Origin of the sequence: Aestuariivivens sp. NBU2969 (genome assembly GCF_019931125.1) — a bacterium.
GTDB lineage: Bacteria > Bacteroidota > Bacteroidia > Flavobacteriales > Flavobacteriaceae > Aestuariivivens > Aestuariivivens marinum.
In genome coordinates, this window is sequence record NZ_JAIOUU010000006.1 from 1 (window position 1) to 115,343 (window position 115,343).

Sequence of the window (115,343 nt, forward strand, 5' to 3'; positions counted from 1 at the left end):
TTTACAAAGTTTAGTATATTTTTACCTTCATATTGTTCCATATCTTAATGTTTTAAAGCATTAAAATACGGATTTTAAATTAATAACTCAATAATTTTATTTGAAGTATTTTTGGGATTTAAAACACCAATTTAATGACTGCACCAAAACCTGTTTATTTCGATAACGCTGCTACGACACCTATTAGGGATGAGGTTGTAGACAGTATGGTGGGGGCCATGAAAAACAGTTTTGGGAACCCGTCATCTTCTCATGCTATAGGACGATCTTCCAAATCTATTATTGAATCTTGCAGAAAATCGATTGCCAAACAGTTTAATGTGTCAGCTGGAGAAATAGTATTTACCTCTGGAGGAACTGAGGCCGATAATTTAGTATTGCGAAGTGCAGTAAGAGATTTGAACGTAAAACACATCATTACTTCAAAAATTGAGCACCATGCTGTATTACATTGTGTAGAGCAATTGCAAGCTGAATATAATTTGGAAGTTAGTTTTGTAAATATTGATAGGCATGGTGAGGTAGACTATAATCATTTAGAAGTGTTGTTAGGTAAACCACTAAAGACATTGGTTAGCTTGATGCATATAAATAATGAGATTGGTAATATTTTGGATTTAAGCCGTGTGGCGTATTTATGTAAGGCTAATAATGCCCTGTTTCACAGTGATACGGTACAATCTATTGGACATTACAGACTACCTTTGGATGAAATCCCTGTAGACTTTTTAGTAGCTAGTGCCCATAAGTTCCATGGCCCTAAAGGAGTAGGTTTTGTTTATATAAGAAAAAACTCAGGGCTTAAACCTTTGATTTTTGGAGGGGAGCAGGAGCGTGGTTTAAGGGCCGGTACCGAAAGCATACATAATATCGTGGGATTGGAAATTGCTTTAAGTTTATCATACAAAAACTTAGATCAGGAAAGGGATTATGTTAAAAATTTAAAGAGGTATTTTATATCTAAAATAACTTCTGAAATTCCAAATATTACCTTTAATGGTCACTCTAGTGATCTAGAAAGAAGCACCTATACTTTAGTAAATGTTTGTTTGCCTGTGTCTAGGAGCAAAGCAGCTATGTTTTTATTTCAATTGGATTTAAAGGGCATAGCTTGTTCTAAGGGTAGTGCCTGCCAAAGTGGTAGTAACCAAAACTCGCATGTGCTTACAGAACTTTTAAATGATCAAGATTTGCAAAAACCTTCCATTCGTTTTTCTTTTAGTATTTATAATACTAAGAAAGAGGTTGACTTTGTAATAGATACACTAAAAAAACTTATCTAGTTTACAGCGAAATTTATCAATTTTAACCTAACTTTATTAGCAGCCTGCGTTGAACTTAAAGTCTTTGGGCAACATTTTAATCCGTTTTTGTTCCAAATTGATTAAAACAGATAATTAAATAATCTTCGCGTTTTTTGTTAAGGTTTTGTCGTGCTCCAAGATTAGAATCAAATATTTTTTCTTACTGCTTAATTATTTTGAAAGTCTTTAAATTTTTAGTGTCCAAATTTTTAATGACAAAAAGGTACATGCCCGTACTTAATTCGGAAAAGTTTATAGACTTATCTTGAGTTTTTAGTAATTGTTTTCTTGTTGCATCGAATAGCGTCGTTTCTACCTTTAAGTCGGTGTTAATTTTTACCCATCTACCGTTGGGTTAGGAAATACTTGTACCAGAGTTTGGTCAAACTCATTGGTGCTAAGGCTGGTGCCATCTGATGCGGTAACCGATAAAAAGCTAATAGGAGAGACAATAGTATAGGAAACAGTGTTGTTTGTAGAATTAACAGTTGAAGCATAGGCATTCCAGATGTTTGTAGCATCTTCAAGTTGCAAAACAAGATTGTTTTCGTCTATGCCATTAAGTTCGACATCTTCATAATGGAAGGTAATATCACCTTGAAAATTACTAAAGGTATTGCTAAAATTATAGACTCTATTAACGCTTAGTGTATTTATAGCGGTTACGAATATGCTTATATCATTAGCGCCGTTGATTTATAAATTACTACTAAGGACAAGTTCCAAACCGCTAACATATATTTGGGAGCTACTTGTTATATCAAGAGCATAGCCACTACTATTCGTTAATTCATGGGCGTGAACATTAAAACAAATTAAAACAAAAATGAAGTTAAATTTTAGACTAGGGATTTTGTATTGCAAAAGGTAACGGTGTTGAACACCATTATTTAAGTTCCTTTAATGCTTACACTTTAGATACATGGGAGGCAAAAGAGGGCACCGTAAAAATTTCATTAACAGGTGTGGCAGAAATTTATGATATACGATTTGTTGTGTCAAGAACTCATAAAGCCAGATAAGCTATATAAAAGAGTTTATTAGTATAAGATTATTGCTCTTAGCAGTATTTTTTCAAATCTCATATCACTTCGGGTAGGAGATTTTTAGTTTTAATGCTTTTCTAAAATAAAAGAACTTGTTTCACCAGATTTATTTTTTATAGTAATGTGGATGATATTACTTGATTTAAATGGCGAATCCTCAGTTAATAAATCACAGATATCCATTGATAAAAGATCCATGTCGTTTATTTTAAGTATCTTATCTCCAACATGTATCTTATCTTTTAAGTTTTCGTTCCAAACAATACCAACAATTAAATTATTGTCCTGAATAGTTGGCGTAAAGCCAAAGTTTTTTTCCGTTAGGTCACTTTTAGCTTTATAAGCATCAAAATGAAACCGCTTATGCTTAAAATCCAGGGTCATTATGCCATGCTCCAAAATATCTGCACCAATTCTGGAGTTGTCGTCACTGGTGGTTATGGTTGAAATATTGGTAAAGGTATGCCCATCAATTTCAATTTCAGGTATTTTCACTAGATATTGCGTTTCGGCTTCGGAGGCACCAAATAAGCCAATACTTGATGTACCTTCACCACGAGTAGAATTGCTTAGTATGTTGTATTCTTCCAATGCTTTATAGTTTGATTTGCACATATCGTAAAACCCACTGGCACCTGTATCTATAAGTACATTCTCCTTTGCATTTTTTTTATCTTTTATTTTAATGGTGATGTAGGGACTACTTTGGTTGCTTCTTAGTACTAAATCCATACCTGTTTGCTTTTCTAATCGAACTTTATTAAGATCATTGGTTAAAATAATGAGGTTTTTTTCAGACTGAATCTGAACAATGGACTTTCTAAGTATATTACTCCCTATAATTCCATCAATATCATAACAATCGAATACTAAATTATCGGTACCATTAAAAACCAATGCACTTGTGTTTTTAAACGATACATTTCCTAGAGTTAGCAAAGGAATAGATATAAGTTCCATACGTTGCTTATTTTGGTTGGCATCTGAAACTGAAATCGATTTACTATTATTGCTCTTTATTTCTTTCATCAAAGCTGAAGAGATTAAATTTGGGGCTCCAGTGTCAAAAAGAAAATTATAGTTGGTGTTATTGATGGTGACGGGAATTATTAACTTACCTTTTATGTTTTTGTATGGTATTTCGGTATAATAAGTTTTAGATGTTGGTTTACCAGTTTTAAATGTTATTTTTTGGGCATAACTTGGGTTTATAAAAGCAAGACAAAAAATAATATTCAAAAAGTATTTGGTCATAACATACGTATTAAAATTTCATGGTTGTCCTAATATTAAATATACGAGGGGTTAAATAATTGGGAACAGCAAATTGGCGTTTGCTATAGACATCTCGAACCCAAGTATTGGTAATGGAGTTTTGAACATCGAAAATATTGAATATCTCAACACCTAAAGACAGTGCTTTAAATGGTTTTTTCCAGCCATTGCTATATTGTTTATTATCATCAACCAAAACAAATTGAAAGCCAACATCGGCACGCTTGTAATCGGGTAATCGGGTTTGGTAAACATAGGGGTCGGCATAACTCGGGGAGCCACCTGGCAACCCCGTATTGTATACCAAATTTAAATACATCTTCATGCTAGGGATGTTGGGCACATAATCTTGGAATAAAGCGGCAAATTTTAAACGCTGGTCTGTAGGTCTTGAAATGTAACCACGGTTATCTATGTTTTCTTCGGTTTTTAAATAACCAAAGCTAAACCACGATTCGGTACCAGGTACAAACTCGCCATTTAAGCGCATATCCAAACCATAGGCATAGGCTTCAGCATTATTTTTTGCGCGGTAACGAATGCGTACATTTTCAAGGGTATAAGGATTAACATCGGTTAATTTTTTATAGTATACATCAGTGGTTAGTTTAAAAGGTCTGTCCCACATTTTAAAGCTATATTCGTTGCCCAAAACAATATGAAACGATTTTTGGGCCTTTACAAGAGGTTGAACAATTCCTACTGAATCTCTTAGTTCCCTATAAAAAGGCGGTTGATAGTATACCCCTGTAGCAATCCTAAATAACATATCCTTTTCCCAATAGGGCTTAACAGCCAATTGGGCACGCGGACTAAAAACAGTTTGGTTAGACTTCTCAATATGCATACCGTTAACCGACCAATTATGAACCCTAAGCCCCACATTATACCATATATCACTATTTCTTATAGAGGATCGTTTGCTCCATTGTAAATACCCTTGAAGCCTATCTATTTTAGTATTGTTGACAGTCCTAACATTTTGAAAAGGCTCTAAAGGACCAGCATAGGGTGCGTAAGGTTGCTCATTTTTAGGGATAAATGGTGGGCGAATTGAGAATCCTGCAGAATCAATAACTTCCCATTCTACTAGTCGATCCCGTATATCTTCATGATTATACTTAACAGACCATTCTATACGATTGTCATTAATATTTAAATCGCCTTTATGTACAATTGATGCGATTAAGGCATCTATATCATTTCTTCCATGGTTAAGCTGACTCCCAACACCTTCGCTGAATTCTACTTCACCTAAATTGTCGTCACCAATACTCGTGTTAACCTCGCCAAGACTGTATTGGGACAAAATATCGAAATACTCTTCCTCTGTAGTTTGATATGTAGAGGCTATTAGTTTTAAGTTTAAATTATCATTCACAAAAAACGATCCCTTTAAAGCTCCAAATAAGGTTTGATATCGGTCTTTTTCCTGGCCATCATAAAACACGATAAGGGCAATAGGATCGGATAACGTACCAAAATTAGTTTGTCTTGCCTGTGGTGCATAGCCATATTTATTTAGTGATGCATTCCCTAAAAAGCTTAAGTGAAATCTATCTGTAAATTTATAGGTTAAGAAGGTTTGAACATCAGAAAAAGTAGCATCGTAATTGGTTTCGGTTTCTTTGGCATTAACCAATAAACCATTGTCCCTATATCTTAGCCCTACAATACTGGTGAATTTGGAATCCTTACTAATATTTTCAATAGATAAGCTTCCGCCCAGAAGACTTAAATCGGTATTAATTTCAAACTTATAAGGCGTTTTATAGGTAATATCTAATACAGAAGATAATTTATCGCCGTACTTGGCTTGGAATCCACCGGATGAAAAGTCGACATTTTGAACCAAATCAGTATTTATAAAGCTTAAGCCTTCCTGTTGTCCAGATCGAATTAAGAACGGGCGATAAACTTCTATATCATTTACATAAACCAAATTTTCATCAAAATTACCACCCCGTACCGAATATTGTGTACTTAATTCATTGTTGTTACTTACACCGGGTAAGGAGAGTAATAAATTTTCGACACCAGCATTGGCTCCTGGGATTTTCCTAATGGTTTCTGGCTCTAAAACCGTTATACCTTCAATATTTTTTCGACGGTTACCAGAAATAACTACCGTTGTAATTTGTTCAATGGAGGTAAGTAAAACGGGGTTGAACTCATATTCTTCACCATTCTTTAAATTAAAGGTGGATACAATCTTTTTAAAGGAAAGATGAGTAAACTCAATGATTACATCTTGATTTGCAGGTATCTTTAAGGTATAAAAGCCATTATCGTTGGTTTGGGTTCCTTCTTTACCAGCTTTAATATTAACACTGGCAATAGGCTTGTTATTACTGTCTAGAATAACACCTCTTACAGTAGCGGTTTGTGCATACCCAATAATTGATAGCAAAAAAATTATAGTGGCCAGTAAATTTCTTGTGTTCAAAAGCGTAACTTATTTTCTGTAAAACAGTATTTCAAAAGTAGAACTATTTCCAACATTATCGGTAACAATTAGTTTTAAATTATTTTTAGTGTCGGTAACAATACCATCATTAAAATCGTGAGTTAAGGTCTTGGTTTTGTAATCGTACTCCATGAGTATCCATTTACCGTTTACTGTGGCTCGGTAATTGGAAATACCACTTGGTGTATCGTCTATTTTAATCTTTAAAAAACGGTAATTACTAATCCATTGCTTGTCCCTAACATTTTTTGATGATATTGTTGGTGGTATGGTATCTAAAGCCAGTGCATAGGTGCCTAAATTTTTAGCTCTTCCTGTTAAAAGGTCTCCTTTTAAGGATGAGCTTATATAAGCAGGATATTTAGAATAACCTAATACATTTGCAATGTATAATTTGCTTTTATCTGTGTCACTAAAATTGCTGACATCATAAGAAATGCTAATGTTCTTCTTAACCGGTAGGATGTCATCATGTAATATTAGCGTATCATTATGCACTTCAAAATCCATATAAAAGTCATCGTAGAATGTGTCTTTATATATATCAACAGAAAATTTGCCTTCTTTAAGATTAATGTTTTGATCGGCTTTAATAAAATAAGGTGTTGGTTTTTTAGTTTCGGGTTTTATGGAATCGTTTTTAACACCTTTGATTTCTAGAGTTATCCATGAAGGATTATTTTTATAATCGTTCACTTTTATTTTGAAAACTGAGCTGGTGCTATCCTTAATGGTTAAATAGCCATCGTTATAAGATGGTTTTAGGATACTTAACGGATTTTCATCATTGAACAGTTTTTGTATGCGCTCTTTTTCTTCTTTGTAATGTTGGTAATCAATAAGTCGGTTAAGGTGGCTGGTTTCATCAAATGAAAAGGTGCTAAAGTCCAGTTCATAGGACTTGCTACCATTAAAAAATGTTTGGATATTATCTACACCATTTTTATTGGGCGCATGATCCTGTCTGTCATTTGTAATGATTCCAATACCAATTTTACCATACGCTTCTATGTTTTCAACAGTGTAGTCGCCATTCTGTAATGGAATAAGCCTTAGTTTTTGTTTGGAATTTGAGTGATTAACATGAGAGTGTTTTTCAATAGGGTAGGCATAAACAGCTTTAACAAAAGGAGGCGTAGAGTCTTTAACATTTATACCAAAAAGCATTGGGTTTATGGGGTGTTCATTTTTATCACGTATTTCAAAATGTAAATGAGGGCCTGCAGACCCCCCTGTGTTTCCACTATAGGCAACCATATTTCCTTTAGTAACTAAAAGGTCACCTGCCTTAGGAAATAATTCGATTTCAAAAGATTCTTTAGTGTACTGTTGTTTTTTTACGTAAGCTTCAATCTCTGGTGAAAATTTTTGCAAATGTGCATATACCGTTGTGTAACCATTTGGGTGGGTAATGTAAAGCGCTTTACCGTAACCGTAGTGAGATACTTTTATTCGACTTACAAATCCATCTGCAGAAGCCAAAACTTTAAGCCCTTCACGTTGTTGGGTTTTAATATCTAACCCCGAGTGAAAATGATTTGAGCGTAATTCGGCAAATGTGCCAGCTAGTACCAATGGAACTTCAAGAGGTGGTGCAAAATAATCTTGTGGGTAATTGTTTTGTGAATATGTAGAAAGCGTAAAAAGTAAAAGAAAAAATAGGATTAATCTCATAGATGTTAGGTATTGAGGCTAAAATATTAAATTGCCTTAAAATCTCAAAGACTTACTCAAAAATTAGACCATTGCAGTTAATATGAGATAAAACGACAAAGAAAAAATTTTATTGAAAAACAATTGTTATTTATGGTGAGGTATGTTAACTTTGTGAGATAAGTATTGAAATTTGTAAATGGGTAATATTGAAGATATTGTAGGTTCTTTGGAAAACAAGATCAGCAAGGTATTGCACAAGATAGAGCTTCTAAAGCTTGAAAACTCAAAATTAAATGAAGAGTTGGCAAACAATAAACAAGTACTTGAAGCCCAACAAAAACAAATTGTATCATGGGAAGAAAGATATGAAGCACTTAAACTTGCAAATTCAATACTTGGTAGTGACGATAATAAAAGAGAAACTAAGCTTAAAATAAATGCATTAATTCGGGATATAGATTATTGTATTGCTCAATTATCAGAATAATGCAACATCATTTTCAATGTCAGAGAAGCTTAAAATAAAGTTGTCAATAGCTAACAGAGTGTACCCTTTAACTATTGATGCGCATCAAGAAGAAGGATTGCGTAAAGCGGCAAAAAACATTGAGGCCATGATACAACAATTTGAGCAAAGTTATTCTGTTCGAGATAAGCAAGACGTATTGGCCATGTGTGCTTTGCAATTTGCTTCTCAACTAGAACAGAAAACAATAGATAAAGAGCATGTAAATGAGCATTTAGAAGAAAAACTAGATGCACTAAATAAACTGTTACAGTCTCATGTAATCTCTTAACGTTCTTTAAAATAAGTAAAAGTTACTGCCTACATTGGTTATTTTTTTTGATAAACTCAACATTAATTCTTTAAAAAGGGTGAGTTTAAGTTGTAAAAGCATGCTGCTGTGCTAAATTAATTTTGGTACCGAGCAGATCCTTGATCAGCTTGTTAGCCCTAAACTTGTATTTAAGGAGTTTATACAAAACTTTAAACTGGTGTAGGCTTTTTTATATATTCAAATTAATCAAACATAATGGATAATTCAATCATATTAATTGCAGGAGGCGTACTACTAGGTTTAGTTGTTGGTTTTATTATAGCTAAAACTATCGAAAAAGGTAATGCTTCAAAACTGATAAGGGATGCTAAACGAAGTGCTGCTTCCATTTTAAAAGAAGCTACTAATGAGGGGGAGACTATTAAAAAGGATAAAATACTACAAGCCAAGGAGAAGTTTATAGAGCTTAAAGCCGAGCACGAAAAGGTAATCTTAACTCGTGATAAAAAAATGGCAGAGGCCGAAAAGCGCACTCGCGACAAGGAATCCCAGATATCAAGTGAGCTATCGAAGAATAAAAAGTTAAATACCGAGATTGAAAATAAGATTAAGGAATATGATCATATGCAAGAAATCTTGGAAAAAAGACAACAAGAGTTAGACAAGTTGCATAAAAGCCAAGTGGAGCAGCTTGAGGTAATCTCTAGTCTTTCGGCAGAAGATGCTAAGGCCCAGTTGGTAGAATCCTTGAAAGGAGAGGCTAAAAATGATGCGATGGCTTACATCCAAAATGCATTAGAGGAAGCCAAACTAACAGCGGAACAGGATGCCAAAAAAGTTATAATTAACACCATACAGCGTATTGGAACTGAAGAAGCTGTTGATAACTGCGTTTCTGTGTTCAATATTGAATCTGATGATGTAAAAGGCAGGATTATTGGTCGTGAAGGACGAAACATACGAGCTTTAGAGGCAGCTACGGGTGTTGAAATTATTGTTGATGACACACCAGAAGCTATTATATTGTCTTGTTTTGATTCAGTAAGGCGTGAAATTGCTCGTTTGTCGTTGCATAAATTGGTTACCGACGGACGGATACATCCAGCCCGAATTGAAGAGGTGGTTAAGAAGACCAAAAAACAAATCGATCAAGAGATTATTGAGGTGGGTAAACGTACCGTAATCGATCTTGGTATTCACAATCTAAACCCAGAACTTATAAAAGTTGTGGGTAGAATGAAATACCGTTCATCTTACGGACAAAACCTTTTGCAGCACTCGCGTGAAGTGGCAAAACTATGTGGTGTGATGGCAGCAGAACTTGGCTTAAATCCAAAATTGGCAAAACGTGCCGGATTATTGCACGATATAGGAAAGGTACCAGATGCAGAAACCGATATGGAAACACCACACGCTATTCTTGGTATGCAATGGGCTGAAAAATATGGTGAAAAGGCTGAAGTCTGCAATGCTATTGGGGCTCACCACGATGAGATTGAAATGAAGTCCTTATTAGCGCCTATAGTACAGGTTTGTGATGCCATATCTGGAGCAAGGCCTGGTGCTAGACGACAAGTTTTGGATAGTTATATACAAAGGTTAAAGGACTTGGAAGATATAGCATTTGGTTTTCAGGGTGTAAAAAAGGCTTATGCCATTCAAGCAGGTCGTGAACTAAGAGTTATTGTGGAAAGTGAAAAGGTAGACGATCAAAGAGCTGCAGAACTGTCATTTAATATTTCCCAAAAGATTCAAACCGATATGACCTACCCTGGTCAAGTGAAGATTACTGTAATTAGAGAAACCAGAGCAGTTAATATTGCTAAGTAATTAGTTTTGTTAGAAAGTTAGAAAGTTAGAAAGTTTCATATTGTAATAACCAATAACCAACAGCTACTTTCTTGGATGGTATTTGTTGATGACTTCGGTGAGGTAACTTTTATCCAAGTGAACATAGATTTCGGTAGTAGTAATGCTTTCATGGCCTAGCATGAGTTGAATGGATCTCAAATCGGCATCATTTTGTAACAAATGCGTGGCAAAGGAATGTCTGAAGGTATGGGGTGAAATGCTTTTTTTTAAACCTATTTTTTCGGCCAATTGTTTAACAATTGTAAAAATCATGGCTCGAGTCAATTGTTTACCGCGACGGTTTAAAAAGAGGGTATCCTCAAAGCCCGATTGTATGTTAAGATGTGACCGAACTTCAATTACATAAATATTAATATACTTTTGTGTAGAAGGTACTATGGGAACAAAGCGTTCTTTATTCCCTTTGCCAGAAACTTTTATAAAGCCTTCATCAAAGAACAAATCCGATAACTTAAGATTAGTCAATTCACTTACGCGGAGGCCACAACCGTATAGGGTTTCCAAAATGGCACGATTGCGTTCCCCTTCTGGTTTACTTAAGTCAATGGCGGCTATAAGCTGGTCTATTTCATATTCTTCAAGCGTATCAGGTAGTTTGCGTCCAATTTTAGGAGATTCAATAAGTTCCAGGGGATTGGAGTCCCTGTAGTCTTCAAATACCAAATAGCTGAAAAAGCTGCGCAAACCTGAAATTAATCGGGCCTGCGATCGGGCGTTTATACTTTTGGCTGCTTCGTAAACAAAATCTTGTATCGTTTCGGCTGATATATCAATGGGTGAAATACTTATGTTATGTACTTCAAGATAAGCTATTAATTTTCTTATATCTCTTGAGTAATTATCTAAAGAATTTTTGGACAGCCCCCTTTCTATCTTAAGATACAATTGGTAATCTTTAAGTGCGTGTTCCCATTTCATGACAGTAAAATTAAGATAAATAAGTAAAAGCCTTTTAAAGAGGGTTGATTACTTAAGAAACTGATATCCATCATTTTGTATCTAAAAATTAATCCTTAGAATTAAAGAGTCAATAAAAATCATTCCATTAAACACTTAAAATTATGAAAAAGCTAATACTTTTTATTGCGTTTTTGTTGTTTACATGTAATAATATAAATGCTCAGGAAAATAAATTAGGTATTAAAACCGGACTTAACGTTGCTTATATATTGGGAGAAAACACGTCTATGTTTGATGCCAGAGCTTCATTTCATTTTGGAGCTATAGTTGATTTTTTAATCTCTGATAAATTTTCTATTCAACCAGAAGTTTTGTATTCGTGTCAAGGAGTTACATATAATGATGGAGGCTATGATGGTAAATTTAAACTCGATTATTTGAATGTTCCTGTAGTGCTTAAATATAAAGTTGTAGAAGGATTTTCCCTTGAATGTGGTCCACAAATAGGTGTTTTATTGTCAGCTAAAAACGAATTTAATTCTTCAGAAGAATCAGGAGAAGAGGATATTAAGGATCTAATTAATAGTACTGATTTTAGTATAAATTTTGGGCTGGGTTCTGAGTTAGAGAATGGATTATTTTTTAGCGGAAGATATATTTTAGGGATTTCGGAAATATTTAAGGATAATGAAGGAAATAACCAAAATGGTGTCTTTCAAATTTCCATAGGTTATTTCTTTTAAAATTTTCAAGAGGAAGCATGTAGCTTCCTTTTTTTAACTAAATATATTAAATACCCTTACTTAATGAGATAAAACCAAAAAACTAACATTCATTATGTTTATCTAAACGAAAATTATTGCATTAAACAAATAACTAAAGTATAATTAAAACTAAATAATCATGAAAAATTTATTATTTCTTACTGTTTTAGCAGTATTTGGCTTGTCTAGCGTTATTGCGCAAGAAAGCGATAATGGCAGCTCAACCTCAAAAGGTAAATGGTTAATAGAAGCCAACACAGGATTTGGAGGTGGCCCCATGGGACTTACAGGACATTCTGCAAACACAGGATTTGGTCTGTCGTCTATAGATGGAGAAACAGTTTGGTCTTTAGGGGCCGAGGCTGGTTATTTTGTTGTCAATGACTTAGCTATCAAAGTCGGTCTGGGGTATTCAGATCTTGCTGGAGAAACTATCTTTTCTTATAAACTTGGAGCCAAATATTATTTATCTGGAGTAATTCCGTTTCAGTTAGATATTACTGGTGCATCTTGGGAAGATATAGAAGAAAACCCTTTGTGGCTTGGTATACAAGGTGGGTACGCATGGTTTATTGTTGAAAATGTGAGTATCGAGCCTGGTTTAAGATATAATGTTTCATTAAATGAAGATTTTACAGATGAAGGAATTTTTGAATTCCGCATAGGTTTTGCATTGCACTTCTAATTATGTTTAAGCACATAAAAAAAACCGAAGCATCATGACTTCGGTTTTTTAATGTGTTTTAAATCGAAACTCCTAAAAAGGAATTAAAATTATAAATAGCTTACTTCTTTTACATAAAATTCTTAGAAATTATCTGTAAGTATGTTAATTAAATCTACTATTGCCCAGATTCCTAAACCAGCAAATGTAACTATAAATAAAATGTTCCATCCCACAGGTTTTTTGTAGTACCATCTATGCGCTGCAAAAGGCCAGACTAAAAAGAACCATAGTGCTACACCTACCCATTTGTCTTGAGAGGCAACAGTGGCTAAAGGCTCTACTACTTCCGTGGTCGAAGTAGTTACTTCTGTATTTGTGGTTGCAGAAGTTGTTCTTTTTACAGGAAAAGAAGCGTAACTGGCACTAAACATGAATAAAGTGACTAACAAGGAAAATAATAATTTAGTTTTCATAAGTTAAAAGATTTATGTTTGTATAAATTTAAAAATAATTCTGATATGATTCGAAAAATCTTACTTTATTATTTAGTTTTTATGAAGCCATTGCTATGTCTTGGGCAGGAAAGCCATGATTATATAGGTGGTATTGTGTTAAATGATACATTAACAATTACATATAAAATAAGTTTAGTTGATAAAAATGGTAAAGTTGAAGGCTATTCAATATCAGATTTAGGTGGAAAATATGAAACAAAATCTTCTGTCTTTGGTGAATATAATGAGGATACAAAAGAATTGAGTTTTAGAGAAACACAAACCATTTACACAAAAACACCATTAGAGCCAAATTACGATTTTTGTTATATAAATACCACAATCAAAAATTTTTCATTGGGTAAAACCAAGAAAGTCAAAACAAAATTTATTGGTTTATTTTCTGATAATACAAAATGCATAAATGGAGAATTGTTTTTAAGCTTAGCAGAAAAAATAGAAGCTAAAATGGAAAGGATGGCTGAAAAGATAAATAAAATGAAACGGATTCCCGATAGCGTTAAGCAGAAGTTTCAGCCTTTAAAAATGATGGATACCTTAAACATGAATATTTTAAGAAAGGATCAGACATTAAGTATTTTTTCAAAGAGTAAGAGTATAAGCCTAATTATTTACGACGCCGGAAAAGAAGATGGTGATAAAATTTCTATCTATGCTAACAATAAGCCTTTACTTGAAAATTATGAAGCAAAAAAGGAACAAAAAATTATTAGAGTTAAAATTGGAGAAGGTACCACAACACTTGTTATAAAGGCCACAAATGAGGGTGTGATAGCTCCAAATACTGTTGTTGTTGAACTCCAGGATGAAGACAATACAATCAAAGCCTTATCGAATTTAAAAAAGGGGGAAACCACCCAAATTGATATTTTAAAAAGAAAAAATGAACTGTAGTATTATTTCTGACTAAGTAAGCTCTATTCTCTATGGTTTTACAATTGGTGATAGTCTTAAAATATTGAATTTCAGTTTTTTATGGGCTTGGTTGTTGATAAATTTGTTAACAATTAAAATCTGCTCATAATAATTTTAGTGATTTTGTATTTAGTTTTAAATTCAAACAAATAACACTTTTAATTATGAAAAAATTACTCATTCCAATTATTGCTCTATTCGCAATAGGTACTATTAGTGCACAAACGTTTAAAATAGGTGCCTCTGCCGGTATTCCCACATCAGACGCATCAGATATCTCATCATTTGTTTTAGGAATTGATGCGTACTATTACTTCACAAACATTGATGCCTTATTAGAAATAGGTTTGAATGCTGGTTATAGAAATTATTTTGGAAAAGAATATGAATTTGGAAGTATTACAGTTGAGGCAGAAGATGTTGGATTCTTACCTATAGCACTTGCTGCTCGAGCAAAATTATTCGGTCTTTTATCTGGAGGGGCAGATGCGGGTTATGCAGTGGCCTTAGAAGATGGTCTTGATGGTGGCCTTTATTTTAAACCCGTGGTGGGATTAGATATTGCAGATACCATCGAGCTTAACCTTGGACATGAATTTATTTTTGCAGATGGAGCTACTTGGGGTAATTTATGTCTCGGTATTTTATTCGAGTTTTAAACATAAAAGACTAATAAAGATAAAAAAGGAGGCATTGTGCTTCCTTTTTTTATTGCGATTTATTTACTTTTACGACTATGAAAAAACTAATCATCATTAACGGTCCCAATTTAAACTTATTGGGTAAGCGAGAACCAAATATTTATGGGAGTTTAACCTTTACAGAATTTTTTGAGGCGATTAAAGAAAAGTACAAAACCATAACGTTAGAGTATTTCCAGTCGAATATCGAAGGGGAAATAATTGATAAGCTTCACGAAGTTGGTTTTAGTTACGATGGTGTTGTTTTAAATGCAGGGGCTTATACACACACATCCATTGGTATTGGTGATGCTATTAAAGGTATAGAAACGCCTGTGGTTGAAGTACATATTTCCAATACTTTTGGAAGGGAAGAGTTTAGGCACCAATCCTATATTTCACCAAATGCAAAAGGGGTTATACTTGGCTTTGGTTTGCAAAGTTACGAATTAGCGATTCAAAGTCTTATATAAGGCTTTTAGATATTTAGAATATATAAATAAAAAGTTCCGATTTTAATCGGAACTTTTTATATTCTAAAAATCTAAGTATCTAAACTATCTAAGTCGACCTTATAAATGTATCACTTCATCATAAGCATCGGCAACAGCTTCCATAACTGCTTCACTCATGGTTGGGTGTGGGTGAACTGCTTTAAGAACCTCATGGCCTGTAGTTTCAAGTTTTCTGCCTAAAACGGCTTCAGCAATCATATCGGTTACCCCGGCACCAATCATGTGGCAACCTAACCATTCACCATACTTGGCATCAAAAATCACCTTTACAAAACCATCCTTATTACCTCCAGCACTCGCTTTACCTGAAGCTGAGAACGGGAATTTGCCAACTTTAATATCGAAACCTTTTTCTTTAGCCTGTTTTTCGGTTAAACCTACACTGGCAATTTCAGGTGAACAGTAGGTACAGCCTGGAATGTTGCCATAATCCAAAGGCTCAACATGCTGACCAGCGATTTTTTCAACACAAAGAATACCTTCAGCAGAGGCTACATGCGCTAAGGCTTGCCCAGGAGTAACATCACCAATAGCATAATAGCCGGGGATGTTGGTTTGGTAAAAGTCGTTTACCAATATCTTATCACGGTCTACCACAATACCAACATCTTCCAAGCCTATATTTTCAATATTGGTTTTAATACCAACAGCACTTAATATAATGTCTGCTTCAAGAATCTCTTCCCCTTTTTTGGTTTTTACGGTAGCTTTAACACCATCGCCAGAGGTATCAATACTGGTTACTTCGGCAGATGTCATTATTTTTACACCACTCTTTTTAAAGGAACGTTCCAATTGTTTAGAGACCTCTTCATCTTCAACAGGCACTACATTGGGTAAGTATTCCACAATGGTCACCTCGGTTCCTATGGAATTATAGAAATAGGCAAATTCAACACCAATGGCACCAGAGCCAACCACAATCATTTTTTTAGGTTGTTTGGGTAAGCTCATAGCCTCACGATAACCAATTACTTTTTTACCGTCTTGTGGTAAGCTGGGTAATTCACGAGAACGTGCCCCAGTTGCAATAATTATATGGTCGGCACTATATTCGGTACCTTCTACGTCTATTTTTTTTCCAGGTTTTAGTTTACCATAACCTTTTATAACATCAATCTTGTTCTTTTTCATTAAAAACTCAATACCTTTGCTCATACCGTCGGCAACACCGCGACTGCGTTTAATCACTGCGTCAAAATCGTGAGTTGCATCCTTCACTTTTAAACCATAATCCTCGGCATGTTTAAGGTATTCAAAAACTTGTGCTGATTTTAACAGGGCTTTAGTTGGGATACATCCCCAATTTAAACAGACACCGCCCAAATTTTCTTTTTCAACAATAGCCGTTTTAAATCCTAATTGTGACGCTCTAATTGCTGTTACATAACCACCAGGACCACTTCCAAGAACAATAATATCGTATTTACTCATGTGTTAAATTTTAGGCTACGAATTTACGAAATCGAATTTTAATAAGGAATTTAGAGTAGGCTAAATTTCTATCTTTCTAGTACCTTTGTAAAGCAAGTTTTCTATTTATGAACATACCAAGAACGAGTTATCCACGAATTGTTATTATTGGAGGTGGTTTTGCAGGAGTAGCACTAGCTAAAAAATTATCAAAACAAGAGGTTCAAGTAGTCCTTTTAGATAAGAATAATTATCATACATTTCAGCCTTTACTTTATCAAGTTTCTACTGGGGGCTTGGAACCAGATTCCATAGCTTATCCTATTAGAAAAATACTAAAAGACTTTCCTAATTTTTATTTTAGGTTAGCTCATGTTGAAGCTGTTGATACCTTAAAGAATAAGGTCATTACCAATATTGGAAAACTTAAATTTGATTATTTGGTTGTTGCCACAGGTTCTAAAACCAATTATTTTGGTAATTCTGAAATAGAAAAGTACAGTATGGCCATGAAAACCATACCGCAATCCCTTAATTTAAGAAGCTTGATTCTTGAGAATTTTGAAGAAGCTTTATTGACTTCCGATTTAAACGAACGAAATGCTTTAATGAATTTTGTTATTGTTGGGGGCGGTCCAACAGGAGTGGAATTAGCTGGTGCTTTGGCTGAGATAAAAAAAGGAATTTTACCAAAGGATTACCCCGATTTGGATACCCGAATGGCACAAATACATATTGTACAATCCGCTGATTGTATTTTAAAGGGTATGAGTGAAAAAGCTTCTGAAAAAGCCGAAGCATTTCTAGAGAAACTAGGGGTTAACATTTGGAAAAACATTAGGGTAACCCATTATGATGGTAAAACCGTTACGACCAATACAGATCTTACTTTTGAAACTGCTACATTAATTTGGGCGGCTGGAGTAAAAGGCGCTAAAATTAAAGGTTTGGATTCTAAGGATATCATTACTCAGGGAAATAGAATTATTATAAATCAATTTAATCAGGTTAAAGGGTTTAATCACATTTTTGCTATTGGAGATATCGCTCACATGGTAACTGACAATTTTCCAGGTGGTTTACCAATGATGGCGCAACCGGCCATCCAACAAGGTAAACAATTGGGCGATAACCTTCTTCGTTTAATAGAACAAAAACCCTTAATACCATTTGTTTATAAGGACAAAGGTGTTATGGCAACCATAGGTAGAAATAAAGCTGTTGTAGATTTAAAACGATTTAAATTTCAAGGGGTGTTTGCCTGGTTTGTGTGGATGTTTGTCCATTTATTCTTTTTAATAGGCTTTAGGAATCGCATGGTGGTTTTTGTAAATTGGGTATACAATTATGTGCGTTTCGACAGGGAAGCGCGATTGATTATTAGGCCTTTCAAAAGGAGAGGAGATTTTTAATCTTTTGATTTTATTTTTTAAATTAAGGATTTATAAGTATCTGATTGTCAAATTTTTTGATTAAATTGTAAGGATATTACTAACCAAAATTTATTCAAAATGAAAAAACATGTTTTATTTATCCTGCTACTTTTTGTAGCTGTAATGCATCCCCAAAAGAAAGAAAAAAATGGTATTGTATACAAAGAACATCCTGCTATTGTAACAGTTGAAGCTATGCAACAAGCCGATATTGCAGGAGATGTCGATAAAGTAGCTTCTTATTTATCAGATGATTTTAAATCTTACAGTGGAACTACTAGGGATAAAAATGCTAAAGGGACGAATAAAGAAGATTTTTTAAAATGGGTTGCGAATCGAAGTAAATGGACGGTATATAGAAGTTTAACTAGACATGGAGAGGCTTATCCCGATGCCATAGAATATAAAGATGGTAAAGTTTGGGTACAAACTTGGGATTATCTTAAAGGTGTTCATGATGAAACTGGTGTTAAAGTTGAAATGCCAGTGCACAATCTGTACAGATTAAACGATGATGGTAAAATTGAACTCGCCATCTATTATAATTATCCTGTAGGAAGGGATATAAGAAGTGCTTTTTCGCCTAGAACAAATGGAACCTTATATAATGAGCACGAATATATAAATAAAGTACGTAGAATGTTTGCTGCTTTTGAAAATGGCGATATGGATAAAGCCTATAGCTATATAGATGAAAAAGCTACGTTTACGGGATTAGAAATGCCTGTTGGTGAGTCCATAGGTTTAGAAGAGCTTAAAGCGCGTAACAGCAGTTTTTTAGAAAATTATACTATTGAGAGTATCGATGTGGTAGGATACCCAGATTGTTTACATTATGAAATTGGAAATGGTTATACGGTTCAGTCTTGGTGGAACTTTAGATTGACTCGAAAATCTGATGGTAAAAAATTTGTAATCCCAGCCATGTACACTCACGATTTCAATGATGAAGGTATGATTGAAAGGGGGATATCCTATATAAGCACAAAGGCATTAAGCGATAATTAAAAATAAGAAAGCCAAATATTAACTCCTTTAATCTTAAATTAGAGAAGTTTTTTATTGAAATTAATTAACTATGAATAACCGTGTACCGATTTTTATATATTTGATGTCTGACCTTACTTAATATGACGTATTATAGAATTTTATTCCTTTGTTTTTTTATTTCAATTTTTGGTACTGAAAGCATTAATGCTCAAGATGAAACTGCTATCAAGACCATAATAAAGGGAGAAGTTTTTAATAGACCACAGAGTAAAAATCTATTATTGGTTAAAGCTTTTGACGATGCTAGATTTGATAAAATAGCAACCATATCTATAGTTAATGGTAAATTTGACTATACGCTAAGTTCAAATGAAGTTCAAGCATATAAACTCATTTTTGAGGAAGAGTTTTATGCAGGAGCAATGAAACCTATCACTTTTTTTGCTGAGGATGATGTTCTAGTCATGAAACTTCATGATTCAGAAAATTTTTTGGAAAATAAAATTGAAGGTGGGGTTTTAAATTCTACGTTCAATAAGTTCAATGAAAAAAACAATGCTGTCTTTTATGGCAATTACATGGCAATCGAAGAGGAATATAAAGACATACCACTAGAGAAGCTGTTTTCAGAAACATATCATAAAATTATACAAAAACTAAAAGACGCGAAGAGCCATGAAGAAAAAATCCCAATCTATAAAGAAATGGAGAATTTACAAAGTAGTGGTTTGGATAAGAGTGAATTAGGGAAAGAAAAGTATGCTAAAAGCAAAATGTTATTTGATGCTTATTTGAAAGACAAATACCATTACCTTAAAAGTAACCTCGATATGGTGTCTTTGTATATGGTAATTGATGATTTAATGGGTATTAAATATAATAATGTTGATATATCTTTAATAAGAAATGCATTTAAAAAGCTAAGTGAAGCGTTTCCAAATCATTCTTACACTAATTTGGGAGCCAGTTTGTTACATGCTTTAAATGACCTAAGACCTGGAGGGCAGTATGTTAATTTCATAGCACCAGATATTAACGGAAATATGTTTGAGTTAAATTCCATTTTGAAGAAAAATAAAGTTGTGTTGTTGGATTTGTGGGCGACTTGGTGTGGCCCCTGTATCGCTAAAACACGTTTGGTAAAGCCAGTTTATGAAAAGTATAAAGATAAAGGATTTACTATTTTAGGTGTTGCCGGTGAATATAAGACATTGGATAGATATAATAAGTTTATGGAAAAAGAGCAATGGGAGTGGCAACAACTTATCGAACTTGATAAGCAAAATAATATTTGGGAAAAATACAATGTCATGAATGGTGGTGGCGGTATGTTCCTTATCGCTAGCACGGGAGAAATATTGGCGGTAAACCCTAGTGCTGAGGAAGTAGAAGCTATTTTGGAAAAGCAATTATAATTCCTCAGTAAAGTGTTTGCGTTCTTTAGATTTATTAAATTTTTCCTCATTGTACTTTGCAGAACCCCCTTTAGGAATAGAAAGCGATTGCCAATCTTTACCTTTTAATACCTTACCTAAAAACACGATTTGTCCAACGTGATAGCTATAATGAGCCAATTGTCTATTTATGGCTTCGGTAATGGTGTGCCCTTGGTTCCTTATATAAATAATACGCTCTAAATCACCTGCTGTAAGTGGTGTAATGGCATCAAATAAACATTGCCAGCCTTTTTCCCAAGCGTCAAGAAGCTCTGCTTTGCTGGTATAGCTGTCTTCGAATTCCAAATCACGTTGCCGCCATTCTTTTTCGCCATCTTCGGTTAATAAATTGGTCCACCGACTTAACATATTGCCAACCAGATGCTTCACAATTATAGAAATGGAGTTGGAATCTAAAGCTATTTCATTTTGAAGTTCATCGAAACCTAGCTGGACAAAGGTTTTATCACCTAAGCTTTTATAATATTCAAATTGTTTGGTAATACAGGTGAGATAACTTTTCATTGGACAAAAATAAAAATTTAAAATTTTGACCCCTAGAGAGACTAGAATATACTCTACTCTTTAGGGATAAATTTTAAAGCTACCCCATTAATACAGTGTCGCTTTCCAGTGGTGTCTCTAGGGCCATCATTAAAAACATGGCCTAAGTGTCCACCACAATTAGCACAGTGTTCTTCAACACCATAAAAACTATTGGTATTGCCATTTGTATAGGCAATATTGCCCTTAATTTCCCTGTCAAAACTTGGCCAGCCAGTACCAGAGTTAAACTTGTGCTCACTCTTAAAAAGGGGTGTTTCACAAGCTTTACAAACATAAAGACCTTCTTCGTAATTATTGTTTAAGGGACTTGAAAAGGCACGTTCGGTGCCAGCTTCCCTTATAACATAATATTCCAATTCAGTTAATTGCTGTCGCCATTCAGCTTCTGTTTTAGTGATTTTTAGATTTAATCTTTCAACTTGTTTTTGTGCAGAAGAATTGCAATTATATATTATAGTAAATAATAGGATAATTAAAATTTTCTTCATGATACAGATTTTGTATTAAGTCGTAATAGATCCTTCTAACTAACACAGAACAAGATATAACAGTTAAATAAAATTTACATATAAGGCTATGTTCATAATTTAAAGTGCCAATAACAACTATTTTGAGTGTTTTTTCGTAACTAATTGTGTAGAACAGTTAAATCATTAAATGATTGTTTGTATTTTTAACAGTAATAAAAATTGATAGTATGCAAATAAGAAAACCGTTATTGATAATAGGTACAGCCGTATTAATTGTGGCTTGTGCGACCAATCCGTTTACAGGTAAAAAAACAATGGCCCTGGTGCCAAATTCACAATTGTTTCCAACATCGTTCGCTCAATACAACGAATTTTTAAATGAAAACAAAGTTATAAAAGGCACAAAAGATGCTGAAATGATAACTCGTGTTGGGCAGCGTATAGCAGTTGCTGCAGAGCGTTGGTTAAATGCCAATGGACATCAAAGCTATTTAAAAGATTATAAATGGGAATACAATTTGGTGGAAGATAAAACCGTTAATGCATGGTGTATGCCTGGTGGTAAAATTGTATTTTATACCGGTATTTTGCCCATAGCTAAAAGCGAAACAGGAGTTGCGGCCATTATGGGACATGAAGTGGCCCATGCCTTGGCAAATCATGGCCAGCAACGTATGAGTGCAGGTATGTTGCAACAACTAGGAGCTGTGGCCGGTAATGTAGCTATTAAGGATGAAGAAAAAAGAAATGTGTTTAACCAGGCCTATGGTGTTGGTTCTACAGTAGGGGTTATGTTACCCTTTAGCAGAAACCATGAAACCGAGGCCGATCAAATAGGGCTTTATTTAATGGCAGTTGCAGGATATAATCCTGATGAAGCAGCCGAATTGTGGAAACGTATGAAAGCCAATAGTGGTGGACAAGCCCCGCCTGAATTTTTAAGTACACATCCTTCAAACGATACAAGAATTAGTAACTTGATTAAATGGGCGCCTAGAGCTAAAGAAGAAGCCAAAAAATTTGGCATCACATCATTTAGAGATTAGTTTACCATTTAAAATAAATTATTTGATTACTTTAGAAGCTGTCAATAAAGACAGCTTTTTTTATGAAACGGACATTACGAATTTTAAATATTTCTTCACAAAAGGGAATGTTTAAAACTTTTAATGAGAGAACGGAGTGGTTGCACACGTTCTTAATTTTATAATTAATATCGCATCAAAATAATTATTGAAATTTAAACGTGTGAAAAAACTTGAAAAAGGTAGCAAAAAACTGTTGAATGCTTGGGCATTTTATGATTGGGCCAATTCAGTATATACCTTAACGATAGCATCGTCTATCTTTCCTATATTTTATTCAGCTTTATTTATTTCTGAAATAAAAAAAATTAATGCATTTGGATTCGAATTTAAAAGTACGGCTTTAATCACATTTGTTACAGCTTTTACCTTTTTGGTAGTTGCCTTTATTTCTCCTATATTATCGGGAATTGCCGATTATGTTGGTAACAAGAAAACATTTTTAAAGTTTTTTTGTTATTTAGGTAGTGCAGGGTGCATAGGTTTGTTTTGGTTCGATATATCACCAGATAAAATTCATTTGAGTTTACTATTCTATTTTATGGGCTTAATAGGCTATTGGGGGAGTTTGGTTTTTTATAATTCCTATTTACCGGACATAGCTTTTGAACATCAACAGGACAGTATTAGTGCAAAAGGGTTTTCTATGGGGTATTTGGGTAGCGTAATTTTATTGATCATCAATTTAATTATGGTAATGTTTCCTGAAATGTTAAACATTGAATCCTCTTTAGATGAGACAGCTTCACAAAGAGCCATGCGATATTCTTTTGTTACAGTTGGATTTTGGTGGGCATTGTTTAGTCAATATACATTCTATTGGCTACCTAAAGGAGTTTCAGAAGGCCATAAAATAACTAAGGCCATTTTATTTAACGGTTTTAAGGAACTTCAAGTGGTTTGGAAAGATCTCAAGAATAACTTAAGGTTAAAACGTTATTTAAATGCCTTTTTTGTATTTAGTATGGCAGTGCAAACTATTATGTTGGTTGCCGTTTATTTTGGAGAGGAGGAAATTGCTTGGGCGGATGACAATGCTAAAAAAATGGGATTGGTAGGTAGTATTTTATTGATTCAACTTATAGCTATTCTTGGAGCATTTTTAACCTCAAAAGCCTCAGAAAAGTATGGAAACATTAAAACATTAATAGGGGTAAATGGTATTTGGATGGTGCTTTGTGTCTATTCCTATTTTATGATTACTCCAACACATTTCTATATAGCTGCAGGTATTGTTGGGTTTGTTATGGGTGGCATACAATCGCTGGCGCGATCTACTTATTCCAAGTTTTTGCCAGACACAGAAGACACGACTTCTTATTTTAGTTTTTATGATGTTGCCGAAAAAATAGGTATTGTTATTGGCATGATTATTTATGGAGCTATAGACCAGTTTACTGGTAGTATGCGAAACGCTATTCTGTTTTTGGTTATTTTCTTTTTTGTTGGTATTATTTTATTGGTCAGGGTACCAAAAAAAGTATCAGGATAACACTTTCAATCAGAAGGCACCAACAAAATTAATCACTTTTTAGACACATATACACAAAATTTATTCTGTAAATATATTTAGAGAAATTATCATTATTTTATAAATTGATAAATCCTAGTCCATTTAGATTCTTCATTAGGTTTAATACTGAATTCCACCATTGGTTCAGGGCAAAAGGACTGTTCTGTGAGGTGTATGTAAAAAGGGCCGTGATTAACATCGGAAATAACTTTAACAGCAGTTTTTGTTTTGTTGTTGGATAGCACATATTCTTTTGTTAATCCTGGATCAATATGCCCGCCTGTCCAGTCATCATCGCTTAGTGACTCGTTTAGTTTTAATTGGTTTTCTTGTATGGTAACTCTAGAATCAAATCCTTTGATAAGTGTAATGGGTTTTGGGAATTCAATTCTATAATCCGTATTTATAGGTTGCTTATCAAACATAAAAAAATTATGGCAGTATGGGTTTATAAAAATATCTTTTGTTCCTATGTTTTTTAGGCAGTGGTTAATTTTAATTTCGGGTTTGTTTTCAACCAAAACTATATTTTTTTCATAATGGTAGGCATAACCAAAGGTTGTGTAGAATTCTTGGGTAAAGCGAATAGAATTTTTGGTGGTCTCAATATCCCATTGGCCTTTTTCAATAAATTTATAGGGATAATCCCAATGGTATGCAGAATCATTTGCTTTTTCGAGTACTCCAACACCTATTTTAAGGAAGGGCTCACCAGCCCTAGCCTCAGTAAAACCTTGTGGATCTCGGAATTCTTCGGCAGTACCTGTTGCGGTTCCAGCATTTAAAGGATCATGTTTTCCTGGTGTTATTGTACCATTGTAATCCTGCCATTCTTGAAAATAAGTGTGACCTTGGTATTCTACTTGAGCTATTATTCCAGACCAATCAAATCGTGTACTTCTATAATAGCCATGTTCTGCATTAGGGATTAAAACATGCGCTGTTAACACATTGTTGGTAAGTACTTTTGTAGGATAGTGATCACCGTTTTTCTTTTCTTTGTGTTTTGATGTACAAGAAAGCATAACTACTAAAAGCAGTACACTTATGAAATAACCCTTCATTTGTTTTAAGTTAGACCAGCTTATAATAAAGTCTAAATAAATGGATAAAGATATCCAGTTAAAAAAAAGTTTTTTAAATGGATTATGATTCTGTAGGCTTTTCAGCTTTAACTATAGATATTTTTAGTTCATTTGTTTTATTATCCAAATCTATTTTTATACTGTCACCTTCCTGTAAATGAGATGCAACAATTTCTTCTGCTAAAGCGTCTTCAATGTACTTTTGTATGGCACGCTTTAATGGTCTAGCCCCATACTGTCTATCAAAACCTTTATCTGCTATGTAATTTTTAGCCTTATCGGTTAGTGTTAGGTTATATCCTAAATCTTTAATTCTGTCTAAAAGTTTTTGCAGTTCAATATCAATAATCTTGTTGATGTCTTCTTTTTCAAGTGGGTTAAATACAACAACATCGTCAATCCTATTTAAAAACTCTGGTGCAAACGATTTTTTTAGTGCATTTTCTATAACGCTCCTGGCGTTGGCATCTTCTTGTGCTTTTTGTGAAGCTGTTCCAAAGCCAATTCCAGTACCAAAATCCTTCAGTTTCCTTGCTCCAATATTGGATGTCATAATTATAATAGTATTTCTAAAATCTATTTTTCTGCCCAAACTATCGGTTAAATAACCATCATCTAGTACTTGCAATAGCATGTTAAAGACATCGGGGTGTGCTTTTTCAATTTCATCCAATAGAATTACAGCGTAAGGTTTACGTCTTACTTTTTCGGTTAATTGTCCGCCTTCTTCATATCCAACGTATCCTGGAGGTGCACCAACTAATCTGGAAATGGCAAATTTTTCCATGTATTCGCTCATGTCAATACGAACAAGGGCATCTTCGCTGTCAAACAATTCTTTTGAAAGTATTTTTGCCAATTGCGTTTTCCCGACTCCAGTTTGTCCTAAAAATATAAACGAACCAATAGGTTTGTTAGGATCTTTAAGACCAGCTCGATTACGTTGTATGGCCTTAACAACTTTTGCTACAGCTTCGTCCTGACCAATGACCTTACCTTTAATCAACTCTGGCAATTGAGCTAATTTATTAATTTCAGTTTGGGCAATTCTGTTTACAGGTACTCCTGTCATCATGGATACCACATCGGCTACGTTTTCTTCGGTAACTATTTCACGATGTAATTTGGTTTCCTCTTCCCACTTTTCCTGAGCTATAGCCAATTCTTTTTCAAGACGTTTTTCGTCATCCCTTAACTTGGCAGCTTCTTCATATTTTTGTTTTCTTACAACCGAATTTTTGGTTTCTCTAACATCTTCCAGTTTCTTTTCTAATTCAATAATTTGTTTGGGAACTTCAATATTGGTGATATGAACACGCGATCCAGCTTCATCTAATGCATCAATTGCTTTGTCTGGAAGAAAGCGTTCAGTCATGTATCTATTGGTCAACTTTACACAGGCCTCGATGGCTTCTGGTGTAAAATCGACATTATGGTGCTCTTCGTATTTGCCTTTGATATTGTTGAGGATCTCTATGGTTTCTTCAACAGTTGTAGGTTGAATTATTACCTTTTGAAAACGCCTTTCCAAGGCACCATCTTTTTCAATGTATTGTCTATATTCATCTAATGTGGTTGCGCCAATGCATTGAATCTCGCCACGAGCTAAAGCAGGTTTAAACATATTGGAAGCATCCAAACTTCCAGTAGCACCACCTGCGCCAACAATAGTATGGATTTCATCAATAAATAAAATAACATCATCGTTCTTTTCCAACTCGTTCATTACCGCTTTCATACGTTCTTCAAACTGCCCACGGTATTTTGTTCCTGCCACCAAACTGGCCAAATCAAGTGTTACTACACGTTTATTGAAAAGAATTCTGGACACTTTACGTTTGTTAATACGCAGCGCTAGGCCTTCGGCAATAGCAGATTTACCAACTCCTGGCTCACCAATTAATAGAGGGTTATTTTTCTTGCGCCTACTTAAAATTTGTGAGACACGCTCTATTTCCTTTTCCCTGCCAACAACAGGGTCTAACTTGCCTTCTTCAGCCAAAGCTGTTAAATCACGTCCAAAATTGTCTAAAACAGGTGTTTTTGACTTTTTATTTGGTTTGCTTGATGGCGAATTGAATAAATTATCTTTAGAGGTATCGTCATCTGTATTGGTGTCGTCATCTTGAAAAGATTCCGATTTAGGTTCTATATAATCACTATCGTTTGTAATCATAAGCTTGAATTGTTCTTTAACATTATCGTAGTCAACTTTTAATTTATTTAAAAGTTTGGTAGTTGGGTCGTTTTCATTTCTCAAAATGCATAAAAGCAAGTGAGCAGTATTAATGGATGTGCTTTGAAACAGTTTTGCTTCCAAAAAGGTTGTTTTTAAGGCACGTTCTGCTTGCCTGGTTAGGTGCAGATTCTTTTTTTCGTTTGATACTACAGAAATTTTAGGATTAGCTGGGCTTAGAATCTCCACTTTACGTCTTAAATGGTTTAGGTCTACATTCAGCGCATTAAGTATGTTTATAGCCTTACCATTACCATCCCGTAGTAGCCCAAGCATTAAATGTTCTGTGCCAATAAAATCATGGCCCAATCGCAAAGCTTCTTCTTTACTGTATGCAATTACATCTTTTACTCTAGGTGAAAAATTATCATCCATAATTGTCTCCTTTCTGCATTAAAAATACTAATAATAGTTTACTAAAGTCAAAAACCATACCTTAAAATGCTAATTGACGAAAAAATCTTTATAAAATCAAAACATTTTAGGAGATACTTATTAACCAAAAAAAATAATAAAATTGTTAATAAAAACCACTAAAAAAAGCACCATAAAGTCCTGTCCTAACTAATGAAATACTTATATTAGCATGTTTTGAAAAATAATAAAATTTTAATTAAATAATATATGGCAGAAGGAGAAAAATTGATCCCTATTAACATTGAGGATGAAATGAAATCGGCGTACATTGATTACTCAATGTCGGTCATTGTGTCACGTGCATTACCAGATGTTAGAGACGGATTAAAGCCCGTTCACAGACGTGTATTGTATGGTATGTACGAATTAGGTGTTAGAGCAAATTCAGCACACAAGAAATCCGCAAGAATAGTTGGAGAAGTTTTAGGTAAATATCACCCCCATGGTGACACCTCGGTTTACGACGCTATGGTACGAATGGCTCAAGAATGGAGTTTGCGTTATATGTTGGTTGATGGGCAAGGTAACTTTGGATCTATTGATGGTGATAGTCCGGCGGCAATGCGTTATACAGAAGCGCGTATGCGAAAGATATCTGAGGATATGTTGGCAGATATTGATAAAGAGACTGTAGACCATAAATTAAACTTTGATGATACCTTACAAGAGCCTACTGTTTTACCAACACGTATCCCTGGATTGCTAGTAAACGGTGCATCTGGTATTGCGGTTGGGATGGCTACCAATATGCCTCCCCATAACCTTTCTGAAGTCGTGGATGGTACTGTCGCATTTATAGAGAATAGTGCTATTGAGGTTGATGAGCTCATAAAATATGTTAAAGCTCCCGACTTCCCAACAGGTGGAACCATTTATGGGTACGATGGTGTAAAAGAGGCATTTCAAACTGGACGGGGACGAATTGTAATTCGTGGGAAGGCCAATGTTGAAGAAGTTAACGGTAGGGAATGTATTGTAGTGACTGAAATCCCATATCAGATCAATAAGGCAGATATGATTAAGAAGACTGCCGATTTGGTGAACGAAAAGAAACTGGAAGGCATTTCTACCATTCGTGATGAATCGGACAGAAATGGGATGCGCATTGTTTATGTATTAAAGCGAGATGCCATACCAAACATTGTGCTTAATAAGCTCTATAAATATACTGCTTTGCAATCATCCTTCAGTGTTAACAATATCGCCTTGGTAGACGGGCGCCCTCAATTACTTAATTTAAAGGACTTAATCTACTACTTTGTTGAGCACAGGCATGAGGTGGTTGTGAGACGTACCACTTATGAGTTGCGTAAAGCAGAAGAGCGTGCTCATATTTTAGAGGGGTTAATTATTGCATCTGATAATATAGATGAAGTTATTGCTTTAATACGTGCATCATCTAATGCAGATGAAGCTCGTGAAAAGTTAATGGAACGCTTTAAATTATCTGAAATACAAGCTAAAGCAATCGTTGAGATGAGATTGCGTCAGCTTACAGGTTTAGAGCAAGATAAGCTTCGTTCAGAATATGATGAATTGTTAAAAACCATTGAAGACTTAAAGGATATCTTGGACAAAAAGGAGCGTCGCATGGATATCATTAAGGAAGAATTACTTCAGGTAAAGGAAAAGTATGGTGATGAGCGTCGTTCTAATATCGAATATGCAGGAGGTGATTTAAGTATTGAAGATATGATTCCAGATGAAAAAGTGGTGATTACCATTTCACATGCGGGTTATATAAAGCGCACATCGCTTACAGAATACAAAACACAAAATAGAGGAGGGGTTGGGCAAAAAGCCTCCACAACGCGTAATGAAGACTTTTTGGAGCATTTGTTTGTAGGGACCAATCACCAATATATGTTGTTCTTTACTCAGAAAGGAAAATGTTTTTGGATGCGTGTTTATGAGATTCCTGAAGGTAGCAAGACATCTAAGGGACGTGCTATTCAAAATCTCATAAATATAGAGCAGGACGATAAGGTTATGGCGTTTATTTGTACCCAGGACCTTAAGGATGAAGATTACATAAACAGCCATTATGTAATTATGGCCACTAAGAATGGACAAGTTAAAAAAACGTCTTTAGAGCAATATTCGCGTCCGCGCACCAATGGTATAAATGCCATTACCATAAGAGAAGATGATGAACTACTTGAGGCTAAGTTAACCACAGGGAACAGTCAGGTGATGTTAGCCCTTAAATCTGGTAAGGCCATTCGTTTTGAGGAGGCTAAAACAAGACCTATGGGGCGTAATGCTTCGGGAGTACGAGGTATTACTTTAGCCAACGATAATGACGAGGTAATAGGAATGATAGCCGTAGATGATATGGAGAGTAATATATTGGTGGTTTCTGAAAACGGATACGGTAAACGATCTTACTTAGAAGATTATAGAATTACCAATCGTGGAGGAAAAGGTGTGAAAACCATTTCTATTACCGAAAAAACAGGTAATTTAGTGGCTATAAAAAATGTAACAGATGCAGACGACCTTATGATTATTAATAAATCTGGAATAGCTATTCGTATGGCAGTCGAAGATTTAAGAGTAATGGGTAGGGCCACACAAGGTGTTAAGTTAATAAACCTTAGAAATGGTGATTCTATTGCAGCTGTTGCAAAAGTAATGCATGATGAAGATGAAGTAGAAGATACCGAATCTATTGAAAACAAAGGTGATCAAGAAGGTGGCACAACTCTTGATAATACCACTAACGAAAACAATTTAGAAAATTAAAAACCTAAATATTATTAAAAAATGAAAAATCAAATTATTATAGCTTTAACATTTTCAATAGGTGTCTTTTCTTTTGCCCAAAAGAAAGAGTTGAAAACTGCAGAAAGAGCTATTAAGGGAACTAACTATGCAGAAGCAAAGGCAGCTTTAAGTCAAGCAGAAGCTTTGATGTCTGCCATGGATGAAAAAAGTAAGGCAAAGTACTATTTTTTAATGGGGCAAGCTTTGTATGCGGGAGGTAATGGTTCTAGTCAGGATATTGACAAGGCTATTGAAAGTTTTAATATGGTTGAAGGTGCTTACGCTTCAGAAATAGCTGAGGTTAAACGACAAATGACCAATAATATATTAACAAAAGGAAATGAAGCTTACGAAGCAAAAGATTTTTTAACTGCTTCAAAGCATTTTGAGCATGCTTACAGAACCTCTGAAAAGGACACGTTATTTTTGTATTATGCAGCAGCAACTGCTGTTAATGTTCAAGAATATGATAGAGCTTTAGGATTATACGAAGAATTAAAAAGATTGGGGTATACTGGTATCGCTACCGAATACTATGCTACCAATAAGGAATCTGGTGAGGAGGAAGTCATGGACAAAACAACTCGGGATATTTATGTTAAAAGCGGAAGTCATGTTGACCCAGGTGTTCGCAAGACAGATTCCAAGAAAGCCGAGATTGTAAAAAACGTAGCCCTTATTTATGTTAGTCAAGGCAATAATGAAAAGGCACTTGAAGCCATGAAGGATGCTAGGGCAGAAAGTCCAGATGATATTAATTTAATTCTTAGTGAGGCCAATGTACATTATAAAATGGGTAATAAGGATAAATTTAGAGAGATTTTAGAGGTGGCTACTAAAATGGATCCTACAAACCCGGAATTACAGTATAACTTAGGTGTTATTGCATCTGAATCTGATGATAAGGAGAATGCAAAGAAATACTATAAAAAGGCTATTGAGTTGGACCCTAACTATGTGAATGCCTATATTAATATGGCAGCTTTGGTATTAAGCCGTGAAGAACCACTTATTGAAGAAATGAATGGTTTGGGAACATCCAAAGAAGATGATAAGCGATATGAAGAACTCAAAGAAGAGCGTCAACAGTTGTACAAAGATGCCATACCGTATTTAGTAAAAGCATTAGAGATTGATGACAAAAATATCAATGCAGCCAAAACACTTATGAATATTTATAGTGTTACAGGAGATACCGCTAATTATAAGGTAATGAAAGCTAAAGTTGAGGCTTTAGAAGGGCAATAAAGATTTATTTCAAAAATATAAAAACCGTCCGGTCACTCAGTTTCTTTAAGTGCCGGACGATTTTTTTATACAATTTTTTTAATGACCCTTAGTTTATGGGTGTGCTTTCCTTTATCTACATTATATATGCCTGTATGATCCAATCTGTCAACTCTTACTTTGCCATGGGCATGTATAATATAGTTATCTTTCATAATAATACCAACGTGTATTATATGTCCTTCGTTGTTATCAAAAAAGGCTAAATCTCCAGGCTCACTTTCTTCAATAAAACTTAGTGCTTCTCCTTGTGTAGCCTGCTGTGAGGCATCACGTAATAATTTGTAGCCATTAAGTTTGTACACCATTTGTGTGAATCCAGAACAATCAATTCCAAAAGGAGTTTTTCCACCCCATAAATAAGGTGTGTTCAAGTATAAAAAAGCAGTTTTAATGAGGTTGGACTTTTTTATTTTGCCTTGAATAGTGTTGCCGTCAAAACGATGATTCAAAACTTGTAAGCCGTTTAATGTAGAACCCATTAAAACTGGATGGAGCTGATGGTTTTTATCCTGAATAAATTCTACTAAATCTCCAGAAAGCTTAGGTTTTTCCTTTTTTAATGCATTGTATTGGTCCTTGTCAATTTCAAAAAACTGCTTATTGTCTATCCAACCTTCATAACCATCAAAGTCCAATCGGATTTTGCTCCACGATTTTCTGGCTTCAATGACCTTAAAAAACTCACCATAAAGTATTTGAGAAGTAAGTTCGCTTTTATCTGATGCTTCTATCCTAAGAGGAACAATGCTTAAATTACAAATTCCGTATTGCATTAAAAATTAATTACGTTCTATAATAATTGCAGAAGCTCCACCACCACCATTACAGATAGCTGCAGCTCCAATTTTAGCATTGTTTTGTTTTAAAACATTAAGTAAAGTAATCAGGATTCTTACTCCTGAACATCCAAGGGGATGGCCTAATGAAACAGCACCTCCATTAACGTTAACATTTGTGTCCTTAAGCCCTAAAATTTTCATATTAGCTAATCCAACAACTGAAAAAGCTTCGTTAAATTCGAAATAATCAACATCGCCAATTGCTATACCTGCTTTATCTAAGGCTTTTGGTAAAGCTTTAGCTGGAGCCGTTGTAAACCATTTAGGTTCCTGTGCTGCATCAGCATAACTTCTAATAACAGCCAGAGGTTTTAATCCTAATTCATCAGCTTTAGTTTTACTCATTAATACCATAGCTCCAGCACCATCATTTATTGTTGAAGCATTAGCTGCGGTAACTGTACCATCTTTTGTGAAAGCAGGTCTTAATTGTGGTATTTTATCAAGCTTAACATTTTTATATTCTTCATCTTCGGTAACAAGTATAGGCTCACCTCGACGCTGAGGCACTTCAACAGGAACGACTTCATCGTTGAATTTACCAAATAGCCAAGCTTCTGCTGATCGTTTGTATGATTGAATGGCATAGGCGTCTTGGTCTTCTCTTGAAAAATTGTATTCTTTAGCACAGGCATCAGCACAAACTCCCATAGCATTTTGGTCGTAAGCATCTACCAAGCCATCTCTCTGCATACCATCTATAACTGATATTGGGCCAAATTTATTACCATTTCGGGTATGTAAATAATGTGGAATTAAACTCATATTTTCCATTCCACCAGCAATAACAATATTAGCATCGCCAAGAGCAATAGCTTGTGCCGCCTGCATAATGGCTTTCATTCCAGAAGCACAAACCTTATTTATTGTAGTGCAAGGTACAGTATTGGGGATGCCTGCCATAATTGCAGCTTGTCTTGCAGGGGCTTGGCCAGAACCTGCTTGTACAACTTGTCCCATAATAACCTCATCTATCAATTCGGCTTTGAGGTTTATTTTGTTTAAAGCTCCTTTTATGGCTGCTGCACCTAAATGAGGTGCAGGAACAGTAGATAAGGCACCTAGAAAGCTACCTATTGGTGTTCGGGAAGCCGAAAGGATCACAACATCTCTACTCATTAAATCACTGTTTAGTTAAGTACTTGCGAAAATAATGATTTTTTTAAGATTAAATTAAAGGATTGACCATTATAAAAAATCTATTGACACTTATATTTTATTACTTTTGAAAAACTTGAGTTCTTTTAATTTACCTTAATATTGTAGGTGGGAATTACTTTAAAATTGAAAGAAGTAAAAGTATACAAATGAAGGACATTATAAACAAACTTTACAGAAACCACTCTCTTATTTACAAGGGACTATTATTTATATGTACCACATTTTTAATAGTTTATTTATTTCCTAAAAGTGGAAAGTTTAAGTATAATTTTGAGAAGGGTAAACCTTGGCAGTCTGAAAATTTATATGCCCCTTTTGATTTTGCCATCACAAAAAGTGATGAGGAAATCAAAATAGAAAAAGAATCAATTTTAGATGAATCTGTATTATATTTTAACCTAGATAGTCTTATAGTTGATAAGGTTAAAGATAAATTTGAAACAGAGTTCAACAAAATTTTTCCCGATTCTATCCCCGAAATTGAACGTAATCTATTACATGGTATAGGAGTTGAAACCTTAAATAAATTATATAAGTATGGTGTTTTGGATGAAGCCTATGACTATCCAGACGAAAGAACGGTGGTAATATTGAGAGGTAGGACCATAAAAGAGAAGACCTTTTTTTCAAATCTTGTTAAACCAGATGCAATATCGAAAATAATAGAGAGTAGTTTAATAAACAATCTTAATAAATATAATAATGGTTTTGTTTCTTTGTTTTTCGATATTATAGAATCCAACCTATCGTACAACAAATCCTTTACAGATAAAGCTTTAGAGGACGAATTCAAGAACATATCTTTTACAAGAGGAAGTGTAGAAAAGGGAACTTTAATCATTTCTAAGGGAGAAATAGTAGAAGGTGAAAAATTCCAGCTTTTAAATTCCCTAAAATCTGAATATGAGTCTCAGGTGTGGAATGAATCCAATTACAATTGGATATTGTTTGCCTATACCTTATTGGTAGCTTTGGCTCTGCTGATGCTATTGTTATTTTTAAGGAAGTACAGGTATGTTGTTTTTGAGGACAACACCAAGGTAACATTTATTTTCTTCAACATTTTCCTTATCATTTTCTTAACCACTTTGGTGGTTAACTACAACTCAAAGTACATCTATGTTGTCCCTATTTGTATATTACCACTGGTGTTTAAAGCTTTTTTTGATGCACGCTTGGGTTTATTTGCGCATGTAATTACAGTGTTGCTGCTTGGGTTTATAGTACCCAATAGCTATGAATATATGTTTCTTCAAATTATTGCAGGTATTGTGACCATACTTACGGTTTCCGAACTTTATAAAAGGGCAAACCTATTCATTTCGGTGGGACAAATCACATTAATATACATAGTAGCATACTTTGCTTTTTTTGTTATCCATGAAGGCACTATTGAAACGATAAAACTGGAAACCTTCATGTGGTTTGTTTTGTGTGGTCTGGCAACCTTGTTTGTACAACCATTAATTTATGCTTATGAAAAGCTATTTGGTTTAGTATCTGATGTTTCTTTGTTAGAACTATCGGATACAAACACAAAATTGTTAAAAGAATTATCGAACAAAGCGCCCGGTACTTTTCACCATTCTTTAAATGTAGCAAACTTAGCCGAATCTTGCGCTAATGAAGTTGGTGCAAATGCTATGTTGATTCGAGTTGGGGCTTTGTACCATGATATAGGTAAAATGATAAATCCCACCTATTTTACCGAAAATCAATCAACGGGTATTAATCCACATGATGAATTGTCTTCAAAAGAGAGTGCTAAAATTATTATTGAACATGTTATTAATGGTATTGAAATAGCAAGAAAAAATAAGCTCCCAGATCGGGTTATCGATTTTATTAGAACCCATCATGGCACAAGTATGGTTTATTATTTTTATAGAAAGGAAAAGGAATTAAAAGATATTATAGTTGATAAGTTGGACTATAGCTACCCTGGCCCAAAACCTTTTAGTAAAGAAACGGCCATCCTAATGATGTGTGATAGTGTTGAAGCTGCTTCAAAAAGCTTAAAAGAGCCTACCTCTACTAAAATTGATGCCTTTGTAGAAAGTATCATCAATAAGCAAATAGAAGAAGAACAATTCTTAAATGCCAATATCACTTTTAAGGAAATAGAATCGATAAAAAAAGTACTTAAGCACAAGTTGTCAAATATTTATCATCTGCGAATAGAATACCCAGAATAAATATTTAAAAAATAAAAAAAATAGTTGCGTTCTATGTACATATAAATTACATTTGCACCCGCTTGAATGGCAAAAGTAAATTGTCGTACAGCATAGGTTCTTAATATAATATTTAGGAGAGGTGGCAGAGTGGTAATGCAGCAGATTGCTAATCTGTCAACGCGAAAGTGTTGCCGGGGTTCGAGTCCCCGTCTCTCCGCAATTTAAGGTTTGAGCTAAGTGATTTGTGAGTCAGCCCTCCAGCTGGCCCTTTCGCTAAAATGTTTACAGGACATTTTGTATATGCTCATTCCGGGGTGTAGCGTAGCCCGGTCATCGCGCCTGCTTTGGGAGCAGGAGGTCGCAGGTTCGAATCCTGCCACCCCGACAAATAAAAGCGTGGAGCTCTTGTAGAAAGTTTACTTTCTTAAAAGAGCATAAGGGTTTTATTTTAAATTAATGCATAGCTTTAATTTGCAACAAACCTTTCTAGGATCAATTAAATTAATTCTGCCACACCAACATAATGGTCGCGTAGCTCAGCTGGATAGAGCATCTGCCTTCTAAGCAGACGGTCACAGGTTCGAATCCTGTCGCGATCACAAAATAACCTTCTGATTTACAGGGGGTTTTTTTGTTTTATAGTGGTTTCTATTACACCAGAGAAGCAGATAATTTGGCTGTTTTATCACGCAAAACGTTCACAATACAGCGCACACTTTCACCATAATACTTGTAATTATGGCAACTCTAAAAACCATGCTGGACACCAGAAGATCTAAATCTTACAGATTTTTTCATAATGGTTGATTTTAATTTATAGTTTAATATGGCAGAATAAGGGAATAATCTCAATTGTCTTAATAGCAATAATGTATAATCTATAAGTTTATAAGAACAAAATATTCTGTGGAATGACAAATATCAGTTTATAAATAGATTCGTGAGAAGCATTTCCTTTTTAGTGAGGCTTTTTTACTTCAAGAAAATTTTATCTAAAGAATTTCACACGGTATGTTAAATATTGGTTAATGCAAATTTAGAACAAGTATCACCTAATAATTCAGCAAGAAGATAATACAAATACATTATATATTTAAAAACATTAAGGATATGATATAGATCATTGTGTAGGAGTTAAAGGTTTAATAATTTATTCGATTAATTAATCTTTGACATCATGAAAGTTAAAACTACTTTGGGGTTTAATCCTTTAAAGATGTTCAAAAAGCATCACCCCATCAATTCATTTCTGTCTGTAGCACTTGCATTGTCTGTTATTAATCTTTCCACTAGCTGCTATTATAAAATAACAGACCTTACTACTTCACAAGAAGACATTAATGAACGCATTGCCACTTTTAATAGTTTTGGACATTATACCATTATTCAATCAGGTGAGAATCTTTTTCATTTGAACAATATAAAAATTGATCAAGAAAATAATATGTTGTATGGTACAATGGAGAATTTAAGTCCTTCACATGAATATAAAAAACCAAGGAAAAAAAATTCAAATCGCTTTAATAAAAACAAACAAAATCCTACCAATGAATTTCATATAAAACTGAAAACCAATATTACACTTGAAGTTGGTAAAGAAGTAAGTATTCCGTTTGAGGATATTCACTCGATATCCTTGAACAAAAGAGATTCGGGAACTGAACTTGCAGTTGTCATGTTGGGAGCTTATAGTTTTATTGGTACTATTTATCTAATCTTATTATTAACCAAAAGTTCTTGCCCATTTGTATATGTAAAAAGTGGTGACACCTATCAATTCATCGGAGAACTATATCCAGGCGTTTTAACCGAAAATATGCAAAGAGATGATTATATTCCTCTAGGAAAGTATGATGATTCCAATAATGACTATTCTATTAAAGTAACAAATGAGTTAAAGGAGATCCAGCATACAGACCTCTTAGAACTAATTGTAGTAGATCATCCTAGCGATATTCAGGTTCTGTTAGATGACCAAGGAAACATGTACATGTTTACCAATCTTATTCAACCAAACCATGTACTTATAGACGACCTTGTACTAGATAAGGAAACAGTATTTGAAAAAGATAATAATTTTTATGCCTTTAATAATACCACGCAAAGGGATGATAACAAGCGTCACATCATAATTGAGTTTGATGTGCCCGAAGATCCTGCAGATGCCAAGCTGTATCTTACAGCAAAAAATTCAATGTGGTTAGATTATATTTTTGGAAAATTTAATGAACAATTCGGATCCTATTACCAAGAATTTCAAGTTCAGCAACAAACTAAAACCAAAGAGCAAAGTGAAAAGTGGATTCGTGAACAATATATTCCACTATCAGTATTTGTTGAAACACCAAACGGATGGCAACTCATTGATGAAATCAATACAGTTGGGCCATTAGCCTTTAGAGATCTAGTTGTTCCTATCGACATAAATTTAATTACTCAAGATAGATTAAGAGTTAAACTGGAAACCGGATTTATGTTCTGGGAAGTGGATTATGTAGGTATTGATTATTCAGAAAACCTACCACTAAGTGTAAATCATATTTCGCCATATGAGGCAATAGATCATAATAACAATTTAGTGACTAAATTAATCACTTCTGAAGATAATATTTACTTAGCACAACCAGAGGTTGGGGATGAAGTTATAGTTAATTTTAATCTGGAAAATGCAAGTGATACTGATACACATTCAATTTTCTTGAAAAATAGAGGGTATTATAATTATGTTCGGGAATATGAAGGTGAACCAAATCTGGAAGCATTAAGAATGTTTAAAAGAAAAGGAAAATTTCCTGATTTTTCAAAATCCGAATATTATGTATTAATGGGAATAACTGATGAAGAATTTGTTGTATTAAACAAATGAACGATACTATGTTCAAAGCAGAACGTTCTAATATTGACTTAATAAAAGAAAATGTTCAAGAGGTTAAATCTCTGAATGGAATATTTATTTCTGGTTTTTGGTTATTTGTAATCCGATTTGCAATGCGTTTAAGAATCCTTAGATTAATAATTAGAAGCTATCCTATTCCAAATGATTGGATTAATGCACTAAAATACCTAATTGTGTTACGAAAAAATATTCTAGGAACACCAAAAATTAAAAAACTTGCTAAGGTCAAAGGCAAGTATTATATGGGTATTTATACTTCATCTTGGTTTTCTAAAGAATTCGACCAGTTTATATTATCTCATTTAAATGATTATAAGCCAATTAAAAGACCTTCAAACAGGTTTGATATGGTCTTCATAGCTGTTACGGATAAGTGCCCTTTGCGATGTGAACATTGTTATAATTGGAATAAATTAAACGGGAAAGCACAGTCAAGTATTAATAATTTGTCTGGTATTATTAAAAAACTGCAAACAAAGGGTGTAAGTCATATTCAATTTCTTGGAGGAGAACCTATGCTGGAATTTAAAAATATATGTGACGCGGTAAAGTCCTCAAAGACAAGTTCAGAATTCTGGATAACCACATCTGGTTTTTCATTTAGTGAAGCTAAAGCGAAAAAACTTAAAGCTTCTGGAATTAGAGGTGTTATTATTAGTCTTGATCATTATGATCCATTAAAACATAATCAATTTAGAAATCATAAGAGCGCTTTTAATTGGGTTAAGCTTGCGGTTAAACATGCAATAAATGCCGAGTTGATCGTTGCCTTGTCCATTTGTATTACCAAGGAGTTTTCAACCGAATCCAATCTTAATAATTATATGGAACTAGCAAAGGACTTGGGAGTCATGTTTGTACAATTTTTAGAACCAAAACCGGTTGGGCATTATCAAAATAAAGATGTTTTATTAACAAAAAACCAAATTGCTGCATTAGAGCAATTCTTTCTAGAATACAATTTTACATCAAGATATTTAGATTACCCAATTATCATTTATCCAGGTTACCATCAACGTAGAAAAGGGTGCATGTTAGCTGGAAAAAAATCAATTTATATTGATACAACTGGGACTATTAATCCATGTCCTTTTTGCCATAGATCGTATGGAAAAGTTTTAGAAAATGATCTTAATTCTAGATTAGAACAGCTTGTAAATCAGGGTTGTATTGAATATGGAAAAACGCTTTTAAACTGATATCCCTCATTGTGAATCTTTATTGATACAATTACATTTATTACTTATAAAATATGTCCGGTTTTTTCCTTCATGTAATATTTAGGATATCCAATGACTAAGTGTCATTTAAATTTATACTACAAATTTAAAAACTTACAGTCATGAAAAAAGTCATTTTATTATTATTAACAATGGGAATGTGCATTTCATCTTGTAGTAAAGATGATGAAACAATAGATAGCATAACAAAGGATACAGACATAATAATTGGTACCTGGGGAAAATACAAAGATGTAAACTTGGAAGACAAGTGTATTTTAGAGTGTGATCCTTATGATTTTAAAAATCAAGTTCAATTTCTAGAAAAGGGTACATTATTAGCATTTTTTGAAAGAGAAACTAGTTATGTGGATGGTACTTGGGAAAAGATGAATAATGGTACCTATAAGATGGTGTGTTTTGGCAAAACCGAAATCATTGATATTGACTTTACGAAAGAAGATGAAATGGTTTACAGGTATCCAGATGCAGAGTATTATTGGGTTAGAATAAGATAAAATTGACAATCATGAAAACATTCACTTCATCACTAAAAATGATATCAATAATGCTATCAACATTAATTTTATTACAAAGTTGTGTTGTATATAATAAAACACCTGTTGACCTTGATCAAGCTGTCGAAGCAACTAAAGAGAAAAAAAACTTCTCTAAGTCCAAGATATTTTATAAAGATGGTAATACGCAAGAGTGTTTTAAAGTAGTTAAAGAGCAAAACAATTATTACTGTGTAAACAAGAAGGATAAAATCTTTGAAATAAATTATACTAGAGATTTAATTAATAAAGAGCGAGTAGACTTTGTTAAAACACAAAATAAGACAAAATCAATAACAAAATCAATAATTGTTCCAGTTTTAGGTACAGTAGTAGTTATAGCAGCAGCAATAGGTATTATACTTTTTTCCGTTAGAGGGACTTTTCCTATAACATAAGGCTTTAAGTATTATTTTTTAAGGCTCAAATAGAACTTAAAGACCTGTGAATATAATAGTTTATAAGTTGTAATGCTATGATATCACCTAGCCTTTAGAGGGCTTTGTATTAGGTGTATATCTAATAAGAGAAGAGTTTAAATAAGTTAATCTCACATAAATGAACCTTCAGTATTCTAATAAAAAACTAATGAATCATGAGTATTTCAATTGATAACCCCAACGTTTATTTTAAGTTGTTTTATCTGTTAGCTTTTACGTTTATATTTCTTGTTGTTATCTATAAAAGTATAAAACGCGGCTACCATTTACGGTCGGTGTTACTAATGCTAACTACGATTTCCCTTTTTACGGTTATAGGATCTAGACTATTCACCATTCCCATACAGGATTGGCTTAGTGCTATTAGTACAAAGTCGCTTGTATTTAATAATAGATCTGCAATAGGAGGTTTATTATTTGGACTTGTAGGATTGGCAATTTCCCAACGTGTTTTTGGATTTAACCGTCCTATGTTGGACTTATATGCTTGGATAGGACCTTTTGCCTTGGGTATTCTAAAATTTGGCTGTTTAGTTAATGGTTGTTGCTACGGTCTGCCTTTTAAAGGGTTTTGGGCCGTACACTACCCTAAAGGGACACATGCGCATTTTAATCAGTGGTATTCGGGTCTTATAGAAAACGAGGCACTTCTTTCTTTGTCAGTACATCCTGTTCAATTATACGAAAGTCTGTTATTATTTAGTATTGGATATATAGTATGGAAAACACATAAACTATTTAAAAAGAATGCAAGCGCTCTTCTATTTGGGCTATTTTTATTTTTTACAATGCGATTTGGAATTGAATTTTTAAGAGATCCCAATGGATCACAGTTTAGTTCTATCTATTATTGGGGATTAAGATCTTATCAATGGAGTATGTTGGGTTATGCAATTTTAACAGGTCTTCTTTTATGGATTTATGAAACCCATACACAAAAAGAGTTTATTAAAGGACTGCAAAACTCACCCTACATACATGTTGATTTTATTTATATTATCTGTATATCGTTAATACTATATACATTTAGGGCGCTTTTTTCTTCATACGAACTTTTGGTTGTTTGGATAAAATTTATTCCTGCTATTTTATTATCCCTTTATTATCTATATTCTGACACAAGATTACAGAGCTATCGTGTGCTTACCAGTGTTTTATTGCTTGCACCATTCTACATATTTGCTCAGACCATTCCTAATCAAATGCCAGAAATAAAACAATACAAGCGAATAGATTTTGGCGCTTCTTTTGGTGATTTTGCTAATGAAATTGCACTTAATCCACGAGAGGGGGAATGTGGCACCTCTTATGATTATAAATATTATAAACAGGTTTATCAAATGATTGGTTTAGGATACTCACAAGTAACCGAAAAATATAACAGAACCTACACTTATGGTATAAACCTAGCTGGAGGAAATTTAAAAAGCACAAATTTAGAAACAAAGGTTAGTCAATCAGATTTTATGCTTGCTGCCAATCCTTTTTATAAAATCGATGGGAAATGGATTGGAGCGGGGATAGGACTACAACTTGGTAAATTGCGGGTTAATAAGGATGAGAGGTTAGATGAAAGTAATATAGAAGATGCCCAAAAAGATTATAACATTTTACCAGAGTTTTATTTTAGAATAGGACCGAGAAAATATTTGGATGTTGATTTTAATTATGGATTTATGATGCCTTCGGCATATCCTACTTTATATTCAAGATCAAGTATTGGAAGTTCTTTGGGACTTGGTCATGAATATAGCTTTAGGTATGGTCGTATCTTGAATCTAAATACCGGTTATGTATCTGCTGAAGCCTTAATTACGGATCAATTTGGAATAAATTTAATGTATGTCTTTAAGGATAATAGTTTTGATTATCTTGATTATGATGCTTCTGGTAAACTTGTATTTTCATTGAATTACAGATTTGGACATAAAACCAAATAACCTTTAAATATTTAATATTAAACAATTACCTATTACTGTAAGTAAACGCACTAGGGGTCAAAAGAAAGAGTGTAAAGTTTTGTCACGTATAATTTGCAATGTTTAATAAAAGTGTAATTATGAAGAGTTTATATTTAATTATTGTAGTCTCGTTATTTGACTTAACAGCGGTTTCACAAAATTTTAATGCAGGAATTAGTGCTGGATTGCCTAAAGGAGAAACAAGAGATCACTTTTCTTATAACCTTACTGCAGAAGTAAACTATCTATGGAAAATATCTGAAATTTTTGAAGGTGGTATTCTAACTGGTTATTCATATTATTTTGAAAACGAAACAGGAGACCAAGCTTATGGTTCTATGTCTTATCTGGCAATAGCTACTGCGGGAAGGTTTAATTTATGTAAAAGATTTATTATAGGGCTTGATATTGGAGGTACTATTGGAATTAGTGGAATTGACATAAATGAAGGGCTTTATTTCGTACCCAAAATGCAATATAACATAACTGATTCAATAGGTTTAGTAATTGCTCAGCGTTTATTGGTGTATGATGTAGTCTATGGATCGGCTAGAGATGTAGTTTCATTTGGTTTAGAATTTAGATTATAATAGCTCTTTTTTGTATACTTGGCATAGAAGCAACTTCTAGCAAAAACCCCTTCAAGATGTAAGCAACATATGGTACCCCACTATTAAATACCAAAGCTATGTTTACATAATGAAATGTATTATTGTTATTGTTTATGGATTTGGTAGAAGAATTACTTTTATTTTATAGCCTCTAAATTTGATATAGGTTGAAGCGAAACTGGGTTTATAAGTTGAAGTTCTTCTAAAACAACAACTACCAATCTCACATAATCGTTTATAATTTCATTCACCAAGTTAGGATCTGTAATATCTATATAGCCTTTCCAAATAAGTTCCCTGCTTTTAGTTGGGCAAATGCAGTACATAGAAGTTTCTGTGTGGTAAATGGTATATTCTTTATAATAATCTGGGTTATAAAAGGCATCTTGGTATTTTAAATAGTCTTCTTTAAACTTTACGTAAGTACTATCGAAGCCGTCATAATCTTTTTTGTATTCAATCTTGTCTTCAACACCTATTACTTTTGTTAGTAAAATGGTATTAAACCCATTTTCAATGAGATTGGTTTCTAGAGCTTTTAGTTCTTCTTCTGTTTTTTTTTTGGTTGTAAAAGATGATTTTAAAAACTCTAAACTCATTACAGCTTCAATGCCCCTAGATTCGTATTCTTCTTTTAATTGCCCTTCAAATCTCTGTCTGGCTTCAATATTTGAGGTTATGCCAACCAATAAAACTTTAGTTGGACTATAACTGTCTATATCCGGATTTTTCCAATAGTCAACAAGCTCAACATTAGAACAACTTGTTATCAAAAAATATAATCCTATTTGTTTTAAAAATGACATTGTTTTAATATGCCTAATTAAGTAAACGCTTTTGTTTTCCTTCCTTAATGATGCCTTTTACTAACGTAAATAATTGCTTTTTTATGGTTTGATATTTTTCTAAATACTTGCTTACAACTATTATAAGTTTTGCATGCTTGTCTCTGTAGGCCTGTTCTTTTTCAAGCTCGTCTTTGCCATCAACCATAATTTTAAGTCCTCTTTTATGATTTTTTAGCGTGTTAAATAGAGTATTGTTTTCTTTTTGAAGTTGGCTTAATCTATCTATAATTTTTTTACTTTCCGTAAAATGTTTTGAATCGATTAGCTGGAGTGTATATGATTTTATCAAATCATCAAAGAATAATTGCTCGTCTTGAATGAACGCTAATTCGGACAGCCATTTTTTTGAATTATTATGCATTGTTTCTGGACTTAACCAGGCTTTATATTTTATTTTGGGTGCTTTGGTTTTCATCTTTAATTGATTTTAAATTTAAAAAAGCAGAAAGCAATATGTTTTAGATATTGCTTTCTGTTTAATGGTGATTAATCAACTTCAATAATTTTTTTAGGAGGCTCTTTTACAATGGCTTCTTCTTTTTTAAGTAATTTAACTTTTAAGATACCATTTTTATATGTTGCTTTTACATCTTGATCTAAATCCACAGATTGAGGCAACATCATAGATCTTTTAAAGGATTTGTAATTAAACTCTTTTCGGGCATAATCATCTTCTTTTTCTTCTTCTTCAACTTCTTTTTCACCAAGAACGTGAAGGACATCATCTTCAATTGTAACTTCAAAATCTTTTTTGTTAAACCCAGGGGCTGCAAATTCGATTTCAAAATCTTTTTCGTGTTCTCTTACGTTCATAGCAGGTAAAAGACTGTCGTCTTCAAAGAAATCGTCTTTAAAAATATCATCAAACCTCATTAAGCTATTTAAATTATCAAAATTAGAGGGAAACAATCTATTACTCCAGGGTCTTAACAAATTGTTGCTCCATGGAGTAAATAACCTGTCGTCAAAAGGGGATAACCTTTTGTTTTTTTTACGTTTCATTAATGTAGTCATGATAGTATTGTTTTAGGTTACACTTATAATTTCGTGACCATAATGTATTTACAAAAAAGAGTTTCTACAATGATATATATCAGTCTAAGTAATTTGTTAAATGTGGTTTTTCATACTTGTTTTAGTTAACAAGTACGCTTTCCAGATATTGAAATAATTTAAATTTAAAATTGGATAACGCATTGTAAAAGCCGAAAATTTTTAATTCGATGTCTTCATGTTCTTTTACAAAATAGTTGTCGCAAGCTAGGTCTTCACATTCTATTTTAATTTTAATATGATTTGTATGGGAATAAAGTTCATTTAATATGTTAACCCGGTTTGCATTTATACCTTTAATTTCATTTTTATAGTTAGTAAGCCTTTCATATAGATTTATGGCATGTTTCTTAAAAATGGGTTTGTCCAATAAATGTTCATAAAACTCCAACTCTAAACTTAAATTTTCCAGTCTACTGATTGCTATAGATATATTATACTGCAATTCGTCAATAGATTTGTTGTCGTTAAAACTTTTATATATTTTTTGTGCTTCCATTTTATTCAATATTTTAAACTATAGTATTATTTTTTCTACATCACCTAGTTTAGGTATGGTTACGTTCCAGTTATATGTGTCTTTTATTTTAAGTCTAAAAGCATCCAAGGCGTTGAGTTCACCATGAATTAAAAATATTTTTTCTGGAATATTTTTAATGTTGGTCATCCAATTTAATAAATCACCTTGATCGGCATGGGCAGAAAGACTTTCTATACTTCTAACCTGTGCTTTTACTGGATAATATTTTCCAAAAAAACGTATTTCATGTACGCCATCCTTTAATTGCCTGCCTCTTGTGCCTTCTGCTTGATAACCCACTAATAAAATGGTGGTGGAGGGTATATCTATAAGTTGTTGTAGATAGGTAAGTACACGGCCTCCTGTTACCATGCCGCTACCAGCTATGATTATTTTGGAACGCTTATCATCAATAGTTTCCCAAGTTTCTTTATAGGATGTTATTATCGTTATATGTTGGCACATATTATTATAGTCACTATGGCTTAGTTTATGCCATTCTGGAAAGTGTTTAAATAGCTCTAAAACACGATTTCCCATTGGACTATCAATAAACACGGGAATGTTTGGTATTTTGTTTTTTTGATACAGTTTCCAAATTAAATACATAAGGGTTTGTAAACGTTCTACAGCAAAACTTGGAATAATTAAATTTCCCTTTTTATTAATGGTGTCCTTGATTAAATTAGAAAGTATATCTTCTATATTCTCAGTGTCATGTAGCTTGTTACCATAAGTACTTTCAATAAACAGAATATCTGCCCATTCTGGTTTTTTTGGTGCATGTAATAAATAGTCATTAAATCTGCCAATATCTCCTGAAAAGACAAATCGTTTGCCATTAATATCCAACTCAATAAAGGTAGCTCCCAATATGTGACCGTTATATTGAAAACGATAAGCTATGTGTTTCGATAGACTTATCCATTTGTCTGTTACTTCTGACCGAAAATGAGAAATGGCTTTTTCGGCATCAACTAAGTTGTAAAAAGGCAATGCTGGTTGGTGTTTAGTGTATTTATCCTTATTGGCTTTTTCGGCTTCTTCCTCATGGATCTTGGCACTATCCCTCAAAATGATTTCAGAAATAGCTAATGTTGGAGCTGTACCTATAATTTTTCCATTAAAACCATGTTTTACAAGTCTGGGCAAATACCCCACATGGTCTAAATGACCATGGGTAAGCAATACAACATCAATTACTTTAGCGCTTACGGGAAAAGAACTCCAGTTAAGTTCCCTTAGGTTCTTTAAACCTTGAAACACACCGCAATCTATTAGTATGTTTTTTTCTGAAGTTTCTAATAGAAATTTAGAACCCGTAACAACACTGGCACCACCCAAAAAATGTATGTTCACATAATTGTCCATAGGATCTAATTATTGCAAAGCATTTGTATTTCATTTAAAATTTTGCTTTTTCTTATTTCTGAAATGCCCAAATGATCTAAATAAAAAGCATCACCAATTAATTCTCTACATAGCACAACATCCCTGCTTAATAAAAATTGCTTTTCTTGGTTAGAAAGCAGAGTAGACACGGTTATGGGATATAAGCCCAAGCGGTCTATGCGTTCTTTTAAGCCGTTGCTTTTAGGATAGTTCCAACTTAATAGATATAAGTTAGCACACTTTCCATATTGTATAGCATCTTCTGTAAAGCGTGTATTAGTTACTACCCAACCCTTTGTAAGTTTAGAACCGTTCTTTGGATTTGAATTCCAAAACGCCTTTACGTCGTTATATCGGGAATGTATATAAAGCGGGATTTTTACATTGCAGTTAAGACCTTCTTCACTATGAAATTTACATTCTATTACAGAAGTTTCTCCATTTTTATTGGCCAAAATATCTATTTCGTGGGTAATACATTGTCCATGGAGTATCTTATTAATCTCAATGTTATACCCCGAATATTTTAAAATAGCACCAATGAAACGTTCAAAAGGAAAGCCTGTTGGTCCAAGTTCGTAGATGGCTTTTTTAAGTTTATACCTAGAAGCCAAAAAACTTTGCTCCTTTTTTAACAGAGCAAAAGCTCTGTTATAGATTTCTTTTGTGGAAATGCCCTGGTACAGTTCATCCCTTACGTTATCAATAATTTGGTTAACGGTATGTTTGTCTGCCCCGGTACGGATTAAGGATGCCTTGAGCTTTTTTAATGAAAATTTTGCTTTTTCACCCGAAGATTTAATAATATTGAATGTATTGTTTTCCATTTACTATTGCTTTGTAATTATTAAGCAAAGCTTTATTTATCACTAAAAAAAGCCTTAACCCAAGCTTTAACTTGATTTTTGGTCATGCTATCGGCTTTTACAACAGGTTTAACCTTAGGCTTAAGGCGAGGATGGTTTAGTGTTATTTCTTTATGAAGTTTTTCGCCCATTTCTGCAGGACCAAATAAAACAACGGTATCTGCATCGTTAATTTCTGCAATAATGGCATTAAAGTATTTTTTTATTTGATGTTTTTCACGTTCCAAATATTTGCTGTCTTGTACTACATCTTGTGGACCTCCTTTAAATCGTGTACCGGACCCCCCATGTACATGAAAATGTTCTACATTGGAAAGTAATGTATTTAAACTCACTTTTCCATTATACAGAGTTACTATAATTGCTCTTGTTTTATCTAACCAGACACCTGTTTTCATGAGTTTAAATTTTAATATTTGATCTCAGTTCCTTAAATCATGCATGATTAAAAGGGGTACCTTAGAATTGTATCCCATTTCTTTTACTAATGGATGACTTAATGCGTTTCTAAAAAAACTATGTTTTTTATTTATAAATGCCACCATATCACTGGCCCTACTCTCAACAAAGCAGTTTACAGCGGTTGGAATATCCACATGGCTAAGCGTGTGGTAGGTATGGGGAAGTTCTTTAAAATATTCTTCTAAAAGAGTCTTGTTGTTAATCTGTTTGTTAGTTAGTCTCTTTTCTGTAGCAACGTGCAATATCCTAATGGCTGCATCGCATTTTTTAGCTAAATTTATTAAATGGTTAAGTTCTCTTTTTTTAAAATGCGTTTTATAGCTTGTAGGAAAAACGATTTCCTTTGGTAAATGGTGTTTTGCTCCTTCTGGAACAACAAGGACGGGACAGTTCCTAACATTTTCCATGACATTTACAGCTACATTGCCAAATATTCTTTTTTTAGAATCTGTTTTGCCTTTAGTCCCCATGACTATTAGTTCTATATCTTTCTCTTCAACAGTATTTTTTATAGCTTCAACTACATTATTGAACTTAGAAATAGTCTTAAAGTGATGCCTTTGGTTGTTATAATCTTTAAAGGCCAGCATATCTAATACTTTAGCAAGACCATTTTCTGATTCTAATTTAGCGGATTCATACAATTCATTACCAGGTTCCATGTTCAGTAAGCTATCGATTACATGGTTTGTTGCAGAGAATACATTTAAAATATAAAAATCACAGAAATCCTTTTTGTACAGTTCCAAAGCATAAGTAATAGCATACCATGCATTTTTGGAAAAATCTGTAGGCAGTAATATTTTGTATTTCATGATTTAAGAACTTATATAAATTTAACCTTAAAAAGGTCTTTGGGCAATGATCGATATCAACTTATTCTGGTATTACCATAAAAGGAACTTTAGCATGAAACCCTAATTTTTTAATTACAGGTTCATTTATTAATTTTTCAACTATGCTGTGTTTATAATTTACCATAGCCAGAATATGTATGCCCAGTTCTTCAATAAAATCATCTATTTCTGTTGCTTTATTGGTATACTTTGGAATCCAATGAATAGAATAATCATAATTATCCAAAAAATCTTTAAGTGTTATTAAGTTGTATTCTTGTATATCGTTTAGTTGATCTTCTATGCTAATGTGCATAATTCTAATTTTAGAATCATATAAATCTGCTAGTTCCTTTAAGTGTTTTAATTCCTTATTACTAAAAAATCGGTTGAAATCCGTTGGAAAAGCAATTTGTTTGGGTTCAATAAAATCATAATCTTGTGGGATTATTAAAATAGGACAATCTTTCAATTCTTTTGCCATGTGGACTGTATTGCTTCCAATAAAGAATTCTTTGGCACCGGTAGCACCTTTAGTTCCCATAATAACCAAATCTATATCTTGCTCTTTAACCACTTTTTTAACCGCTGCTCTCAAATCGTCTAGGCTTAGGATAATTTGAAAATCATGGTTTGCATTAGCATCAGCGCTTTCAGCCAAAGTTTTTAATTCCAATAATTCATCCATGGCCTCTTGCTCCATTTTTTTTAGCAGTTTATTTGAAAGGTTGGAAAGTGTTGATACTTTAATGGTTGTAGCATGTAAAAAGTAAAAAGTACAAAGCTTATCCTTGAATAATTTTAAAGCATAAACAATGGCGTTCCAAGCATTATCTGAAAAATCGGTGGGTATTAATATGCTTTGTTTCATTGGTTCTCTTTTATTGTTTTAAGGTAACGTTGGAATTACCAAAAAGGGCACATTTAAGTGGAAACCGATTTGGTTTATTGTATTTTTAAAGAACAAGTTTTCAAAAAACGAACGTTTATTTTTGAGCATAACCAATAAATTTATTCTTGTTTTTAATTGAAAATTTGTAATTCCCTCTTCTACGGTTTGGTTACTAACATTATGAAAAAAATGGATTAATTTTTTGAAATGACCGTCAAGTATTTTTTTGTTCCTCTTTTGAAATTCAGATAAATCATAACCATAAGTAAGATGTAGAATGTTAACCCTAGCATTAGTAAGTGAAATAATGTCAATAATCGGTTTAATTTGATAAGGTTTATAACTTATACCGTAATCTGTTGTGAACAAAACCTCATGTAGTGGTTCAAATTCAAAATTATTCGGTATAGCTAGGACAGGACAGTTTACATCTGTTAAGACATGCACCGTATTAGAACCAAATAAAATTTCTTTAGCTCCAGTTGCCCCCTTGGTACCCATAACAACATAATCTATGCGTTTATCTTCCACAATGGTTTTAATCTCTGGTACAAGTGAGTTATAAGCAGCTATGGTCTCAATAGTATGTTTCGGGTTGTTAAATTCTTTTTCTATACGGGTTTTAAAATAGTTTAATTCGTTTAGAGCATTTTCCCTAACCACATTGTACATTCCAAATTGTGCAGATTTCCTTAACACATATTCTATATGGTAAACCGTAGGAGTATATGTGTTTAGCAAGTATAACTTACTGTCCTCATGCTTAAAAAGCTGTAATACATAGGTTATAGCGTTCCATGAGTTTTTAGAAAAATCGGTGGGAACCAGTATATTTTTCATTCGTTTAAGCTTTTTAATTTTTTTGTACCTAAAGTTTAATTATAAAATTTTCAAGACATTATACTTTAATTTTTGTATGGACATGATTGTGTTCCATATTTATTCATAAAAAAACAGTAGTAACATAGTATCATTAAAGTTAAATACTATACTCAGTTGATTCAATGATATATATCAGATTTATCAATGCCCCAAGAATAGGTCACATATGATTTAATTGGAAGCCTACCACTTTGATTTGTGGTTCTAAACGAAAAAATTAAGAATAGGTAAAAAAGGGAATTATATGATTAATTCCCTTTTCTTTTTCACCATATTGAGTATGTGAAATGATTAATAGCTCATTTTTTTAAATAAGAAACAGGAAGTTTAGGCTTCCTGTTTCCTTTTTGAAATACTTGATTTTACTAACAATCTTTTTCTAACCATTATACTAACCATAAAGGGTATCAAATATTCAGGTAATTAATATCGCCAAGTATTTCTAGGCAGTACTTAATATTGAGTAATATTTAAGCCTGCTTTTTTTTATAAGAAACAGGAGATCGTAACCTCCTGTTTCCCCAAAGCATTTAATGACATAATCTAACGTTCGGTTGTCTTTAACATAATCTTTATTTCTAAAGAACTTGTATTTGGGTTTTCCCGTTAAAAAATAGCACTAGCTACTTTGTTTTGGTATTATTGTAATGTAACAATAGTACCTAAATCCTAGTAATTATGTAAATGAACTTTTTAAGTATTATGCTAATATACTTCACTTTATTTTGCTGCAAAATGATATATATCAGTTTTAAAAATATTAAATAGTAATGATGTTATAGGCAGCAGTTAATAAAAACAGCCCTATAAAAAACAACAAGGTATAAATCACCTGTACGAGTTTTATATTGATATATTCTAGGGCAGCTACGGTTCGTTTGGGAAATATAAACAATGATAATCCCATATAAAGGGATGCCCATCCAATAAGTGTGATAATAAGTTTCCAGTTTGCTTCCCAAATATTATGGAACAACACATTTAACAATCCAACAATTATTGAAACAAATGACGAAATAATTAAAAATTTTTCATCTTTTAAATCTGTAAAAATTTGTTTAATGCGTTTAGGATTAAAGCTTAATATCACAAAGAAGATAATGAGGTACCAACCCCAAAATTTAGCTAAAAAAATAGAGCGTTCCATAATAGTTTATTAAGATTCGTGTAATACCAAAAAAGGTGTTTTCATATGATAGCTTAAAGCCTCAGCTTTTGAATGAAACAATAGTTGTTGAAAATAATTAAGGTTTTTAGCTACCATGCAAATCAAGTTTGAATTTCTACTTTCAACAAAGCACTGTATAGCATCTTGAAGGGATCTATTGTTTAAATAGTGAAAACTGGAATCTATGTTTATAAAATAATCGTCTAATAACTCACGATTCCTAGTTTGGTCATTATTTAGGGTGGTTTTATTTTTGCTAACATGGAGAATACGCAAAGAAGCTTTGTTGTTCTCCAAAAGATCTAATAGGGGCTGTAATATTCTAATATCATAATTCAAGGAAAAATCGGTTGGGAAGGTAATTTCTTTTAGATTAGTAAACTGGGCTTTTTCTGGAACAACTAGCGTGGTACATTTTACTTTTGTGATAACATCTCCCGAGTTGCTTCCAATAATAATTTTTTTAAATCCAGAAGCACCTTTTGTTCCTATGACAATGATGTCAATATTTTTTTCCTTAACATGCTTTCGTATAGATTCTATAAAAAAATTGTAATCAGTTAGGGCATAGAATCTATGGTTTTTATTAGAAGGGAATAGTATAGAAATGCGTTTAAGGACCTGACGTAATTTTTCTTTAGAGGGTTTTGTATAGACATATTCAAGTACATCTTCTGTGGCAAGATAAGGGGTGCCATTCATTAAATTATCACTTATCCTGTTTATATGTAGTAAATAAAAATGACAAGGCTCCTTACTAAAAAAATGAATAGCATATTGTATGGCGTTCCACGAATTTTCAGAAAAATCGGTGGGTAGTAGTATGTTTTTCATCTAAAAGCATCTTTATGGTCACTAAGTTAACGTGAAGTAGTTTTAGATAAAATGATATTCATCATTTTGATGGAAGTGATACTAAGCAATACTTTTTAATTTTTCTAAATTCACGACCTTAATATTTCGTCCTTCTGTTTTTATAACCCCAAGCTTTTTAAATTCGGTTAATGCTCTAATTAATGTTTCGGGAGCAATCCCTGCAACGCTAGCTAAATCGTTCCTTGAAATTTTTATTAAGTCCTCGGGTTTACGGTTTATTTTTTCAGCAAATTTTAAAATAGTGGAAGCTGTTTTTTTATTAACTGTACCATAGGCCATTTCTAAAAGTTGTTCTTTTATCATCGATAGGTCATCAGTTAAAAGTTCAATTAGTTCCAGGGCAACTTTGTGGTTTTTATTAAGTATGTCATTAAAGTCCAAGATTGAAATACCCGTTAATTTGGTATTTGCTATTGCAGTAGCCGTCTCCTGGTGTGGTGTATTATGTAAGAATGATGTGTAGCCAAACAAATCATCTTCTTTATACAGAGCAGTCACCAACTCTTTGCCTTGTTCATCAATTCTGAAGCATTTAACAGATCCATAGGAAATTAAGTAAATGAAATTGGAATGGTCTCCTTCTCGATAGATAATTTCATCTTTATTAAACTTAAATTCATCTCCGTAATCATCAAAAAATATTTTTAGATCATTAAGTGTTTTTATTTCACTTTCTTGAGGTTTAACATATTTGTTATCTGTACTATAATGATTTAATTCTTGTAAAATAGAAACTTTTGCCAAACGACTTTCTATAGCACTTATTATATCATCCTCAGTAAAGGGCTTGGTAATATAATCATCGGCCCCTAAGTTCATTCCTTTTCTAACCTCATGACGCTCAGTTTTGGCAGATAGAAAAATAAAGGGAATATGTTTGGTTCTATGGTGTTTTGATAATATTTCCAAGGTACTATATCCATCCAATTCTGGCATCATAATATCACAAACAATAATATTAGGTAAATGTTTTTTAGCCAGTTTAACCCCTATTTTACCATTAGAAGCTTTTAAAACTTTATAATTGGATAATTCTAAAAGTTCTGCTGTATTTTCTCTTAATATGTCATCATCTTCTACAAGTAAAACAGTTTTCATGGGGTTGCTGAGTTTGGAAAAGTTATAATAAAAGTGGTTCCTATATTTTCTTCGCTTTCAAAATGTATGGTACCTCCTAAATTTTCAAGATGATTTTGAACAATATTTAAACCTATACCCGTGCCTTGGGTATTAATTACATTGTGAGCTCTAAAATAACGTTCAAAAATATGTTTTTGATCTTTTTTGGGAATGCCAATGCCGTTATCCTTTATCGTTATGGTGGTGATTTTTTCATTTTGTTCAATGCGTAAGTCTATAGGTGATCCTTCAGGAGAATATTTTATGGCATTGTATAGTAGGTTGGAAAGTATTAATTGAATTATTTTTTCATCCTGATAGAGTGAAAGGTCATCAATGTTTTCAGGATACATTATTTGCTGCCCTTCCTTTAAAAGCATATTAGCATCATATACAGCCTCATTTACAACTTTGCTCAGCTTAAAATTGCTGAATTTGTAATTGACTTTGCCTGTTTCCAGTTTTTCAACTGATAAAAAGTCATTTATAATGTTGTTTAAAAAATGAACTTTATCTATAATTGTTTTGATGTGCTTATCACGCTTTTCCTGATGTTCCTCCAATGTGTACTTGCTAAGGAGTTCGCTAGATGTTAAAATAGCGCTCAAGGGAGTTTTAAATTCATGGGACACCAATGATAGAAACTTGGTTTTTAATTCACTAAGCTCTTTTTCTTTATTAAGAGCTGTTTCTAGTTGCAATGTTCTTTCCTCAACTTTATTTTCAAGTTTTGTTGTGTAATTTTTTCGCTCGGTTATGTCTAAAACAATAGCTGTAAAAACATCTTTTCCATTTAACCTAGATCGTTGTACGTGTTCTTCAACGGGATATGTTGTACCATCTTTGCGTTTGTGCTCACTTTCAAATTTTACCTTGACTACATTATTTTTTAATAAAACATCAATTCTTTTTCTATATGTTTTTTTGTCTTCATTCGGTTTAATGTCAAGAGTGGTCATCTGTTTTAATTCTTCCAAGCTATATCCAATGTTTTTTTGTGCGCCATGGTTAGCGTTGATGAATTTTAGTGTTTTGGCATCAAAAACATATACTTCATTTAAAGATTCATCGAAAATAGATGCAAGTAGAAGACGTTCCTCTTCGGCTTTTTTTCTTAATGTTACATCGTTTAGAATACCAATAAAATTTGTGACAATACCCTTATTATCAGTAATTGGGAAAACATACAAATCGTTCCAAAACATAGTACCATCCTTTTTATAGTTCCGCAATCTCGCCTGACAACTTTCTCCTTTTTTTATTGCTTTCCTTAGGACGTTAAGAGATTCTTGATTGTTGTCCTTCCCTTGTAAAAATCTACAATTGCGATTAAGTATTTCTTTTTCTGAATAACCTGTTAACTTTGTAAATGTAGAGTTGAAAAAAATAACTGGGTTGTCGTATTTTAAAGCATCGGTTATCACAATTCCGCTGTTTGCCGATTGTAATGCTTGGGTACGTAGCATAAGGTTTTTTTTAATTTCCTGCTTTTCTGAAATATCCCTAATTAAAGCCATAATGTAGGTTTTGTTATAGATAGAAAAAGGATTGAGTTCAATTTCTACAGGAAATATGGTGCCATCTTTTTTTAAGGCATAAATATCAGTTGCCTCGTTCATTTTACGTCGTTTTCCCTTCTGAATAAATTTTTCAAAATGAATGGCATGGCTTTTATGGTAATTTGATGGGATAAGCAAGTTAAGGTCCCTTCCCATTAGTTCCTTTTTGTTGTACCCAAAAATAACTTCAGAAGCTTCGTTAACCTCCATTATTTTTTGATGATGATCAACAACGATAATACCTTCAGAAACTATTTCTAAAAGAATATTAAATATTTCTTGATCTTGTTGGAACATGGATAATACACTTACGGTATGCTTCATTAAAAATACAAAAAATTCCTCGTTTATTTTAGTAAGACTGACCTATATCATTCTTAAAAAGCTTACAAGTATTTAACTTTATTAGCATGGAATTTTACTTTAATTATTATGGAAACTATAAAGAAAATGACTCACAAATTTTACCAAAATCTTGGCAAGCTATTTTATGCTGTAGCAGCATCGGATCGGCAAGTGCGTGTTGTAGAATTCAATAAACTTAAAACCTTGGTTAAGGAACAATGGTTGGATTTAGACCCTATAACAGACGATTTTGGAACGGATGCCGCTTATCAAATAGAAATAGTCTTTGATTGGTTAGAAAAAGAAGGCAATTTAGAAGTTGCCTCTTGCTTTAGAGATTTTATAGATTATAAAAATGACCAAAAGCACTTGTTTACCCCTAGTATTAAAAAACTAATCAATAAAACGGCCTATGCAGTTGCAGCAGCATTTTCTGGTATCAACAAATCAGAGTTAATTATATTGGCTAAATTAGATCTTGAATTAAAAAAATAAAACTATGGGTAGTTTTAATAGTATAATAAATTCAAGTCAATTAGTGTTGATCGATTTTTTTGCTGAATGGTGCGGGCCTTGTAAGATTTTAGCGCCTATTTTAAAAGAGGTGAAGCAAGAACTCTCCAAAGACATAAGAATAATAAAAATTGATATTGACAAAAACCTGCCCTTGGCCACTAAATATAAAGTTAGGGGCGTACCTACCATGATGCTCTTTAAAAAAGGTAAATTGCTTTGGCGTCAATCTGGTGTGCTTCAAAAAAATGATATTCTTGCTGTTATACAGCAACATACCTAATACTGTTATTATTATGATCGATATCATTTTGTAAAAGTATAGATCATCCTAAATTTGATTTATTACAAATGAATTAAGTTATGAAAAAACTAATCTTATTACTTATGGTTTGTCCATTTATGGTATTTCCACAGACTTTAGAAGAACTGGATTTTATAGCGCCTATAAATGAAGGATTTATTGCCGTTATGAAAGGTGGTTCATGGGGTTTTATTAATAATGAAGGTAAAATAGTTATAGATTTTAGAAATGATTTGGTTACAACAGAAATGGATGGGTATAAATATCCTGTTTTTAAAAATGGTCTATGCTTGATTTCTAAAGAATCAGACGGTATCACTTACTTTGGATACATCGATAAAAGGGGGAAAACAGTAATAGAGCCCCAATTTTTAAATGCAACAAACTTTTTTAAAAACAAGGCTATTGCATTGCATGTTCTTAAAGAGGAATTAGGAAAAAACGATGTTTTGGGAAAGAATGTTATTCGCTATAAATATTTTGAAGCCGTTATTGATATTGATGGAAACATAGAACATTATTTGAATCCCAAAGGAATAAATGTAGTTCTGGACAAAAAAAAATTATTAATACCTCCTAAAGTAACTTCAAAGCAAATTACTAATAATATTTACGCTGTATATACAGATAATATGAACTGGAGAATAGAAGTTATTAAGAACTAAATACGATTCTAAATGAAGGCAAACCTAAATTTGGGTAGTGTTTTCGGCATTAAAATAATAGTGCATTGGACATTCTTTTTTTTAATTTTATGGATTGTTTTTAGTGAATTAAAGCGTGGTGGTAATAGCGAGAGCATTTTTTTTAATATAGTATTGGTCTTGGCTGTTTTTGGATGTGTTGTATTACATGAACTTGGACATGCCTTAGCAGCAAAGCGTTTTGGTATTGGTACAAAAAAAATTGTACTGTTGCCTATTGGAGGTATGGCAAGTTTAGAACGTATCCCAGAATCACCAAAACAAGAATTTTTGGTAACACTAGCAGGGCCCTTAGTAAATATTCTTATTGTTGTAATTCTCTATTTTATTGTACCGGTAGATGAATTTGTTAGGTTAAATTTTACCGAAACTTTCGAGATATTAATGAGTTTTACAATTCAAAACTTTCTGTTTTATTTGTTTTTGGTTAATTTAGGTTTAGTTATATTTAATTTCATTCCGGCTTTTCCAATGGATGGTGGACGCATTTTAAGAGCTTTATTAGCCATTAAATTGGCTCCTGTAAAAGCGACACAGATTGCCTCAAGTATTGGACAGTTTATAGCAATTCTTTTTTTGTTTACAGGATTGTTATATAACCCTTTCTTAATCATTATTGCACTGTTTGTTTTTTTGGGAGCACATGGTGAAAATCAAATTATTCAACATATGGCATTACTTAAGGGTCATACAGTTGATGAGGCTATGATGATAAACATAACCACTTTTAAACCTGAAGACTCTATAGATTTGGTTGTGAATAAAATCATTTCAGGGACAGAAACGAACTTTCTTGTACTGGAGGACCATAAAATTAAAGGGATTTTATACCATAAAGATATAATTGATAAATCCAATGAAAATGTATTGGTAAAGGATGTCATGAAAACAAAATTTGAAACCGTGAAAGATACAGATAGTCTTCATAAAATTTATCATATCATTTTTGTTGAAAATAAAACATTTGTACCTGTTTTAAGTAAAGAAAGAATTGTTGGGGTTATTGATGCAACCAATCTTAATGAATATATATTGTTACAAGCTAGGTTAGTCTTTTGATTATGAAGGTTTTTCAAATATTAGGTGTGATTGCGTTAATTGCCTCGTGTTCCAATAAACGAGATGGTATTCTTCCAGTTATGAAATCTTTAACCGAATCAGTTTATTCTTCGGTAACTATTCAGCCAGACAGTATGTATCAAGCTTACGCCATAGTAGCCGGTATTTTGGAAGCCAATATGGTTGAGGAGGGAGATGCGGTTTCAATAGGAGATCCACTTGTTCAAATTATAAACAGTACACCTAAGCTCAATGCCCAAACTGCTAAACTTGCTCTGGATTTGGCAAGAGAAAACTATAATGGAAAAGCAACCGTTTTAAAGGGAATTCAAGATCAAATTAACACAGCTGTTCTTAAATATAAAAACGACTCATTAAATTATTTCAGGCAAAAAAAGCTTTGGGAACAAAATATTGGATCTAAAATAGATTATGACACCAAAAAACTTAATTATGATCTAGCTTCAAATAATCTACTTACACTTAAAAATAATTATCAGAGAACAAAAAACGAATTGCAAACTGTGGTCAAGCAATCGGAAAACAATTACAGAGCAGCATTAATTGGTTCCAAAGATTTTACTGTAAAAAGCAAGATTAATGGTAAAGTATATGCTCTTTATAAAGAGCCTGGAGAAATTGTAAATAGTATGGATCCGCTCGTTTCTATTGGTAGTGCTTCTGATTTTTTAGTTGAAATGTTAGTTGATGAAGTTGATATTGTAAAAATTAAAGTGGACCAAAATGTTTTAATTCATCTAGATGCATATCATGGAGAGGTCTTTAACGGAGTGGTGTCAAAAATTTACCCTGAAAAAGACCTACGCAACCAAACCTTTAAAGTTGAGGCAGTTTTTATAATGCGACCCGAAGTATTATATCCGGGTCTTTCAGGTGAGGCAAATATTGTTATATCAAAAAAAGACAGTGTGTTAACTATTCCAAAAGCATACCTTATAAACGGCAATAAGGTAATAACAAACCAAGGAGTAATTGCGCTTATCTTAGGAATACAAAATATGGAGTATGTTGAGGTGCAATCTGGATTAACCGGTAGTACTTATATTTATAAACCAGAGCAATGACCAATTGGAGGCTCATATTAAGTATAGGGAAAACACATTTATTGACAAAAATAAAGCAAACATCAATTGCGGCATTAGGAGTAACTTTTGGTATTGGTTCCTATATAACTTTGGTGTGTTTTATGACCGGGTTGAATGCTATGCTGGATAACTTAATTTTAAATCAAACACCGCACATACACATATATAACGAAATAGAACCCTCTCAAAATCAACCAGTTGAAATGTATTATGGAGTTAAAGACAACTTTAATGTTGTACATTCAATTAAACCAAAGTTAAATCAGAAAAATATTCATAATGCACTTCCAATCATTCATTATTTAAATGAAAACGAACAGGTTAGAGGAGCTATTCCACAGATAAAGACACAAATTTTTTATATCGCTGGTTCCATAGAATTGGGTGGAAATCTAACTGGAATAAATCCAATTGAAGAGCTAAGGTTGTTTAATATTGGAGATTATATTGTTGAAGGTTCGGCTGAGGCGTTAAAAAATACTGATAATGGAATTTTACTAGGGATAGGTATAGCAAAAAAAATGTCATTAAAAATTGGCGATCGGGTCCAGGTTAGTCCAATTGGGGGAGATGTTTTTCCATTAAAAATAGTTGGTTTTTATCAAAGTGGTATTGCAGATGTAGACGCTATTCAAAGTTTTGCAAATATTAAAACCGTACAGCGTATTTTAGGTCGACCCAATAATTATTTAACCGATATCAATGTGAAACTATACGATATTGAAAATGCCATTCCTTTGTCAAAAACAATACAGAAGCAATTTAATTTAAAAGCAGTTGACATAAAAACGGCCAATGCACAATTTGAAACAGGTACAACTATAAGAAATCTTATTACCTATGCTGTTTCTATTACCCTGCTTATAGTGGCTGGATTTGGTATTTATAACATATTAAATATGCTTATCTATGAAAAGATGAATGACATAGCCATTTTAAAGGCCACTGGGTTTTCTGGTAGAGATGTTCAGTTTGTCTTTATGAGCCAAGCGATGATTATTGGTTTTGTTGGCGGTATATTAGGATTAATTATTGGTTTTGGATTAGCTAGTTTAATAGACACCATTCCATTTAAAACAGAAGCTTTACCAACAATTGAAACTTATCCAATAAATATGAATCCATTATTTTTTATTATTGGTTTTTCCTTTGCAATGCTATCCACTTTTTTAGCGGGTTATTTGCCATCAAAAAGAGCTAGAAAAATAGATCCGGTTAAAATTATTAGAGGCCAATAAGATGATCACAGTATTAGAGGCAAAACATATAAACAAGTATTTTAAAAAACCTGTTCTTTTTCATGTTTTAAAGGATATTAATTTTAAAATAAAACAAGGAGAATTTACTTCAATTATGGGAAAATCTGGATGTGGTAAGTCCACCTTGTTATACATTTTGTCTACAATGGATACCGACTATGAAGGTGAACTTCTTTTAAATGATGAGCTTATCACAAACCAAAGTAGGGATTATTTATCCTTTATAAGAAATAAACATATAGGGTTTGTATTTCAATTTCATTATTTATTAGCAGACTTTACAGTATTGGAAAATGTGATGCTTCCAGCAAAAAAATTGGCAGAAAAATCTCTTCAAGAAATTGAATTTGACGCTTACGAAAAATTAAGAACGTTAAATATAGATCATTTGGCTAAAAAAAAGGCTTCTCATATATCAGGTGGAGAAAAACAACGTGTAGCAATAGCGAGAGCCCTAATTAATAACCCTGCTTTAATTATGGGAGATGAACCAACAGGCAATTTAGATAGCTACAACTCTGAGAATGTTTTCGATATATTTAAAAGACTAAGTTTAGAAGAAGGCCTTTCCTTGTTAGTTGTGACACATGATGAAGATTTTGCTAACCGAACAGATAAAATAATTATGATGGAAGATGGCAGGATAGTCACTAACCCACGGCAAATGATTTAAATCATTTTATATCATCGATAAGGGTGTTAACTTTCTGAATAATTAAAGAAACAAATGCCTTTTTTAGATTATTATAAAATTCTTGGCTTATCTAAATCAGCTTCAGAGGATGATATTAAAAAAGCATACAGGAAGTTGGCAAGAAAATACCATCCCGACTTAAATCCAAATAATGTAGATGCTGAAAAGAGATTTAAGGAAATTAATGAGGCCAATGAAGTATTGGGTAATCCGGATAACCGAAGAAAATATGATGCCTATGGTGAACATTGGCAACATGCAGATGAATTTGAAAAATCTAAGCATCAAGGGCCATATAAAGGACATTACCAAAGTGACTCCAAAGGGTATTCTGAAGAAGATTTCTCAGCTTTTTTTAGAAATATGTTTACTGGTTCGCATTCCCGAACAGGAGGTAGGCAAGTTAAGTTTAGGGGCCAGGACTTAAATGCCGAATTACAATTAAACTTGAAAGATGTATATACATCACATAAACGCACGTTAACCCTTAATAACAAAAACATTAGAATTACCATTCCAGCGGGTGTTGAAAATGGGCAAGTAATAAAAATTAAGGGACATGGTGGGAAAGGTATTAATGGAGGTCCCAATGGGGATTTGTATATTCAATTTTCTATCATAAACCATTCTAAATTCAAAAGGGATAAAGAAAATTTATACACTACCGTCGATTTAGATTTGTATACGGCCTTGTTGGGAGGAGAGATTACTATGGAGACATTTACTGGAAGAGTAAAACTCAACATAAAACCACAGACCCAAAATGGCACTAAAGTAAAACTGAAAGGGAAAGGCTTTCCAAAATATAAAAAAGAGGCACAATTCGGGGATTTAATAATAACCTATCATATTAAATTACCTACTAATCTATCGAGTAGGGAAAAAGAATTAATTGAACAGTTACAAGCGTTACGATCATAATGGAAAGAACAGATTTAATACCAGTAAAATTAGTTTGTAAGCATTATAAAATTCCTGTAGCCTTTATTAATAGGTTAGAAGAATTTCAACTTATTGAATTAAAGGCTTATAAGGGCACATTTTTTATTCATAATAAAGAATTAATAAAGGTTGAAAAAATAGTTAGGTTACACTATGATTTAGATATAAATATTGAAGGTATTGATGCCATTTATAATTTATTGGAGCAAGTATATGCTTTAAGACAAGAAATAAGGATGCTGCACAATAGGTTGAGATTGTATGAAGATTTATAAACAATTAACATGGATAAAATTAAAACATGGATTGTTGAACACCCAACTACATATAGTATTGTAAAATATCTATTGTTAGTTGTATTTGTTTTAATCCTTATACAACTTGCACGAAGGTTTTTAAGAAAACAAGTAACAGATACAGTAGCAAGGTATAAATCTCAAAAGGGCATAGAGATACTGGGTTATGTTATTTTAATATTGTTGACCTTCTCATATTTTTCGGGTAATATTAAAGACTTAACACTGGCCATTGGATTGTTTACCGCAGGAATTGCCATTACACTCCAGGAACTGATTTTAAGTATTGCAGGGTCATTATATATTTTTATCGTTAAAGTCTATAAACCTGGGGCTAGAATAGAAATCAATGGGATTAAGGGAGATGTTATTGATGTAGATAGTATTTATACGACTATGATGGAAATTGGACAATGGGTAAGTAGTGATAATTACAGTGGGCGCATTGTTAAATTAAGTAATGCCTTTGTTTTTAAAGGACCTATTTACAATTATTCCCAAGATTTTCCTTTTATATGGGATGAGCTTAATTTACCGGTTACCTATGGGTCCGATAAGGAGATCGCGAAATCGCTGATCATTAAGATAGCCTCAAATATCCTTTCGGAATTTACAGCAAAGTCTAAATCTCAATGGAAATCGGTTGTTAATAAGTATTATATTGAAGATGCTTTGGTTGATCCTACATTAGCCATTTCATTAACCGATAACTGGATTCAATTTAACTTAAGGTATATCGTTGATTATAAAAGGAGACGCTCTACCAAACATTTGTTATATGATGAAATCCATAAGGCCATAAAGAAAACAAAAGGTAAAGTGTCACTAGCATCTGCGACTTTAGAACTTATTAAGATACCGGAAATAAATGTTGAATTAAAAAATAAAGCAGAATAGATGCTAACGTTCAAAAACTTTAATATAGCCGATTGGTTTTCGTTCTACCGAATAGTGGTAGCACCAGTCTTGTTGGTTTTATTGTGGTTGGATTGTCGTTTGGTTTTCACTTGGCTCTTACTGGTAAGTTATTCAACAGATGCCATTGATGGTTATTTAGCGAGAAAGTTTAATCTAACAAGTCCTAGAGGGTCTCAATTGGATTCGTTTGGGGACCAAATAACACTTATTATAGGGCTTATTGGTTTGTTTTATTTTGAAACCGACTTTATTATAACTAACCTTACATTAATACTCATTGCCTTTATACCTTATGTGGTTCAAATGATCTTGGCTTATTTGAAATATGGGAAGGCAACAGCTTTTCATACCTATCTGGCTAAAATATCGGCCGTACTACAAAGCTTGTTTATTTTATGGTCTTTATTCTTTAGACCTGAATCTATTTTGTTTTATACAATGATCATAGTAGGTGTTTTGGAAACAATTGAAGAGATTACTTTAATTTTTATGTATAAAAAATGGGCCTCAGATGTTAAAGGGATTTATTGGGCTTTAAAGGATAAACGGAGGTTAAAAGGGAAACAATTAAAATGAATGTTTATGAGGAGTTACTCCCTGTTTACCATAATATTGTTATGTATAGCTATTGTCGGGGTAGATGTACTGTCGTTTTATTGGCTTCAGGAAATTACACGATTGCTAATTTCTCCAGCATTTAAAAGTATTATCTATGTATTGTTTTGGTGTTTTACTATAGGTCTTATATCGGCAGTAATTGTTCTTAAGATTACCTTGGACGACATTAATCCAAGGCGCAGACAATTATTGGTTTCCTCATTATATGGGCTTACGGTCTCATCGTTTATACCAAAGGTTTTGTTTGTTATTATGATATCGATATTGTTTTTTGGAAACTATATTATAGCAGAAAAAGAGTCGACCATTGTGGTACCTTTGGTTGGTTTATTCTCTGGGGTATTACCCTTTGTTGTAATTGTATATGCTATTTTTAAATCTGTTTACCATTTTAAGGTACATACCCATATCATACATTTTAGAAAGTTGCCAAAGGCCTTGGCAGGTTTGAAAATTGTACAAATATCCGATTTGCATATTGGAGGGTTCAATTACCGATATGAGATTTTACAAAAGGCCATTAAATTGATTAATAATTTGCACCCTGATTTTATCTTTTTTACGGGTGACTTGGTTAATAACTATGCATGGGAGTTAAGAGGTTGGAATAGTACATTTAAAAAACTATTAGCGAGTAAAGGAAAATATGCAGTTCTTGGAAACCATGATTATGGTGATTATTCTGAATGGAATACTAAAGAAGAAAAGAAAGACAATTTTATTAAAATAAAACGTTTTTATGAGGATATTGGTTTTAGGTTGTTACTAAATGAATCTGAAATAGTAGAACTTAACAATGAAAAATTAGCTGTAATAGGTGTTGAAAATTTGGGGAAACCACCATTTAAACAATACGGTGATTTAAAGGAATCTATGAAAGCTATAGAGCATATCCCCTTTAAAATTTTGCTTTCTCACGACCCTAGTCATTGGCCAAATGAGGTAATTGATAAAACAGATATAGCCTTAACACTTTCTGGACATACACATGGTATGCAACTTGGACTTAATTACAAGGATATTACCTGGAGCCCCATAAAATATAAATATAAATATTGGGTAGGTTTATATAGACACAATGAGCAGTTTTTGTATGTTAACAGGGGATTGGGGTGGATTGGTTTTCCCGGTAGGTTGGGTATGCGACCAGAAGTTACTTTTATTACACTTCAATCAAACTGACTAATATCATTTTTTTAATTCATGGTATCAAATAAATTAGTTGCATAATTAACCAGTTGTAGAAATGATTCTTAAATTAGGAAAATCTAAATGTTACCAATTGCTCCAAAATAATTTTATAGGGCATTTGGCATATATTTATAACAACCACCCTTACATAGTGCCTATTACATATTTTTACGATAATAGTGCTAATGCTATAATTGGTTATTCGGGAATTGGCCATAAGATAAAGGCCTTGCGTATTAATAGTGCTGTGTCATTAGAAGTTTCTGAAATAGATTCCGTTAATAATTGGAGATCTGTAGTGGCTTATGGCGTCTACGATGAATTTATTGGAAGTGCTGCCAAAATTAATTTGCATAAATTTACAGAAGGTGTAAAAGGTTTAATTAAATGGAAAGAGGGGAGAGACTTAAAGTTTTTAAGTGAATTTTCCAGTAAAATATATAAAGAAGGCACACCTGTAGTTTTTAAAATAGATATAGATGATGTTACAGGAAGAGAACGCCAATTTATGTAGAACTTTGTTCCACTTCATTATTAATTTACAGGTTTTATAAAAATCATTTAATTACTTGTTTGCTTTTCTTTTTCTTGCCTCTCTAACTTCTTAAAGTACCGTTTTGTTAAAAAATTATGCTTTAAAGCTTCCATGTTTTGGTTAAACTTATCAGTTCCTTCGTTAATATTTTTAATGGATTGCTCTAGATTTCTTACGAAATCTTCATCCTTAAATAGGTAATCTACTGCTCCTTTACCATTTTTGTAGTCAGTAATGGTTTCATTTATATTGTTTATTACCATTTTAATCCCTTCTGAAGAAGCTTCGAGATTAGTAAGTAATACTCTTACTTTTTGCGCTTCAATGGAATCGTTTAGTAGTATACCGGCAACACTTTCATTAAAATTTATGGTATTGATTATGGAGTTAAGGGATTTCATGGACTTGTTGGCTTCGATGCTCATAATACGTAATTGATTAACAGTTTGCTTTAAGTTATGGGATACAACGGTATCATTAATAAGCATACCAAAGGTGCCTTTGCTATCTGCCATTGCATCTGCTATATTGAGTAATTTTGCGGTTAATAAGGCTGCATTTTCATTGGTTACATTTAAAGTGTTGAGCATTTCGTTTGTACCAATTTTGGTGTAAGATTTAATGACATCTCCAGATGAAATCATATCGGAATTCCCTTTTCCTGGGATAATATTTACTATCATGTTACCTACTAGACCATCGGTTCCTATGGTTGCAATTGCATCTTTTTTAATATGCTCTACCATTTTTTCTTCAATGGTCATGGTGACATTAATTGTTGAGTCGTTTATCATTGAAATAGTCTTTACCGTACCAATGTTTATTCCAGAATAGCGCACATTATTACCGTGCATAAGGCCATTTACATTATTAAAATTAGCACTAATAGTAAAGGTTTTTTCAAACATATTTTGGCGATTACCAATTAAGTAAATGGTTACCACAAAAACAATTAGCCCTATTATAACTAAGAGACCTAAATAGAGTTTTTGATTGTATGTTTTTTTCATGATATATATATATTTATTTAAAGAATGCTTTTACCTTGGCATCATTTGATGCTTGTAATACGTCAAAGGTTCCCTCGGCATAATTGATGCCATCTATTAGTAATATCATACGCTCCGAAACAACTCGGGCACAATCCACATCATGAGTTATTATAAGGGACGATGTTTTGTATTGCTGCTGCACACGTCTCATAAGTTCAATAATTTCTTTAGCAGTTATTGGATCCAGCCCACTAGTTGGTTCGTCGTACAGAATGATTTTAGGTTTCAATATTAAAGCTCTCGCTAATGCGATTCGTCGTTGCATACCACCAGAAAGTTCAGCTGGCATTAAGTCTATGGTATGGGCCAAACCTACACTTTCTAGGACTTCAGTTACGAGTTGTTTTGCTTCGGTTATTTTACCAAACTTATGTTTATGTCGCCTTAAAGGGAATTCTAAATTTTCTCTTACAGTCATGGAATCGTAAAGTGCGCTTCCTTGAAATAGAAAACCAATTTCGGTTCGTAATTCGTCTAAATCTACTTGATCCAGCTTAGCTATATCTTTGTTCATTATTTTAACACTGCCAGAATCAGGTTCCATTAGCCCTACCAAACATTTTATCATCACAGACTTTCCTGAGCCCGACCTACCCATTATTACAAGGTTTTCACCTTCAAAAAGTAACAAGTTAAATCCATTTAAAACTGTGTGATTACCAAATGTCTTTTTTAAATTTTTAATTTCGATTATAGGCCTTTTATAGTTTAAAGCTTTTCGTTTTTGTATGTTTTGTGTTAGAGTCATCTTTTAAATTTCAAAAAATATGTCTGTTACAAAAACCGCAATAAAGTCTATAATAAACAAAAGCATGGATGAAAATACGACTGCAGAATTTGCCGCCAAACCAACCCCAACTGTTCCTTTATTACAATAATAACCTTTGAAGCACCCTACCAAACCAATGGCAAATCCAAAAAAATAGGTCTTCAGCGTAGCAGGAATTATATCACCAAACCCTAGAGCATTAAAAACTTTGTTAAAGTAAAGCGGAAAGGAGACATCACCTTTTAGGTTTTCTACTATATAAGAGCCATAAAGCGCAATGGCGTCACCTAATATTACTAATATAGGAAGCATAAATGTAGTGGCAAGCACCCTAGTAACCACAAGGAAATTAAAAGGGTTAGTTCCCGAGACTTCCATGGCATCAATTTGTTCTGTTACGCGCATGGAACCTAATTCGGCTCCAATTCCAGAAGCAATTCGACCAGCAAATGTTAGTGCAATAATTACGGGGCCAATTTCCCTAACAATCGATATGCTAACCATAGAGGGCATCCATGATTCAGCCCCAAACTCCTCAAGAGTTGGTCTTGTCTGTAATGTAATTACAAGACCTATTATAAAAGCGGTAATACCAACTAATAGAAAAGATCGGTTTCCAACATTGTAACATTGTTTTAAAAACTCATTAAATTCAAAGGGCTTTTTAATAAGTTCTTTAAAAAACCTTCTAGCAAAATTTGTGAGTTCGCCAATTTCAACAAAGAACGCTTCTATTTGGATTAATTTGAGCATATTAGGTTTTTTCAAATATTTAAATTTATGATATCACTCCTATATATAAAATGATTAAAATCATTTGATCTCCCATAGTTTACTAAAAAACTTTAGAGATAAACTATAAATTATGCGCAAAAAGTTATTATGATTTTTTAGTTATCAATAGGCAAAACTGATGCTCGTCATTGTACAAATTCGATATTGTTAGGATATTTAATAGCATTATAAATTCAATCCATCATGAAAAATAAAGAAGATATTCAATTTGTTGAAAAAATAATTAGAGCCCTTAGAAAATCGGCTATAGAATTAGAAGAATTTCAAGTCAAATCTGCTTTAGGAAAGGCAGAAGCTCAAGATAAGTACGAAGAAGTAAAGAAGAAATTTAACCTATTTCTTCACAATAGTGAATTTAAAATTAAAGGCATTAGAGAAAAAATAGAAGAACTACATACCAAATTTGATGAACTTCGTGTACAATTGGCCTTGGGAAAAGCAGAAACAAGAGAGGTTTTTAAAAAACAAAAAAAGCAATTGTTAACCACTTTGCATGATATTGAAGTAAAAATAAAGACTAATGAGACGTTAAATAGAATGTATGCGCTAACACTTATTGAAATAGAGCAGTTTAAAATTCAGTTGGAGATCTTAGAGCAAAAGTTTAAAAAAGACAAAAGAGCAGCCAATGAATCATTTGAACGGGGTAAAAATGAGTTCAATAGTTTTATAGATAAATTTAAGGGTAAATATGCTAGGAAAAAAGAAGAAACCAGACTAGAACATTTCCAAAATGAAATATCTGAAGCCTATGGACATTTTAAAAATGCATTTTCTAAACCTTGAACTAAATAAGGAAACCTAAAATACCATCCTAAATACACGAAGGGATTCCACAATAAGATAATCTTCTAAGCAACTTTTTGGAATCCCTTGCTCTGTTTTAAATAATAATTAAACTTATCGTTTAGTTCATTGTTAAAATGAATGTAACTAATAGTCATAATCACCTTTTTTGATATTGGAGACCATTCCAAAACCTATAATTACAGCAGAGGCAAAACTTAAAATACCCAATACAGAGATACCTTTTAAAAGTGGAGTGATTTCGAAAATGATAAACAGGGTTGCTCCAACAATTAGAGCTACCATAATAAATGCGGCAATTAATTGTTTTGTTATTCTTTGAAGGGTATGTACCATTGGGTCTATACCTTTATGGGTTAAATCAACCTTTATTTGTCCAGAATTTATTTTACGTATTGCATTCTTCAAATCTAAGGGGAATTCATCCATGTAATCGGTTAATTCTACGATTGAGTTAACAATTTTCTTACCCATTAATATAGGGTTGTATGTTTTTGTGGCACTACTTTTTAAATAGGGCCTTACAATTTCAAATTGTTCTAAGCTGGGGTCGAGTTTTTCAATAACACCTTCAATGGTAATTAATGATCTTGCAAAAAGGAAGAAGTAAGTAGGTACTTTTAAGCCATGGGCGATGATGATATCTTTTAGTTCTAATAGAATGGTGCTCATTTCATTTTTATGGACATCTCGAACATAATATTTTTCGACAAATTCGTTAATATCAAATTCTAAATCTCTCCTATTTAAAATGGGAGCATTATTTGAAAGTTGCTGTAATGTTCTAATTATCTTTTTTACATCTTTATTGTTGATGGCAATAAACAGCTTTCCAAAAATTAAAATATCTCTAGGTAGCATGCTTCCCATCATTCCAAAGTCTAAATAGCAAATATGATTGTTGGGGAGCACCAATAAGTTTCCAGGATGCGGGTCTGCATGAAAGAACCCATATTCAAAAATCTGTTTGAAATAACTTATCGATAGTCTACGGGCAATAATTTTGGTGTCAATGTTTTTAGACTTTAATTTTTCTATTCTATCTATTTTTGTTCCTGAAACAAACTCCAATGCTAAAACTTTTGTTGTTGTGTACTCTTGGTATACTTTGGGAGCCTTGGCAAACTGTTCTAAAGAGTGGTCGTTGGCCAAGTTATTGTAAAACCGCTGTACATTAACAGATTCATTTATAAAATCAAGTTCTTTTAATATTGAAGCCTCAAAATGCTTAACCAATCCTACAGGATCGAAACTTTTTAAAGAGGGTATTTTTTTCTCTAATACATGGGCTATTTTGTACATAACCTTTATATCTTCGACAATTACATTATAAATGCCAGCATGTTGTATTTTTAAGGCAACCCGTTTACCTGAGTGAAGGGTTACTTTGTGTACTTGTGCCATAGATGCAGAGGCAAAGGGTTGCGGTTCAAACCAAGCAAAGAGGTTTTCAACTGTATCTTTAAGTTCAGATTCAACAACTGTTTTGGCCATACCTTCAGACATTGGAGGAACATTATCTTGAAGCTTTTCCAATTCTAGGGTTAATGCCAGCGGTACTAAATCTGGTCTATTACTCAATATTTGCCCAAACTTAACAAAAGTGGGGCCGAGTTCTTCGCAGACCAGCCTCATTTTGGCCCATTTACTATACTTGGCAACGCGTTTTTTTGTGGTACTGGGAATTAATTTTTGAACAAAGGTATAATGTTTGTTTTCTTCCATATACTGAACCAAATCTTCAAAGCCATATTTTATCAAGACCTTTAGAATTTGGTTATATCTGGAGATGGATTTAATTTTTTTTACGATGTCAATTATAACTCCCATATTATTTTGTTTCCAATTTATTGAGTCTGGCCTCCAATAAGGCAACAGTATTATCCAGTTTTTCAATTTTCTCATATAATGACTTGATGTCATCGGCATGGGCCACGTTTATTTTTTTATAGAATTTCACGATCAATTCTTCTATTTTTTCATAGAGTTCTTCTTTGAGTTCATTTGTTTTTAAAATAACCTTATCTAAAAACTCCAGTTCGTTACCATTTTCGTCTAATCTTGATTCGGCCATGGCTTTATTAATATTATCTTTTCCTTTTTCTGATAGTTCATTTATTCTATCCAAAAGTTTGGTGTCTCTTGCTAAAACATAAATGCTGGAACTTAGGGTGAGCAACTCTATTATTGTTTTAGTTTTCATGAGTTTATAGTTTAAATTTTATCATTACTAAATGTATTAACAAATAAGATCATTTAATATGATTTTAATCATTTTAGGAAGGAGTCTAATGTTTTAATTTTAAATTGTTCACCACCCAAAGTTTTAAATACAAACAGATGAAACGCAATTCCATAATACCAGTAATGACTAAAAAAGTGGTTTTTGTGTCCCCGGAACAAAATCTTTTGGACGTCAAGCATATTTACGAGAAAAAAAAATGGCATCACCACATACCTGTTTTAGAAAATGAAAGATTAGTTGGTATGGTTAGTTTGGTAGATTTCATGTATAATATTGTAGGAGCAGGAATGAATGACGATCATGAAGTTTATAAAAAGCTTAAAGTAAAGGATATCATGACACAAAAACCATTTTATCTAACAACCAAGGCAAGTGTAGAAGATGTAGCAAAAGTTTTATCTACACAATACTATCATGCTGTCCCCATTCTAGAAGATGATAAGTTGGTGGGTATTGTTTCAACTGCAGATATTATAAATTATTATCTCAATAAAGCATTGTAAGGTTTTAGTCCTTAAGAAGTTTTTATTATTATGTTTACTCTATTAAATTATAAGTGAGCTCATTTTCAGAAGAAGTATTGTTGCTCCAACAATCCAAATTATAAATGGTAGTTTCGGCTATATTGTTAAGGGCTTCATCTGTTAAAAAAGCCTGATGTCCGGAAAGTAGAACATGGGGCAGGGCGTTTAATTTTATGAGCAAGTCGTCTTTTGGAATATCTAAAGAACTATCTTTAAAAAATACTTTCCTTTCGTGCTCATAAACATCCATGCCCAATCCTGAGATATTTTTGTTTACCAATGCCTCAATAACATCTAAAGTATTAATGATAGCCCCTCTTGCCGTATTTATAATTATACAATTTGGCTTCATTAAACTAATAATTTTTTTATCAATTAGATGATGTGTATCTATGTTTAAGGGCAAATGGATAGAGATGATATCAGATGCTTTGCACAATGTTTCAAGTGAAACGTATTTTAATTGATATTGACTTGTTAATGACGTATTCGGAGCAGTATCAAAACCTAATAAGTTACAGCCAAAACCATGCATAATTTTGGTCATAACAGAACCTATTTTACCAGTACCTATTATGCCAACAATTTTATTGTTTAAATCGAAACCCGTTAAATTGTTTAAATCAAAATTAAATTTTTTTACTCGTTCATTGGAAAGAATTAATTTTCTATTTAATGCCAATAATAGCGTAACGGCATGTTCAGCAATAGCATTGGGTGAAAAGGAAGGAACATTGGCCACCTTTAAGTTTAGTTTATATGCAGTAGACAGGTTAACATTGTCATAACCAACCGATCTAAGTGTAATGTATTTTATGCCAAAATCCTTGAGTTTTTCTAAAACTATATTAGAAGCATTATCTGAAGCAAATAAAGAAACGGCTTGATAACCTATGGCTTTCATTGCGGTATCTGTTGTTAATGCATCATCAATAAAAGTAAGCTTGTGTTTTCTATTATTGGCTTTTTCCAAATAAGGAATTTCAAATGCTTTAGTGCTATAATTGAGGATTTTCATTTCAATTGATATTTATAGATAATTTCTCCATCCTTTGTTTGTTGGATTGATGTACAAAGTCTAATTCTGTAAGGACTTATTGATTTTTTTTGGTATTTAAATAATAGTTTTATGTTTTGATAATCTTTGTGCATTACAGATAAAGTTATTTTATTGAACCAAGATCAACAATGATATAAATCAGATATGTAAGTGTGTTTGATTATTGGTAATATTTAATGTAAGAGACACTGCTAATTTTATGGTTTAAATAAATGTATGTTTTGCAAAGACAATCTTTTTCTATAATCTTAGTAATTTTATATAAGTTTATTTTACTGATAAATGTCATATTCTTAAATTTTATAAAAAGATATTTTTGTCTTAATTTAAAATAAAATTAAATGCCCATTAAAAGTTATCTAGCACATTCGCATGAAGGTAAAAAACAAGAGCTTATTGAAGCCTTGTCTTCGTTGGAAAACTGTGAAGTTATCCCTGCCGAAAATAAAGAACTTCTAATAGTAGTAACAGATACAGAAGGTAAAATTCAAGACGAAATTTTAAAAGAACAAATTGAAGCCATAGATAGTTTAAAGTTACTAGCTATGGTATCAGGATTTAATACACCAAAAAACAAATAAAATATGTACACCTCTTTGACCAGTAGGAGAAGTTTCATTAAAAAAATGGCAGTAATGTCGGCAATGACGGCTGCTGCTAGCATGTTTCCAGGTATCATCTTTGCATCCGAACAAGAAGAAGGATTACCTGAAGGCGGTAATTTAGATTGGAAAAAAGCACCCTGCCGTTTTTGTGGCGTTGGCTGTGGTGTCTTGGTAGGCATTGAAAATGGTAAAGCTGTTGCTGTAAAGGGCGACCCAAATTCATCAGTAAACAAAGGGCTTTGCTGTGTCAAGGGGTATCATTCTGTTATGGCCATGTACGGTAAAGATCGTTTAACCATGCCATTGGTTAAGAAAAATGGAACTTATGTAGAAACATCAATGGAAGAGGCATTGGATTTGATCGCTTCAAAAATGAAGGATACCATAAAAAATCATGGTAAAGATGCGGTGTCTATTTATGGATCTGGTCAATGGACTATTCCAGATGGTTATGTGGCTTCAAAATTGTTTAAAGGTTGTATTGGCACTAATAATGTTGAGGCTAATGCCCGCCTGTGCATGGCTAGTGCGGTGACAGGCTTTTTAACTTCCTTTGGTATAGATGAACCAATGGGCTGCTATGAAGATATCGACCACGCTGATGTATTTGTGTTATGGGGGAATAATATGGCCGAAATGCACCCGGTATTATTTTCAAGATTACTGGATCAGCGTTTAAAGCGTGATGTTAAAATTATAGATTTTGCTACCCGTACCACCCGCACCAGCATGGCAGCAGATAAATCTATTTTGTTCAAACCGCAAACCGATTTGGCAGTAGCCAATGCTATTTGTTATGAGATTATTAAGAATGGATGGGTTAACAAATCGTTTGTGGAAAAACACTGTAACTTTAGTAAAGGGTTGACCAATATGGGTTATGGTTTGGAAGATAACTATAAGTTTACAGATAAACCTGAAAAAATAAGCTTTGAAGAATACAAGAGCTTTTTAGCGGATTACTCACCTGAGAAAGTTGAAAAAATTTCAGGAGTATCTGCTAAAGACATAAAATATATGGCGGCTTACTACGGTGATCCTAATAAAAAAATTATGTCATTATGGTGTATGGGCATGAATCAACATTCGCGCGGTACTTGGATAAATAATTTGGTATATAACATTCACTTATTAACCGGAAAAATTTCTACACCAGGGAATAGTCCGTTTTCATTAACGGGACAGCCCAGTGCCTGTGGTACTGTAAGGGAAGTGGGTACACTAACCCATAAGCTGCCACATGGTGTAGTGATGAACAAAGAACATCGGGAGTTTGCTGCTAAAATATGGGATGTTCCCGTTGAAAACATAGACCCTAAACCAACCTATCATACTGTAGAAATGTTTAGAGCCTTGGATAGGGGTGATATTCGCTTTATGTGGATACAGGTGACTAATCCTATGGTGACTATGCCAAAATTGAAACGTTATAGGGATGGTGCTAAAAAAGAGGGGCGTTTTATAGTAGTTTCAGACATTTACCCGACACCAACCACCGATATTGCCGATGTTATTTTACCATCAGCCATGTGGGTAGAACGAGAGGGAATGTATGGTAACTCTGAGCGTAGAACCCAGTACTTTGAACAGATGGTAGAGCCGCTGGGAGAGGCCATGAGTGATACCTGGCAACTTATAGAAGTCGCAAGGCGATTGGGTTACAAAAAACAATTTTATTACAAAAAAGAAACTCATATAGAAGAAATATATAATGAATACCGTCGTCATCATGACAATAAAAAACACAATATGGCTCCGTTGGAAGTTCTTAAAAAAGAATCGGGAGTCTTGTGGCCTTATGTCGATGGTAAATCAACACAGTGGCGTTTTAATGCACAATATGATCCTGCTTGTAGTAACGGGGAAGATTTTCATTTTTATGGTAAGCCAGATGGTAAGGCCGTAATATGGCAGCGCCCTTATGAGCCAGCTGCTGAGGAACCGGATAATGAGTATCCATTCTGGTTAAATACTGGCCGTGTGGTTGAACATTGGCATACGGGGTCAATGACACGTAGAATACCAGTATTGCATAAGGCCATGCCGCATAGTTATGTAGAATTAAATCCAAATGATGCTAAGCGTATGCAAATAAAAACTGGTGATATGGTCAAATTAACTACCAGACGTGGAGAAATTGTTCTGCCGGCAGCTATTAACCAAAGAGGAGTTCCTGCACCAATGCAGGTATTTGTTCCGTTTTTTGATGAAAATATGCTTATTAATGACATTACGTTAGACTCATTCTGTCCTATTTCTAAAGAGCCAGATTATAAAAAATGTGCCGTAAAAGTTGAAAAAGCATAAGTTATGAGAAAGCGATTAGGTATCATATCACTATTTGTTATTCTATTTATTGCTTTTATAACAATATGGAGTTTTAGTTATCAAACAGGACGGGAAGAAGCTTATATTCCTATGGAAAACACTAGTTCAACACCTGTAATTCCTTCTGAAACTGGAGTATTCCGACGTTCTGAGTTCGCTTTGGATTACAGTAATATGCCAATAGACAAAAACCATGAACGTACGTTAAAAACCTATTATAAAAACAGGGCTTACCATGGCGCACCCCCTACTATTCCGCATCCCGTAAAAATTGAACTTAGTATGGGAGGAAATACCTGTTTGCAATGCCATCATAATGGGGGTTTTACAGAAAAATTTAATGCTTATGCCCCGGTAACACCACATCCCGAAATGGAGAATTGTAGACAATGCCACGTACCACAGCATACAGAAACTTTATTTAAGGGTACTAATTTTCCAAAAATTACTGTGCCAGAGGTAGGGGTAAATAATGCATTACAGGGAAGTCCCCCAGTTATACCACATCAAATAGAAATGCATGAAAACTGTTTGTCCTGTCATGCCGGACCAAGTGCACCAAAAGAAATTAGGGTAACTCATCCAGAACGCATTAACTGTAGGCAATGCCATGTCCTAAACAATAAGGAAACTACTGATATAGGTGTTTTTAAAAGACAATCAATACAATGAAACATACTTACAAAAGATTATACATCATATTAGGTTTTGTGTTTTTTATGATGGTGCTTACCTCCTGCAAACATGGGGAAGGTGAGTACCATAGCATTAATGATAAAATAGAAGCAGAAAGCAAACATTATCTGGGCGTGACAGTATCATCTGAAGACCATATAGGCGATATTAAAACGATGCAAACTACTGAAGGAGAACATATGTTTTTAATACCCGAACGTAAAAGTCATATAAAATCCTATGCCTGTACAGAGTGCCATACCAAGTCATTGCAAGAAATGCAAAGCCATGATGTTAAAAAGGCCCATTGGGATATCGATTTAGATCATGCTAACGACAATACTATGAACTGTGTGACCTGTCATAATGCCAATAACATGAACGATTTAATAAGTATTACGGGAAACACTATAGATTTTAATAAAAGTTACCAATTGTGCAGTCAATGCCATTCAAAACCTTTTGAAGATTGGAAAGGTGGCGCACACGGTAAGCGTATTGGTGGTTGGGCACCGCCTCGGGTATCGATGACCTGTGTAAACTGCCACAATCCGCACCAACCGCATTTTGAATCGCGTTGGCCGGTACGTTTTAACACGCAAAAAGTAAAGGAAAGAGAATAGTTCTACTAAAAATAAATGTATGGGTAGCAACAAAAAGAAATGGTTTTCATTAAACCTAAGCAATAACAAACCAAATGGAACATCCTGTGGCTGTGGAAAACCATCGGATGGCTGTGGTTCGCATAATCCGACACCAAATAAGGATGAGCGTACCAAAGATGGTTTTGAGCAAGTTTTTGACGTAAAGATGAGCAGACGCACAGCTTTTAAGCAGTTAGCAGCAAGCTTGGCCATAGGGGCTGGTGCGGTAAGTACCTCATGTAGCATTATAGCAGGTGATGAAAGTAAGGAAAAGGCGCAAATAGACTGGGAAGAACAGTTTAAAGGTAATTATAAATTGATGAGTGATGATGAAAAGAAAGCCACGGTAGATCGTTTGGTGCGTTCATACCAATTGCGCACAGGAAAGACTTTAAACATGTCGTCTAAAAATGCTGAAAAGGATGTATTGTTTGGCTATGCGTTCAATATTTCGAAATGTCAGGGCTATATGGATTGTGTGAGTGCCTGTGTTGAAGAGAACAATCAGGACAGAAACTCGCAAATGCAATATATACGCATCCATGAAATGAAAGATGGCAAGGGTTTTAATTTTAATGAAGCCGATGATAATTATTATCATGAAGTACCTGCCGAAGGGCATTTTTATATGGGGACCCAATGTTTCCATTGTGATAATCCACCTTGTGTGGAGGTATGCCCAGTACAGGCTACGTGGCGTGAGGATGACGGTTTGGTGGTTGTGGATTACGATTGGTGTGTGGGCTGCCGTTACTGTATGGCGGCTTGCCCTTACGATGGGCGTCGATTTAACTGGAGTAAGCCCGAAGTACCCGAGGAAGAAATCAACAAAAATCAGCATTATCTAGGAAACCGCATGCGTAAAAAGGGTGTTATGGAAAAATGTACTTTTTGTGTCCAACGTTCTAGAGTTGGTAAAAATCCAGCTTGTGTAGAAGCCTGTCCTACAGGAGCACGAATTTTCGGTAATTTATTAGATCCTAACAGTACAATACGTTGGGTACTTGAAAATAAGAAAGTGTTTAGATTAAAGGAGGACTTGGGCACTGAACCTAAGTTTTGGTATTTCATGGATTAAAATACATATCATGGGGAGACTTAAAGTTTTTAAAAGTTTAGTAAAGGATAGTTTAGATGTTACTACACGCGGGTCTAAAAAATACCATTTATGGATGGGTTTTTTAACCTTAATGATGTTAATAGGGATGTATTGTTATTCCATTCAATTGGAGCATGGTTTGAGTGTTACTGGAATGACCGATCGGGTAAGTTGGGGTTTGTATATTTCTAACTTTACATTTTTGGTTGGAGTTGCAGCTGCGGCTGTAATGTTGGTTATGCCTACTTATGTTCTTAAGGATATTGACTTCAAGCAAGCAGTTTTAATTGGTGAGGGATTGGCTGTGGCCGCATTAATAATGTGCTTAGCATTTGTTATTGCAGATATGGGAGGACCTTCGGTATTATGGCATATGATACCTGGTATAGGGGTTTTTAATTTTCCTAACTCCATGCTAACCTGGGACGTAATTGTTCTTAACGGATATTTGTTTATAAACATTACCATACCATTTTACATTTTGTTTAGGCACTATCAAGGTAAGGAATCTAAATCCAGTGTTTATGTGCCTGGAGCATTTATCTCGGTGTTTTGGGCTGTGGCTATCCATTTAGTGACTGCATTTTTATATCAAGGATTACAGGCCAAACCGTTTTGGAACAATGCATTATTGGGACCTCGTTTTTTGGCATCCGCATTTGCTGCAGGTCCAGCACTAATTATTTTGGTATTGGCTGTAATACGTACCTACACTTCTTTTAAGGTTGAAGATAAAACCATTAAGAAGATTGCTATGGTAGTTACTGTAGCAGCTCAGATTAATCTTATCATGCTCATTTCTGAATTATTTAAAGAATTTTATGCTCCAACACATCATAGTGAAAGTGCCTATTACCTATTTTTTGGATTACACGGTAAGGATGCCCTTTTACCTTGGATTTGGACGGCCATTCCTTTAAATGTGTTGGCTACGGTTTTATTAACCTTCCATAAATTCCGTAATAATTTTAAAGTGTTATTCTTTTCTTGTTTTATTTTGTTTATAGCTATATGGATAGAAAAGGGTTTTGGTTTAATTGTACCCGGTTTTATTCCTGGACCTTATGGAAAAATTGCTGAATACTTGCCAACGGGTATTGAAATAGGTGTAACCTTAGGTATTTGGGCGTTGGGCGCTTTCGTATTTACTATTTTGGCTAAAACAGCGATAAGTATAGAAACTGGAAAACTTAGATATAAGAATTAACCATTTGCATTTTTCACAAGAACCTTATTTTCTTAAATTTCATGAGATTTATCATGTAACAGATTAATGGTTACTTTTAATTTTGCTCGGACTAAAATAAAATTAATTAAGTTAGAACTATAGATAAAAAAATAATAAAAATGATGATAAAAAAACAATACTTACTTATTGCATCCACATTAATAATGGCACAGTTTACGCAGGCTCAGTTTACATTAGATGCAGAATTTAGGCCAAGAACAGAATACCGTCATGGGTTTGGTAATTTAATTGCTGATGGTCTTGATGCAGGATTTGGTATTTCTACAAGGGCGCGTTTAAATGCAGGCTTTAAAACAGATTACTATACCTTTTATTTAAGTTTACAAGATGTAATGGTATGGGGCGAAAACAGACAGATTTTACCATACGATCAAAATAATTCCTTTGCAATATTCCAAGCTTGGGCAGAACTTAACTTGGGCTCAGGGTGGTCTACAAAAGTAGGACGACAAGTGTTGTCATATGACGATCAACGTATTCTTGGCGGATTGGATTGGGCGCAACAAGGGCGAAATCATGATGCAGCTTTGATAAAGTATAAAAAGGATAAATTCTTATTAGATTTTGCTTTAGCTTTCAATCAAGATTATTCACATCCAACAGGTTTCGTCTCAACAGGAACAGGTTATGACACAACAGGATTCTTCTCATATAAAACCATGCAAATGTTGTATTTAAAGCAAGCTTGGGAGCAATTTTCAGGAAGTTTACTGTTGCTTAACAACGGGTTTCAAGAGTTCAACGATGATAACAGCCCAAATGGTGTTAGCAATTTACAAACTTTAGGCACCCATTTAGAATACAAGGAAGGTGAAATTGGTCTAGCGGCAAATGCTTTCCTTCAAACAGGCAAACACCAAAACGAGATAAATGCTAAAGGGGCTTATTTATTGGGATTGGACATGACCTATAAAGCTTCTGATAAAGTAGACTTAGGAGCAGGAATAGAAATGATTAGTGGCAATGACGCCAATGCTGGTGAAACTGGGGCCTTCTTCCCTTTGTATGGCACTAACCATAAGTTTAATGGCTTTATGGATTACTTTTATGTGGGCAACCATGCCAATTCTATTGGATTGATAGATATCCATGCCAGTGCCAATTTTAAATTGGGAAACAAATCTAGCCTTATGATAAAAGTCCTTAATTTTAGTGGGGAACAAGAGTTGCCAAGTGGAGAAAAGGCATTAGGAACCGAAATTGATTTAGTTTATAAGAAAGCATTCAAAGGTTATAGCCTAGCTATGGGGTATTCACATTTATTCCCTGCAGACGGCATGTATGAGTTAAAAGGTATTACAGAAAGTAATACTGCTAATGGTCAAAACTGGGCTTGGGTTATGTTGGTGATAAAACCAAAATTAATTAACTAACAATAAATGGTTAAAATATAGTGCAGTTTATAGAAAATAAAATATTTTTACCTGAATAATAAAACACTTGTGAATCTTCGAAAAAACATATTACCAGATAAGAGATCGAGATGGAGACCTACAGCTGTATTTTTAATTGCTATTATTACAGGATTAGGTTTTTTTATGGCAAAAGAAGCTTCGGTCATATCGTATATGTCCGATAACCCTCAAGCCTGTGTTAATTGCCATGTTATGACACCAGTATATAATAGTTGGATGCATAGTTCACATAGGGAGTGGGCTAAATGCAATGATTGTCATGTACCTCAAAATAATATATTTAATAAATACTATTTTAAAGCGAAGGATGGGTTGTTACACGCTTCTGTATTTACTTTAAGAGCAGAACCTGAAGTTATGTTTATGCGGGAAGAATCAGAAGAGGTCGTACAGGACAATTGTATTCGATGCCATGTACAACAAGTCACTCAAACCAAGTATGTTGGTTGGATTGATGACCACTCTAAAAACAGAACTGAAAGAAAATGTTGGAGTTGCCATCAGGAAGTGCCACATGGTACGGTTCACGGTATATCAACAATTAAAAATAATATTGCACCCATTCCAACCGATGTAGAAGAGTTGGTTATTCCAGATTGGTTACAAAAACAAATAGAAGACAAATAAACTTTATCAAGATGAAAAATAAAATACTATTCATTGTTACAGCAATAGTTGTGTTTCTACTAGGCTTATTGGCCTCAAGTATTCTTAACAGGAAAAATGAAGCTAAATTTAAATATGTGCCTCAGGTAGAATTGTCTGAAAATGAACCTCGAAATGATGAATGGGGAAAAAACTTCCCGGCTGAATATCAATCGTTTTTACAGACTACCGACACATCGTTTGTCTCATTTCAGGGTGGCTCTGCCATGCGGGATATGTTGGATGAAGACTCTCGGTTAGTAGTGCTATGGGCGGGTTATGGATTTTCTAAAGACTATAATCAGGGTAGGGGACACCAATATGCAGTTGAAGACTTAAGGAATACATTAAGAACTGGAGCACCTAAAGGAAAAGGAGACGGGCCTATGCCAGCAACCTGTTGGACATGCAAGAGTCCAGATGTGCCACGTTTAATGAACGAACAAGGTATTGCGGAGTTTTACAAAGGCAAATGGGCAGATAAAGGCGAAGAGGTTGTTAATCCAATAGGTTGTGCCGATTGCCATGACTCTAAGACCATGAAACTAACTATTTCGCGTCCTGCTTTGGTTGAAGCTTTTGAGGATATGGGTAAGGATATTAATCAAGCTACACACCAAGAAATGCGTTCTTTGGTATGTGCGCAATGCCATGTGGAATATTATTTTGATAAAAACCTGCCCGGAAAAGAGGGGATACCTTATTTAAAGTTTCCTTGGAAGGATGGTATGTCTGTGGAAGCTATGGAAAAATATTATGATGAATTAAACTTTAAAGATTGGACACATAAATTAAGTCGAGCCCCAATGTTAAAAGCACAGCATCCAGGCTATGAAACCTATTTAACAGGGGTTCACGCTGATAGAGGTGTATCTTGTGCCGATTGCCATATGCCTTACAAGAGTGAAGGAGGCCAGAAGTTTACAGATCACCACATTCAGTCGCCTTTAAACAATGTAGCCAACGCTTGTCAAGTATGCCATAGGGAAGATGCCGATAAGCTAAAACTAAATGTTTTTGAGCGTCAGCAAAAATCTACCGAGAGTAGGCTTAAGTTAGAAGATGCCTTGGTGAGAATGCATGTAGAGGCAAAAAAATGTTGGGATTTAGGTGCAACAGAAGAGCAAATGAAGGATATCTTAATGGATATACGTCATGCACAATGGCGTTGGGATTATGCTGCTGCTGCGCATGGTGCATCTTTCCATTCACCTGTTGAAACAGGTAGGGTATTAGCTAGTGGTTTAGATAAAGCTACCGAAGGACGTGTTAAGCTTGCACGCTTATTGGCTGAATTAGGACATAACAAACCTGTTGAAATGCCAGATATATCTACAAAGGAAAAAGCGCAAGCCTATATAGGGTTGGATGCTGAAAAAATGGAAACCGACAAGGCAGAGTTTAAAAAGACATTAGTACCACAATGGTTGGAAGCGGCAAAAAAGCGTGAAGCTACTTATGGTTCTAAAAAAGTATCAATGAATAAAAAATAGACTTTTTAAGATTAATTTAGTGTTTATTAAGGATAGCTTTTAAGATTTTTATAATCATTAAAAGCTATCTTCTTTTTAAAATCGCTTTTATGCAGAATATGTACAAATTTTTATCATCGTCTAGTCTAGCTCTGTTGCTATTATTGATATTTGCTATAGCTATGGCAACAGCCACTTTTATAGAAAACGATTTTGGAACCCAAACTGCTTGGGTTACCATATATGATGCATGGTGGTTTGAGTTGGTTATGCTGGGATTGGCACTAACTTTTATAGCCAACATTTTTAAGTATAGATTATTGAGAAAGGAAAAATGGTCCGTTTTGCTATTTCATTTGGCTTTTATAGTTATTGTTTTAGGTGCGGCTATAACCAGGTACACATCATATAGTGGTATCATGCGTATTAGGGAAGGTACTTCATCAAATATTATAATTTCAGACGCCAATTTTTTAAATGTCACCCTAATTGATGATGAAGTATCGAAAAAGATTAGTAAAAAATTAAGCTTTTCACCTATAAGAGATAATCATTTTGTGCTAAACACAACCATAAAAGAAAAACCGGTAAGCATAGCTTATAAAAATTATATTGCCGATGCCATCCCAGAAGTTGTTGAAGATGAAAATGAAGGCGAACCACTTTTAGAAATGGCAGTTACTACAGGCCATGGAAAAAATGCGGTATATCTTAAAAAGGGAGAGATAGAAAAAATTGATAAACAGTATGAAATTGGATTTAACACCAATAAGGAAGACATCATAAATATTATAGAACATGAGGGGGTACTAAGTATCAAAGCTCCTTATGATTTGGATTTCTTTATTATGGCTTCACAAAAAGCTGGAAAAATAAAAAAGGACAGTTTACAAGCCATAACCTTAAGAACTCTATATCGGGCAGGAGACATATCGTTTGTGCCTTTGGCATATTATAAAAAAGGTAAATTCCAGTTAACAGGTACATCAGAAAAATTAAAGGATAACGACGAAACAAAGGATGATGCGCTAATTGTAAATGTATCGGTTAATGGAAAGGATAAACCTGTAAATATTTTATACAGACAAGGGTTTTTACCCATGCACCAAGAAGTAGTTATTGATAGTGTGAAGATGATATTGTCTTACGGTGCAGCAGCTATAAAAACTCCCTTTTCAATCCAGTTAAATGACTTTCAGTTAGAACGCTACCCTGGGTCTTCAAGTCCGTCGGCTTATGCAAGTGAAGTTACTATTTTAGATGGCAATATAAAGAAGCCTTTCAGAATCTTTATGAACAATGTTTTGGATTATGGGGGATACCGTTTTTTTCAAGCAAGTTATGATACCGACGAAAAGGGTACGGTACTATCAGTAAATCACGACCTATTAGGAACTTTGGTGACTTACTTCGGATATTTTTTAATGACATTAGGCATGTTGTTTACATTTTTTGGTAAGGTCTCAAGGTTTAAATTAATTAACAAAAAACTAAATCAGTTAAAAAAGAATCAACTTCCAACGGTACTTACTTTACTTTTTACAATTCAGTTCGGTATGGCTCAAATGCCGCCCGATTCATTGACCATTCAAGTTGAAAATGCCTTAAAAGCCCAAGAAATAGATAAAACTCATGCTGATTTTTTTGGAAGGTTATTGGTTCAGGACTTAGATGGTAGGATAAAGCCCATTAATACTTTGGCTTCAGAGTTTCTTAGAAAGATTTCGAGAAAACCAAAATTTATATATCCACTTGCTAATGGTAAGTTGGTTTTAGATGCCAATCAAACCTTTTTGGCCATGCACATGCTGCCACAGTTGTGGCAACGCATTCCACTTATAAAAGTAGATTTTGAAAAAATGGGAGATTTGCTTGAATCCATTCCAAAAGGGAAAAACAATTTAGTGGCCTTTTCCAACTTATTGAACGAAGATGGTAACTATTTATTAAGAAATGAAGTTGAAGAGGCAAATAAGAAGAAACCTGCAGAGCGTAACGAATTTGATAAGGAAGTTTTAAAAATAGACGAACGTTTTAATATTCTATATAATGTATTTGCTGGAAATTATTTAAAAATTTTTCCAAATAAAAATGATGAAAACAATACTTGGTTTAGTTATATCCACCATTTTAAAGATTTCCCGGAAGAAGATGCTAAGTTTTCCAAAAATATTATCCCAGTATATTTTAATGATTTATTGACTCAAAACTATAATGCAGCTCATGAAAAATTGGTTTATATAAAAAAATACCAAGAAGTCCTAGGAGCCAATATAATACCAACACCACAACGCATTGAAGCAGAATTGTGGTATAATAAGGCGAATCTAAACTTTTGGTTGTTTCAGGTCTTTTTTACCTTAGGTTTTACTTTGTTGGTTTTGTCGATTGTGAAAATGTTTTATAACAAAAAAGCTATAGAACTAATAAATAACATTTTCATAATTTTAACCTTGGTTTCTTTTCTGTGCTTTACAGGAAATATACTTTTGCGGTGGTATGTAGCACAGCATGCCCCATGGAGTAATGGTTACGAAATGCTCATTTTTGTAGCATGGGTTCTAATCCTTTGTGGTTTGATTACTTTTAGAAAATCGGATTTCTCATTACCATTGTCTACTTTATTCTCGGGAGCACTATTGTTTGTAAGTTATTTAGATTGGTTAAACCCAGAAATCACCAATTTAATGCCAGTTTTAAAATCGTATTGGTTAAAAATACATGTTGCTACCATAGTAAGTAGTTATGCGCCATTAGCTTTAGCTGCTGTTTTAGGATTAATGGCTTTGATGCTTATGGTTTTTAAAACCTCAAAGAACAAAGCTGTTATGGAATTAAAAATAAAGGAACTAAGCTACATTAACGAGATGGCTATGACCATAGGCTTGTTTGTACTTTCCATAGGTACTTTTCTAGGCGGTGTATGGGCCAATGAATCATGGGGACGTTACTGGGCATGGGATCCAAAAGAGACTTGGGCTTTAATTAGTATTATTGTTTATGCCATTGTTCTGCACTTGCGTTTTATTCCAAGACTAAATAACCATTATGTTCTAAATGTAGCCAGTATGTTTGCGTTTTGGTCTATAATTATGACCTCCTTTGGGGTAAATTATTATCTGTCTGGACTGCACAGTTATGCTGCTGGTGATCCATTACCCATACCAACCTTTGTTTATGTCTTGCTGGTATTTATGTTGATAATAGCTATTCTTGCTTATTTTATGCAGAAAGAAAACAGGTTAGCATAAAAGAAAGTTTAAATTAAAATACTTTTCTTACATTTAAACAGTAAACTAAAGTCATGCTTAAAAAAGTCTTTGGAAGTGCTGTTTTTGGTGTCGATGCAACTACTATCGCTGTAGAGGTTAATGTTGATACTGGTATTGGATATCATTTGGTTGGCTTGCCCGATAATGCCATAAAGGAGAGCAACTACCGTATTGCGGCAGCCTTACAGAATAATGGCTATAAAATTCCTGGTAAAAAGATTATCATTAATATGTCTCCAGCCGATTTGCGCAAGGAAGGTAGTGCTTACGATCTTACCTTGGCCATAGGTATTTTGACAGCTTCAAAACAGATACAAGCAGAATACTTAGAAGATTATTTAATTATGGGTGAACTTTCGCTTGATGGTAGTTTACAACCCATAAAAGGGGCATTGCCCATTGCTATAAAGGCTAGGGAGGAAGGTTTTAAGTATTTTATTTTACCTAATCAAAATGCTAAAGAAGCAGCCATAGTAAATGAATTAAAGGTTTATGGTGTGGATAATATTAAACAGGTCATTGATTATTTTGATAAGGGAGAGCCATTGGAACAAACCATTATCAATACTCGAGAGGAGTTTTATAAAAATTTGGAATTTCCTGAATTCGATTTTGCCGATGTTAAAGGACAGGAAGGTATAAAGCGATGCATGGAAATTGCAGCAGCTGGAGGGCATAACATTATTTTAATTGGACCTCCCGGAGCAGGGAAAACTATGTTGGCCAAGCGCTTACCTAGTATTTTGCCGCCCATGACACTTCATGAAGCTTTAGAAACCACCAAGATCCATTCTGTAGTTGGAAGGGTTAAGGAACATACAGGATTGATGGCACAACGGCCGTTTAGAAGTCCGCATCACACGATTTCAGATGTTGCACTTGTGGGAGGAGGGGCGTTTCCACAACCAGGAGAGATTTCACTATCGCATAATGGTGTCTTATTTTTGGATGAACTCCCGGAATTTAAGAGAAGTGTACTGGAAGTATTGCGTCAACCTTTAGAAGATCGTGAAGTCACCATTTCCAGAGCCAAGTTTACGGTCACTTACCCGTCGTCCTTTATGTTGGTAGCGAGTATGAACCCCAGTCCCGGAGGTTATTTTAACGACCCTGATGCGCCTGTAACTTCAAGTCCGGCAGAAATGCAACGGTATTTGAGTAAGATTTCAGGTCCTTTATTGGATCGGATTGATATTCATATTGAAGTAACACCTGTTCCATTTGAAAAACTTTCAGAAGACAGAAGAGGAGAAACCTCGGTAGACATTCGAAAACGGGTAACAGCAGCTAGGGAGATTCAAAGCAAACGTTTTGAAGAAAGTGATAACGTGCATTACAATGCCCAAATGAGCAGTAAACAAATTCGTAAATATTGTGTTCTGGACGACCCCTCTAAACAACTGTTAAAAATGGCTATGGAACGTTTAAATTTATCTGCTAGAGCTTACGATCGCATTTTAAAAGTAGCCCGTACCATAGCGGATTTGGAAGGGGTTGAGTCTATTAGTGGTACACATATTAGTGAAGCTATTCAATACCGTAGTTTGGATAGAGAAGGGTGGTTGGGATAATGCATCTACCATTGCTTAAGACATTTTTTGTGCTTAGATTATTTTAATTAATGTGATTTCGAATATTTATTATTTTAAGAAATAAACCCAATTGTGTTTATGCCTTTGTTTAGCAATAGAAACTGAACACAAAAACCAAACAATAATGAGAATTTTATCAATTATAATACTATATTCATCCATTTGTTTTACTGGTTTTTCTCAAGAATCAAAAATAGAAGAGAAAGAGGAGATCAAAAATGTGATTAACCGGTTTTTTAAAGCAATAGAAAAGAAGGATTCGATTTTAATGCGCTCTACAATCTTGGGTGATGCTCAAGTTTGGAGGCGACGATCTAACAACGAAGGACTTCCCAAGATTGACTTCCGCTTTTCTAAAGATTCTACTCCAACGATGTCTTCCTGGCCAGATATGAAAGAAATTGCCCTGGACTATGACATTACAACCAACAATGACATTGCAGTAGCTTGGATACCATATGAATTTTGGATAGACGATAAATTTTCACATTGTGGAATAGATGTTTTTACCTTATTTAAAAAAGACGGGGAATGGAAAATCATAACATTAGCCTATACTGTCGAAAAAGTAAATTGTGATCAAATAAACCGAAAAAAATCAAGTGATTGACAAAAATAGTAATAGCCAAATTAATACTCTAAATATTGGAAGCTGAAAACACTTCTAAAAAATCAATATATTATCGCACCAATACGAATTACCGTTAGAATCCTATGTGTATTTTTTGCTACCTTAATATTCGTTATAACTTTATATACAACTACATAGACAACGAAGAAGCACAATTATCAAAACTTTAAATGTGTTTTTGTTATCTGCTTAGGTGCCTATGTCAAAATGAATTCATATAGTTTGTTTGTGGTGGGGTAAGTTCTTTTTTTTTAATTTTGAGATAATATAACTTATATTGGTGCCAATATTTGTAGACAATCTTAAAGAAAATGAATAAACTCCTAGTAATTTCCTTATTAACAATTTTTAGCTGTAACCCTATTAAAAAAGAGGGGAAATCAATTGAAAGAACACCAAAAATTGAAATCGCTGAAACTCCTGTTTTAAACTTAGAACAGGCCAATCGCTTAGCAGAACTTCCGTTACATTGTATCAATACCGAATACCCAAATAAATTGTCGCAAACTATTGGGAGTGACACAGATTTGTTGCCACCGCGTACTTTGCATCCTGCTTTTTATGGCTGTTTCGATTGGCATTCGGCAGTACATGGGCATTGGAGTTTGGTGAGCCTGCTAAAACAATTTCCCAATATCGATCATGCAGACGCTATTAAACAGCGTTTACTTGATAGTATTTCCAAAGAAAATATAGAAGCCGAGGTGCAGTATTTTCAAGGCAAGCTTAACCAATCCTACGAACGTACCTACGGTTGGGCCTGGTTGTTAAAACTGGCCGAAGAACTCCATACTTGGGATGATGAAACGGCTAGAATATTGGAAACCAATTTACAACCGTTAACCGACTTAATTGTAGAAAAGTATATCGCCTTTTTGCCTAAGCTCAATTATCCCTTGCGTGTGGGTACCCATACCAATACGGCGTTTGGACTGTCGTTTGCCTACGATTATGCCCATACCTTAAACCATGACGCACTAAAAAATGCGATTGCTGAACGTGCGACCTATTTCTTTTTAAAGGACAATAACTGCCCTATGACATGGGAGCCAAGCGGCACCGATTTTTTATCGCCCTGTTTGGAAGAAGCTGCCTTAATGAAACGCTTATTGCCCAAGGAAACGTTCAAAACATGGTTGGCTGAATTTTTACCGCAATTAAAGGACAAAGGCTACCAATTGGAGACCGGTATCGTTTCCGATAGAACCGATGGGCATTTAGTGCATTTAGATGGGGTTAATTTTTCAAGAGCTTGGAACTTATACAAGATAGCCGAAGACTTGCCAGAGTATGAACATTTAAAGAATATTGCCAATCAGCATATTAATTACTCCTTGCCCAGTATTTTTGGAGATAGTTACGAAGGTGGCCATTGGTTGGGCAGTTTTGCTATTTATGCGCTAAATTCCGTAGGTGAATAATAAGTGTTAATTTTTGTTAAAATATTATTAATTTCATAATGAAGGTTTCTAAATAAGCCTATTTTTAATCATTTAATTAATTATCTAACCAATGACTTTATTTTTCAAAATTTTCACAGCATTTCTTTTTATTTCTAGTTTAAGTGTTGCCCAATCCCCTTTAATTAATTTTCCAGCCATTAGTCCAGATGGGCAATCCATTGCCTTTAATTTTCAAGGTGATATTTGGACTGCCAATATAGATGGCAGCAACCCAAGACGGATTACCATTCATGAGGCCTATGATACACGACCTTTATGGAGTGGCGATGGGAAGTCTATTGCCTTTCAAAGTGAACGTTTTGGAAATGATGATATTTATTTAATAGCTGCAAATGGAGGGATTCCTAAACGTTTAACCTTTCATTCTGCTTCAGATGATATAACAGATTATACCAAGAATGGGGAAATACTTTTTTCGACAAGACGGAATTTTGTACAGGTAGAAAGGGATCCAGAAATTCATATCATTAGCGAAAAAGGAGGGACACCACGCCGTTTTATGGATGCTTTAGGATTCGATTCCAAATTATCGCCTAATGGTAATTATGTAGTTTTCGTTAAGGGAAGTTGCAGATTGGAACGTGAAGCTTATCAAGGGCCAGCAAATCGGGATTTGTGGCTCTACAATATAAAGACAGATACCTATACCCAACTTACAGATTTTGATGGCAACGATTTTTATCCGCATTGGGCTGATGATAACACCATATATTTTCAATCTTCCAGAAGCGGCAGGTACAATGTACATAAGTTAACCTTAAATGCTGGAGGAAAAGCCCAAGATATTATCCAAGTGAGCCAATTTAAGGACATGGGCATCTTTTCGTTTCAACTTAGCAAAAATGGAACCGATATCATCATGGTTAAGGGGAATCAAGTTTATCACTTAAATACCTTAACCAATAAGCAAAAAGAAATAAAAATCAACATTGCTTCCGATTATCGATTCGATCCCATATCCCACAGAACCTATAGTGGGAATATAGATGAAATTGCTGTGTCTCCCAACGGAAAATATATGGCCATGGGCATTAGGGGTGAAATTTTTGTGCGATCGACGAATGAAGATAATAAGCGAACAGTTAACCTTTCGAAGTCACCATACAGGGATCGGGAAGTGGCTTGGTTGAATGATAGTACAATCGTTTTTGTGTCCGACAGGGATGGACAAAATGATTTGTATTTAGTGAAATCTGATGATGCCAATGAATCTGATTTGCACAAAACCTTAAAGCATAATATACAGCGCTTAACAAAAACCAGTGAGAAGGAGAGTGGCTTGACCATTTCACCAGACAGGAAATCCATTGCTTTTGTTAAAGGTAATGGAAAGCTGATTATAGCTAATATTGATAGCAAAGGTAAATTATCGAACGAAAAAACCTTACTTGATGGTTGGGCGAGACCAGGAAATGTTTCGTGGTCTCCAGATTCTAAATGGTTGGCCTATAGTTTAAGTGATTTAGATTTTAATGGTGAAATCTATATCCATAAAACCGATAATTCCATAAAACCGGTTAATATTTCCATGCATCCCAAGCAAGATACTAACCCCGTTTGGAGTCCAGATGGAAAAAAACTCATGTTTTCTTCTAACCGAAACAATGGTGATTACGATGTGTGGTTTACGTGGTTAACCAAAGCCGATTGGGAAAAAACAACTCAGGATTGGGAAGAAGAAGAAACCGATGAACCGAAATCCAAATCGAAAAAAGATAAAAAGGATACAGATAATAAGAAAGATGAAGATGACAAAAAAGATGAGGATAAGAAAGAAAAAGAAGATGTAGACCCTGTTGTAATCGATTTTCAGGATATTCATGAGCGCCAGGTGCAAGTCACATCTATGGTAGGTGGAGAATTTGGTCAGTTGTTCTCCAAGGATAGTAAAACCATCTACTTTACAACAGGAAGTAGGAGCAGAGGTAACGCTGAGGTGGATTCCGATTTGTATAAAATTAAATGGGATGGAAAAGACAAAAAAAACATCACTTCAAATAATGCCGAGCCTTCAAATATAGTGGTAGACAGTAAGTTTAATAAGTTATTCCTAACAAAGAGAGGAAGTTTGTCTGCATTAAATCTGTCTTCCGATAAAATGGAAAGCTTGCCTATAAATGCAAAATTGGATATTGATTACAACGAAGAATCAAAACAAATATTCAATGAAGCTTGGCAAGCCATCAACGATGGATTTTACGACCCAAATTTTCATGGTAAAGATTGGGATGCGTTACGAAAACAATACGAGCCTTTGGCTTTGGGAGCATCTACGCGTAACGATTTCCAAACCATGTTCAATTGGATGTTGGGGCAAATCAACGCAAGCCATATGGGGCTTTATCGTGTAGATACCCGAGAGGATTTGCAGCGTGAAACTACTGGATTGTTGGGCGTAGAAGTGGAACCAACCAGCAATGGGGATTTAAAAGTAGTATCGGTTGTTAGTGATATGCCAGGGGATAAGTCGGCTAGTAAGCTTTTAGTTGGTGATGTTATAACTGCTGTAAACGGTACTAAATTGGAAAAAGAACTTAATATTTACAGTTTGCTTGAGGGGACATCAAACGAAAAAATATATTTAGAGGTTGAAAGGGGGACAACCGCTACAGAAGTTGTCATAAGGCCTACTAGTAACAATCGTATTGAAAATTATAATGCCTGGGTTAAGGAACGAAAGGCGTTGACCGATAAATATTCGAACGGGAGGTTAGGATATATACATATTCAAGGGATGAATTGGACAAGTTTTGAGCGTTTTGAACGCGAATTAACTGCTGCTGGTTTAGGAAAAGAAGGCATTGTAATCGATGTGCGCTTTAACGGTGGTGGCTGGACAACCGATTATTTAATGGCTGTGCTTAATGTAAAACAACATGCTTATACGGTGCCTCGGGGAGCTGCTAATAACCTCAAAGCAGAACATCAAAAATTTATGGACCATTATCCGTTTAGCGAACGGTTACCTTTGGCTTCATGGACAAAACCTTCTATTGCACTTTGTAACCAAAGCAGTTACTCTAATGCCGAAATTTTTTCCCATGCCTATAAAGCATTGGATTTAGGTACATTGGTTGGTGTTCCAACATTTGGAGCGGTTATCTCTACAGGTGCAACACGATTAATGGACGGTTCTTTTGTAAGAATGCCGTTTAGGGGCTGGTACGTTAAGGAAACCCAATCTAACATGGAATTAGGGCCTGCTGTACCAGATATTATAATTCATAATAATCCAGACGACAAAGCCAAGCATAAAGACACCCAATTGAAAAAAGCGGTTGAAGAATTGCTAAGTCAGCTTAAAAAGTAAGCAGTCTCAGTTGTCAGTAAACAAAAGTAAGTAATAGTAGGCAGTAAGCTATAAATTTAGAGTTGAGATTGAAAAAAGATTATAATGATTTTAAAAGGTGAAAATTAAGTCTAATTCCCTAAAAACCAAAAACCAAAAACCAGCTAGCAGCGAATGAAAATTCTTTTTAAAAACATAGGCCCAGGACCTTTAGTGGCAGCTGCCTTTATTGGTCCAGGAACGGTAACAGTTTGTACCTTGGCTGGCGTAGGTTTTGGTTATGCCTTACTTTGGGCGATGGTGATTTCCACAATAGCTACTATAATACTCCAAGAGATGTCTGCCCGACTGGGTATTGTTTCTCAAAAGGGGTTGGCTGAAATTCTGCGTTTGGAGATTAAAAACCCTGTTTTTAAAGTCTTAGCAATAGTGTTAACGTTATCGGCAATCGTAATTGGTAATGCAGCTTATGAGGCTGGAAATATTTCTGGTGCAGTATTAGGCTTAGAAACCATTTTTGGAATTCAAAGGGTTGATATTAATGTCTTCTCATTTAATGTCCTAAGTTTGTTAGTGGGTGTAATTGCTTTTGCATTATTGTATATAGGCAATTATAAAATATTGGAACGCTCACTCATTTTTCTGGTTATTTTAATGAGTTTGGCTTTTTTGTGTTCAGCGGTTTTAACCAAACCAAATGTGATTAAGGTATTACAGGGTGCATTTATTCCCAATTTCCCAAAGGGTGGTTTGTTAACCGTAATTGGATTAATAGGAACAACAGTAGTGCCCTATAATCTATTTCTACATGCTTCATTGGTTAAGGAAAAGTGGCATAGGGTTGACGATTTAAAATATGCTAGAAAAGACACTGTTATTGCTGTGGTTTTAGGAGGTCTAGTATCGATGTCTGTTATTGTGGCTGCGGCTTCCATGCCATCTACTGAAATAAGTTCAGTTTCAGATTTAGCATTGGGTTTGGAACCTTTATTTGGCAGCTTTTCAAAATATGTTTTGGCTATTGGTCTATTTGCAGCTGGAATTACCAGTGCCATCACAGCACCTTTGGCGGCAGCTTATGTCGCTACTGGTTGTCTGGGATGGGATGCCAATATGCGTTCAAAAAAATTTAGATTTGTATGGATGCTTGTTCTTGTTTTGGGCGTTTGTTTTTCTTCGCTAAATATAAAGGCCATTACCATCATTAAATTTGCACAAATTGCTAATGGGATGCTGTTGCCCATTATTGTAGCAGTATTACTTTGGATGATGAATAAAGCCCATATTTTGGGCGCTCATAAAAATAATATTAGGCAAAATGTTTTAGGTTTTGTGATACTTGTTTTAAGTATGTTGTTATCTTTAGTGGTATTCAACAAAGTATTTCACTTGGGACTAATTTGAAGCATATGCGATAAGTTGTTGGGGTATTGAGTTATTAAGTAATTAGCTTTGTTAAGCTTTTACTGCTACTACAACTTAAAGTTCAAGATTTCGTCAACCTCAATCAATCTAATTCAATCTCTTTTCAATCCCATCACTGCCAACTGTATACTGTGACTGTTAACTAATCCATCAATCTTTTCATCCATACACGTGGCAATATCCTAGAACTTTTTAACTTAGTGGTGAATAACCAACATTACAATTTTTTGAATACGCTTATTGTAGATATTAATGCCGATGTAGGGGAGGGTATTGGCAATGAAGCCCAATTAATGCCGCTTATATCGTCCTGTAATATTGCCTGCGGAGGACATGCAGGAGATGATGATACGATGATACAAGTTATTGAATTAGCTAAAGATCACGGTGTTAAAATAGGAGCTCATCCGTCGTTTCCCGATAAGGAAAACTTTGGAAGGGCAGTAATGGGTATACCTTATACAGCTTTGTTTAAATCAATCGAAGAGCAAGTTTGTCAATTAATTAGTCATTTAGATAATGCGCTTGTAAGCTTGCACCATATAAAACCTCACGGTGCACTTTATAACTTAGCGGCTAAGGATAGAAATATAGCCGGAGTTATTATTGAACTTATAAAGAGTTTTGCTTTTCCGGTATATCTTTATGTGCCTTATAAATCGGTAATTGCAGAATTGGCTATTAAAAACAATATACCTATTATCTATGAAGCTTTTGCAGATAGAAATTACAATGATGACCTAAGCTTAGTGTCCAGAAATGAATCGAATGCATTGATTCATGACAGTGAAGATTTGTTTAATCATGTTTTTGGGATGGTAAAGCATAAAAGGGTAAAAACTATTTCGGGTAAACAAATACCTATTCAGGCCCATACCTTTTGTGTTCATGGTGATAACCCGGAAGCCGTTAAGTTGTTAAAGAGTTTAAGGCTGCGATTGGAGGACGAAAAGATTCAAATTTTGTAATGCCGTATCCGTTGTCATACAAGCGTTTTGGTGAACAGGCTATTCTTATTGAATGGCCACCGATTATTAATGAAAAAATTTTAAATGATCTTTTAAGGTTTAAACAGAAAATTATTGAACACTATGTTAATTTATCAGTTTACATAAACCACGCATATAATTCATTATTAATTAATTATGAATCTATTGATTTTGAATTTGACAATGAACTTGTTGCACTCAAAAAAATTTATGAATCCAATTTAATTGAAACCGATTCTAGTTCTAAAATATGGAAGGTACCCGTTTGCTACGACACTCCTTTTGGCATTGATTTGGAAGCTCTTTCTTCAGAAAAAAAAATACCTGTAAAGGAGATTATTGAATGTCACACCAAAGCAATCTACACGGTCTACTTTATTGGTTTTTTACCTGGTTTCCTGTATTTGGGAGGTTTAGATGAAAGGCTATATGTACCAAGAAGGTCTACACCACGATTATGTGTTGAAAAAGGTGCCGTTGCCATAGGGGGCAAGCAAACTGGTGTTTACCCCTCTGAAAGTCCTGGTGGTTGGCATATTGTAGGTAATACACCTATTAGTTTTTTTGACGCCTCGAAACCAAAACCCTGTTTTGTTAAAGCGGGAGACAAAGTACAGTTTGTTTCAGTTAGCCTCAAGGAATATAGTGATATTAAAATTCTTGTAGATGAAGGGGTCTATTTTTTAGAAAGTGAGGTGCTATATGATTAAGGTGTTGCAATCTGGTTTTTATTCTACCATTCAGGATTTTGGTCGATATGGTTATCAAGATTATGGAGTGCCATATTCAGGCGTTATGGATCGTTATGCTTGTATTATGGCTAACACATTACTTGGAAACCCTAAAGATGCTTCAGTAATGGAAATAACCATGACGGGACCAACCTTAGAGTTTTATGTTTCAACAAAAGTTTGTGTCTCTGGGGCGGATATGAATCCGACATTAAATGGGATTTTAATTAAAAATAATAAGGCTATAGAGGTTAAAGCAGGGGATGTTTTAAGTTTTGGAAGGCTTACCAGAGGCTATCGTACTTATTTAGCTGTTTTTGGAGGTTTTCATACTGAGAGTGTTATGGGTAGTTATAGTATGTATGATGGAGTTACTTCAAAACCTTCAATTCTTAAAGGTGACGAACTGAAAATAGAAGCATTGGCGTTTTCATCAAAAAAGCGTCATGCGGTGTTGCGGGTTAACACTAGCTATTTAACAGAAAAAAATCTTCCTGTTTTTATAGGTCCAGAATTTGATAAACTTACTGAAAGTCAACAAAAGGTATTGTTGACTAAGACTTTTACTGTTTCAAAAAACAATAATAGAATGGCCTATCAGTTAGAGGAACTGCTTGAGAATATGTTAGAGCCCATTACAACATCACTAGTGCTTCCAGGAACCGTACAGTTAACCCCTTCCGGGCAATTAATAGTTTTAATGCGGGATGGTCAAACCACGGGTGGATATCCAAGGGTTTTGCAGTTGAAAGCATCGGCTATAGAAATATTAAGCCAAAAGTTGACAGGGGAACCTGTTGTCTTTAAATTAATAAAAATGTAAGCTTTTCATTGTTTTTCAAGAAGCATTTTTAAGTACCCAATACGTTTGATATGAATAAAATAGTTGGTTTTTTAGTTTTAGTGTTTTCATTTATAGCTTGCAAAGAGGATAAATTACCTGATGCCAATGTGATTGTAAATAAATCGATTGAAGTCTCTGGAGGAGAACGTTTCCAGCATTCTAACATAGCTTTCGATTTTAGAGATAGACATTATGAGGCTATTAGGGACAATGATTATTTTTTATTAACGCGCACTACCATAAATGAATCAGACACCATTGTGGATGCTTTGGATAGCCAAGGTGATTTAACGAGATTTATTAATGGAAAAAGGGTTGTCTTGCACGATACAATGGCATTAAAATACAAATCTTCTGTAAATGCAGTTCATTATTTTTCTGTATTACCGTATAGGTTGAATGATGCTGCAGTAAATAAAATGTATTTAGGAAAAACAACAGTTAATGATTCTGAATACCACAAGATAAGGGTTACTTTTGATAAAGAGGGTGGTGGTGAGGATTTTGATGATGTTTTTGTTTATTGGATAAATATAAATACTTATAAAGCAGATTATATAGCGTATTCTTATGCCGAGACTGATGAAATAGGGTATCGTTTTCGAGAAGCTTATAACGAGCGTTTTATAGGTGGTATTCGGTTTGTAGATTATAATAACTATAAGCCTAGAACAAAAGTTGATGGAGTTGAAATAATGGACCGTTTGTTTCAGCAAGGTCAATTGGAACTGCTTTCAAAAATAGAGTTAAAGAATATTTTAGTGAATTGATTAAAGGATCTCATGTGTAAGCTAAATACCAAGCAATGCCTTTGTATATTATGTGTTTTAATAGAATGTTACTATAAATTCAGACCATTGAAAATTATGCTAGTTCTAGTGCAATTTCGATCATTTCCTTAAAGGTGGTTTCACGTTCTTTGCTTGTACATCGTTCACCTGTAACCAATGAATCTGAAATCGTTAAAACAGAAAGGGCATTTACATTATGCTTTGCTGCAACTGTATATAATCCCGCAGTTTCCATTTCTACACATAGCACCCCAAATTTTGACCATTTTTTATAGGATTCGAAATCATCGGCATAAAACTCATCAGAAGTAAATACATTACCGGCTTTAATATCAATTTGTTTTAGCTTTGCTGCCTCAACCGCTTTTTGAAAGAGTTCAAAGTTTGCTGTAGGTGCGTAATCGGCACCTCCAAAGCGTAATTCGTTAACGCCAGAATTTGATGAAGCGGCCATAGCCAATACAATATCCCTGATTTTTATTTGTTTTTGATATGAACCAGCACTACCAACACGTATTAAATTTTTAACATCATATTCAGTAATGAGTTCATGGGCATAAATTGAAATGGAAGGAACACCCATACCAGTACCCATTACAGAAACTGTTTTGCCATTATATGTTCCGGTATAACCAAGCATGCCCCTAATTGTGTTAAAGCAAACGGCATTTTCAAAAAAGGTTTCAGCAATCCATTTGGCTCGTAATGGGTCTCCGGGTAATAGAATAGTCTCAGCAATATCACCTTTTTTTGCTTCAATATGTACACTCATAGTTGGTTTTTGATTTCAGGTATAACGTTTCAAGTAATATTAATAATGTGAGGTTGGGGGTGTTCCGGAAATAATAGCAATACCAGATGAGGTGCCAATTCTGCTAACCCCTAAGTTTATGTATTCCAAAGCTGTATTGGTATCTTTAATTCCCCCAGAGGCCTTGACTTTAACACTACTAGATTCTGCCAATTCCAACATTAATTTTACATCTTTAATTCTAGCACCTCCAGGTCCAAAGCCTGTTGAAGTCTTTATGAAGTCGGCACCACTTTGAATGGCTAACTCACTAGCTTTAATTATTTCTGATTCATCGAGATAACAGGTTTCTAGAATGACTTTCAAAATTTTATTGGGCATCTTTTGTTTTACTCCTTCAATATCATTTCTTACACCATCAAAATCTTTGCTTTTTAAAAAACCGATATTCATAACCATATCAATCTCATCGGCGCCATTTTTTAAGGCGTTTTGGGCTTCGTAAACTTTGGCTTTGGTTGCCATGGCTCCTAAAGGGAAACCTATAACACTGCAAACTTTTACATCTGAATTTTTAAGCTGTTCCTTAGCCATGCTAACATAACTACTGTTAACGCATACCGAATAAAACTTAAAACGCTTGGCTTCGTCACAAAGCTCTATAATATCTTCTTTAGTCGCAGTGGCTTTTAAAAGCGTATGGTCTATATAATTATTGAGTTGTTTCAAGCAAATTAGAATTAAAAACACAAAGTAACGGAAAGCTACTTGCATTGGTGTAATTACCCAAAGGTATTAACAATTATTAACAATGTAGTATAATGTAAAAAATAAATGCCAATTCAATTAGCTTTTAATAGAATTGGCATTTGTACTTATCTTTGGGTGATGACTAGATCTACGAGTATGAATGAGAAAGATTGTCAATTTCAACTTTTAACAGATTTGAAGTATCAACACGATGTGCACCAGTTTCTAGGTATTTCTTAGCCGTTTCCAAGCTGTTTATTCCACCTGAAGCGATAATTTTTATTCTGTTTTTAACGGTTTTTTTTATCATTTTAATGCAGGTTAATGTCGCACCACTTTTGGTAAAACCGCTTGAAGTTTTAATATAATCTACATTGGTATCCAAGCAAATTTCACAAGCTTTTATGATTTCATTTTTATTGAGCTCTGAAATTTCCAAAACTACTTTTAATGGTACTGTTCCAATGGCAAGCTTAACATCTGTGATGTCTTTTAAAACCGAAACATAATTCTTGCTTTTTAAATAGCCTAAATTCATGACCATATCAATTTCATCAGCACCGTCTTTTATAGCTTTTTGGGCCTCATAGACTTTGGCTTCGGTTGACATGGCACCTAGTGGAAAACCAACAACAGTGCATATTTTTACACTTGTGTTGTTGAGTAGTTGTTTTGCCAAGGCGACATATGAACTGTTTACGCATACGCTGTTTAATTGGTTGTCCTTGGCATCGTGGCAAAAATCAATAATTTCCCGTTCTGTAGTTGTAGATTTCAAAAGAGAATAATCAATGTGCTTAAATATATTCATTGCTATTAAGTAGGTTTTTTGTTTATATCATGTATAGAATGATGTATAAACGGTTTAACAATTTGGAGGGAGATGTAGAGCTTTGAGCTTTACGTTAGAGCTAAGTTAATAAAACAAATTACTGTTGCAAGTACAGAAGGTGTGCTGTTTATCGATTATTTTTATGACTACCTTTTAACTTGTTTGTTTTCAAAATATTGCAGTTGACCAATGTTATGTGCGTTTCATCGAAAATATTAATTTGTTTATCGATAAAAAAGAAAAGCAGCGTTTGTTTTATTAAAAACTTACACTGCTTTTCAAACTAACCAATCAAATAATAGACTATACTTTGATTTTTTTGTTACAAACTAAAAAAACTATTATACTTCGGTGACCAAATCACTTTGGTTTCTAAACACCAATTGATCATCAAAAGCATCCAATAAAATAATGCTATCCGTTGTTACTTTTCCGGATAATATCTCTTTACTCAATGCGTTTAGCACTTCCTTTTGTAAAACACGCTTTACAGGACGCGCACCATATTCTGGGTTATAACCTTTATTGGCTAAGTAAGTAACAGCCTCTTGTGTTGCATCAAAGGTAATGCCTTGTTGGCTTATTATTTTAGTTATTTGTTTAAGCTGTAAGCCCACAATATCTATAATATTTACTTTGGTAAGCGGTGTAAACATAATAATATCGTCTATACGGTTTAAAAACTCTGGTCTTACGCTTTGCTTTAATAATCCTAAAACATCAACTTTAGCAGATTCTATGGCTGAATCGATATCTTTTGTGGCTTCAAAACGCTCTTGTATTAAGTGGCTTCCAATATTTGAAGTCATTATAATTATTGTGTTTTTGAAATCAGCAACCCGACCTTTATTATCGGTTAAATGGCCTTCATCCAAAACTTGCAATAAAATATTGAAGGTATCGGGATGAGCCTTTTCTATTTCATCCAATAACACTACCGAATAAGGTTTGCGCCTAACGGCCTCAGTAAGTTGACCGCCTTCATCGTAACCTATATATCCTGGAGGAGCGCCTACCAATCTGCTTACGGCATGACGTTCTTGATATTCACTCATGTCAATTCGGGTCATGGCATTTTCGTCATCAAATAAGTATTCGGCCAAAGCTTTAGCCAATTCAGTCTTTCCTACCCCAGTTGTTCCTAAAAACAAGAATGTTCCTATTGGTTTTTTTGGGTTTTGTAAGCCCGCACGACTTCTTCTCACAGCATCACTAACGGCTTCAATAGCTTCCTCTTGTCCCACTACACGTTTGTGCAATTCATCTTCCAGTTTTAATAATTTGTCACGTTCGCTCTGTAACATTTTGGTAACAGGAACGCCTGTCCATTTGGCTACGACTTCGGCAATATCATCATAAGTGACTTCTTCTTTAATCAAAGCACTTTCAGATTGCTCCTGAAGTTGGTTTTGAAGAGTTTCTAGTTGTTCTTGGGCTTCCTTGATTTTGCCATAACGCAATTCAGCCACTTTGCCATAATCGCCTTCACGTTCTGCTTTTTCGGCTTCTAATTTATAGTTCTCAATATCTTGTTTTGTATTCTGAATGTTATCTACAACTTTCTTTTCACTTTTCCACTTGGCATTTATCTCGTTGCGTTGTTCTTTGAAATTCGCTAAATCGGAACGTAATATTTTTAATTTGGCTTCATCTTTCTCCCGTTTTATGGCCTCAATCTCAATTTCCAACTGCATGATCTTCCGATCCAAAACATCCAGTTCTTCTGGTTTGGAGTTAATTTCCATACGCAGTTTGGAAGCGGCTTCATCCATTAAATCGATGGCCTTATCGGGCAAAAAGCGATTGGTGATGTAGCGTTGCGATAGTTCTACAGCCCCAATAATGGCCTCATCCTTAATACGTACTTTATGGTGTGTTTCGTATTTTTCTTTTATGCCACGTAAAATGGAGATGGAACTTTCGGAATCGGGTTCATCAACCATTACTTTTTGAAAGCGACGCTCTAGTGCTTTATCTTTTTCAAAATACTTTTGGTATTCATCCAATGTGGTAGCGCCAATGGCTCTAAGTTCTCCCCGTGCCAAGGCAGGTTTTAGAATATTTGCGGCATCCATAGCGCCTTGTCCACCACCTGCACCTACCAAAGTATGTATTTCATCAATAAAGAGTACTATATCACCTTCGCTGGTGGTTACTTCCTTTATTACTGCTTTTAAGCGTTCCTCAAATTCTCCTTTATATTTGGCACCAGCAATTAGAGCACCCATATCTAAAGCGAATATTTGTTTTTCCTTTAAGTTTTCAGGAACGTCGCCATCTACAATCCTATGAGCCAACCCTTCTGCAATGGCTGTTTTGCCTGTACCAGGTTCACCCACCAAAATGGGGTTATTTTTGGTGCGACGCGATAAGATCTGAAGGATCCTTCTTATTTCTTCATCGCGACCAATTACAGGATCTAATTTTCCATCCTTAGCTAATTGATTTAAATTTTTAGCATATTTTTTAAGAGAATTATAAGTGTCTTCTTGACTTTGTGATGTAACGCGATCACCCTGTCTAAGTTCATTGATACTTGCATTTAAGGCTTTTTCTGTAACACCTTGGTTTTTTAATATTTGGGATATCTTACTATTAGATTTAAATACTGCTAAAATTAAATGTTCGATAGATACATAATCATCTTTCATTTTTTTAGCAATTATAGAGGCTTCATTTAATGTTTTTCCCGTTTCCCGGGACAACATAAGTTCACTACCAGACACTTTAGAAAAACTTTGTAATTGTTTATCCAATACCTGTTGAAGAATGGCTATATTTACATCTAACTTTTTTAAAAGAAAAGGTAATACATTTTCGTCCACTTCAAAAATACCTTTAAACAGATGCTCATTTTCAACTTGTTGGTGCCCAAAGCTCTGGGCAATTTGCTGCGCTTGCTGTATGGCTTCTTGCGATTTTATTGTGAAATTATTTAAGTTCATAATATTATTTTTAGGTTCTTTATGACTTATATTTCAATAACCTTACCACTGCGTTAGTGCAGACAAAATGTCTTTCAATTAATGGTTATTGCTGACTTTTAGTCAGTTTGTAAGCTTTGAACATTTATATGACTTAAACTTGGGGAATGAATAAAATTTTAACCTACATAAATTGAATATGGGATTTTTAAACACACTTTTTGGATCGGGAAAACCTTCAACAACTAATGAAAAAGAATTGCCTTTTATACCGTTAAATGAAAATGAACAATTACAGGATATAGTATCCAAATCCAAAACAAAACCACAGTTGATTTATAAGCATTCAACCCGTTGTGGGTTGAGCAGAATGGTATTGAATCAATTTAAAGAGACCTATACTATAGATGATGATACAGTGGATCTATACTATTTAGATGTTTTAGATCATAGGGATGTGTCTAATGAAGTAGCAATTAAATTTCAATTTATTCAAGAATCACCACAGCTTTTGGTAATTAAAGATGAAAGTGTTACTGTTCATGCATCACATGGGCGAATTCTGGAGACTGATTTGAAAAATTTTCTTTAATTTATAAGGTTATGAAGTATAACTATTTGTTTGTTTATGGCACATTATTAAGTAATGCCAATAATGACATGTCTCGGTTTTTACTACAATACGCCAAGTTTGTTGGTAAAGGCTTTTTTTATGGGAGATTATATCGAGTAGATTGGTATCCAGGTGCTATATTGAGTGAAAAAAAAGACGAAAAGGTTTTTGGGCACGTCTATAGAATTTTAAAGGAATCTCCTCTTTTTGAGACTTTAGATGCTTATGAAGGCGTTGAAGAAGGACTGTATCTAAGGCTTTTGACCAATGCATATTTATATAATGGAACAGAATGTAATTGTTGGGTATATATGTATAATCAATCCACCCAAGGTTTAAAGCGAATAGTTTCGGGTGATTTTTTAAATCCTTAAAACCTTATTGGATCTAAAAACCCTCAAATATGGTGTTTTTAATCGCGCCCCATTCTTCTTTTAGAATACCATAGCAACATGTATTGCGTTTATAACCGTCAATCATTATGGTGTCTCTTCGCAAAATGCCTTCTAGGGTGGCTCCCAATTTTTCGATAGCTTTTCGGGATTGTAAATTACGATCATCTACACGAAATTCTACTTTGTCAAAATTTAACTTATCAAAAGCAAATTGTAGCATTAAAAATTTTACCTGCTTATTGAGTCCAGTTCCTTGAAATTCACGTCCAAGCCAAGTCCATCCTATGTGTAACACCTTATTTGTCCAGTTTATATGGCCAAATCGAGTGCTTCCTGAATAGGCTTTTTTTTGTTTGTCATAAATTATAAATGGAATGGTTGTTTTATGGTAAAGACCATCAACAGCTACTTGCACGTAATCTTTAAGAGCTTCTGGAGTATTAATTTTACTAGGTGAAAATTGGATTAAATTCTTCTCTTGTGCAATATGTAATAAATGCTTGTAATTGTTCAATCCCAAGGGTGAAAGTCTTGCATGATTGTTTTCTAAAGTAGGAGCTAGCATGGTATCTTATTTACAGCGTAGCACAAATATAAATAGTTATACTTATTTATTAACTAGTCAGGGTGTATTTTGTATTTTTACCAATCACAAAAACGGTTTAAATGCAACTAACAAAAGAAATGGTTTTACAACAAGCCAATGCCGCTTGTAAAAATACATTAATGGAAACCTTAAACATTGAGGTTATAGATTTTGGTGAAGATTTTTTGGTGGCACGTATGCCGGTTACCTCAAGAGTATATCAACCAGACGGTATCTTGCATGGTGGAGCTACAGTGGCTTTAGCTGAAAGTGTTGGTAGTTTTGCAACACATATATTTATAGATATTGAAAAGTATTTTGTTCGAGGCATTGAAATAACAGCTAATCATTTAAAGAGTATTAAGGAAGGTTTTGTCTATGCAAGGGCGACATTTGTTCATAAAGGTAAAACCACACAATTATTGGATATTCGTGTAACAGACGATAACGATAATCTTATTTCTTTATGTAAATTAACCACTATTTCTCTCCCCAGAACTAAGTAATGACAACAGCTCTTTTTTTTGAACGTTTACAAGCACACTTCGAACGCAAGCTTCCTTTTGTGGTTTATAGAAAACCTAATGAAAATACGATTTATTCCATCTTACAGAATTCTGATGAGTTGTTTTATGCCAATGATTTTACTGAAAAAGGCTTTGTTTTTTCTCCTTTCGACGATATTGACAAAACTATTTTGATGCCGCTCGAGGCTTGTGATATTATATCACTTGATAATTTTCACTTTACCAATGAGGAAAGCGGAGGTATATCGTTGCTAAAAGATATCGAAGAAAAAGAACAGCAACATCACATTACAATTGTAAAAAAGGGTGTTAAAGAAATTAAAAAGGGGATTCTAAGGAAAGTCGTTTTGTCCCGAAAGGAGGTCCATGAGTTAATCAATCCAAATCCTTTTACCATTTTTAAAAAACTATTGAGCACTTATGTCAAAGGATTTGTATATTGTTGGTATCACCCTAAAGTAGGATTATGGCTGGGTGCCACACCAGAAACTCTTATAAAAATAGAAAATCAGAAATTTTCTGTAATGGCTTTGGCAGGAACACAGCAATATAAAGGAGAGGAGAATGTTGTTTGGCAAAATAAGGAAATTGAAGAGCAACAATATGTAACCGATTTTATTACAGAAAACATAAAAACATCTGTTATTAATATTTCGGTATCCAATTCAGAAACAGTGAAGTCAGGTAATTTATTACACTTAAAATCGACTATTACTGGAACCTTAAACCTAAAAGACATAAATCTTAAACAGTTTTTAGAGAAATTACACCCTACACCTGCTGTTTGTGGAGTGCCTAAGCCTGATGCCAAAGTATTTATCTTGAAGAATGAAAATTATAACCGAGAGTTTTATACTGGATTTTTAGGGGAATTAAATTTTGAAATGTACAGACAACCCAGATCTGGAAAACGGAATATCGAACCTAGAACCTGTTCAGTTCAAAAATATACCACCCAACTTTATGTTAATCTACGATGCATGCAACTTAAGGGTGGTAATGCTATAATTTATGTAGGTGGTGGCATTACAAAATTGTCCAACGCTGAAAGTGAATGGGAGGAAACCGTATCAAAATCCATGATAATTAAAACCGTGTTGTAGCCATGTAATTTATGTCTATTTCTTATTTTTGAGCTTAGATTAAAAAATAAATGATATATCCTAAAATTCCGCTGGCCCAAACAGTGGTTCAACTTTGCAAAGACAAAGGCGTTAAACATATTGTAATATCACCAGGAAGTAGAAATGCCCCGTTAACCATAGGTTTTACAAACGATTCTTTTTTTAAATGCTATAGTATTGTCGATGAACGTTGTGCCGCTTTTTTTGCATTGGGTATAGCACAGCAGTTGCAAAAGCCTACTGCGGTAGTTTGTACCTCTGGTAGTGCGTTGTTAAATTATTATCCGGCTGTAGCTGAAGCGTATTACAGTAATATTCCTTTGGTGGTTATTTCGGCCGATAGGCCCAAACATTTAATTGGTATTGGTGATGGACAAACTATAAATCAGAAGAACATATTTGAAAACCATATCCTCTTTTCAGCAAATTTGAAACTCGACTTAAAGGATGAATTTAACATCCCTACAAACGAAGAGTTGCCAATTATAAAAAATTTAGAAGATAAATTTGAACGTTTGTTGGGGCTACAAAAAGATATCCAGACTTTTAATGAGGAAGCTATAAATACTGCTATTAACGCTGCAGTTCAAAAACAGGGGCCTATTCACATCAATGTGCCTTTTGATGAGCCTCTGTATGAAACAGTTGATAAACTTTCGGTCACTCCTGAGCTTATCGAATTATCGAATAAGCGAAAACCCATTGAAGATTATATAATTAGACAATGTTTGGAAGACTGGAATAATGCTAAACGAAAACTTATTTTGGTGGGGAGTATTTCACCAGATTCCATTAATCAAAATTGGTTGGATGAGTTAAGTGAAGATGAAAGTGTTGTGGTGATGACCGAGACTACTTCCAATGTACATGGCTCTAGTTTTTTTCCTAGTATTGACCAAATTATCGCACCTTTGGATGATAAGGAAAAACAGCAGTTATGTCCAGATATTTTATTGACTTTTGGTGGATTAATTGTTTCCAAGAAGATAAAAGCTTTGTTGCGAAAATACCAACCCAAACAACATTGGCATATTGATATAGAACAGGCTAACGACACCTTTTTTTGTTTGAATAATCATATCGTTGCCACACCTAATCAGTTTTTTGAAAACTTTTTACCTAAAATAACACATTATGTAAAAAGCAACTATCGAAACAATTGGATAGGTTTAAGGCAAAGACGCTTAAAAAAACATAAAGAATATTTAAAGCAAATTCCATTTAGTGATTTTATGGTATTTGATATTTTGGTTAAATCATTACCAAGAAATATTATTTTACAATCGGGTAATAGTTCTACCATTCGATATTTACAATTGTTCAATTTAAATAAAAGTATTGAGGTATACTGTAATAGAGGTACTAGTGGTATTGATGGTAGCACATCTACGGCTATTGGTTGTGCTGCAGTAAGCGCTAAACAAACCGTATTTGTCACGGGAGATTTAAGCTTTTTTTATGATAGTAACGCGCTATGGAATAACTATATTCCTAAAAGCTTTAGAATAATAATTATCAATAACCAAGGTGGAGGTATTTTTAGAATATTACCCGGTAATAAATATACCGAAAATTTTGATGATTACTTTGAGACTACCCACAGTTTAAATGCTAGGCACTTGTGTGAGATGCATGGTTTGGACTATAATAGTGTATCTAATGAAGAGGATTTAAAACAGTCGCTTACAGGTTTTTATTCAAAAAGTAAGAAGCCTAAATTATTGGAGGTTTTTACGCCAAGGTTAATTAACGATAAAGTTTTACTTGAGTATTTCGATTTTATAAAATAATATTAAGTGATATATTGGTTGCAAATAACAATTCATTTAACTTATTAAAACCTATCTATAATGAATCAAAGAGAAGAGCTTATTGCAAAATATGCTACCGATTTAAAAGAAAAATTTAATATTGATGCCGATATGGATTTATTAACCAAAATAACCATTGGTTTAGGTCCTTCAATTTATAATCCAGATTCTTCGACAGTTTCTAGCTCTGATGTTTCAGAATTAGACCGTGTTAAAAACAACTTCTTAATCAAGAAGTTAGGATTGATTGATAGCTCGGCATTAGATGAAGGTATCACATCGGTTATGGAACGGTATGGTCAGTCTAACCGTAATAAGTATAGAGTAGTGGTTTACTACTTATTGACCAAACACTTTGGTAAAGAGGCTGCTTATTAGTGTAAACTTATATTTAAAATTCATTCATAAAGGTTTTGCACCTCAATGCGCTAGAAATAAATGTACCAAATGACTCTGAGACTAGTTTAGAGCAATATCTAATAGGCATAAATAATACTGAATAGTCAAAACTTTAATGTAATTTATCTTTTACCAGAATATCTACGGGTCATTATATACAACATTTTTTTAATTTTATCTCAAGTGAAATACATTACCTTTACGACATGATAAAACTAGGCTATTACAATACATTAGAAATATTTAGGGAAGCAGAGCAAGGTGTTTACCTTGCTGATGAAGAAGGTAATGAGGTTTTGCTGCCCAATAGGTATGTCCCGCATTCTTTTAAAATTTGGGACAAGATTGATGTTTTTGTATATTTAGATAATGAGGAACGTCCAGTTGCTACTACCGACAAACCTTTTGTAACGAGAAACGATTTTGCTTTGCTTCGATGCAATGAAGTTACTTCATTTGGTGCTTTTTTAGATTGGGGTTTGGTAAAGGAATTGTTTTGTCCGTTTAAGGAGCAGGTCTTTAAAATGAAAGTTGGTGGTTGGTATTTGGTTTATTGCTACATGGATGAGAAAACCAACAGGTTAGTGGCGTCTAGTAAAACCAATAGATTTTTAGATAATAAAGTGCTTACTGTAAGTCAATTTGATGAAGTTGATTTGATTGTATCGCATCCATCTGATATAGGGATGAATGTTATAGTTAATAAAAGACATCTTGGCCTGATTTATAATGATGATATTTTTAGGGATTTAAGCATTGGAGATAAGCTTAATGGCTTTGTAAAAAAAATTAGGTCTGGGAATAAACTAGATATTGTTTTAGATAAAGTTGGGTATAGAAGTATTGAGCCAAACGCAGAACGTATTTTGCAAGAACTAAGAGATAATAATGGCTATATCGATCTTAACGATAAATCTAATCCAGAAGCCATTAAAGACCTGCTCCAAATGAGTAAAAAGAACTTTAAAAAAGCAGTTGGCACATTATACAAAAAACGTCTAATTGAGATTAAATCAGATGGTATTTATTTAGTTGAGTAATTCAGCTATTTTTTTCTCCAATGCTTGACCTCTCAAATTTTTGGCAATAATTTTGCCCTCAGCATCTAAAATAAATGTCGCTGGTATGGAACGTACATTATAAAGCTTTGCTATGGGGTCTTGCCAAAATTTTAGGTTAGATACGTGATGCCAAGTCAGTTGGTCATCCTCTATGGCTTTAAGCCACCTGTCTTTTTGCCCTTCCCGATCTAGTGAAACACCAATAATTTCAAGGCCTTTTTTATGATAGGCTTCATAAAGCTTAACCACTTTGGGGTTTTCCCGTCTACATGGACCACACCAGGACGCCCAAAAGTCAATGATTGTTATTTCTCCTTTTATATTATTTAAAGCAAGTGTTTTACCTTCAGGATTGGGGGCACTAAAATTTGGAGCAACATTACCTATTTGAGTAGTCTTTTCGGCTTTCATAATTTGTTTTTGGGTTGTAATATACGCCCCGGTCTTATTGCCATAGCTAGAAATCTTTAATTCTTGGGATAAACTATTGTAAATGCTTTCAATTTGCTCAAACTTGAGCTGTCTGTTTTTTATGGCTTGATTAAGTATCAACACAGTTAGAAAAGCATCTTTATTTTGGTTTATATAAGTTATTGGTAGTTCGTTTAGTGTTTCTCTAGTTTGGGTGATTTCTTTTAGAATGGCTTTTTGGTCACCACTGTTTGAAGCTGTGGCCTTTTGGTAATTGGAAGTAAGTGTCTTTAGCTTATCTTTTAGACTATTTTCATTCTTAAAATAACGTTGATAGGCTTCATTATTCGCCGTACCACTTATTTTTGAGGTCAACAGGCTATCTTTTTCAATGTATATATAAATCTCTCCATTTTCAACAATAACAGGCAAAAAACCTTTATATCCATTAATTGTTAGTAGTTCCAAGCTAGGTTCATCTCTTTTACCCTGAAACGAGAACTTTTCATCTATAACTATGGCAGTATCTTTATTAATTAAACGTCCGCGTTCATCCTGAATCTTTAAATAGGCACGTATGCCATTATAAACACCAGGAGCATGGACCTCAATGGTATAGCTGTCTTTAACAGGTTTTTGGTTTTGGCAAGAATAGATTAATAAAAGAAGTAGTAGGGGACTAAGTCTATTCATTGTGTTTTAAGATGTTTAATTGCTTGCTGTAATTCGCTCAAATATAATTATTTTTGTGCTATGATACATCAAGATACCATTGTGGCACTGGCAACACCTTCTGGTATGGGGGCTATAGCAGTAATTCGTTTGTCTGGAAAGGATGCTATTCGTTTAGTGGAGGTTAATTTTAAATCTGTTTCAAGAAAACAGTTGGGTAAACAGGCAACACATACCATTCATTTGGGACATATTGTAGATGGTGAAAAAACGATAGATGAAGTTTTGGTATCTGTATTTAAAAACCCAAATTCCTATACTGGTGAAGATGTCGTGGAAATCTCATGCCATGGCTCAAATTATATTCAGCAGGAAATTATTCAGCTATTTCTTAGGAAGGGATGTCGCATGGCCACCGCTGGTGAGTTTACATTACGTGCCTTTTTAAATGGAAAAATGGATTTAAGTCAGGCTGAAGCTGTGGCCGACTTAATTTCAAGCGATAATGAAGCCGCTCATCAATTAGCCATGCAGCAAATGCGAGGTGGGTTTTCTTCTGAAATTGCTAAACTGCGTGTAGAACTATTAAACTTTGCGTCGCTAATAGAGTTGGAGCTTGATTTTGCCGAAGAGGATGTGGAATTTGTAGATCGTACCCAATTCAAAGATTTAATCAATCGAATAACTTTTGTATTAAAGCGACTCATTGATTCGTTTGCTGTGGGAAATGTTATTAAGCAAGGCATTCCAGTGACCATAGTAGGGGAACCCAATGTAGGAAAATCAACCTTGTTGAATGCCCTGTTGAATGAAGAACGGGCTATTGTTTCGGATATCGCAGGAACCACTCGCGATACCATTGAGGATGAGCTTACTATAGGGGGTATTGGTTTTAGATTTATTGATACTGCGGGGATTCGTGATACTCAAGATGTGGTTGAAGGTTTGGGTATAAAAAAGACCTTTGAGAAAATAGAACAGGCGCAAGTGGTGATCTACCTTTTTGAAGCTGATGTCATTTCGAACGATAGTGAGAAATTTCAAAACCTAAAACTTGAGATCCAAAAGATCAAAAACAAATATCCTCAAAAACCTGTAATTGTTTTAGCAAACAAAATTGATAAACTTGCAAAAGCTCAAAAAGAAGATTTAGAGTTTACCCTGAGCACAGTCAAAGGGTCACACAGCCAATTTTTGTCGGCTAAAAATGGAATAGGTGTCGAAGAACTCAAAAATACCTTGTTAAGTTTTGTAAATACAGGTGCTTTGCGTAATAATGATACCATTGTAACGAATTCCCGTCATTACGATGCCCTATTAAAAGCCTTTGAAGAAATCAATAAGGTAAAGGAAGGCTTGGAGACTGACCTTTCAGGGGATTTATTGGCTATTGACATACGACAGGCCTTATATCATTTTGGTGAAATTACTGGACAGGTGACCAACGATGAGTTATTGGGAAATATTTTTGCTAACTTTTGCATCGGGAAGTAAATTATGCTTGTTAAGCACATGTATTTGTTTAAAATGTGTTAATTATTAGGGTCTTGTTAATTAAAAATAGTCGACTTATAATTATATAAATCAAATTAAAAGACGTTTCTTTGCATAGTTGGTCAATATTATTATTTAGTAAAGATTTTTCCTTTCAGTTTAACTCCTTCCTATATTTTCTGGCTAACATCACTTTAATGTAATAGGATACTGCTTGTTTCTCTAGTTTTTAACTTGTTGTTGTTTTTTCGCATTTCAGTTAAACAATTTTAAACATTTTAAATACTATAATTATGAAAGAAGGAACAGTAAAGTTTTATAATAAGCTTAAAGGATTCGGGTTTATTGAATTATCTGACGGACAAGAAGATATTTTTGTACATCAAAGCGGGTTGATTAACGATATCAACGAAAAAGACAAAGTAAAGTTTGATGTCGAACGAGGAAAGAAAGGGTTAAATGCAGTTAATGTTGAAGTAATAAGATAAACTTCAAAATGGCCTCTAAGAATTGTTAGAGGCCATTTTTTTAAACTATATACATGCTTGTTATAAAAGTAATTACAGGAGAAAATATTGAACGTACTTTAAAGCGTTTTAAGCAAAAAGTAAGAAAGACTAAACAACTAAGGACAATAAAGGACAATCAATATTTTATAAAAAAATCGACTAGAAGACGAGAGGAGGTTGCAAAGGCAAAATACAAAGAAGACTATGAACGGTCTAAAGAGATATAATTGTTATGAATGATTTGCATTTAGCGGTTTTAATAGATGGTGATAATGTACCTTCTGGATATGTTAAGGAATTATTGGAGGAAATAGCCAAATATGGAAACCCGACAGTAAAGCGGATTTATGGGGATTGGACAAAGCCTGGTTTAGCTAAATGGAAAAAAGTATTACTTGAAAATGCCATAACACCTATACAGCAATATGGGTATACAGTAGGCAAAAATGCTACCGATTCGGCCATGATAATTGATGCAATGGATATTTTATATTCTGAAAAGGTTAAGGGGTTTTGTTTGGTTTCCAGTGATAGCGATTTTACAAAACTAGCCATAAGGCTAAGGGAGGCTGGAATGATAGTTTATGGTATAGGCGAAAAGAAAACGCCAAACCCTTTTATAGTTTCCTGTGATAAATTTATTTATTTAGAAATATTAAAAAAAGAGACCGAACAAGATAAGTTGACCCCTTTGGAGGTGAAAACGCCTAAATCAAAGATTGATAAAATTACTCCAGCAGTCGTTAATTTAATTAAATCTACTATTTCTGACCTTGAAGATGACGAAGGTTGGGCTTTCTTAGGAGAAGTTGGAGCCTTAATTCAAAAAAAACAACCAAATTTCGATCCTAGAAACTATGGTTACCAAAAACTAACGCCATTTATTAAATCTATAAGTGATTTTGAAATAGAACCACGAAAAAACCCTAATAACAGACAGAAGCTTATTTATGTTAAAATAGTTCAACAATCTAATCTTTAATGTGGCCTCTTTAAATGGTTGAGGAAATTACAATTAGGGACAATTCTTCTCTAGGCACAAGTATTTAAGTGATATTGGTAAAATAAATTTGGTTTCAGCAGAAAGGGAAGTTGAATTAGCAAAACAGATAAGAAATGTAAATGAATAAGCACTTAACGAGCTAATTATTGCCAATTTACGATTTGTTGTTTCAGTTGTAAAGCAATATCGAAATAG

The 115,343-nt window shown here is 33.9% G+C and carries 110 protein-coding genes, 3 tRNA genes and 1 other RNA gene (1 of these 114 running past the window's edge); 74 read left to right on the forward strand and 40 right to left on the reverse strand.

All coding sequences use genetic code 11. The features are described 5' to 3' along the window. Positions 1 to 134: 134 nt before the first annotated feature. Positions 135 to 1,283: a cysteine desulfurase family protein gene (locus K7G79_RS06325; RefSeq protein ID WP_223550254.1), complete on the forward strand. Its 1,149-nt coding sequence runs from the start codon at positions 135 to 137 to the stop codon at positions 1,281 to 1,283. Between the two features lie 181 nt (positions 1,284 to 1,464). Here K7G79_RS06325 and K7G79_RS14775 read toward each other — a convergent pair whose 3' ends face one another. From K7G79_RS14775 to K7G79_RS06350, 5 genes are all read right to left on the reverse strand, one after another. Continuing rightward, positions 1,465 to 1,638, reverse strand: a complete 174-nt coding sequence (locus K7G79_RS14775; protein WP_223550487.1) for a hypothetical protein — start codon at positions 1,636 to 1,638, stop codon at positions 1,465 to 1,467. A gap of 2 nt (positions 1,639 to 1,640) precedes the next feature. Then, complete coding sequence (locus tag K7G79_RS06335; RefSeq protein WP_223550256.1) at positions 1,641 to 1,838, reverse strand: hypothetical protein; 198 nt, start codon at positions 1,836 to 1,838, stop codon at positions 1,641 to 1,643. 578 nt (positions 1,839 to 2,416) lie between these two features. Next, positions 2,417 to 3,604 (reverse strand): aspartyl protease family protein, encoded by a 1,188-nt coding sequence (locus K7G79_RS06340; protein WP_223550258.1) that lies wholly within the window; start codon positions 3,602 to 3,604, stop codon positions 2,417 to 2,419. Between the two features lie 10 nt (positions 3,605 to 3,614). Continuing rightward, positions 3,615 to 6,071: a carboxypeptidase-like regulatory domain-containing protein gene (locus K7G79_RS06345; RefSeq protein WP_223550259.1), complete on the reverse strand. Its 2,457-nt coding sequence runs from the start codon at positions 6,069 to 6,071 to the stop codon at positions 3,615 to 3,617. Between the two features lie 9 nt (positions 6,072 to 6,080). Next, on the reverse strand, positions 6,081 to 7,766 hold the full coding sequence (locus K7G79_RS06350) for a M23 family metallopeptidase (protein ID WP_223550261.1): 1,686 nt from the start codon (positions 7,764 to 7,766) through the stop codon (positions 6,081 to 6,083). A gap of 178 nt (positions 7,767 to 7,944) precedes the next feature. On the opposite strand from K7G79_RS06350, the gene K7G79_RS06355 reads away from it, so the two are divergent. The 4 genes from K7G79_RS06355 to rny all read left to right on the forward strand — a co-directional run bounded on the left by K7G79_RS06355 (position 7,945) and on the right by rny (position 10,357). Beyond that, positions 7,945 to 8,235, forward strand: coding sequence for a hypothetical protein (locus K7G79_RS06355; protein WP_223550263.1), 291 nt, complete (start codon positions 7,945 to 7,947; stop codon positions 8,233 to 8,235). A 16-nt stretch (positions 8,236 to 8,251) separates the two neighbouring features. Further along, a complete protein-coding gene (locus K7G79_RS06360) occupies positions 8,252 to 8,545 on the forward strand; it encodes a cell division protein ZapA (RefSeq protein WP_223550265.1) in 294 nt (97 codons plus the stop codon). Positions 8,546 to 8,599: 54 nt separating this feature from the next. Further along, positions 8,600 to 8,726, forward strand: a non-coding RNA gene (ssrS, locus tag K7G79_RS06365) — 6S RNA. A gap of 56 nt (positions 8,727 to 8,782) precedes the next feature. Beyond that, positions 8,783 to 10,357 carry a ribonuclease Y gene (rny, locus tag K7G79_RS06370; protein ID WP_223550266.1) on the forward strand — a complete coding sequence of 525 codons (1,575 nt, stop codon included), beginning with the start codon at positions 8,783 to 8,785 and terminating at the stop codon, positions 10,355 to 10,357. Positions 10,358 to 10,420: 63 nt separating this feature from the next. Here rny and xerD read toward each other — a convergent pair whose 3' ends face one another. Then, entirely contained in the window at positions 10,421 to 11,317 is an 897-nt protein-coding gene (gene xerD, locus K7G79_RS06375) for a site-specific tyrosine recombinase XerD (RefSeq protein ID WP_223550267.1), read from the reverse strand. Between the two features lie 143 nt (positions 11,318 to 11,460). Here xerD and K7G79_RS06380 point away from each other — a divergent pair, with 143 nt between their 5' ends. Both K7G79_RS06380 and K7G79_RS06385 read left to right on the forward strand, forming a co-directional pair. Next, positions 11,461 to 12,042 (forward strand): porin family protein, encoded by a 582-nt coding sequence (locus K7G79_RS06380; protein WP_223550269.1) that lies wholly within the window; start codon positions 11,461 to 11,463, stop codon positions 12,040 to 12,042. A gap of 160 nt (positions 12,043 to 12,202) precedes the next feature. Next, a complete protein-coding gene (locus K7G79_RS06385) occupies positions 12,203 to 12,748 on the forward strand; it encodes a hypothetical protein (RefSeq protein WP_223550271.1) in 546 nt (181 codons plus the stop codon). Positions 12,749 to 12,870: 122 nt separating this feature from the next. On the opposite strand, the gene K7G79_RS06390 is transcribed toward K7G79_RS06385, so the two are convergent. Then, a complete protein-coding gene (locus K7G79_RS06390; RefSeq protein ID WP_223550273.1) occupies positions 12,871 to 13,179 on the reverse strand; it encodes a TM2 domain-containing protein in 309 nt (102 codons plus the stop codon). 69 nt (positions 13,180 to 13,248) lie between these two features. Between K7G79_RS06390 and K7G79_RS06395 the strand changes: the two genes are divergently transcribed. The 3 genes from K7G79_RS06395 (at position 13,249) to aroQ (ending at position 15,313) form a co-directional block, all read left to right on the forward strand. Then, positions 13,249 to 14,139, forward strand: coding sequence for a hypothetical protein (locus K7G79_RS06395; protein ID WP_223550274.1), 891 nt, complete (start codon positions 13,249 to 13,251; stop codon positions 14,137 to 14,139). Positions 14,140 to 14,324: 185 nt separating this feature from the next. Then, on the forward strand, positions 14,325 to 14,819 hold the full coding sequence (locus K7G79_RS06400) for a hypothetical protein (protein WP_223550276.1): 495 nt from the start codon (positions 14,325 to 14,327) through the stop codon (positions 14,817 to 14,819). 77 nt (positions 14,820 to 14,896) lie between these two features. Next, positions 14,897 to 15,313, forward strand: a complete 417-nt coding sequence (gene aroQ, locus K7G79_RS06405) for a type II 3-dehydroquinate dehydratase (RefSeq protein ID WP_223550278.1) — start codon at positions 14,897 to 14,899, stop codon at positions 15,311 to 15,313. Between the two features lie 99 nt (positions 15,314 to 15,412). Here aroQ and lpdA read toward each other — a convergent pair whose 3' ends face one another. Further along, complete coding sequence (gene lpdA / locus K7G79_RS06410; protein ID WP_223550280.1) at positions 15,413 to 16,789, reverse strand: dihydrolipoyl dehydrogenase; 1,377 nt, start codon at positions 16,787 to 16,789, stop codon at positions 15,413 to 15,415. Positions 16,790 to 16,896: 107 nt separating this feature from the next. Here lpdA and K7G79_RS06415 point away from each other — a divergent pair, with 107 nt between their 5' ends. The 3 genes from K7G79_RS06415 (at position 16,897) to K7G79_RS06425 (ending at position 20,606) form a co-directional block, all read left to right on the forward strand. Next, positions 16,897 to 18,180: an NAD(P)/FAD-dependent oxidoreductase gene (locus tag K7G79_RS06415; RefSeq protein ID WP_223550281.1), complete on the forward strand. Its 1,284-nt coding sequence runs from the start codon at positions 16,897 to 16,899 to the stop codon at positions 18,178 to 18,180. A 99-nt stretch (positions 18,181 to 18,279) separates the two neighbouring features. After that, the gene (locus K7G79_RS06420; RefSeq protein ID WP_223550283.1) at positions 18,280 to 19,209 is read left to right on the forward strand and encodes a nuclear transport factor 2 family protein; all 930 of its coding nucleotides are present in this window, start codon (positions 18,280 to 18,282) and stop codon (positions 19,207 to 19,209) included. 122 nt (positions 19,210 to 19,331) lie between these two features. Continuing rightward, the gene (locus K7G79_RS06425) at positions 19,332 to 20,606 is read left to right on the forward strand and encodes a TlpA disulfide reductase family protein (RefSeq protein WP_223550285.1); all 1,275 of its coding nucleotides are present in this window, start codon (positions 19,332 to 19,334) and stop codon (positions 20,604 to 20,606) included. Here the strand turns inward: K7G79_RS06425 and K7G79_RS06430 are convergent. After that, positions 20,601 to 21,152: a DUF1572 family protein gene (locus tag K7G79_RS06430; protein WP_223550286.1), complete on the reverse strand. Its 552-nt coding sequence runs from the start codon at positions 21,150 to 21,152 to the stop codon at positions 20,601 to 20,603. The genes K7G79_RS06425 and K7G79_RS06430 overlap by 6 nt on opposite strands. A 53-nt stretch (positions 21,153 to 21,205) precedes the next feature. Next, positions 21,206 to 21,682: a peptide-methionine (R)-S-oxide reductase MsrB gene (gene msrB / locus K7G79_RS06435; RefSeq protein WP_223550288.1), complete on the reverse strand. Its 477-nt coding sequence runs from the start codon at positions 21,680 to 21,682 to the stop codon at positions 21,206 to 21,208. Positions 21,683 to 21,891: 209 nt separating this feature from the next. Between msrB and K7G79_RS06440 the strand changes: the two genes are divergently transcribed. Both K7G79_RS06440 and K7G79_RS06445 read left to right on the forward strand, forming a co-directional pair. Next, a complete protein-coding gene (locus K7G79_RS06440) occupies positions 21,892 to 22,710 on the forward strand; it encodes a M48 family metallopeptidase (protein ID WP_223550290.1) in 819 nt (272 codons plus the stop codon). Between the two features lie 202 nt (positions 22,711 to 22,912). Further along, positions 22,913 to 24,241, forward strand: coding sequence for an MFS transporter (locus K7G79_RS06445; protein ID WP_223550292.1), 1,329 nt, complete (start codon positions 22,913 to 22,915; stop codon positions 24,239 to 24,241). Positions 24,242 to 24,333: 92 nt separating this feature from the next. On the opposite strand, the gene K7G79_RS06450 is transcribed toward K7G79_RS06445, so the two are convergent. Together K7G79_RS06450 and K7G79_RS06455 are read right to left on the reverse strand one after the other, a co-directional pair. Further along, positions 24,334 to 25,326, reverse strand: coding sequence for a hypothetical protein (locus K7G79_RS06450; RefSeq protein WP_223550294.1), 993 nt, complete (start codon positions 25,324 to 25,326; stop codon positions 24,334 to 24,336). An 82-nt stretch (positions 25,327 to 25,408) separates the two neighbouring features. Next, complete coding sequence (locus tag K7G79_RS06455; protein ID WP_223550296.1) at positions 25,409 to 27,958, reverse strand: ATP-dependent Clp protease ATP-binding subunit; 2,550 nt, start codon at positions 27,956 to 27,958, stop codon at positions 25,409 to 25,411. A 249-nt stretch (positions 27,959 to 28,207) separates the two neighbouring features. On the opposite strand from K7G79_RS06455, the gene gyrA reads away from it, so the two are divergent. Next, complete coding sequence (gyrA, locus tag K7G79_RS06460) at positions 28,208 to 30,745, forward strand: DNA gyrase subunit A (protein WP_223550298.1); 2,538 nt, start codon at positions 28,208 to 28,210, stop codon at positions 30,743 to 30,745. 21 nt (positions 30,746 to 30,766) lie between these two features. Further along, positions 30,767 to 32,014 (forward strand): lipopolysaccharide assembly protein LapB, encoded by a 1,248-nt coding sequence (locus K7G79_RS06465; protein ID WP_223550300.1) that lies wholly within the window; start codon positions 30,767 to 30,769, stop codon positions 32,012 to 32,014. 65 nt (positions 32,015 to 32,079) lie between these two features. Here the strand turns inward: K7G79_RS06465 and K7G79_RS06470 are convergent, their stop codons facing one another. Next, complete coding sequence (locus tag K7G79_RS06470; RefSeq protein ID WP_223550302.1) at positions 32,080 to 32,829, reverse strand: C40 family peptidase; 750 nt, start codon at positions 32,827 to 32,829, stop codon at positions 32,080 to 32,082. Between the two features lie 6 nt (positions 32,830 to 32,835). Beyond that, positions 32,836 to 34,014 (reverse strand): acetyl-CoA C-acyltransferase, encoded by a 1,179-nt coding sequence (locus K7G79_RS06475; RefSeq protein ID WP_223550304.1) that lies wholly within the window; start codon positions 34,012 to 34,014, stop codon positions 32,836 to 32,838. Between the two features lie 188 nt (positions 34,015 to 34,202). On the opposite strand from K7G79_RS06475, the gene K7G79_RS06480 reads away from it, so the two are divergent. From K7G79_RS06480 to K7G79_RS06525, 10 genes are all read left to right on the forward strand, one after another. Beyond that, positions 34,203 to 36,251, forward strand: a complete 2,049-nt coding sequence (locus tag K7G79_RS06480; RefSeq protein WP_223550306.1) for an HD family phosphohydrolase — start codon at positions 34,203 to 34,205, stop codon at positions 36,249 to 36,251. A 115-nt stretch (positions 36,252 to 36,366) separates the two neighbouring features. After that, a tRNA-Ser gene (locus K7G79_RS06485) sits at positions 36,367 to 36,450 on the forward strand. Positions 36,451 to 36,543: 93 nt separating this feature from the next. Beyond that, positions 36,544 to 36,618 (forward strand) — tRNA-Pro (locus K7G79_RS06490). A 140-nt stretch (positions 36,619 to 36,758) separates the two neighbouring features. Then, positions 36,759 to 36,832, forward strand: a tRNA-Arg gene (locus K7G79_RS06495). 578 nt (positions 36,833 to 37,410) lie between these two features. Continuing rightward, the gene (locus tag K7G79_RS06500; protein ID WP_223550308.1) at positions 37,411 to 39,099 is read left to right on the forward strand and encodes a hypothetical protein; all 1,689 of its coding nucleotides are present in this window, start codon (positions 37,411 to 37,413) and stop codon (positions 39,097 to 39,099) included. Next, the gene (locus K7G79_RS06505; RefSeq protein ID WP_223550310.1) at positions 39,096 to 40,328 is read left to right on the forward strand and encodes a radical SAM/SPASM domain-containing protein; all 1,233 of its coding nucleotides are present in this window, start codon (positions 39,096 to 39,098) and stop codon (positions 40,326 to 40,328) included. Before K7G79_RS06500 ends, K7G79_RS06505 begins: the two co-directional genes overlap by 4 nt. Positions 40,329 to 40,471: 143 nt before the next feature. Beyond that, a complete protein-coding gene (locus tag K7G79_RS06510; RefSeq protein WP_223550313.1) occupies positions 40,472 to 40,867 on the forward strand; it encodes a hypothetical protein in 396 nt (131 codons plus the stop codon). An 11-nt stretch (positions 40,868 to 40,878) separates the two neighbouring features. Then, a complete protein-coding gene (locus K7G79_RS06515; protein WP_223550315.1) occupies positions 40,879 to 41,304 on the forward strand; it encodes a hypothetical protein in 426 nt (141 codons plus the stop codon). Between the two features lie 197 nt (positions 41,305 to 41,501). Beyond that, a complete protein-coding gene (locus K7G79_RS06520) occupies positions 41,502 to 43,286 on the forward strand; it encodes a prolipoprotein diacylglyceryl transferase family protein (RefSeq protein WP_223550316.1) in 1,785 nt (594 codons plus the stop codon). 119 nt (positions 43,287 to 43,405) lie between these two features. Next, on the forward strand, positions 43,406 to 43,897 hold the full coding sequence (locus K7G79_RS06525; protein WP_223550318.1) for a hypothetical protein: 492 nt from the start codon (positions 43,406 to 43,408) through the stop codon (positions 43,895 to 43,897). A gap of 158 nt (positions 43,898 to 44,055) precedes the next feature. Here the strand turns inward: K7G79_RS06525 and K7G79_RS06530 are convergent, their stop codons facing one another. The 14 genes from K7G79_RS06530 to K7G79_RS06595 form a co-directional block, all read right to left on the reverse strand. Continuing rightward, entirely contained in the window at positions 44,056 to 44,724 is a 669-nt protein-coding gene (locus tag K7G79_RS06530; RefSeq protein ID WP_223550320.1) for a hypothetical protein, read from the reverse strand. A gap of 13 nt (positions 44,725 to 44,737) precedes the next feature. Next, a complete protein-coding gene (locus K7G79_RS06535; RefSeq protein WP_223550322.1) occupies positions 44,738 to 45,181 on the reverse strand; it encodes a hypothetical protein in 444 nt (147 codons plus the stop codon). A gap of 71 nt (positions 45,182 to 45,252) precedes the next feature. Then, the gene (locus K7G79_RS06540; protein ID WP_223550323.1) at positions 45,253 to 45,780 is read right to left on the reverse strand and encodes an Hsp20/alpha crystallin family protein; all 528 of its coding nucleotides are present in this window, start codon (positions 45,778 to 45,780) and stop codon (positions 45,253 to 45,255) included. A 121-nt stretch (positions 45,781 to 45,901) separates the two neighbouring features. Then, a complete protein-coding gene (locus tag K7G79_RS06545) occupies positions 45,902 to 46,318 on the reverse strand; it encodes a hypothetical protein (protein ID WP_223550325.1) in 417 nt (138 codons plus the stop codon). A gap of 18 nt (positions 46,319 to 46,336) precedes the next feature. Continuing rightward, on the reverse strand, positions 46,337 to 47,710 hold the full coding sequence (locus K7G79_RS06550) for an MBL fold metallo-hydrolase RNA specificity domain-containing protein (protein ID WP_223550326.1): 1,374 nt from the start codon (positions 47,708 to 47,710) through the stop codon (positions 46,337 to 46,339). A 5-nt stretch (positions 47,711 to 47,715) separates the two neighbouring features. Continuing rightward, a complete protein-coding gene (locus tag K7G79_RS06555; protein ID WP_223550328.1) occupies positions 47,716 to 48,558 on the reverse strand; it encodes a restriction endonuclease in 843 nt (280 codons plus the stop codon). A gap of 32 nt (positions 48,559 to 48,590) precedes the next feature. Further along, complete coding sequence (locus K7G79_RS06560) at positions 48,591 to 48,995, reverse strand: hypothetical protein (RefSeq protein WP_223550330.1); 405 nt, start codon at positions 48,993 to 48,995, stop codon at positions 48,591 to 48,593. A 24-nt stretch (positions 48,996 to 49,019) separates the two neighbouring features. After that, positions 49,020 to 49,874, reverse strand: a complete 855-nt coding sequence (locus tag K7G79_RS06565; protein WP_223550332.1) for a universal stress protein — start codon at positions 49,872 to 49,874, stop codon at positions 49,020 to 49,022. Between the two features lie 61 nt (positions 49,875 to 49,935). Continuing rightward, positions 49,936 to 50,766 carry a universal stress protein gene (locus K7G79_RS06570; RefSeq protein ID WP_223550334.1) on the reverse strand — a complete coding sequence of 277 codons (831 nt, stop codon included), beginning with the start codon at positions 50,764 to 50,766 and terminating at the stop codon, positions 49,936 to 49,938. A gap of 18 nt (positions 50,767 to 50,784) precedes the next feature. Continuing rightward, positions 50,785 to 51,627, reverse strand: coding sequence for a universal stress protein (locus tag K7G79_RS06575; protein ID WP_223550336.1), 843 nt, complete (start codon positions 51,625 to 51,627; stop codon positions 50,785 to 50,787). 802 nt (positions 51,628 to 52,429) lie between these two features. Then, complete coding sequence (locus tag K7G79_RS06580) at positions 52,430 to 52,816, reverse strand: hypothetical protein (protein ID WP_223550337.1); 387 nt, start codon at positions 52,814 to 52,816, stop codon at positions 52,430 to 52,432. Between the two features lie 9 nt (positions 52,817 to 52,825). Further along, positions 52,826 to 53,671: a universal stress protein gene (locus tag K7G79_RS06585; RefSeq protein WP_223550339.1), complete on the reverse strand. Its 846-nt coding sequence runs from the start codon at positions 53,669 to 53,671 to the stop codon at positions 52,826 to 52,828. A gap of 81 nt (positions 53,672 to 53,752) precedes the next feature. After that, positions 53,753 to 54,811, reverse strand: a complete 1,059-nt coding sequence (locus K7G79_RS06590; RefSeq protein ID WP_223550341.1) for a response regulator — start codon at positions 54,809 to 54,811, stop codon at positions 53,753 to 53,755. Beyond that, positions 54,808 to 56,715 (reverse strand): PAS domain S-box protein, encoded by a 1,908-nt coding sequence (locus tag K7G79_RS06595; RefSeq protein ID WP_223550343.1) that lies wholly within the window; start codon positions 56,713 to 56,715, stop codon positions 54,808 to 54,810. Before K7G79_RS06595 ends, K7G79_RS06590 begins: the two co-directional genes overlap by 4 nt. A 126-nt stretch (positions 56,716 to 56,841) precedes the next feature. Between K7G79_RS06595 and K7G79_RS06600 the strand changes: the two genes are divergently transcribed. From K7G79_RS06600 to K7G79_RS06660, 13 genes are all read left to right on the forward strand, one after another. Next, a complete protein-coding gene (locus K7G79_RS06600; RefSeq protein ID WP_223550345.1) occupies positions 56,842 to 57,231 on the forward strand; it encodes a hypothetical protein in 390 nt (129 codons plus the stop codon). Between the two features lie 4 nt (positions 57,232 to 57,235). Next, complete coding sequence (gene trxA / locus K7G79_RS06605; protein ID WP_223550347.1) at positions 57,236 to 57,532, forward strand: thioredoxin; 297 nt, start codon at positions 57,236 to 57,238, stop codon at positions 57,530 to 57,532. Between the two features lie 80 nt (positions 57,533 to 57,612). Continuing rightward, entirely contained in the window at positions 57,613 to 58,218 is a 606-nt protein-coding gene (locus tag K7G79_RS06610; protein WP_223550348.1) for a WG repeat-containing protein, read from the forward strand. Positions 58,219 to 58,230: 12 nt separating this feature from the next. Next, positions 58,231 to 59,316: a site-2 protease family protein gene (locus K7G79_RS06615; protein ID WP_223550350.1), complete on the forward strand. Its 1,086-nt coding sequence runs from the start codon at positions 58,231 to 58,233 to the stop codon at positions 59,314 to 59,316. A 2-nt stretch (positions 59,317 to 59,318) separates the two neighbouring features. Further along, on the forward strand, positions 59,319 to 60,401 hold the full coding sequence (locus tag K7G79_RS06620; RefSeq protein WP_223550352.1) for an efflux RND transporter periplasmic adaptor subunit: 1,083 nt from the start codon (positions 59,319 to 59,321) through the stop codon (positions 60,399 to 60,401). Next, positions 60,398 to 61,660 (forward strand): FtsX-like permease family protein, encoded by a 1,263-nt coding sequence (locus tag K7G79_RS06625; RefSeq protein WP_223550354.1) that lies wholly within the window; start codon positions 60,398 to 60,400, stop codon positions 61,658 to 61,660. Before K7G79_RS06620 ends, K7G79_RS06625 begins: the two co-directional genes overlap by 4 nt. 1 nt (position 61,661) lies before the next feature. Next, positions 61,662 to 62,354, forward strand: a complete 693-nt coding sequence (locus K7G79_RS06630) for an ABC transporter ATP-binding protein (protein WP_223550356.1) — start codon at positions 61,662 to 61,664, stop codon at positions 62,352 to 62,354. Positions 62,355 to 62,408: 54 nt separating this feature from the next. Next, the gene (locus K7G79_RS06635; protein ID WP_223550358.1) at positions 62,409 to 63,296 is read left to right on the forward strand and encodes a DnaJ C-terminal domain-containing protein; all 888 of its coding nucleotides are present in this window, start codon (positions 62,409 to 62,411) and stop codon (positions 63,294 to 63,296) included. Next, entirely contained in the window at positions 63,296 to 63,592 is a 297-nt protein-coding gene (locus K7G79_RS06640) for a chaperone modulator CbpM (RefSeq protein ID WP_223550360.1), read from the forward strand. Before K7G79_RS06635 ends, K7G79_RS06640 begins: the two co-directional genes overlap by 1 nt. 9 nt (positions 63,593 to 63,601) lie before the next feature. Next, a complete protein-coding gene (locus tag K7G79_RS06645) occupies positions 63,602 to 64,510 on the forward strand; it encodes a mechanosensitive ion channel family protein (protein WP_223550362.1) in 909 nt (302 codons plus the stop codon). After that, the gene (locus tag K7G79_RS06650; RefSeq protein ID WP_223550364.1) at positions 64,511 to 65,107 is read left to right on the forward strand and encodes a CDP-alcohol phosphatidyltransferase family protein; all 597 of its coding nucleotides are present in this window, start codon (positions 64,511 to 64,513) and stop codon (positions 65,105 to 65,107) included. A 6-nt stretch (positions 65,108 to 65,113) separates the two neighbouring features. Further along, positions 65,114 to 66,331 carry a metallophosphoesterase gene (locus K7G79_RS06655; RefSeq protein ID WP_223550365.1) on the forward strand — a complete coding sequence of 406 codons (1,218 nt, stop codon included), beginning with the start codon at positions 65,114 to 65,116 and terminating at the stop codon, positions 66,329 to 66,331. A 64-nt stretch (positions 66,332 to 66,395) separates the two neighbouring features. Beyond that, complete coding sequence (locus K7G79_RS06660; protein ID WP_223550367.1) at positions 66,396 to 66,854, forward strand: pyridoxamine 5'-phosphate oxidase family protein; 459 nt, start codon at positions 66,396 to 66,398, stop codon at positions 66,852 to 66,854. A gap of 47 nt (positions 66,855 to 66,901) precedes the next feature. On the opposite strand, the gene K7G79_RS06665 is transcribed toward K7G79_RS06660, so the two are convergent. Genes K7G79_RS06665 through K7G79_RS06675 form a run of 3 tightly spaced genes read right to left on the reverse strand, consistent with a single transcriptional unit; the run spans position 66,902 to position 69,449 of the window. Further along, entirely contained in the window at positions 66,902 to 67,885 is a 984-nt protein-coding gene (locus K7G79_RS06665; RefSeq protein ID WP_223550369.1) for an MlaD family protein, read from the reverse strand. Positions 67,886 to 67,898: 13 nt separating this feature from the next. After that, positions 67,899 to 68,675 carry an ABC transporter ATP-binding protein gene (locus tag K7G79_RS06670; RefSeq protein WP_223550371.1) on the reverse strand — a complete coding sequence of 259 codons (777 nt, stop codon included), beginning with the start codon at positions 68,673 to 68,675 and terminating at the stop codon, positions 67,899 to 67,901. 3 nt (positions 68,676 to 68,678) lie between these two features. After that, positions 68,679 to 69,449, reverse strand: a complete 771-nt coding sequence (locus tag K7G79_RS06675; RefSeq protein ID WP_223550373.1) for an ABC transporter permease — start codon at positions 69,447 to 69,449, stop codon at positions 68,679 to 68,681. Between the two features lie 225 nt (positions 69,450 to 69,674). Here K7G79_RS06675 and K7G79_RS06680 point away from each other — a divergent pair, with 225 nt between their 5' ends. Next, complete coding sequence (locus K7G79_RS06680; protein WP_223550375.1) at positions 69,675 to 70,277, forward strand: hypothetical protein; 603 nt, start codon at positions 69,675 to 69,677, stop codon at positions 70,275 to 70,277. 147 nt (positions 70,278 to 70,424) lie between these two features. On the opposite strand, the gene K7G79_RS06685 is transcribed toward K7G79_RS06680, so the two are convergent. Next, positions 70,425 to 72,128, reverse strand: coding sequence for an AarF/ABC1/UbiB kinase family protein (locus K7G79_RS06685; protein WP_223550376.1), 1,704 nt, complete (start codon positions 72,126 to 72,128; stop codon positions 70,425 to 70,427). 1 nt (position 72,129) lies between these two features. Then, positions 72,130 to 72,501, reverse strand: coding sequence for a hypothetical protein (locus K7G79_RS06690; protein ID WP_223550378.1), 372 nt, complete (start codon positions 72,499 to 72,501; stop codon positions 72,130 to 72,132). Positions 72,502 to 72,638: 137 nt separating this feature from the next. Between K7G79_RS06690 and K7G79_RS06695 the strand changes: the two genes are divergently transcribed. After that, the gene (locus K7G79_RS06695) at positions 72,639 to 73,046 is read left to right on the forward strand and encodes an HPP family protein (RefSeq protein ID WP_223550380.1); all 408 of its coding nucleotides are present in this window, start codon (positions 72,639 to 72,641) and stop codon (positions 73,044 to 73,046) included. A gap of 34 nt (positions 73,047 to 73,080) precedes the next feature. On the opposite strand, the gene K7G79_RS06700 is transcribed toward K7G79_RS06695, so the two are convergent. Beyond that, positions 73,081 to 74,085, reverse strand: coding sequence for a 2-hydroxyacid dehydrogenase (locus K7G79_RS06700; protein WP_223550382.1), 1,005 nt, complete (start codon positions 74,083 to 74,085; stop codon positions 73,081 to 73,083). A 383-nt stretch (positions 74,086 to 74,468) separates the two neighbouring features. On the opposite strand from K7G79_RS06700, the gene K7G79_RS06705 reads away from it, so the two are divergent. The 19 genes from K7G79_RS06705 (at position 74,469) to K7G79_RS06795 (ending at position 99,265) form a co-directional block, all read left to right on the forward strand. Further along, on the forward strand, positions 74,469 to 74,708 hold the full coding sequence (locus K7G79_RS06705) for a hypothetical protein (protein WP_223550384.1): 240 nt from the start codon (positions 74,469 to 74,471) through the stop codon (positions 74,706 to 74,708). Positions 74,709 to 74,711: 3 nt separating this feature from the next. After that, the gene (locus tag K7G79_RS06710; protein WP_223550386.1) at positions 74,712 to 77,039 is read left to right on the forward strand and encodes a molybdopterin-dependent oxidoreductase; all 2,328 of its coding nucleotides are present in this window, start codon (positions 74,712 to 74,714) and stop codon (positions 77,037 to 77,039) included. A 3-nt stretch (positions 77,040 to 77,042) separates the two neighbouring features. Beyond that, positions 77,043 to 77,732 (forward strand): nitrate reductase cytochrome c-type subunit, encoded by a 690-nt coding sequence (locus K7G79_RS06715; RefSeq protein ID WP_223550387.1) that lies wholly within the window; start codon positions 77,043 to 77,045, stop codon positions 77,730 to 77,732. After that, a complete protein-coding gene (locus K7G79_RS06720) occupies positions 77,729 to 78,358 on the forward strand; it encodes a cytochrome c3 family protein (RefSeq protein WP_223550389.1) in 630 nt (209 codons plus the stop codon). The genes K7G79_RS06715 and K7G79_RS06720 overlap by 4 nt, the downstream gene beginning before the upstream one ends. A gap of 19 nt (positions 78,359 to 78,377) precedes the next feature. Then, positions 78,378 to 79,457, forward strand: coding sequence for a 4Fe-4S dicluster domain-containing protein (locus K7G79_RS06725; protein WP_223550390.1), 1,080 nt, complete (start codon positions 78,378 to 78,380; stop codon positions 79,455 to 79,457). Between the two features lie 10 nt (positions 79,458 to 79,467). After that, positions 79,468 to 80,685, forward strand: a complete 1,218-nt coding sequence (dsrP, locus tag K7G79_RS06730) for a sulfate reduction electron transfer complex DsrMKJOP subunit DsrP (RefSeq protein ID WP_223550392.1) — start codon at positions 79,468 to 79,470, stop codon at positions 80,683 to 80,685. 140 nt (positions 80,686 to 80,825) lie between these two features. Further along, positions 80,826 to 82,100 carry an alginate export family protein gene (locus K7G79_RS06735; RefSeq protein WP_223550394.1) on the forward strand — a complete coding sequence of 425 codons (1,275 nt, stop codon included), beginning with the start codon at positions 80,826 to 80,828 and terminating at the stop codon, positions 82,098 to 82,100. 69 nt (positions 82,101 to 82,169) lie between these two features. After that, on the forward strand, positions 82,170 to 82,769 hold the full coding sequence (gene nrfH / locus K7G79_RS06740) for a cytochrome c nitrite reductase small subunit (protein ID WP_223550395.1): 600 nt from the start codon (positions 82,170 to 82,172) through the stop codon (positions 82,767 to 82,769). 5 nt (positions 82,770 to 82,774) lie between these two features. Next, the gene (nrfA, locus tag K7G79_RS06745; protein WP_223550489.1) at positions 82,775 to 84,280 is read left to right on the forward strand and encodes an ammonia-forming cytochrome c nitrite reductase; all 1,506 of its coding nucleotides are present in this window, start codon (positions 82,775 to 82,777) and stop codon (positions 84,278 to 84,280) included. An 89-nt stretch (positions 84,281 to 84,369) separates the two neighbouring features. Next, on the forward strand, positions 84,370 to 87,510 hold the full coding sequence (gene ccsA / locus K7G79_RS06750; protein WP_223550397.1) for a cytochrome c biogenesis protein: 3,141 nt from the start codon (positions 84,370 to 84,372) through the stop codon (positions 87,508 to 87,510). A gap of 53 nt (positions 87,511 to 87,563) precedes the next feature. Then, a complete protein-coding gene (locus tag K7G79_RS06755) occupies positions 87,564 to 89,102 on the forward strand; it encodes a YifB family Mg chelatase-like AAA ATPase (RefSeq protein ID WP_223550399.1) in 1,539 nt (512 codons plus the stop codon). 145 nt (positions 89,103 to 89,247) lie between these two features. Continuing rightward, entirely contained in the window at positions 89,248 to 89,733 is a 486-nt protein-coding gene (locus tag K7G79_RS06760) for a nuclear transport factor 2 family protein (protein WP_223550401.1), read from the forward strand. Between the two features lie 332 nt (positions 89,734 to 90,065). Beyond that, complete coding sequence (locus K7G79_RS06765; protein WP_223550402.1) at positions 90,066 to 91,175, forward strand: DUF2891 domain-containing protein; 1,110 nt, start codon at positions 90,066 to 90,068, stop codon at positions 91,173 to 91,175. A 91-nt stretch (positions 91,176 to 91,266) separates the two neighbouring features. Beyond that, positions 91,267 to 94,527 carry a S41 family peptidase gene (locus K7G79_RS06770; protein WP_223550404.1) on the forward strand — a complete coding sequence of 1,087 codons (3,261 nt, stop codon included), beginning with the start codon at positions 91,267 to 91,269 and terminating at the stop codon, positions 94,525 to 94,527. 153 nt (positions 94,528 to 94,680) lie between these two features. Next, positions 94,681 to 95,910 carry an Nramp family divalent metal transporter gene (locus K7G79_RS06775; RefSeq protein ID WP_223550405.1) on the forward strand — a complete coding sequence of 410 codons (1,230 nt, stop codon included), beginning with the start codon at positions 94,681 to 94,683 and terminating at the stop codon, positions 95,908 to 95,910. A gap of 248 nt (positions 95,911 to 96,158) precedes the next feature. Continuing rightward, a complete protein-coding gene (gene pxpA, locus K7G79_RS06780; protein WP_223550408.1) occupies positions 96,159 to 96,899 on the forward strand; it encodes a 5-oxoprolinase subunit PxpA in 741 nt (246 codons plus the stop codon). Next, the gene (gene pxpB / locus K7G79_RS06785) at positions 96,899 to 97,630 is read left to right on the forward strand and encodes a 5-oxoprolinase subunit PxpB (RefSeq protein WP_223550410.1); all 732 of its coding nucleotides are present in this window, start codon (positions 96,899 to 96,901) and stop codon (positions 97,628 to 97,630) included. The genes pxpA and pxpB overlap by 1 nt, the downstream gene beginning before the upstream one ends. Beyond that, positions 97,623 to 98,474, forward strand: a complete 852-nt coding sequence (locus K7G79_RS06790) for a biotin-dependent carboxyltransferase family protein (protein WP_223550412.1) — start codon at positions 97,623 to 97,625, stop codon at positions 98,472 to 98,474. The genes pxpB and K7G79_RS06790 overlap by 8 nt, the downstream gene beginning before the upstream one ends. Positions 98,475 to 98,524: 50 nt before the next feature. After that, on the forward strand, positions 98,525 to 99,265 hold the full coding sequence (locus K7G79_RS06795) for a DUF6503 family protein (RefSeq protein WP_223550413.1): 741 nt from the start codon (positions 98,525 to 98,527) through the stop codon (positions 99,263 to 99,265). Between the two features lie 94 nt (positions 99,266 to 99,359). Here the strand turns inward: K7G79_RS06795 and deoD are convergent, their stop codons facing one another. The 4 genes from deoD to clpB form a co-directional block, all read right to left on the reverse strand. Continuing rightward, positions 99,360 to 100,058, reverse strand: a complete 699-nt coding sequence (gene deoD / locus K7G79_RS06800; RefSeq protein WP_223550415.1) for a purine-nucleoside phosphorylase — start codon at positions 100,056 to 100,058, stop codon at positions 99,360 to 99,362. A 39-nt stretch (positions 100,059 to 100,097) separates the two neighbouring features. Then, positions 100,098 to 100,766 carry a deoxyribose-phosphate aldolase gene (deoC, locus tag K7G79_RS06805; RefSeq protein ID WP_223550417.1) on the reverse strand — a complete coding sequence of 223 codons (669 nt, stop codon included), beginning with the start codon at positions 100,764 to 100,766 and terminating at the stop codon, positions 100,098 to 100,100. A gap of 169 nt (positions 100,767 to 100,935) precedes the next feature. Then, complete coding sequence (gene deoC, locus K7G79_RS06810; protein WP_223550419.1) at positions 100,936 to 101,598, reverse strand: deoxyribose-phosphate aldolase; 663 nt, start codon at positions 101,596 to 101,598, stop codon at positions 100,936 to 100,938. A gap of 362 nt (positions 101,599 to 101,960) precedes the next feature. Continuing rightward, entirely contained in the window at positions 101,961 to 104,564 is a 2,604-nt protein-coding gene (gene clpB, locus K7G79_RS06815) for an ATP-dependent chaperone ClpB (protein ID WP_223550421.1), read from the reverse strand. Between the two features lie 178 nt (positions 104,565 to 104,742). Here clpB and ytxJ point away from each other — a divergent pair, with 178 nt between their 5' ends. Next, positions 104,743 to 105,135 carry a bacillithiol system redox-active protein YtxJ gene (ytxJ, locus tag K7G79_RS06820; RefSeq protein WP_223550423.1) on the forward strand — a complete coding sequence of 131 codons (393 nt, stop codon included), beginning with the start codon at positions 104,743 to 104,745 and terminating at the stop codon, positions 105,133 to 105,135. 11 nt (positions 105,136 to 105,146) lie between these two features. Further along, positions 105,147 to 105,530: a gamma-glutamylcyclotransferase gene (locus K7G79_RS06825; protein WP_223550424.1), complete on the forward strand. Its 384-nt coding sequence runs from the start codon at positions 105,147 to 105,149 to the stop codon at positions 105,528 to 105,530. Between the two features lie 13 nt (positions 105,531 to 105,543). On the opposite strand, the gene K7G79_RS06830 is transcribed toward K7G79_RS06825, so the two are convergent. Beyond that, positions 105,544 to 106,116 (reverse strand): GNAT family N-acetyltransferase, encoded by a 573-nt coding sequence (locus K7G79_RS06830; protein ID WP_223550426.1) that lies wholly within the window; start codon positions 106,114 to 106,116, stop codon positions 105,544 to 105,546. A gap of 101 nt (positions 106,117 to 106,217) precedes the next feature. Here K7G79_RS06830 and K7G79_RS06835 point away from each other — a divergent pair, with 101 nt between their 5' ends. From K7G79_RS06835 to K7G79_RS06855, 5 genes are all read left to right on the forward strand, one after another. Then, a complete protein-coding gene (locus tag K7G79_RS06835) occupies positions 106,218 to 106,643 on the forward strand; it encodes a PaaI family thioesterase (protein ID WP_223550427.1) in 426 nt (141 codons plus the stop codon). Beyond that, the gene (locus K7G79_RS06840; protein WP_223550429.1) at positions 106,643 to 107,767 is read left to right on the forward strand and encodes a chorismate-binding protein; all 1,125 of its coding nucleotides are present in this window, start codon (positions 106,643 to 106,645) and stop codon (positions 107,765 to 107,767) included. Before K7G79_RS06835 ends, K7G79_RS06840 begins: the two co-directional genes overlap by 1 nt. Positions 107,768 to 107,817: 50 nt before the next feature. Next, on the forward strand, positions 107,818 to 109,578 hold the full coding sequence (gene menD, locus K7G79_RS06845) for a 2-succinyl-5-enolpyruvyl-6-hydroxy-3-cyclohexene-1-carboxylate synthase (RefSeq protein ID WP_223550431.1): 1,761 nt from the start codon (positions 107,818 to 107,820) through the stop codon (positions 109,576 to 109,578). A gap of 60 nt (positions 109,579 to 109,638) precedes the next feature. Continuing rightward, a complete protein-coding gene (locus K7G79_RS06850; RefSeq protein WP_223550432.1) occupies positions 109,639 to 109,977 on the forward strand; it encodes a DUF2853 family protein in 339 nt (112 codons plus the stop codon). A gap of 227 nt (positions 109,978 to 110,204) precedes the next feature. After that, positions 110,205 to 111,038 carry a S1 RNA-binding domain-containing protein gene (locus K7G79_RS06855; protein WP_223550434.1) on the forward strand — a complete coding sequence of 278 codons (834 nt, stop codon included), beginning with the start codon at positions 110,205 to 110,207 and terminating at the stop codon, positions 111,036 to 111,038. On the opposite strand, the gene K7G79_RS06860 is transcribed toward K7G79_RS06855, so the two are convergent. Further along, positions 111,027 to 112,163, reverse strand: coding sequence for a TlpA disulfide reductase family protein (locus K7G79_RS06860; RefSeq protein ID WP_223550435.1), 1,137 nt, complete (start codon positions 112,161 to 112,163; stop codon positions 111,027 to 111,029). The two genes, K7G79_RS06855 and K7G79_RS06860, sit on opposite strands and share 12 nt — an antisense overlap. Before the next feature lie 60 nt (positions 112,164 to 112,223). On the opposite strand from K7G79_RS06860, the gene mnmE reads away from it, so the two are divergent. The 6 genes from mnmE to K7G79_RS14785 form a co-directional block, all read left to right on the forward strand. Then, entirely contained in the window at positions 112,224 to 113,636 is a 1,413-nt protein-coding gene (mnmE, locus tag K7G79_RS06865; protein WP_223550437.1) for a tRNA uridine-5-carboxymethylaminomethyl(34) synthesis GTPase MnmE, read from the forward strand. Positions 113,637 to 113,929: 293 nt separating this feature from the next. Further along, positions 113,930 to 114,124, forward strand: coding sequence for a cold-shock protein (locus tag K7G79_RS06870; RefSeq protein ID WP_223550438.1), 195 nt, complete (start codon positions 113,930 to 113,932; stop codon positions 114,122 to 114,124). A 53-nt stretch (positions 114,125 to 114,177) separates the two neighbouring features. Next, on the forward strand, positions 114,178 to 114,372 hold the full coding sequence (gene rpsU, locus K7G79_RS06875; protein WP_223550440.1) for a 30S ribosomal protein S21: 195 nt from the start codon (positions 114,178 to 114,180) through the stop codon (positions 114,370 to 114,372). A gap of 5 nt (positions 114,373 to 114,377) precedes the next feature. Beyond that, on the forward strand, positions 114,378 to 115,127 hold the full coding sequence (locus K7G79_RS06880) for an NYN domain-containing protein (protein WP_223550442.1): 750 nt from the start codon (positions 114,378 to 114,380) through the stop codon (positions 115,125 to 115,127). A gap of 88 nt (positions 115,128 to 115,215) precedes the next feature. After that, positions 115,216 to 115,275 carry a hypothetical protein gene (locus K7G79_RS14780; RefSeq protein WP_370634196.1) on the forward strand — a complete coding sequence of 20 codons (60 nt, stop codon included), beginning with the start codon at positions 115,216 to 115,218 and terminating at the stop codon, positions 115,273 to 115,275. Positions 115,276 to 115,293: 18 nt separating this feature from the next. Then, a protein-coding gene (locus K7G79_RS14785; RefSeq protein ID WP_223550493.1) for a sigma-70 family RNA polymerase sigma factor crosses the window boundary here: on the forward strand, positions 115,294 to 115,343 show its 5' end (the start). The gene runs 271 nt beyond the window's last position; only the first 50 of its 321 coding nucleotides appear in the window; its start codon is at positions 115,294 to 115,296; the stop codon falls past the right edge of the window.

Coding starts and splice junctions, on each gene's coding strand:
- K7G79_RS06655 (WP_223550365.1), top strand. CDS start 65,114: ATGAGGAGTTACTCCCTGTTTACCATAATATTGTTATGTATAGCTATT.
- K7G79_RS06645 (WP_223550362.1), top strand. CDS start 63,602: ATGGATAAAATTAAAACATGGATTGTTGAACACCCAACTACATATAGT.
- K7G79_RS06430 (WP_223550286.1), bottom strand. CDS start 21,152: ATGAAAAGTTATCTCACCTGTATTACCAAACAATTTGAATATTATAAA.
- K7G79_RS06505 (WP_223550310.1), top strand. CDS start 39,096: ATGAACGATACTATGTTCAAAGCAGAACGTTCTAATATTGACTTAATA.
- K7G79_RS06440 (WP_223550290.1), top strand. CDS start 21,892: ATGCAAATAAGAAAACCGTTATTGATAATAGGTACAGCCGTATTAATT.
- K7G79_RS06560 (WP_223550330.1), bottom strand. CDS start 48,995: ATGAAAACAGGTGTCTGGTTAGATAAAACAAGAGCAATTATAGTAACT.
- K7G79_RS06470 (WP_223550302.1), bottom strand. CDS start 32,829: ATGCAATACGGAATTTGTAATTTAAGCATTGTTCCTCTTAGGATAGAA.
- K7G79_RS06755 (WP_223550399.1), top strand. CDS start 87,564: ATGCTTAAAAAAGTCTTTGGAAGTGCTGTTTTTGGTGTCGATGCAACT.
- K7G79_RS06615 (WP_223550350.1), top strand. CDS start 58,231: ATGAAGGCAAACCTAAATTTGGGTAGTGTTTTCGGCATTAAAATAATA.
- K7G79_RS06590 (WP_223550341.1), bottom strand. CDS start 54,811: ATGAAAACTGTTTTACTTGTAGAAGATGATGACATATTAAGAGAAAAT.
- K7G79_RS06720 (WP_223550389.1), top strand. CDS start 77,729: ATGAAACATACTTACAAAAGATTATACATCATATTAGGTTTTGTGTTT.
- K7G79_RS06855 (WP_223550434.1), top strand. CDS start 110,205: ATGATAAAACTAGGCTATTACAATACATTAGAAATATTTAGGGAAGCA.
- ytxJ (WP_223550423.1), top strand. CDS start 104,743: ATGGGATTTTTAAACACACTTTTTGGATCGGGAAAACCTTCAACAACT.
- deoC (WP_223550419.1), bottom strand. CDS start 101,598: ATGAATATATTTAAGCACATTGATTATTCTCTTTTGAAATCTACAACT.
- lpdA (WP_223550280.1), bottom strand. CDS start 16,789: ATGAGTAAATACGATATTATTGTTCTTGGAAGTGGTCCTGGTGGTTAT.
- K7G79_RS06690 (WP_223550378.1), bottom strand. CDS start 72,501: ATGAAAACTAAAACAATAATAGAGTTGCTCACCCTAAGTTCCAGCATT.
- rpsU (WP_223550440.1), top strand. CDS start 114,178: ATGCTTGTTATAAAAGTAATTACAGGAGAAAATATTGAACGTACTTTA.
- K7G79_RS06545 (WP_223550325.1), bottom strand. CDS start 46,318: ATGGAAGCACAAAAAATATATAAAAGTTTTAACGACAACAAATCTATT.
- K7G79_RS06480 (WP_223550306.1), top strand. CDS start 34,203: ATGAAGGACATTATAAACAAACTTTACAGAAACCACTCTCTTATTTAC.
- K7G79_RS06385 (WP_223550271.1), top strand. CDS start 12,203: ATGAAAAATTTATTATTTCTTACTGTTTTAGCAGTATTTGGCTTGTCT.
- K7G79_RS06765 (WP_223550402.1), top strand. CDS start 90,066: ATGAATAAACTCCTAGTAATTTCCTTATTAACAATTTTTAGCTGTAAC.
- aroQ (WP_223550278.1), top strand. CDS start 14,897: ATGAAAAAACTAATCATCATTAACGGTCCCAATTTAAACTTATTGGGT.
- K7G79_RS06550 (WP_223550326.1), bottom strand. CDS start 47,710: ATGGACAATTATGTGAACATACATTTTTTGGGTGGTGCCAGTGTTGTT.
- K7G79_RS06695 (WP_223550380.1), top strand. CDS start 72,639: ATGAAACGCAATTCCATAATACCAGTAATGACTAAAAAAGTGGTTTTT.
- K7G79_RS06530 (WP_223550320.1), bottom strand. CDS start 44,724: ATGTCATTTTTAAAACAAATAGGATTATATTTTTTGATAACAAGTTGT.
- K7G79_RS06360 (WP_223550265.1), top strand. CDS start 8,252: ATGTCAGAGAAGCTTAAAATAAAGTTGTCAATAGCTAACAGAGTGTAC.
- msrB (WP_223550288.1), bottom strand. CDS start 21,682: ATGAAGAAAATTTTAATTATCCTATTATTTACTATAATATATAATTGC.
- K7G79_RS06825 (WP_223550424.1), top strand. CDS start 105,147: ATGAAGTATAACTATTTGTTTGTTTATGGCACATTATTAAGTAATGCC.
- K7G79_RS06725 (WP_223550390.1), top strand. CDS start 78,378: ATGGGTAGCAACAAAAAGAAATGGTTTTCATTAAACCTAAGCAATAAC.
- K7G79_RS06515 (WP_223550315.1), top strand. CDS start 40,879: ATGAAAACATTCACTTCATCACTAAAAATGATATCAATAATGCTATCA.
- K7G79_RS06475 (WP_223550304.1), bottom strand. CDS start 34,014: ATGAGTAGAGATGTTGTGATCCTTTCGGCTTCCCGAACACCAATAGGT.
- K7G79_RS06850 (WP_223550432.1), top strand. CDS start 109,639: ATGAATCAAAGAGAAGAGCTTATTGCAAAATATGCTACCGATTTAAAA.
- K7G79_RS06450 (WP_223550294.1), bottom strand. CDS start 25,326: ATGAAGGGTTATTTCATAAGTGTACTGCTTTTAGTAGTTATGCTTTCT.
- K7G79_RS06355 (WP_223550263.1), top strand. CDS start 7,945: ATGGGTAATATTGAAGATATTGTAGGTTCTTTGGAAAACAAGATCAGC.
- K7G79_RS06790 (WP_223550412.1), top strand. CDS start 97,623: ATGATTAAGGTGTTGCAATCTGGTTTTTATTCTACCATTCAGGATTTT.
- K7G79_RS06535 (WP_223550322.1), bottom strand. CDS start 45,181: ATGAAAACCAAAGCACCCAAAATAAAATATAAAGCCTGGTTAAGTCCA.
- K7G79_RS06705 (WP_223550384.1), top strand. CDS start 74,469: ATGCCCATTAAAAGTTATCTAGCACATTCGCATGAAGGTAAAAAACAA.
- K7G79_RS06640 (WP_223550360.1), top strand. CDS start 63,296: ATGGAAAGAACAGATTTAATACCAGTAAAATTAGTTTGTAAGCATTAT.
- K7G79_RS06415 (WP_223550281.1), top strand. CDS start 16,897: ATGAACATACCAAGAACGAGTTATCCACGAATTGTTATTATTGGAGGT.
- ccsA (WP_223550397.1), top strand. CDS start 84,370: ATGCAGAATATGTACAAATTTTTATCATCGTCTAGTCTAGCTCTGTTG.
- K7G79_RS06680 (WP_223550375.1), top strand. CDS start 69,675: ATGAAAAATAAAGAAGATATTCAATTTGTTGAAAAAATAATTAGAGCC.
- K7G79_RS06835 (WP_223550427.1), top strand. CDS start 106,218: ATGCAACTAACAAAAGAAATGGTTTTACAACAAGCCAATGCCGCTTGT.
- K7G79_RS06625 (WP_223550354.1), top strand. CDS start 60,398: ATGACCAATTGGAGGCTCATATTAAGTATAGGGAAAACACATTTATTG.
- K7G79_RS06880 (WP_223550442.1), top strand. CDS start 114,378: ATGAATGATTTGCATTTAGCGGTTTTAATAGATGGTGATAATGTACCT.
- K7G79_RS06425 (WP_223550285.1), top strand. CDS start 19,332: ATGACGTATTATAGAATTTTATTCCTTTGTTTTTTTATTTCAATTTTT.
- K7G79_RS06775 (WP_223550405.1), top strand. CDS start 94,681: ATGAAAATTCTTTTTAAAAACATAGGCCCAGGACCTTTAGTGGCAGCT.
- K7G79_RS06500 (WP_223550308.1), top strand. CDS start 37,411: ATGAAAGTTAAAACTACTTTGGGGTTTAATCCTTTAAAGATGTTCAAA.
- K7G79_RS06670 (WP_223550371.1), bottom strand. CDS start 68,675: ATGACTCTAACACAAAACATACAAAAACGAAAAGCTTTAAACTATAAA.
- K7G79_RS06510 (WP_223550313.1), top strand. CDS start 40,472: ATGAAAAAAGTCATTTTATTATTATTAACAATGGGAATGTGCATTTCA.
- K7G79_RS06540 (WP_223550323.1), bottom strand. CDS start 45,780: ATGACTACATTAATGAAACGTAAAAAAAACAAAAGGTTATCCCCTTTT.
- K7G79_RS06580 (WP_223550337.1), bottom strand. CDS start 52,816: ATGGAACGCTCTATTTTTTTAGCTAAATTTTGGGGTTGGTACCTCATT.
- K7G79_RS06380 (WP_223550269.1), top strand. CDS start 11,461: ATGAAAAAGCTAATACTTTTTATTGCGTTTTTGTTGTTTACATGTAAT.
- K7G79_RS06665 (WP_223550369.1), bottom strand. CDS start 67,885: ATGAAAAAAACATACAATCAAAAACTCTATTTAGGTCTCTTAGTTATA.
- deoD (WP_223550415.1), bottom strand. CDS start 100,058: ATGAGTGTACATATTGAAGCAAAAAAAGGTGATATTGCTGAGACTATT.
- K7G79_RS06860 (WP_223550435.1), bottom strand. CDS start 112,163: ATGAATAGACTTAGTCCCCTACTACTTCTTTTATTAATCTATTCTTGC.
- K7G79_RS06575 (WP_223550336.1), bottom strand. CDS start 51,627: ATGAAAAATATACTGGTTCCCACCGATTTTTCTAAAAACTCATGGAAC.
- K7G79_RS06630 (WP_223550356.1), top strand. CDS start 61,662: ATGATCACAGTATTAGAGGCAAAACATATAAACAAGTATTTTAAAAAA.
- K7G79_RS06520 (WP_223550316.1), top strand. CDS start 41,502: ATGAGTATTTCAATTGATAACCCCAACGTTTATTTTAAGTTGTTTTAT.
- K7G79_RS06400 (WP_223550276.1), top strand. CDS start 14,325: ATGAAAAAATTACTCATTCCAATTATTGCTCTATTCGCAATAGGTACT.
- K7G79_RS06760 (WP_223550401.1), top strand. CDS start 89,248: ATGAGAATTTTATCAATTATAATACTATATTCATCCATTTGTTTTACT.
- K7G79_RS06585 (WP_223550339.1), bottom strand. CDS start 53,671: ATGAAAAACATACTACTACCCACCGATTTTTCTGAAAATTCGTGGAAC.
- menD (WP_223550431.1), top strand. CDS start 107,818: ATGATATATCCTAAAATTCCGCTGGCCCAAACAGTGGTTCAACTTTGC.
- K7G79_RS06735 (WP_223550394.1), top strand. CDS start 80,826: ATGATGATAAAAAAACAATACTTACTTATTGCATCCACATTAATAATG.
- K7G79_RS06770 (WP_223550404.1), top strand. CDS start 91,267: ATGACTTTATTTTTCAAAATTTTCACAGCATTTCTTTTTATTTCTAGT.
- K7G79_RS06715 (WP_223550387.1), top strand. CDS start 77,043: ATGAGAAAGCGATTAGGTATCATATCACTATTTGTTATTCTATTTATT.
- K7G79_RS06340 (WP_223550258.1), bottom strand. CDS start 3,604: ATGACCAAATACTTTTTGAATATTATTTTTTGTCTTGCTTTTATAAAC.
- K7G79_RS06600 (WP_223550345.1), top strand. CDS start 56,842: ATGACTCACAAATTTTACCAAAATCTTGGCAAGCTATTTTATGCTGTA.
- K7G79_RS06420 (WP_223550283.1), top strand. CDS start 18,280: ATGAAAAAACATGTTTTATTTATCCTGCTACTTTTTGTAGCTGTAATG.
- K7G79_RS06660 (WP_223550367.1), top strand. CDS start 66,396: ATGATTCTTAAATTAGGAAAATCTAAATGTTACCAATTGCTCCAAAAT.
- K7G79_RS06870 (WP_223550438.1), top strand. CDS start 113,930: ATGAAAGAAGGAACAGTAAAGTTTTATAATAAGCTTAAAGGATTCGGG.
- dsrP (WP_223550392.1), top strand. CDS start 79,468: ATGGGGAGACTTAAAGTTTTTAAAAGTTTAGTAAAGGATAGTTTAGAT.
- K7G79_RS06700 (WP_223550382.1), bottom strand. CDS start 74,085: ATGAAAATCCTCAATTATAGCACTAAAGCATTTGAAATTCCTTATTTG.
- K7G79_RS06675 (WP_223550373.1), bottom strand. CDS start 69,449: ATGCTCAAATTAATCCAAATAGAAGCGTTCTTTGTTGAAATTGGCGAA.
- K7G79_RS06685 (WP_223550376.1), bottom strand. CDS start 72,128: ATGGGAGTTATAATTGACATCGTAAAAAAAATTAAATCCATCTCCAGA.
- K7G79_RS06610 (WP_223550348.1), top strand. CDS start 57,613: ATGAAAAAACTAATCTTATTACTTATGGTTTGTCCATTTATGGTATTT.
- K7G79_RS06650 (WP_223550364.1), top strand. CDS start 64,511: ATGCTAACGTTCAAAAACTTTAATATAGCCGATTGGTTTTCGTTCTAC.
- K7G79_RS06830 (WP_223550426.1), bottom strand. CDS start 106,116: ATGCTAGCTCCTACTTTAGAAAACAATCATGCAAGACTTTCACCCTTG.
- K7G79_RS06620 (WP_223550352.1), top strand. CDS start 59,319: ATGAAGGTTTTTCAAATATTAGGTGTGATTGCGTTAATTGCCTCGTGT.
- K7G79_RS06325 (WP_223550254.1), top strand. CDS start 135: ATGACTGCACCAAAACCTGTTTATTTCGATAACGCTGCTACGACACCT.
- pxpB (WP_223550410.1), top strand. CDS start 96,899: ATGCCGTATCCGTTGTCATACAAGCGTTTTGGTGAACAGGCTATTCTT.
- K7G79_RS06565 (WP_223550332.1), bottom strand. CDS start 49,874: ATGAAATACAAAATATTACTGCCTACAGATTTTTCCAAAAATGCATGG.
- K7G79_RS06525 (WP_223550318.1), top strand. CDS start 43,406: ATGAAGAGTTTATATTTAATTATTGTAGTCTCGTTATTTGACTTAACA.
- xerD (WP_223550267.1), bottom strand. CDS start 11,317: ATGAAATGGGAACACGCACTTAAAGATTACCAATTGTATCTTAAGATA.
- K7G79_RS06465 (WP_223550300.1), top strand. CDS start 30,767: ATGAAAAATCAAATTATTATAGCTTTAACATTTTCAATAGGTGTCTTT.
- gyrA (WP_223550298.1), top strand. CDS start 28,208: ATGGCAGAAGGAGAAAAATTGATCCCTATTAACATTGAGGATGAAATG.
- K7G79_RS06395 (WP_223550274.1), top strand. CDS start 13,249: ATGATTCGAAAAATCTTACTTTATTATTTAGTTTTTATGAAGCCATTG.
- K7G79_RS06570 (WP_223550334.1), bottom strand. CDS start 50,766: ATGAAACAAAGCATATTAATACCCACCGATTTTTCAGATAATGCTTGG.
- K7G79_RS06635 (WP_223550358.1), top strand. CDS start 62,409: ATGCCTTTTTTAGATTATTATAAAATTCTTGGCTTATCTAAATCAGCT.
- K7G79_RS06455 (WP_223550296.1), bottom strand. CDS start 27,958: ATGGATGATAATTTTTCACCTAGAGTAAAAGATGTAATTGCATACAGT.
- K7G79_RS06595 (WP_223550343.1), bottom strand. CDS start 56,715: ATGAAGCATACCGTAAGTGTATTATCCATGTTCCAACAAGATCAAGAA.
- clpB (WP_223550421.1), bottom strand. CDS start 104,564: ATGAACTTAAATAATTTCACAATAAAATCGCAAGAAGCCATACAGCAA.
- K7G79_RS06795 (WP_223550413.1), top strand. CDS start 98,525: ATGAATAAAATAGTTGGTTTTTTAGTTTTAGTGTTTTCATTTATAGCT.
- mnmE (WP_223550437.1), top strand. CDS start 112,224: ATGATACATCAAGATACCATTGTGGCACTGGCAACACCTTCTGGTATG.
- K7G79_RS06710 (WP_223550386.1), top strand. CDS start 74,712: ATGTACACCTCTTTGACCAGTAGGAGAAGTTTCATTAAAAAAATGGCA.
- K7G79_RS06555 (WP_223550328.1), bottom strand. CDS start 48,558: ATGGAAAACAATACATTCAATATTATTAAATCTTCGGGTGAAAAAGCA.
- K7G79_RS06350 (WP_223550261.1), bottom strand. CDS start 7,766: ATGAGATTAATCCTATTTTTTCTTTTACTTTTTACGCTTTCTACATAT.
- rny (WP_223550266.1), top strand. CDS start 8,783: ATGGATAATTCAATCATATTAATTGCAGGAGGCGTACTACTAGGTTTA.
- K7G79_RS06840 (WP_223550429.1), top strand. CDS start 106,643: ATGACAACAGCTCTTTTTTTTGAACGTTTACAAGCACACTTCGAACGC.
- trxA (WP_223550347.1), top strand. CDS start 57,236: ATGGGTAGTTTTAATAGTATAATAAATTCAAGTCAATTAGTGTTGATC.